The 115343-nt window shown below is 59.7% G+C and carries 82 protein-coding genes and 3 pseudogenes (1 of these 85 cut by a window edge); 47 read left to right on the top strand and 38 right to left on the bottom strand.

The genetic code is table 11. The annotated features are described in order from the left end of the window. Positions 1–449: 449 nt before the first annotated feature. Complete coding sequence (locus J3P75_RS16150) at positions 450–764, bottom strand: hypothetical protein (protein WP_434707409.1); 315 nt, start codon at positions 762–764, stop codon at positions 450–452. Between the two features lie 148 nt (positions 765–912). Between J3P75_RS16150 and J3P75_RS16145 the strand changes: the two genes are divergently transcribed. From J3P75_RS16145 to J3P75_RS16135, 3 genes are read left to right on the top strand one after another with little or no spacing between them, the layout of a single operon-like run. After that, positions 913–1635, top strand: a complete 723-nt coding sequence (locus J3P75_RS16145) for a secretin and TonB N-terminal domain-containing protein (protein WP_434707408.1) — start codon at positions 913–915, stop codon at positions 1633–1635. Then, positions 1632–2183, top strand: a complete 552-nt coding sequence (locus J3P75_RS16140) for an RNA polymerase sigma factor (protein ID WP_090282961.1) — start codon at positions 1632–1634, stop codon at positions 2181–2183. Before J3P75_RS16145 ends, J3P75_RS16140 begins: the two co-directional genes overlap by 4 nt. A gap of 31 nt (positions 2184–2214) precedes the next feature. Further along, positions 2215–3153, top strand: a complete 939-nt coding sequence (locus tag J3P75_RS16135) for a FecR family protein (RefSeq protein WP_434707407.1) — start codon at positions 2215–2217, stop codon at positions 3151–3153. A 535-nt stretch (positions 3154–3688) separates the two neighbouring features. Here J3P75_RS16135 and J3P75_RS16130 read toward each other — a convergent pair. Further along, a complete protein-coding gene (locus J3P75_RS16130; RefSeq protein WP_434707406.1) occupies positions 3689–4297 on the bottom strand; it encodes a prepilin-type N-terminal cleavage/methylation domain-containing protein in 609 nt (202 codons plus the stop codon). Then, positions 4294–4746 carry a type II secretion system minor pseudopilin GspH gene (gene gspH, locus J3P75_RS16125; protein WP_336354618.1) on the bottom strand — a complete coding sequence of 151 codons (453 nt, stop codon included), beginning with the start codon at positions 4744–4746 and terminating at the stop codon, positions 4294–4296. The genes J3P75_RS16130 and gspH overlap by 4 nt, the downstream gene beginning before the upstream one ends. A 133-nt stretch (positions 4747–4879) precedes the next feature. Between gspH and J3P75_RS16120 the strand changes: the two genes are divergently transcribed. From J3P75_RS16120 to J3P75_RS16105, 4 genes are all read left to right on the top strand, one after another. After that, positions 4880–5311 (top strand): type II secretion system protein N, encoded by a 432-nt coding sequence (locus J3P75_RS16120; protein WP_434707405.1) that lies wholly within the window; start codon positions 4880–4882, stop codon positions 5309–5311. Positions 5312–6052: 741 nt separating this feature from the next. Next, positions 6053–7768 (top strand): AAA family ATPase, encoded by a 1716-nt coding sequence (locus tag J3P75_RS16115; protein WP_434707404.1) that lies wholly within the window; start codon positions 6053–6055, stop codon positions 7766–7768. Continuing rightward, on the top strand, positions 7765–8604 hold the full coding sequence (locus J3P75_RS16110; protein ID WP_434707403.1) for a hypothetical protein: 840 nt from the start codon (positions 7765–7767) through the stop codon (positions 8602–8604). The genes J3P75_RS16115 and J3P75_RS16110 overlap by 4 nt, the downstream gene beginning before the upstream one ends. 618 nt (positions 8605–9222) lie before the next feature. Beyond that, on the top strand, positions 9223–9582 hold the full coding sequence (locus J3P75_RS16105; RefSeq protein ID WP_434707402.1) for a DUF6124 family protein: 360 nt from the start codon (positions 9223–9225) through the stop codon (positions 9580–9582). A gap of 148 nt (positions 9583–9730) precedes the next feature. Here the strand turns inward: J3P75_RS16105 and J3P75_RS16100 are convergent. The 4 genes from J3P75_RS16100 to J3P75_RS16085 form a co-directional block, all read right to left on the bottom strand. Then, a protein-coding gene (locus J3P75_RS16100; protein ID WP_434707401.1) for an IS3 family transposase occupies positions 9731–10878 on the bottom strand; the annotation gives its coding sequence in 2 pieces (ribosomal slippage) (positions 9731–10623 and positions 10623–10878; 1149 coding nt in all). Between the two features lie 135 nt (positions 10879–11013). Continuing rightward, positions 11014–11403, bottom strand: a complete 390-nt coding sequence (locus tag J3P75_RS16095; RefSeq protein ID WP_434707400.1) for a hypothetical protein — start codon at positions 11401–11403, stop codon at positions 11014–11016. After that, entirely contained in the window at positions 11400–12005 is a 606-nt protein-coding gene (locus J3P75_RS16090; RefSeq protein WP_434707399.1) for a hypothetical protein, read from the bottom strand. The genes J3P75_RS16095 and J3P75_RS16090 overlap by 4 nt, the downstream gene beginning before the upstream one ends. Positions 12006–12008: 3 nt before the next feature. Then, on the bottom strand, positions 12009–12506 hold the full coding sequence (locus J3P75_RS16085; protein ID WP_434707398.1) for a PAAR domain-containing protein: 498 nt from the start codon (positions 12504–12506) through the stop codon (positions 12009–12011). A gap of 451 nt (positions 12507–12957) precedes the next feature. Here J3P75_RS16085 and J3P75_RS16080 point away from each other — a divergent pair. The 5 genes and pseudogenes from J3P75_RS16080 to J3P75_RS16060 all read left to right on the top strand — a co-directional run bounded on the left by J3P75_RS16080 (position 12958) and on the right by J3P75_RS16060 (position 16911). Then, positions 12958–14105 (top strand): annotated as a pseudogene (locus tag J3P75_RS16080) (hypothetical protein). Then, positions 14102–14488: a hypothetical protein gene (locus J3P75_RS16075; RefSeq protein WP_434707397.1), complete on the top strand. Its 387-nt coding sequence runs from the start codon at positions 14102–14104 to the stop codon at positions 14486–14488. Before J3P75_RS16080 ends, J3P75_RS16075 begins: the two are co-directional and overlap by 4 nt. 96 nt (positions 14489–14584) lie before the next feature. Continuing rightward, positions 14585–14971, top strand: a complete 387-nt coding sequence (locus tag J3P75_RS16070; protein ID WP_434707396.1) for a hypothetical protein — start codon at positions 14585–14587, stop codon at positions 14969–14971. Between the two features lie 362 nt (positions 14972–15333). Further along, a pseudogene (locus J3P75_RS16065) lies at positions 15334–15693 on the top strand (DUF6124 family protein). A 429-nt stretch (positions 15694–16122) separates the two neighbouring features. Then, positions 16123–16911, top strand: coding sequence for an SDR family NAD(P)-dependent oxidoreductase (locus J3P75_RS16060; protein ID WP_434707395.1), 789 nt, complete (start codon positions 16123–16125; stop codon positions 16909–16911). Between the two features lie 22 nt (positions 16912–16933). On the opposite strand, the gene J3P75_RS16055 is transcribed toward J3P75_RS16060, so the two are convergent. Then, the gene (locus tag J3P75_RS16055) at positions 16934–17476 is read right to left on the bottom strand and encodes an AAA family ATPase (RefSeq protein WP_434707394.1); all 543 of its coding nucleotides are present in this window, start codon (positions 17474–17476) and stop codon (positions 16934–16936) included. Between the two features lie 1334 nt (positions 17477–18810). Here J3P75_RS16055 and J3P75_RS16050 point away from each other — a divergent pair. From J3P75_RS16050 to J3P75_RS16040, 3 genes are all read left to right on the top strand, one after another. Continuing rightward, a complete protein-coding gene (locus J3P75_RS16050) occupies positions 18811–19326 on the top strand; it encodes a sigma-70 family RNA polymerase sigma factor (protein WP_332767240.1) in 516 nt (171 codons plus the stop codon). Next, positions 19313–20293: a FecR domain-containing protein gene (locus J3P75_RS16045; RefSeq protein ID WP_434707393.1), complete on the top strand. Its 981-nt coding sequence runs from the start codon at positions 19313–19315 to the stop codon at positions 20291–20293. The genes J3P75_RS16050 and J3P75_RS16045 overlap by 14 nt, the downstream gene beginning before the upstream one ends. 118 nt (positions 20294–20411) lie before the next feature. After that, positions 20412–22802, top strand: a complete 2391-nt coding sequence (locus tag J3P75_RS16040) for a TonB-dependent siderophore receptor (protein WP_434707392.1) — start codon at positions 20412–20414, stop codon at positions 22800–22802. 97 nt (positions 22803–22899) lie between these two features. Here the strand turns inward: J3P75_RS16040 and J3P75_RS16035 are convergent, their stop codons facing one another. The 4 genes from J3P75_RS16035 to J3P75_RS16020 form a co-directional block, all read right to left on the bottom strand. Beyond that, a complete protein-coding gene (locus J3P75_RS16035; protein ID WP_434707391.1) occupies positions 22900–23712 on the bottom strand; it encodes a DUF1206 domain-containing protein in 813 nt (270 codons plus the stop codon). 371 nt (positions 23713–24083) lie between these two features. Continuing rightward, on the bottom strand, positions 24084–24953 hold the full coding sequence (locus J3P75_RS16030; protein ID WP_434707390.1) for an isocitrate lyase/PEP mutase family protein: 870 nt from the start codon (positions 24951–24953) through the stop codon (positions 24084–24086). 117 nt (positions 24954–25070) lie between these two features. After that, entirely contained in the window at positions 25071–26378 is a 1308-nt protein-coding gene (dctA, locus tag J3P75_RS16025; protein ID WP_434707389.1) for a C4-dicarboxylate transporter DctA, read from the bottom strand. A gap of 103 nt (positions 26379–26481) precedes the next feature. Then, positions 26482–27651 (bottom strand): mandelate racemase/muconate lactonizing enzyme family protein, encoded by a 1170-nt coding sequence (locus J3P75_RS16020; RefSeq protein WP_093102107.1) that lies wholly within the window; start codon positions 27649–27651, stop codon positions 26482–26484. A gap of 99 nt (positions 27652–27750) precedes the next feature. On the opposite strand from J3P75_RS16020, the gene J3P75_RS16015 reads away from it, so the two are divergent. Further along, a complete protein-coding gene (locus J3P75_RS16015) occupies positions 27751–28626 on the top strand; it encodes a LysR family transcriptional regulator (RefSeq protein ID WP_434707388.1) in 876 nt (291 codons plus the stop codon). 55 nt (positions 28627–28681) lie between these two features. On the opposite strand, the gene J3P75_RS16010 is transcribed toward J3P75_RS16015, so the two are convergent. Beyond that, entirely contained in the window at positions 28682–29743 is a 1062-nt protein-coding gene (locus tag J3P75_RS16010) for an SDR family oxidoreductase (protein WP_434707387.1), read from the bottom strand. Positions 29744–29844: 101 nt separating this feature from the next. Between J3P75_RS16010 and J3P75_RS16005 the strand changes: the two genes are divergently transcribed. Continuing rightward, positions 29845–30489 carry a thymidylate kinase gene (locus tag J3P75_RS16005; RefSeq protein ID WP_434707386.1) on the top strand — a complete coding sequence of 215 codons (645 nt, stop codon included), beginning with the start codon at positions 29845–29847 and terminating at the stop codon, positions 30487–30489. Positions 30490–30542: 53 nt separating this feature from the next. On the opposite strand, the gene J3P75_RS16000 is transcribed toward J3P75_RS16005, so the two are convergent. The 6 genes from J3P75_RS16000 to gspI all read right to left on the bottom strand — a co-directional run bounded on the left by J3P75_RS16000 (position 30543) and on the right by gspI (position 39435). Next, a complete protein-coding gene (locus J3P75_RS16000; protein ID WP_434707385.1) occupies positions 30543–30836 on the bottom strand; it encodes a hypothetical protein in 294 nt (97 codons plus the stop codon). A 203-nt stretch (positions 30837–31039) separates the two neighbouring features. Further along, positions 31040–32461, bottom strand: coding sequence for a DUF6161 domain-containing protein (locus J3P75_RS15995; protein WP_434707384.1), 1422 nt, complete (start codon positions 32459–32461; stop codon positions 31040–31042). A gap of 496 nt (positions 32462–32957) precedes the next feature. Then, positions 32958–36647, bottom strand: coding sequence for a DNA-binding protein (locus tag J3P75_RS15990; protein ID WP_434707383.1), 3690 nt, complete (start codon positions 36645–36647; stop codon positions 32958–32960). Positions 36648–37133: 486 nt separating this feature from the next. Next, positions 37134–37703 carry a LemA family protein gene (locus tag J3P75_RS15985; RefSeq protein ID WP_434707382.1) on the bottom strand — a complete coding sequence of 190 codons (570 nt, stop codon included), beginning with the start codon at positions 37701–37703 and terminating at the stop codon, positions 37134–37136. Positions 37704–37706: 3 nt separating this feature from the next. Further along, a complete protein-coding gene (locus J3P75_RS15980) occupies positions 37707–38834 on the bottom strand; it encodes a hypothetical protein (protein WP_434707381.1) in 1128 nt (375 codons plus the stop codon). A gap of 214 nt (positions 38835–39048) precedes the next feature. Continuing rightward, positions 39049–39435, bottom strand: coding sequence for a type II secretion system minor pseudopilin GspI (gene gspI / locus J3P75_RS15975; protein WP_434707380.1), 387 nt, complete (start codon positions 39433–39435; stop codon positions 39049–39051). A 147-nt stretch (positions 39436–39582) separates the two neighbouring features. Here gspI and gspG point away from each other — a divergent pair, with 147 nt between their 5' ends. From gspG to J3P75_RS15880, 19 genes are all read left to right on the top strand, one after another. Next, positions 39583–40041, top strand: coding sequence for a type II secretion system major pseudopilin GspG (gene gspG / locus J3P75_RS15970; RefSeq protein WP_090282977.1), 459 nt, complete (start codon positions 39583–39585; stop codon positions 40039–40041). Positions 40042–40049: 8 nt separating this feature from the next. After that, positions 40050–41009 carry a type II secretion system minor pseudopilin GspK gene (gspK, locus tag J3P75_RS15965; protein ID WP_434707379.1) on the top strand — a complete coding sequence of 320 codons (960 nt, stop codon included), beginning with the start codon at positions 40050–40052 and terminating at the stop codon, positions 41007–41009. After that, the gene (gene gspL, locus J3P75_RS15960; RefSeq protein WP_434707378.1) at positions 41006–42184 is read left to right on the top strand and encodes a type II secretion system protein GspL; all 1179 of its coding nucleotides are present in this window, start codon (positions 41006–41008) and stop codon (positions 42182–42184) included. Before gspK ends, gspL begins: the two co-directional genes overlap by 4 nt. Beyond that, on the top strand, positions 42177–42719 hold the full coding sequence (gene gspM / locus J3P75_RS15955) for a type II secretion system protein GspM (protein ID WP_434707377.1): 543 nt from the start codon (positions 42177–42179) through the stop codon (positions 42717–42719). The genes gspL and gspM overlap by 8 nt, the downstream gene beginning before the upstream one ends. Then, entirely contained in the window at positions 42716–45085 is a 2370-nt protein-coding gene (gspD, locus tag J3P75_RS15950) for a type II secretion system secretin GspD (RefSeq protein WP_434707376.1), read from the top strand. Before gspM ends, gspD begins: the two co-directional genes overlap by 4 nt. A gap of 154 nt (positions 45086–45239) precedes the next feature. Then, positions 45240–46646 carry a type II secretion system ATPase GspE gene (gene gspE, locus J3P75_RS15945; RefSeq protein WP_434707375.1) on the top strand — a complete coding sequence of 469 codons (1407 nt, stop codon included), beginning with the start codon at positions 45240–45242 and terminating at the stop codon, positions 46644–46646. Beyond that, on the top strand, positions 46646–47857 hold the full coding sequence (gene gspF, locus J3P75_RS15940) for a type II secretion system inner membrane protein GspF (protein ID WP_206416442.1): 1212 nt from the start codon (positions 46646–46648) through the stop codon (positions 47855–47857). Before gspE ends, gspF begins: the two co-directional genes overlap by 1 nt. Before the next feature lie 473 nt (positions 47858–48330). Next, complete coding sequence (locus J3P75_RS15935; RefSeq protein ID WP_434589348.1) at positions 48331–49440, top strand: substrate-binding domain-containing protein; 1110 nt, start codon at positions 48331–48333, stop codon at positions 49438–49440. Between the two features lie 94 nt (positions 49441–49534). After that, positions 49535–50644 (top strand): substrate-binding domain-containing protein, encoded by a 1110-nt coding sequence (locus J3P75_RS15930; RefSeq protein ID WP_434707374.1) that lies wholly within the window; start codon positions 49535–49537, stop codon positions 50642–50644. 214 nt (positions 50645–50858) lie between these two features. After that, the gene (locus J3P75_RS15925) at positions 50859–63353 is read left to right on the top strand and encodes a filamentous haemagglutinin family protein (protein WP_434707373.1); all 12495 of its coding nucleotides are present in this window, start codon (positions 50859–50861) and stop codon (positions 63351–63353) included. 655 nt (positions 63354–64008) lie between these two features. Further along, a complete protein-coding gene (locus J3P75_RS15920; RefSeq protein ID WP_434707372.1) occupies positions 64009–64896 on the top strand; it encodes a Dyp-type peroxidase in 888 nt (295 codons plus the stop codon). A 219-nt stretch (positions 64897–65115) separates the two neighbouring features. Further along, complete coding sequence (locus J3P75_RS15915) at positions 65116–65868, top strand: GntR family transcriptional regulator (protein WP_434707371.1); 753 nt, start codon at positions 65116–65118, stop codon at positions 65866–65868. Then, complete coding sequence (locus J3P75_RS15910) at positions 65865–67595, top strand: fumarate reductase/succinate dehydrogenase flavoprotein subunit (protein ID WP_434707370.1); 1731 nt, start codon at positions 65865–65867, stop codon at positions 67593–67595. The genes J3P75_RS15915 and J3P75_RS15910 overlap by 4 nt, the downstream gene beginning before the upstream one ends. Before the next feature lie 28 nt (positions 67596–67623). Further along, positions 67624–67869, top strand: coding sequence for a 4Fe-4S dicluster domain-containing protein (locus J3P75_RS15905; protein WP_003225615.1), 246 nt, complete (start codon positions 67624–67626; stop codon positions 67867–67869). A gap of 230 nt (positions 67870–68099) precedes the next feature. Continuing rightward, complete coding sequence (locus J3P75_RS15900; protein WP_434707369.1) at positions 68100–69503, top strand: ABC transporter substrate-binding protein; 1404 nt, start codon at positions 68100–68102, stop codon at positions 69501–69503. A gap of 134 nt (positions 69504–69637) precedes the next feature. Further along, a complete protein-coding gene (locus J3P75_RS15895; protein WP_434589333.1) occupies positions 69638–70420 on the top strand; it encodes an ABC transporter permease in 783 nt (260 codons plus the stop codon). Beyond that, entirely contained in the window at positions 70420–71268 is an 849-nt protein-coding gene (locus J3P75_RS15890) for an ABC transporter ATP-binding protein (protein WP_434707368.1), read from the top strand. The genes J3P75_RS15895 and J3P75_RS15890 overlap by 1 nt, the downstream gene beginning before the upstream one ends. Further along, positions 71265–72227, top strand: a complete 963-nt coding sequence (locus tag J3P75_RS15885; protein WP_434707367.1) for a HEAT repeat domain-containing protein — start codon at positions 71265–71267, stop codon at positions 72225–72227. Before J3P75_RS15890 ends, J3P75_RS15885 begins: the two co-directional genes overlap by 4 nt. Beyond that, positions 72224–72520 carry a DUF971 domain-containing protein gene (locus J3P75_RS15880; RefSeq protein WP_434707366.1) on the top strand — a complete coding sequence of 99 codons (297 nt, stop codon included), beginning with the start codon at positions 72224–72226 and terminating at the stop codon, positions 72518–72520. Before J3P75_RS15885 ends, J3P75_RS15880 begins: the two co-directional genes overlap by 4 nt. 711 nt (positions 72521–73231) lie before the next feature. Here the strand turns inward: J3P75_RS15880 and J3P75_RS15875 are convergent. The 11 genes and pseudogenes from J3P75_RS15875 to J3P75_RS15825 all read right to left on the bottom strand — a co-directional run bounded on the left by J3P75_RS15875 (position 73232) and on the right by J3P75_RS15825 (position 85783). Next, the gene (locus tag J3P75_RS15875; protein WP_434707365.1) at positions 73232–75736 is read right to left on the bottom strand and encodes a fused MFS/spermidine synthase; all 2505 of its coding nucleotides are present in this window, start codon (positions 75734–75736) and stop codon (positions 73232–73234) included. A gap of 188 nt (positions 75737–75924) precedes the next feature. Next, positions 75925–77499, bottom strand: a complete 1575-nt coding sequence (locus J3P75_RS15870) for an arylsulfatase (RefSeq protein WP_332763268.1) — start codon at positions 77497–77499, stop codon at positions 75925–75927. 73 nt (positions 77500–77572) lie between these two features. After that, a complete protein-coding gene (locus J3P75_RS15865) occupies positions 77573–78595 on the bottom strand; it encodes an HAD family hydrolase (protein WP_434707364.1) in 1023 nt (340 codons plus the stop codon). After that, positions 78592–80007, bottom strand: coding sequence for a hypothetical protein (locus J3P75_RS15860; RefSeq protein WP_434707363.1), 1416 nt, complete (start codon positions 80005–80007; stop codon positions 78592–78594). Before J3P75_RS15860 ends, J3P75_RS15865 begins: the two co-directional genes overlap by 4 nt. Next, on the bottom strand, positions 80004–81584 hold the full coding sequence (locus tag J3P75_RS15855; protein ID WP_434707362.1) for a VWA domain-containing protein: 1581 nt from the start codon (positions 81582–81584) through the stop codon (positions 80004–80006). Before J3P75_RS15855 ends, J3P75_RS15860 begins: the two co-directional genes overlap by 4 nt. Before the next feature lies 1 nt (position 81585). Further along, on the bottom strand, positions 81586–82578 hold the full coding sequence (locus J3P75_RS15850) for a vWA domain-containing protein (protein ID WP_434707361.1): 993 nt from the start codon (positions 82576–82578) through the stop codon (positions 81586–81588). After that, complete coding sequence (locus tag J3P75_RS15845) at positions 82565–83164, bottom strand: DUF4381 domain-containing protein (RefSeq protein WP_434707360.1); 600 nt, start codon at positions 83162–83164, stop codon at positions 82565–82567. Before J3P75_RS15845 ends, J3P75_RS15850 begins: the two co-directional genes overlap by 14 nt. Then, positions 83161–84096 (bottom strand): DUF58 domain-containing protein, encoded by a 936-nt coding sequence (locus J3P75_RS15840; protein WP_434707359.1) that lies wholly within the window; start codon positions 84094–84096, stop codon positions 83161–83163. The genes J3P75_RS15845 and J3P75_RS15840 overlap by 4 nt, the downstream gene beginning before the upstream one ends. Further along, on the bottom strand, positions 84093–85073 hold the full coding sequence (locus J3P75_RS15835; RefSeq protein ID WP_434707358.1) for an AAA family ATPase: 981 nt from the start codon (positions 85071–85073) through the stop codon (positions 84093–84095). The genes J3P75_RS15840 and J3P75_RS15835 overlap by 4 nt, the downstream gene beginning before the upstream one ends. 24 nt (positions 85074–85097) lie before the next feature. Then, positions 85098–85206, bottom strand: a pseudogene (locus J3P75_RS15830) (SphA family protein); the annotation flags it as partial. 145 nt (positions 85207–85351) lie between these two features. Continuing rightward, complete coding sequence (locus tag J3P75_RS15825; protein WP_434707357.1) at positions 85352–85783, bottom strand: YciI family protein; 432 nt, start codon at positions 85781–85783, stop codon at positions 85352–85354. Positions 85784–86106: 323 nt separating this feature from the next. Between J3P75_RS15825 and tpx the strand changes: the two genes are divergently transcribed. From tpx to J3P75_RS15790, 7 genes are all read left to right on the top strand, one after another. Next, positions 86107–86607: a thiol peroxidase gene (gene tpx, locus J3P75_RS15820; RefSeq protein WP_434707356.1), complete on the top strand. Its 501-nt coding sequence runs from the start codon at positions 86107–86109 to the stop codon at positions 86605–86607. 174 nt (positions 86608–86781) lie between these two features. Continuing rightward, positions 86782–88089: an MdtA/MuxA family multidrug efflux RND transporter periplasmic adaptor subunit gene (locus J3P75_RS15815; RefSeq protein WP_434707355.1), complete on the top strand. Its 1308-nt coding sequence runs from the start codon at positions 86782–86784 to the stop codon at positions 88087–88089. Continuing rightward, positions 88086–91187, top strand: a complete 3102-nt coding sequence (locus J3P75_RS15810; RefSeq protein ID WP_434707354.1) for an MdtB/MuxB family multidrug efflux RND transporter permease subunit — start codon at positions 88086–88088, stop codon at positions 91185–91187. The genes J3P75_RS15815 and J3P75_RS15810 overlap by 4 nt, the downstream gene beginning before the upstream one ends. 136 nt (positions 91188–91323) lie before the next feature. Continuing rightward, a complete protein-coding gene (locus J3P75_RS15805) occupies positions 91324–94431 on the top strand; it encodes an efflux RND transporter permease subunit (RefSeq protein ID WP_434707353.1) in 3108 nt (1035 codons plus the stop codon). Continuing rightward, on the top strand, positions 94428–95897 hold the full coding sequence (locus J3P75_RS15800) for an efflux transporter outer membrane subunit (RefSeq protein ID WP_336355690.1): 1470 nt from the start codon (positions 94428–94430) through the stop codon (positions 95895–95897). The genes J3P75_RS15805 and J3P75_RS15800 overlap by 4 nt, the downstream gene beginning before the upstream one ends. A 278-nt stretch (positions 95898–96175) precedes the next feature. Then, complete coding sequence (locus tag J3P75_RS15795) at positions 96176–98257, top strand: putative bifunctional diguanylate cyclase/phosphodiesterase (protein WP_434707352.1); 2082 nt, start codon at positions 96176–96178, stop codon at positions 98255–98257. 169 nt (positions 98258–98426) lie between these two features. Beyond that, positions 98427–99173, top strand: coding sequence for an SDR family oxidoreductase (locus J3P75_RS15790; protein ID WP_203418240.1), 747 nt, complete (start codon positions 98427–98429; stop codon positions 99171–99173). Positions 99174–99296: 123 nt separating this feature from the next. Here J3P75_RS15790 and mapR read toward each other — a convergent pair whose 3' ends face one another. The 3 genes from mapR to J3P75_RS15775 form a co-directional block, all read right to left on the bottom strand. Next, the gene (gene mapR, locus J3P75_RS15785; protein ID WP_434589291.1) at positions 99297–100706 is read right to left on the bottom strand and encodes a GntR family transcriptional regulator MpaR; all 1410 of its coding nucleotides are present in this window, start codon (positions 100704–100706) and stop codon (positions 99297–99299) included. Between the two features lie 367 nt (positions 100707–101073). Further along, positions 101074–102516 carry a cytochrome c oxidase accessory protein CcoG gene (ccoG, locus tag J3P75_RS15780; protein WP_434707351.1) on the bottom strand — a complete coding sequence of 481 codons (1443 nt, stop codon included), beginning with the start codon at positions 102514–102516 and terminating at the stop codon, positions 101074–101076. A 195-nt stretch (positions 102517–102711) separates the two neighbouring features. Next, positions 102712–102960 (bottom strand): DUF3203 family protein, encoded by a 249-nt coding sequence (locus tag J3P75_RS15775; RefSeq protein ID WP_434707350.1) that lies wholly within the window; start codon positions 102958–102960, stop codon positions 102712–102714. 124 nt (positions 102961–103084) lie between these two features. Here J3P75_RS15775 and J3P75_RS15770 point away from each other — a divergent pair, with 124 nt between their 5' ends. Further along, on the top strand, positions 103085–103597 hold the full coding sequence (locus J3P75_RS15770) for an MgtC/SapB family protein (RefSeq protein ID WP_434707349.1): 513 nt from the start codon (positions 103085–103087) through the stop codon (positions 103595–103597). Positions 103598–103746: 149 nt separating this feature from the next. On the opposite strand, the gene J3P75_RS15765 is transcribed toward J3P75_RS15770, so the two are convergent. Beyond that, positions 103747–103905, bottom strand: coding sequence for a hypothetical protein (locus J3P75_RS15765; RefSeq protein WP_434707348.1), 159 nt, complete (start codon positions 103903–103905; stop codon positions 103747–103749). Between the two features lie 217 nt (positions 103906–104122). Between J3P75_RS15765 and J3P75_RS15760 the strand changes: the two genes are divergently transcribed. The 3 genes from J3P75_RS15760 to glgB all read left to right on the top strand — a co-directional run bounded on the left by J3P75_RS15760 (position 104123) and on the right by glgB (position 111848). Further along, positions 104123–106117, top strand: a complete 1995-nt coding sequence (locus J3P75_RS15760; protein ID WP_434707347.1) for an alpha-1,4-glucan--maltose-1-phosphate maltosyltransferase — start codon at positions 104123–104125, stop codon at positions 106115–106117. A 155-nt stretch (positions 106118–106272) separates the two neighbouring features. After that, on the top strand, positions 106273–109614 hold the full coding sequence (gene treS / locus J3P75_RS15755) for a maltose alpha-D-glucosyltransferase (protein ID WP_434707346.1): 3342 nt from the start codon (positions 106273–106275) through the stop codon (positions 109612–109614). Positions 109615–109616: 2 nt separating this feature from the next. Continuing rightward, positions 109617–111848, top strand: coding sequence for a 1,4-alpha-glucan branching protein GlgB (glgB, locus tag J3P75_RS15750; RefSeq protein ID WP_434707345.1), 2232 nt, complete (start codon positions 109617–109619; stop codon positions 111846–111848). A gap of 119 nt (positions 111849–111967) precedes the next feature. On the opposite strand, the gene J3P75_RS15745 is transcribed toward glgB, so the two are convergent. The 4 genes from J3P75_RS15745 to J3P75_RS15730 form a co-directional block, all read right to left on the bottom strand. Beyond that, positions 111968–113038, bottom strand: coding sequence for an autotransporter outer membrane beta-barrel domain-containing protein (locus tag J3P75_RS15745; RefSeq protein WP_434707344.1), 1071 nt, complete (start codon positions 113036–113038; stop codon positions 111968–111970). Between the two features lie 387 nt (positions 113039–113425). After that, positions 113426–114208: an endonuclease/exonuclease/phosphatase family protein gene (locus tag J3P75_RS15740; protein WP_090283735.1), complete on the bottom strand. Its 783-nt coding sequence runs from the start codon at positions 114206–114208 to the stop codon at positions 113426–113428. Positions 114209–114398: 190 nt separating this feature from the next. Beyond that, positions 114399–115157: a PIG-L deacetylase family protein gene (locus J3P75_RS15735; RefSeq protein ID WP_434707343.1), complete on the bottom strand. Its 759-nt coding sequence runs from the start codon at positions 115155–115157 to the stop codon at positions 114399–114401. Positions 115158–115308: 151 nt separating this feature from the next. After that, positions 115309–115343 carry the end of a glycosyltransferase gene (locus tag J3P75_RS15730; protein ID WP_434707342.1) on the bottom strand. Its footprint extends 652 nt past the window's final position, so 35 of the gene's 687 nt are visible here — the last part of the coding sequence; its start codon lies off the right edge, out of view — the gene reads right to left on this strand; its stop codon occupies positions 115309–115311.

The raw sequence follows: 115343 nt of genomic DNA, 5'->3' as shown, positions 1-115343 counted from the left end.
GCCCACGCAGAGCGTGGGAACGCTCCGGGAGGCACGGCTTTGGTCACGATCATTCCCACGCTCCCGCGTGGGAATGCCGCAACGGACGCTCTGCGTTCGGCTCTGGGGGGGGACGCGGAGCGTCCCGGGCTGCATTCCCACGCAGAGCGTGGGAACGATCAGTTGGGGCGGGTGGGTTTATTTATGATCGTTCCCACGCTCCCGCGTGGGAATGCCTCAACGGACGCTCTGCGTTCGGCTTTGGAGGGGACGCGGAGCGTCCCGGGCTGCATGCCCACGCAGAGCGTGGGAACGATCCGGGAGGCACGGCTTCGGTCATGATCGTTCCCACGCTCCCGCGTGGGAATGCCGCAACGGACGCTCCGCGTTCGGCTTTGGAGGGGACGCGGAGCGTCCCGGGCTGCATGCCCACGCAGAGCGTGGGAACGATCAGTGGGGCGAGGGTGGGTTTACTGCGGTGGGCGTTGCGGTTTTACCGAGGTGCCGAAGGTGTTGCCCATTCGCGTGCTGGTCGCGGCCGGTGTCGCCAGGCCGACCTGATTCGGCGGTCGCTTGCTAACCGGCACATTCAGCGCTTCAAGGTTCTTCTGCGCCGCCGCTGCGCCGTCGGGGTTGTTGCCCATTTGCTGGCTCAGGCAATCGTAATTCGGGGCTTTGTAGCGGCCGACCGTCACCTCCACGCAACCCAGCGGTTCCTCTGCATAAGCGCTCGACACGGCGGTCAGCAACAGCCCGCCGAGGATGATTCGCCACGATGTTTTCATGCTCGCCTCCTGGCCGGCCGATGCGGCCGCGCGATGCCTCGAGTCTAGTGCAAGCCTTGCGTAAATCCCGTGATGGTTTTTTTGCACCGGCCGTCACACCAGATTCATAAACAGCCCTCAGGATGACATTTTCAAGGATTCGTCAGCCGTGCAGCGAGGCACTTCCCGAGGCGGTTTTCAGCGTTCAACGATTCTTGTGCGCCGGATCTGTCTGGGGTGGTTGCTTGGCTGCGCGGCGAGCCCGGTCGGCGCGCAACCGCCGCCCGCGGACATGCGCATGACCCTGCACATTCCAGCACAGGATCTTGCGCATGCTCTGGACCAGTACAGCCACGCCACCGGCGTCGCGGTGCTGGTCGACAGTCAGTTGAGTCGCGGTCGTCGCTCGTTGGCGGTGGACGGTGAATACACCGCCGCCGATGCCTTGCGTCGGCTGCTCGGCGGCAGTGGCTTGATGGCGCGGTATGCCCGCGCCGACGCGTTCACCCTGCAAGTGGCGCAGGTCGAAGACGTGCCGGCGCCGCCGCCAAAGCAGTCGGCGGAAAGCATCGCCGTCAGCCGCAGTTACGCCACAGCGGTGCAGGCCGCGGTCGAACGCAATCTGTGTCGCTCGCCGCTGACCCGGCCGGGCAGTTACCGCGCGCTGTTGCAGGTCTGGGTCGGGCGCGACGGCGTGGTGCAACACAACCGGTTGGTCACTTCGACCGGTGATGTACGGCGCGACAACGCGCTGGTTGAAAGCTTTCGTCAATTCAGGATCGACCGGCCGACGCCCAGTGCCTTGCGTCAGCCGGTCACGTTGCTGTTGTTACCGGAGTCGTCAGGGAAACGCATGGAATGCACCACATGGGAAGGAGTTTCCGGGGGATGAAAGACACCGGACAAGGGTCGCTGGCGCAACTGTTTCTGACGTCCTACGAGGACTTTCGCGGACGTCTGCGCCGCCGTCTCGGCTCGGAGGACCTGGCCAACGACGTGCTGCACGAAACCTGGCTGCGCGTCGACCGCATGGAGACGCCGCCGAACGTCCTGCGGCCCAATGCCTACCTCTATCGCATGGCCCTGAACATCGCCGCCGACCGCCGTCAGGCCGACGCGCGCCTTCTCACCGGCGAGGAAGTCGAAGAGCTGCTGCAGATCGGCGACGAATCGCTCGATCCGTCGCGGGTGGTCGGCGGGCAAAAGGAAATCCAGTCACTGCTCAGCGCCCTGTATGAACTGCCCGCGCGGCGTCGGCGAATCTTCATCGCCGCACGCCTGGAAGAGGCGCCGCACCTGGAAATCTCCCAGCGGTTTGGCATTTCCACGCGCATGGTCGAGAAGGAAATCAAAGCCGCATTGGGCTATTGCGCGGCGAAACTGGAAAGAAAAGTGTTTCAGCGGTTCGGTCGCGGGGCCGGAAAACCGTCTTCTGAATAGAGCCCGATCAATTGGTTGAGAATCTGCGCGTTTGAACATCTTTCGACTGACCCCTGCCGAACCCTCGGTGGCCGACAACCTGCACAGCGAAGCCCACGACTGGCTGATCCTGCTGACCTCTGGCCGCGCCACCGTCGCCGACGCCCGCGCCCTGCGCGAATGGTGCGCGCAGAGCGCCGCACATGCGCAGGCGTTCGAGCAGGCCAAAGTGTTGTGGCACAACCTGCAGCCCGCCGCGCAAGGCGTGCAGGCGCCGCGCGGGTTCGGTCGACGCGCCTTCCTCGGCGGCGCCATCGCCGCGTCAGCCGCTTTCCTGCTGGTGCGCGGCACCATCCCCGGCGGCTTCGAAGGGCTCGGCGCCGACTACATCACCGAAGTCGGCCAGCAACGCCGCGTCGAACCGGCGCAAGGCGTGAGCCTGGAACTCAACACCCAGACCCGCATCAACCAGCGCACTGTCGATAATGGCGTGCAGGGTTTCGAACTGGTCAGCGGCGAAGTCGAAGTACAAACCGCACGTTTGCCGCTGGCGATGCAGGCCGGAGGCGGGTGGTTACGAGCCAGTCAGGCCCGCTTCAACCTGCGCAACACCGACCAGCAAGTCTGCGTGACCTGCCTCGACGGAACGGTCGAAGTCGACGTAGACGGCCGCAGCCTGCGCCTCGAACCCGGCCAGCAAGTGACCTACGACGCCCGCCAGGTCGGCAGCGTCCAAACCGTCGACACCGCCGCCGTGATGAACTGGCGCCAACAAGTCCTGGTCTTCAACGGCGCCACCCTCAGCCAAATGATCGACGAAATCAACCGCTACCGCCCCGGCATGCTCCTGCTGCTCAACCGCGACCTCGGCCAACGCCGCGTCCAGGCCCGCTTCAACCTCAACCAACTCGCCGGCGTCGCCCTGTTGATCCGCGACGCCTACGGCATCAAATGCACCGAACTCCCAGGCGGCGTAGTCGTCCTCAGCTAAACCAATCCCTGTGGGAGCTGGCTCGCCAGCGATAGCGCCCTCAAACCCAACCAATCCCAAACTGCCTCACCCCAATCCAATTGTAGTAGTGAGCCTGCTCGCGATAGCTACCGACCAGCCAACCCATCTCCCACTGCCCAACCCCAATCCAATTGTAGGAGTGAGCCCGCTCGCGATAGCTATCCACCAACCAACCCATCTCCCACTGCCCAACCCCAATCCCTGTGGAAGCTGGCCAGCCAGCGATAACGCCCCCACAGCCAACCAATCCCAAACTGCCCCAACCCAATCCAATTGTAGGAGTGAGCCTGCTCGCGATAGCTACCGACCAGCCAACCCATCTCCCACTGCCCAACCCCAATCCCTGTGGGAGCTGGCTTGCCAGCGATAGCGCCCGCACATCCAACCAATCCCAAACTGACTCACCCCAATCCAATTGTAGGAGTGAGCCTGCTCGCGATAGCGCCATACCATCCAACCTCTCCATCAACTGACCCACCGCAATCGCGAGCAGGCTCACTCCTACACAAAAGCATCACTGCAACGGCCCAATCACCTGCCGATAAACCTCCACCCCCTGCGGCGTCCCCCGACTCAACCGAATCTCCAACCCCAGCGGATCCTCCCGCCGATTCCCACTCAACTGCCGCCAGCCCTTGTCCACCTCCCAAACCCGCACCTGCAAATCCCGCACATCCGCCAACACCGCCACGCCAGCCCCAGGCGCCGGCAGCGGATACCGACTGCGCGCCTCAGCCACCGCCCGATACAACGTGTCGCCCTTCAACCACCAGCGCACCCGCTGCATCGCCCCCGGCTGATCCGCCGCCGTGCGAATCACATCCAACCGAAACCCCTTGCTGTCACTGCTACGCACGGTAATCGCGGGCGGCGCAGTCGGCGGCTCATCATCCACGCCAACCTTGCGCGGCTCAGTCAACTCAACCCCCGCGCGCATATCCACATCACGCTGCAACTGATTCAACACCCGCAACAACCCGTCGCTCTGCTCACTGCTGGCCTGCAAATGCCGATCCGCCCGCGTCACACTGTCCAGCCCACGCCAGGCAATCAGACTGACCACCGCCATCAACAAAATCGCGACCATCACCTCGATCAGCGTAAACCCCTGTTGAGCCTTCATTGCAGACTGATCCGGCCCGAGCCATCACGCAGCACACTCAACCGATTCAAACCATCGGACAGCGTCACCTGCAACGGCGGATTGATCCACTCAGCATTCAGCACAACCCGCTGCTTCGGCTCCACACGCACCTCGACCTTCGGACTCTGCCACGCACGCGGGCGCAACTGCGCGTCATCCTTGAAATGCTCAAAGCCCCGACCACTGTCGCTACGCCGACTGAACCGAAATCCCTTGGCATCACTCACCCAGACAATCGGCCGCCCATCCGCACGCGCCTCCGCCTGCGCCACCTGCAGCAACTGCGCCACCCGCTCGGCATCCTTGCGCAGCAACTGCACAGGATCAGGCTTGATACTCAAACTGATCGCCGCACTGGCGATGCCGATGATCACCAGCACCACCATCAACTCGATCAGCGTAAAACCCCGTTGCTTGCCCGCGTCCATCGATCGCACGCTCCTTCGCGTCCCGCCATGTCCAGAACAGCCAAGATGCACCGCCAACATGTAAGGCGTGTGAAATAAAACGGAGAGAATTGCCGAGTAGGCTGGCAACAGGGACAAAAAGGAGATTCACCCCATGAGACTCACCACACGCTTTTCCCCACCGCAAATGGTCCAGGCCCTTGCGCTGCTCGCCGCACTGGTCGGCGTCGCGACATGGTCGTCGCTGCTGCTGACCAGCGCCGAATCGCACACACCGGCAGCGGCGCCGCAGTTGTTGGCGGCAAGGAGTGATAGCCCGGCATTGCAGTGGTTCTCCAACCAGACCGCGCCGGTGGATATCAAGGTGAGCGGCGTGATGGCGGGGAGTCGCGGGGCGGTGGCGATATTGAGTTTGAATGATGGACCGCCGAGGAGCTTTTTGGCGGGGGAGAGGGTTGGGGTTGGGGTGAGGTTGGTGGCGGTTGAGGGGGATGGGGTTGTGGTGGAGCAAGGGGGGGAGAGGGTGCGGTTGGGGGTGGAGAGGTTGGGGGAGGGGGTGGTTTTGCCTAGGTTGGTGAGGCCGTGATTTTTTGAATTTAAGCTGTTTTTTACAGATTGGATGGAGGGCAATTGAGGCGCATTTCAACGAAATGATCCGGAAAAGACGAGAGTTGCCGAGATGACTACTTGTCAAAAACCGCTTGGCCGTTAACGTCTGCTTTCGGCCATAAGCGGACGCTCTTAGCAGGTCAGCTTTCAGCCTGTAGCTGCTGTTGACTCCGATCGATATCGTCCGCAGATTGGAATTGACGACTTGAATGATAGAGAACATTAATTTCATCGAAATCAGCGGCATAGATATAGGAAAATTTAACCCAAACTGCCGAAAAAACGCTTGGCAAGTTGCCTTTGATCAAAGAACCTCGCTGATAAAATGGACGAATAGCTGGGTCTCAGCTGGCATGAGTGAACGAGTGGCCAAGTACAGTGAAAGGGATCGCGAATCTACGTTCCACGCCCGCACCATGCACATCAGACCACCGCGTTTGATCCAGCTCTGCTCATCCTACCTCCCGGTACTAGTACCATAACGCTTCATGCTTGGCGGCTTGGTCGTGCTTCCTAGCGGCTGTTAGCAGGTATCTGAAAATATCTTAAAAAGAGAGCGACAGACTATCTCGATGGGATGTCATTCTGCTAGCCTCTCAGAAAAAGGGGCGACATAAAGCACCAGTTCGCAAGCTGTTGTTTTCCCGCCATCCTTAAATACAAGCGGCTGCTTGCTGAAAGCAGTGAAGCTATAAACATTTTTTCAAGGATTAAAGGGATGTGGGAAGTTAGATTTCACCAAGATGGACCTGGCCTCAACGCCCCAAAAAAAGTTGCGATATACCCAACAGGATCGGGCTGGAATGATTTCGGCCACACATTGAGTGTAAATGTTAGGATCCTAATTAAAGGAGTTCATACAGACTATCCGGCTAGATTATTACCATTCGTTGAGGATTCCGCACAATCCTCAGTAACCGAATGGATAAAGTACCTTCAGGCTGCAAACGCAGATCAAACTAAATGGAAAGAAAGCAATAAGATTTTTCCTGACTACATAGTGGTCCTATCAACGCAAAAAAGTTATAATGATCTCGCCTCAAAAATGCCGCGTGCGGATTTTGAAAGCCTTCTTGTCGCCATTCATGAAATCAATGCTTTAGCTCATGCAGGTAAAATAACTAGTAGCACGTACGAAAAAGTCATTGAGACACAACAGTTTTCTGTTGCCGTGCTTCGATATTTAGGGCCTTACAAAGCTTTTCGTTTTGGTTTCAAATTAGCATTTCGTAGACAGCCACAGGAAGAAGCTAAAGTTCCGTTTAGCTTCTCAACGAAGCTACAAGGCTTTCAAAACGAGCATGTGATAAATTATCCATATCATGAGATAAAGTTCATTCCAGATAGAGTGCATTGCCTAATTGGGGTGAACGGAGTCGGAAAGACAAGATATCTAAATAATCTTGTGCTAGCTATTATGGCGAAACTAAACTCATCCATACCTGGCGAACTGACTTCAGAGCTATACGACTCTAACAAAAAGGCTATGAACCCGCAAGATTTTGGAGTCGTTGAATCTGACTGGATGAAGCTTCCAATATTTAGCAGGGTCATTACTTACTCTTCTGATCCTGGGAATATTTTACCTCGCAACACTAACCTTGAAGGACCTCTCGATTACCAGTATTTTGACATCGCGCTGGATAGCTCAGAATCGCTTCCAAGATTACTTGTTGATATCATACGAGACAACACGGATTTAATTGCTGATGAAAGTCGATTTTCATTACTAAAAAAAATACTACAAAAAGTAGTACCTTCTGCTAATTTGCTCGTGCCTATTCTTCGAGAAGCTGTTAGTTCGTCATATATTATTGACGACAATGGGAACAAATGGTTGGGGGTGAATTCGATTCGGGGAGGAGAAATGAGAGTCTTGGAAATACTGAGCCAAATTGACTTTTCACGAGACCTCGCATTTCAAGTGGATCAAAATCTGGCTACTCCCCTGAGTAGTGGGCAGAAAATGTACTTCCGCTTCGCCACTCATTTTTTGACAGCTGCCAGTCAGGGAACAATTGTCTTAATTGACGAGCCAGAAACACATCTACACCCAAATCTTGTCACCGAATTCATGAATTTGCTTTACATGGTGCTTGAAGCAACCTCATCTGTGGCACTGATTGCAACTCACTCTGCCTATGTCGTCCGTGAAGTTCCATCCCACTGCGCGCATGTGATAAAAACAGACGGATCAAAAAATGTAAGCGTCGAAGGTGTGTATATGAATACTCTTGGCGCCAGTGTGACCGCGTTATCGAACTCTGTTTTTGGAGATAGTCTTGTTACATCTTTTCACGCCAAGATAGCCTCTGAAATTGCAGCGTCAAATCTTAGCCTTAATGAAATTGTAGATAAATACAGCAGCTATTTAAGCATGGATATGCTTGTAAAAATTCGAGAGCTAATGAAGCAACAAGGAGAGTCGGATTGAGATCTCTCTCCTATAGACGTATTTTTGATAGATCCATTCTGGCGAGCATGGTTTCCCATTATAGAAGCTTAGCCTCTATCAGTGCACAAATAAAAACAGCCTACCGAGAGTACGTGCTAAAAAAGGGTTCGCCTTCTATTGTCCCAATTAAGATTGACGCAGTGCAGCGAGCAGATTTCGAAAATGCGTACTCCAACAAACCAATTGGAGCGGGTTTGAGTTGGATTTCGGAGTTGTATCTCAATGGGCTTAATAGCTGCCCATTCTGTGGAGGTGATGGCGCACGTACCATTGAACATTACTTGCCACAAACTTCCTATCCTGAGTTCTCCGTTTATAGTCTGAATCTATTACCCTCCTGCGGCAGTTGCAATAGCAAGCGAAACTCTTTAAATGCTCATGGAGCTGCAACAAGCCCGCTTCATCCCTACTTTGACAAACATATATTGAACAAATTGAATGTTTACACCATCGTAAGTCTTGACTGCGGCATAATTGGTTTTATTTTGTCATATGACCGCTCACCTTTTACTGAGGATGAGCAGTTGCGGATCGATCATCATATGGAAATATCCTTAGATGAGATATCCTACTTCAACAGGACTTTAGACTCGCTAGAGACACTAAGAATTTCGTCCGAAAAATACAGTTCACCTATGAAATTTCGGGCCGAAGTAATTGAAGACCAAATTTACATTAGCGAAAGAAAAAAAGACTACAACTCTTGGCATCACGCACTTTGCAAAGGCCTTGCGAAGCTTTCGGATGACGAGTTACAAATTATTTTTGGAGGTTCTTTTGGGACGAGAGCGAGTTTTCCGTCTCTTGGGTTCTAGATAAGTCTAACTTCATAGATGAGCGTATTTGTTGAAATCTTTCAGCTGACACGTAATTAGGTGGATGAGGATTTCGTCAGATTTACAAGGTTGTCGATGCTCTACGTTTTGACTGGCGATAATCCAAATGGCACTGAGCTGCTTGACCTTGATGAATGACTGCCCTTGGCCGAAAGCGGCCATTGCTATCCCGTTAAAAAGCAGCTCAACAAACGTGATGAGGGGCGGATCTATCTGACGCGACATGGCGACGAGGCTTCAATAAACACCAACGTTTAAAAGACATCTCCAAACACTCTCCCAGGCTACACCTCCTTGCGCCTTTGCCTACAGCTACGCCAGAATCCGCCGGCTTGTGGGCTTTTTACCTGGTCTATATCGTCTACGTGTCGCTGGTAACCCAGCGACCGGGTTTAGCGACCCGACCAGGTATAAGTTCAACGACGCTCCAGTTGTCGCAGACATTTGCGATGACGATATGGCGGCTGTGCGTGGGAGACCTTCGGGTCTGCCGGGTCTTATACCTCTCGGTTCGCTAACCCGCGTACAGCTGCCACCCTAATCTGTTTAGCGACAGGTTTTGGTGGTTCCACCAGGTATAAAAATAGAGATTCACTCATGATCAAACCAACCCCCAACCCACCCGAATCCAATCCCACATCCCCCTACGAATCCACTAACTCCAAAAAACTCCACGAAGCCGCCGACCGTGCGCTCGACCATTACCTCTGTCAGCCCGGTTCCACGCCGCCGCCACGTAAACACCGTGGGATGTACGCGGTAACTGCGGACAACAAAAACGAAGAACTGCTGATCGATGCCAGTGAAACGCTCGCTTCGGCCCAGACCCTTGCGCAGAACGTTGCCAGTCTGTTGCCGGCGTCGCAGCGGCGGGCGCTGTTGGGGATTTCGCAGTTGATCATGCTCGGGGAACTGGCGGTGAATCGGGCTTTGGATAATTTGCAGTTGCCGGAGTGATGCGGGGTAGGGCGGGCAGCGGTGGCACATGGGCTGTCTCTGTTGCCTGATCGGTCGCTATCGCCAGCAGGCTGGCTCCCACAGGGTTTTGTGTTGGTCTGATCTGGTCAAACGATACTGGACACGGTTATAGGGTTTAGATCATTTGTCACGCTGCCAAGGCTTCCGCGGCTACCGGAGTTCGATATCCGTTGTAGCTGTGTAGCCTGATCCGATTGTAATAATGGGTCAGATAGCGCAAAACATCTGCACTGGCCTCGTCTTCGTTTTGGTAACCAGCTTTAGGTATCCATTCAGATTTCAAGCTGCCAAAGAAACGCTCCATCGGGGCGTTATCCCAGCAGTTTCCTCGTCGACTCATGCTTTGCTTGATGCGCATGTCTGCCAGCGCTTCACGAAACATTTTACTGCTGTAATGACAGCCCTGATCCGAATGAAACATCAGGTTTTCAGGGCGTCCTCGCGACTCGAAAGCCATCTTTAACGCTCGACAAGTCAGAGCCGAATCTGGGCTTCTGGAGATCGCCCAGCCGACGATACGTCGGGCATGCAGATCAAGTACCGCAGCCAGATAAACCCAATAAGTACCGGCCCAAATGTAAGTCACGTCGCCACACCACACTTGATTGGGGGCCTCAACTTTGAATTTGCGCTCCAAATGGTTGGGAGCGTATTGCGCTTCCGCACCGCTGGTTTTGTAACGATGCCTACGCCGTTGCTGGCTCTTCAACCCGAGTTCACGCATCAGGCTGCGAGCCATGTAACGACCCACCGACTCCTTTTCATTGCACAACGCTTTTGACAGGCTCCGTGCGCCCATTGAACCGCGACTTTGCTCATGTAATTCGGCAGCCTTGATCTTTAGGCGATCGCGCTCGACATCCACTTTTGACCGCTGTTTCAGACGCTCGTAATAGCTGCTGCGGTTGATTCCAAAAACCCCACACAACTCGGATCTTGAATATTGCTCGCTTAACTCCTCGATCAGCCTTACCGATCGAGGGAATCCGACATCAAGAGAGCTGTAGCCTTTTTTAAGATTTCCTTCTCGCGCTCAATCCGTCGGATCGTTGCTTCCAGTTCCTGGATGCGTTGTTGGTCGACGGTCATGGCCTTGGACTTCTCAGGCGTCTTACCGCCACGCTCCGCGCGCAATTGCTCAACCCAGCGGCGCAGAGCTGTAGGCCCTACGCCCATTGCTTCGCAGGCTTCACTCACCGAGTAGTCTTTATCCAAAACCAGGCAAGCCGCATCCCGTTTGAAATCTGTCGAAAAATATCGTCTGGTCAAAATCACACCTCGTCGTTGGGCGTAGATTACCGCCCTTTAGGGGTGTCCAGAATCATTAAGCCAGATCAGTCGCGGATATTGTGTTCGGGGCTGGGACCTATGGGAGTGGGGCGGTTACTTTTCTGCGTCGAATTCGCTGGGTTATTGAGGCGTTTCAGGGCATTCGCCGGTCCAGCGCGTCACGGTCATGTCATTGAACTGCTCGCCAATGGTATCGACGCGCAGGCACGTGCCTTTCTTTGAGTAGTACAAGATGCAACGTGAGCTATCGAACGAGCAGGTATCCAGTTCGTAGAATTTGCGTTTAGCCAGTTCCTTTTCCACGCCACTGTATTCGTAGCCATCGGTGGTATGCATCCGCGTCGGCTTCCAGCCTTGTTTGACTAGCTTGGACTTGGCTGCCGCCAAACGCTCACCGACGACAATGCCGGCGGGGCCGTGCTGGTTCATTGTGGCCTGTGAGCCATCGGCAAACGCGGCGCTGATACCCATGGAACAAAGTGCGACAAGTACCAGGGTCGAAACCTTCATTTCACAGTTCCTCCAGCTGATTTGTAGTTCGACAAGAACGTTGGATAGTCATCATACGGTTGCGGGGGATAGTGATTTTTTTTGCCTGGCCCCTCGGGGAGTGCCGCCCACCGTGTTGCGGCTTTCGGCATCGCGGCCGGAATGTCACCTGCCTTGATCTTGTCTATTACACCAAGTGTACGCAGCATGTCGACCGCGATAAGGTCTTGCGTATGCGGCGAGAAATCCGTGAGTCCCATCTTTCCGCCATACTCGCGCCAAGTGGCAATGGTGATTTGGTACAGGCCAGATGCCGTAGTGGATCCGCCGAACCCGGCGCCTGGATGGGTGGACTCGTCAGTGAACGTCCATTTTCCAGTTTGAAAACCCTTTGCCCAGCCATATCCATATTTCGCGTGGTAGTCACCACCTTCTGCTTTGGCAATGGCCGCCAGAAAGGCCTTCACATTCGTATCCTTCAGGTACTCTTCGTTTTCCGCCCGTCTTATCTGCTTTTTAGCGTCCAACGCCACAGTTTTTGGCGAGGTGTCTTTGACCGCCGTCACCTCTCTGGTGGCGACGGGAGACATTTTCCTGCCACTTTTACTTACCACTTCAGCCATGCCTTAATCCTCAAGAAACAGCTTGATAGTTTCAGGCAAGTGGGAACTCACTACGTGTGTGTAGCCCATCGGATCACTCACGCCATGTTCCATGGTGCCGTCAGCGCGTTGAATGGCGTATTCGAAATTGGCTAGCGGTTTGCCTGACTCCTGGTCAACCAATCTGAACTTGTCACTGAAATGCACTGGCATCGGCAGCAGACCACTGAAGGGCGCTGATACGACTGTGTCGCCAATAATGACCGTTCCGGATCCACCGATAATTACGTTGCCATGACCCCCGGTACTGTCGAGAGTCGCGGCATTCAGCCCATTGATGAAAACCGTACCGCTGACGGCGCCGGTGATTGGGCTACCGCAGGCGGATTTGTCGGTCATTCGAGCAGCAGCGAGACCATCGAAGTTCACATTGGGCGAGCCACTGACAATTGGGTTCGTGCCATGCCCCGGAAGCGGGCAACTGGTTGGGTCTGTCACGCGCGCAGCAGGTTTTCCACTCATGAAATGTTCCTTTTCAAAGTTTCAGTTTTCCGTGACTTGAATGGAGTCGATACAGCGGCGAGGGGGATCGGCCGCCAGTGTGTACGGATTCTTAAATGTGTGGCAGCAGGCACGTCCACGGAGGGGGCGCATCGAGTTTTACCGTCCATGTAAATGTGCTGCGCGCAGCATGCCCGAGGCGGGCTTTTCGCTCAATATTTTCTTACAAATTATCTGTTGACTGTTGGCGTGATCACCTCAGGACAACTAAGGCAGTACCATCGCCGATGGCCATTAGCTGCCATACAACCAACTTCCATCACCAGCTATCCTGCGCACCCGGCACATGACAGGAATCAGTCGTTCGGGTACGGCAATTTAGGCTTTGTCCTACAGCCAGCACGTTGGTGTTTCGATAGCCTCAGTCTGTCGAAGCTCAAGTAGGGATTACCGAGATGAACAAGGATGAGTCATGAGTGAATATGGAAATGTGCCAAGGCCTGCACTACCTAACCCACCACGAAAAAAGATTTACCGTGGCGTAGAACCGGTCGATCTGCACGCCAAGTACTGGGCGGAATATCCGGAGGCGCCAGCGGAAAAACCGGCGGCTGCAAAGGCGCCAGCGGAGCCAGGGTTTTATATCGTTCAACAAGTCATGCCGCGCTCTGCGTTAGAGTTGGCATTGTTCGATAAGCCGGATAGTGCAGCGCTTGAGAAGTTTGCGCGCCTCAATCCTCACGTCTCCGGTTATGCCAAACCCGGTCAACTCATCGTGTTGAGTGATCCGAATAATCCTCAGTGCACGCGTGAAGAAGCCTTGCTCATGGACGCGGCTCAAAAGTCGATGCGGCACTCAAGCCCATGACCGACGAAGAAGCCAGTTTCATGGTTCGCCATCGCAGCGAGATAGAATCCATGCTTTCGCAAGGATCAACATCAATAGGCGTTGGCGAGTCGATCTTCGCCAAGAGCCTGGATGACGTGAAAACCTCTTTGAAGGAAATCGAGACTCTGCACCAGCAAAGCTTTCAGCGTGACGGTCACTTGCGGAGCTCAGAATTTTTTGATGAGCGTGCACGTTTGTTTGCGAAGCTCGATAGACAGCTCAACGGGTTAACCAAAAAAGGCATCGGCTTCCCTGATCATCCAAGCCTGAAGTCAGCACTGGGTATCTCGAGCAAAAGCTTGGTGCACCACTGGAGCCTGGCTGGTGCTCCAGGGCAGATTCCCGGTTATGCCACTCACGCGGAGGGTGTCGCCAGAGCTGCGAAGGTTGTGAAGCATGGCGGCTGGGTGGGTACAGCAGTTGGGGGCGGTGCGTCTTATCTGAAGGTTCAGGAAGTTTGCGCGGCGGGGAATAAAGATGCCTGCGAAAAGATTAAATATACCGAGGGTGGTAACTTCGTCGGAGGAGTGGCTGGTGGTGCTGCTGCCGGTGCGTTCTTGAGCGGTTCCACAGCAGGAATCATCTGCGTTGGATTGGGCGTACCTACCGGCGGAATGGCAACGTTAGCGTGTGGCGTCATCGTTGTAGCAGCAGGTTCATACGCTGGCGGCGCTCTTGGAGGCGCTACAAGTGAATGGGCCGGTGAAAAGATTTATGAGGCAATTAAATGAGTCTGAACCTCGTTGATAAGGTACTCCTGTCCATCGCCGTCCTTGACATAGCGGGGCTCATTCTTTGGATAGGCGTCTGTTTGCACCTGGCCTATTCGAAGATGGATTTAATGTTGGATCACCTGAAAAATTGCTCAGCCATCATGACGCGCGCGCCGCTTCGGCATGGGGGGCCTTGGGGTAAGCTTCTGCTTGTGGGCGGTATCTCGGGAATTGTGACGTTCCCCAAGTTCTATTTGAAAAGAGGCGAGCTGAACTCCGAGGATTTGGCGCGTTTCCCAGCCTCCCTTAGACGTAAGCTGGCAGTGCTGCAATGGAGCGTGATTTGTCTGTTACTGGTCATGATCAGCTTCGGTATAGCTGTTAAATCAGGTTTCGTTTAGCGCATGGTGTATGTGCGTTTCCCATCCATACCAAATGAAGCTTCGATAATGGAGCTCTGGCGAACGGGTATGCGACACGATTAACGAGGATATCGGATGAATTCCGCTGAATTGGTAATCGGAGGGTTGTGCGGCGTCGTGATTATTTTGATGATCATTTGGATCTGGACTGCCCTCTACATTGCACGCCTCAAGATGGATCTGATTCTTGAACACCTCAAAGACAGCTCTGCCGGCACGAGGTTGGCTGCGCTGAAGCACGGAGGCGCTTGGGGCAGATTACTTTTGGTTGGAGGCGCCTCTGGTCTCGTTACGTTTGCAAATTTCTACATCAGACGCGGCACGCTCAGCACCGATGATGTAAAAAACTTTCCTTCCTCGCTCAAGCAGACACTTGTCTTGATGCAATGGAGCGCAGTAGGGCTGCTCTTTTTGATGGCTGTGCTGGTGGCTTTGGGTAAGTCGGGGATACTCAAAGCTTAATCCCGATAAACACCAACGTTTAAAAAGACATCTCCAAACACTCTCCCAGGCTACACCTCCTTGCGCCTTTGCCTACAGCTACGCCAGAATCCGCCGGCTTGTGCGCTTTGGGGGCGGGTTCTATTGTGGTCCGGTCGCTGACGAATCAGCGATCGGGTTTCGCAGCCCGGTTAATCAAGGCGCTCAGCGCTCCAGATCGTTACCATCAAAAATTTGGTAACGGTGCTTTATGGCGGCTGTGCGCGGGATACCTTCGGGTATGCCGGGTTCCTTGATTCCCGGTCTGCGAACCTGCGTACAGCTGCCACCTCCATTCGTTTCGCAGCGAAATGTGGCGGCTCCAATAATCAGGGAGCTTCACCATGATCAAACCCACACCCAACCCACCCGAATCCAACCCCACATCCCCCTACGAATCCACCAACTCCAAAAAACTCCACGAAGCCGCCGACCGTGCGCTCGACCATTACCTCTGTCAGCCCGGTTCCACGCCGCCGCCGCGTAAACACCGTGGGATGTACGCGGTAACTGCGGACAACAAAAACGAAGAACTGCTGATCGATGCCAGTGAAACGCTCGCTTCAGCCCAGACCCTCGCGTAGAACGTTGCCAGTCTGTTGCCGGCGTCGCAGCGGCGGGCGTTGTTAGGGATTTCGCAGTTGATCATGCTCGGGGAGCTGGCGGTGAATCGGGCTTTGGATAATTTGCAGTTGCCGGAGTGATGCGGAGCAGGGCGGGCAGCGGTGGCACCTGCGCTGTCTCCGTTGCCTGATAGGCCGCTATCGCCAGCAGGCTGGCTCCCACAGGGTTTTGTGTTGGTCGCGGATATTGTGTTCGGGGCTGGGACCTGTGGGAGTGGGACGGTTACTTTTCTGCGTCGAATTTACTGGGTTATTGAGGCGCTTCAGGCATTCGCGGGTCCAGCGCGTCACGGTCATGTCGTTGAATTGCTCGCCAATGGTATCGACGCCTAGGCACATGCCTTTCTTTGAGCTAATGCAGTAACCCGCGTGTCCATAAGCGATTAACCTTGAGCGGCGACGGACCGACGATCATTCGACAAACTCGAAAAGTCATCTCTAATCCAAGCGTCCTATCGAGGCGCTACAAACACTGCAACATCCAGCCATTCACCCCATTGCGAGGTCATCATGAACATTGATTTCACCGGACGTAAGGTTTTGGTTTCGGGCTCCACCAGCGGCATCGGTTTTGCGACGGCCAAGGGTTTTTTGCAAGCGGGTGCGCAGGTGGTGATCAACGGTCGCAGCCAGGAAAGCGTCGACAGCGCTTTGCAACGGCTGGGCGCGCTGGCCGGCAAGGCCATTGGTTTTGCCGGTGATCTGGGCAGCGAGGCTGGCGTGGACAAACTGGTCGCGGAGCACAGCGCTTTCGACGTCGTCATCAACAATCTGGGTGTGTTCAATCCGCAGGATTTCTTCGAGATACCGGACAGCGAGTGGCAACGCTTTTTCGACGTCAACGTCATGTCCGGCGTGCGCCTGTCACGCGCCTATGCGCAGGGCATGGTGGAGCGCAAGTGGGGGCGGATCGTGTTTATTTCGTCGGAGTCGGCGGTGAATATTCCGGCTGACATGATCCATTACGGCTTCAGCAAAACCGCGCAACTCGCCGTGTCGCGCGGCCTCGCCAAGCGTCTGGCGGGTACCGGGGTGACCGTCAATGCCGTGCTGCCCGGGCCGACCCTGTCCGAAGGCGTGGCGCAAATGCTCAGCTCCACCGTCGAAAGCAGCGGCGAGAGCCTGGAGAAGGTCGCCGCCGATTTCGTCAACGCCCACCGCAGCTCCTCGATCATCCAGCGTGCCGCCAGCGTTGAGGAGGTCGCGAACATGATCATCTACGTCAGCTCCGAACAGGCGTCCGCCACCACGGGCGCAGCCCTGCGCGTCGACGGCGGGGTGATCGACAGCATCGTCTGAGATTTATTCTGCTGACGGCGCGTCAATCGGCACGACGAGCGCCGTCAGCACCCGGGGATGTGCTCGCTAGAAAAATAGCGATATCCCGATTAGATCGTAGACACACCACGCGGCAAGTTGATGGCGCTGTCGCCGCAAGTTGCTGCATCTTTTCTCGTGCGCTTTTTCTCGTCTGCCACATGAATCTGAAAAACTCCGGCAGGTTCGCCAGCAGCTCCGGACAGTTCTCCGGCAAGTCGGGTCGAGACTGACCGCGTTGGAGCAGCGTTCTGCGCAGTACACGCAAGAATCGAAGCGTCGCCGAACGATCAATCCATATCAAAAGATCTGCGCGGGCTATCCGATTGTCCCAAGTGGCTGAATGGCCACCTTCGAATATCCAGCAACCTCGGGCCTCTACATCGAGACAAAGCCGCGTTTTTTCGTCCCGGCTGCGTTCGATCCACCCGGGCTGCCAGTGGATAGTGTCGATATGAATGACCGGCAAGCCCGTGCGCTGACCCAGTTCACGCGCCAATGTGCTTTTGCCTGATCCAGGTTGGCCAACAATCATCACCCGTCGCATCGAAGCTCCTTCTCGTCATGCAAGCTGAATTTTGGGGGGTGGCGATTTTACGTAAATGCCTATCTTGGTCAACAACAGGAGTCAGCACGACAAGCAGCTTTCGCATGGTTATTAAAGGTTGAGGCGTACCGAACGTGCGTTTTTGTTCGAAAACCATCAGGGTAAAACGCTTGGTCAACTGGCGGTTAATCGGGCGTTGGCTAATTTGCAGGTGCCGGAGTGATGTGAGTGCCGGGGTATCCGAGGCCCTCACCCCAGCACTCTCCCGGAGGGAGAGGGGGCCGACCGAGGTGTCTTTCGTTATACATCGACCTGCAAGACCTTAGCGATTACAGCTTTGGTGAGCTTCAGCGAGTCTGGATTCAGCGGGACACGTTCAGGTCGGCGCAACTCTCGAATATCCCCGGATCAGTTCCCTTTCCCGCAAATGAGGGGGCCGAACGAGGTGTCTTTCGTGGTGCATCGACCTGCAAGACCTTAGCGATTACGACTTTAGTGAGCTTCAGCGAGTCTGGATTCAGCGGGACACGTTCAGGTCGGCGCAACTCTCGAATACCCCGGATCAGTTCCCTTTCCCGCAAAAGAGGGGGCCGACCGAGGTCTTTCGTGGTGCATCGACCTGCAAGACCTTAGCGATTACGGCTTTGGTGAGCTTCAGCGAGTCTGGATTCAGCGGGACACGTTCAGGTCGGCGCAACTCTCGAATATACCCGGATCAGTTCCCTTTCCCGCAAAAGTGGGGGCCGATCGAGGTGTCTTTCGTTATACATCGACCTGCAAGACCTTAGCGATTACGGCTTTGGTGAGCTTCAGCGAGTCTGGATTCAGTGAGACACGTTCAGGTTGGCGCAACTCTCGAATACCCCCGGATCAGTTCCCTTTCCCGCAAAAGTGGGGGCCGATCGAGGTGTCTTTCGTTATACATCGACCTGCAAGACCTTAGCGATTACGGCTTTGGTGAGCTTCAGCGAGTCTGGATTCAGTGAGACACGTTCAGGTTGGCGCAACTCTCGAATACCCCCGGATCAGTTCCCTTTCCCGCAAAAGTGGGGGCCGAACGAGGTGTCTTTCGTGGTGCATCGACCTGCAAGACCTCAGCGATTACGGCTTTAGTGAGCTTCAGCGAGTCTGGATTCAGTGAGACACGTTCAGGTCGGCGCAACTCTCGAATACCCCCGGATCAGTTCCCTCTCCTGGGGGAGAGGGCTAGGGTGAGGGGGGCCGTCCGTCCGCGTTCGGCCCAAAGTGAACACTAAGCACCGGGTATTTGCCTAAGGCCCCATCCCGTGAGTAGAATGCGATTCATTATCAATCATGTATTCGCCGGGATTCCGATGCGCAGCGACGAAACACTAGGCACTGCTGATCTAGGGCTGCTCTATCGCACCCACCATTCGTGGTTACAGGGCTGGCTGATCCGGCGCACTGGATGTCGCGATAACGCTGCCGATCTGGCGCAGGACACGTTCGTCCGTCTGCTCAAATCCCGTCAGTCCAGCCCCTTGCGCGAACCGCGCGCCTATCTGAGCAGTATCGCCCGTGGGCTGATGATTGATCAGTATCGTCGTCGCGAACTCGAGCGTGCCTACCTCGAAAGCGTGATGTTGCTGCCGCCACACGAGGTGCCCTCGGAAGAGAGCCGGCTGGTGATTCTGGATGCGCTCGAGCGCATAGACCGCATGCTCGGTACGCTTAAACCACGGGTTCGTCAGGCGTTTCTGTTTGCCCGACTCGACGGTCTGACTTGCGCGCAAATAGCCGAAAAGCTCGGTGTCTCCCGCGCGACGGTGGAGCGCGACCTGGCCACGGCCCTGCAACACTGCTATCGCTTGCGTTATGTCGAGGCGTGAGCCGCGGGCGCTCGATCCGGCCATTGTCGAGCAGGCGATCCAATGGCTGGTGCGCGTTCGCTTCAATCAAGCCGATGAACAGACACAGCGCAGTTTTGAGCACTGGCTGCAGCAGCGCCCGGAGCATGGGTTGGCGTGGCAGCGTGTGGAAACCCTTGGCGATGACTTCGAAGGCGTGCCATCTCAACTCGCCCGACAAACCCTTGATGGCACCCGCCAGGGAATGCGCCGGCGCGAAAGCCTGAAGCTCCTGGGCGTGTTGGCGACTGTTGGCACGGCAGCCTGGCTCGGCCGGGACTATACGCCGGTACCCGCCATGCTTGCGCAGCAACGCAGCAGCACCGGCGAGCGACGCCGCTTCCAGCTCGATGATGGCAGCCTTGTCCAGCTCAACAGCGATAGCGCCGTCGACAGTGAGTTCGACGCCCAGCGACGCCTGATCATTCTGCGACGCGGTGAAATCATCGTGAATGTCGGCGCGGACCCACACTCGCATCAGGTGCGGCCGTTCTGGGTGCAATCACGCGACGGCCTCATGCAGGCCCACAGTTCGCGCTTTCTGGTGCGCGAGCGTGACGATGGCACGCTGGTCGCGGCTCAGGAAGGATCGGTCACGCTGTTCCCCGGCGCCCGTCAAACGCCTGCAAGCCGCAACGTGCAGGCAGGCGATCAGTTGCTGTTCACATCCAGTGGCGTGCGAACGTTAAGCGACACGGGCCTCGATCCCTGGAGCTGGGGGGACGGGGTGATCAGTGCGCGCAACATGCGCCTCGGTGATTTCATCGCGGAGTTGTCGCGTTATCGCCCCGGGGTGTTGCGCTGCGCCGACGAGGTCGCGGACCGTCGTGTGTCCGGCACCTTCCAGCTCGCCGACAACGATCAGGTCCTGGCGTTGATCGCGCAATCACTGCATTTACACGTCGATTATCGAACCCGGTATTGGGTGACCGTGACCGCTGCCAGCTGAATTCAGCAGAATTTGGTACTGCGTGAAAAATAATGAGGTGGTTTCTCATTCTCGTTCGACCTCTTTGGAAGGCCGGAATACAGGCCAGTCTGTCGATGTCCCTTCTTGGAGCGAGAAAATGAGTTCGTCCCCGGTTTCACAGCGCCATCCATTGAATCGCGCCTTGCACGCTGCGATTTTGGGTTTGATCGTCAGCAGCTACGCATTGCCGTCGCTGGCGCAAACGTCGAGCGCTGACCCGAGCAATCAAGTCAAACCGTGGAACATCGCTGCGGGGCCACTGGCGCCGGCGCTTGACCGTTTCGCGCGCGAGGCGGGCGTCAGTCTTTCATTCGACGCGTCGAGTGTCGCGAACCGCACCACGGCTGGCGTGAATGGCACGCTCGATACATCGGCAGCGCTGTCATCGTTGCTGCAAGGCAGCGAATTGCAAATTGAACAGCAGGGCCCGAATGCCTACCTGCTGGTGCCTCAGGCAAAGCCGGCCGGCCCGCTGGAGCTCGACGCAACGGACGTCGAGGACTACCGCCTTGCGCCCCTCATCATCAATGCCAAGGTCAGGGTCAGCGCCGACGACGATACCAACTCGGTGGTCGCCAAGGAACTCTGGGTGGGCGGCAAAGTGGCGACCAGTATCCTGAATACACCGGCCTCGGTGTCGGTGGTGACCAACAAGGAAATGCAGCAACGCAGCGTCAGCACCACGGAAGAGGCGCTGCAATACACGCCGGGCGTGGTCAGTGACTTCTACGGCACGGATGACCGCAACGATTACTTTCAGATCCGCGGCTTCCAGGCCACCACCTACCGTGACGGCTTGACCCTGAGTTCGATGCGCGGTGTGCGCGAAGACCCATTCGCCTATGAGCGCATCGAGATTCTGCGTGGCGCCAACTCCACGCTGTTTGGCCCTGCGGATCCCGGCGGTTCGGTGAACTTCGTGACCAAACAGCCACGCTTCGAGAAGTTTGGTCAGGGCTATGTGACCTACGGCTCGTTCGACCATGTCGAGACCGGCATCGATGTGGGGGATGCGCTGAACGACGAGAAAACCCTGGCTGGGCGCTTCACTGCCAAAGGCCAGAACAGCGACCGTGAGTACGATCACTCACAGGACGACAACCAGTTGTTTATGGGTGGCCTGACCTGGGCTCCGTCGGATTACACGTCGGCGACGGTGATTCTGGATTACCTGAAAACCGAAAGTTCGCCCAACAGCGGCGGCTATCCGCTGGATAAAGAATACGACCGCGATAAGTTTTACGGTGAGCCGAGCTACAACTTTCACGATGTCGAGCGCACCAGCCTGAGCGGTAACGTCACCCATGACTTCGACAACGGCTTCGTACTGCGCAGCAATCTGCGTTACAGCAAGTTGACCGATGATTTTGGCTACGTTTACTTAAGCGACAGCGCCGCACGTGTCGGTACGACCGTCGACCGCTATCTGTTTGGCACAGACACCGAGGCCGACCAGTTCAACGGCAATCTGATGCTGCAATACGATGCTCGCTTCGAGAACATCGACAGCAGCAGTCTGGTGGGTGTGGAGTATCTGGATTCGACTACCAAGGAAAGCTCGGTCTACGCCCTGACGGCTCCGATTGATATTGCCAATCCGGTGTTTACCGGTGTTTCACGCTCAATCGCGCCGTATGCCGTGAACAAGCGAGACGCGACCACCAAGGCGGTGTTCCTCCAGCAGAACCTGTCGTTCTACGAGCGTTTCATCGTCACCGGGGGTGTGCGCAACGATTCGATGGACCTGACCAGCAAAGGCTTGCAATCGAATGAAAAAGACACTTTCTCCGAAACCTCTTACCGCGGTGCGTTGACTTACATCGTCAACGACGAAGTGTCCGCTTATGTGAGCATGGTCGAATCCGTCTCGCCGCCGCAAGTTGGCGTCACACCGCAGACGGGCCGGCAGTACGAAGTGGGCGTGAAATATGCGCCGATGGGGATGGACGCACTGTTTTCCGCCGCCGTTTATGACCTGACCCAGGAAAACGTCACTATCGCCGTGGTGCTGCCGAGCGGCATCATCGAGCAACAAACGGTGGGTGAGTCGCGGGCCCGTGGTCTCGACCTGGAGGCCAAGGCGCAGGTGACGCAGAACCTCAGCCTGATCGGTGGTTATTCCTATATGGAGTCCGAGGTACTGCGCGGTTCGTTGTACGACGGCAGCTCCCTGAAGGGCAACGAGTTCGCCACGGCACCCAAGCACTCCGCTTCGCTCTGGAGTTATTACGACCTGCCCGGCACGGATGTAAGCGTTGGTTTGGGTGCGCGCTACGTCGGCGCTTATTACTTCGATGCAGCCAACTCCGGCAAAAGCGATGGCACCACGCTGTTCGATGCCGCCTTCAACTACAAGATCGCCAAGGGTACCGATCTTGCGGTGAACGTCAGCAACTTGCTGGATGAGCAGCACGTGGTCGGTTCCGGCACCGCGAACTTCTACAACCCGGGTCGCGAGATTACCGCCAAAGTGAGTTACAACTGGTAAGCGGGCGTTTGAGCCTTCTGCTTTGCCAGGACGCGGTGCCCGCTTTATCGCGGGTACCGCCAACCTGGTTACCAATCGGCAAGCGGTGAACGTAGCTTTACGATCTCGCTACCCCAGGCACATCCATATTGATCTGTCGCCAGAAGGCTTCAGAAAAACTGTAAACCGAGAAAGCCATCAGCCCCAACGCCATCACGATCAAAATCAACCAACCCGCTGGAAGATTTTGCAGCGCATCCAAAGCCTCTTTCATACCCGGTGGATCCATCGCTTGATAAGTGGAACCGCTGACAGCCAGCAGCACCGCAATCTCGATAAAAACCACTCCCCGGGCGATCAGGCCGAATCTGGAGACGGGGCGGACATACCGCATGACATCCTCGTAAGCCTCAAAGTATTTTTCGAACGTCGCCTTCCAGCCCTTGATGATGTGAGCAATCCCGACCCCCAGTGGAACGAGTGCAATCAGGTACACCAAAAGATTCGAGTGATCCCAGGACAACAAATGAGCCAGCCAGTCTTTGGTCTGCCCACCGGAATCGCCCGAGCTTTTGATGCCGCTGATGAGCAAACCCAACGCGAAGATCGCTAAAGCGCCATTGACCATACCGCCCGCCAACAGACCTGCGCGAATGATCAGGCCTTTGAGGTCCTTGCCATGATGATCGACATCACGCGTCGCTTGCAGGACGCGCCAAGCCGCAAAGGCGAGCAAGCCTGCTACCACAAGCCCAACCAGGAAATAGCCGAACGGCTGGCTGAGCAGTGCTTCCAGGCTTTTGTGACTGTCCTTGGGTTTTGTCGAATCCTGTGCTGCCAGCAGGGCGAAGATACCGATGATCAAATACAGCACGCCACGAGCGGCGTAACCGCCCCGAGCGAGTATTACCAGGCTATGTTGCGCGGACATTCGATGTATTCCAGAGAAGGTATACAAGAGCAGACCCCTCGTGCTGGCCGGGGTTCTACTTGGTGTTTATCAAACTGATTGGCGTTGGTGCGAGTGGCGTGCAAGCCCTCACCCCAGCCCTCTCACGGAGGGAGAGGGAGCCGACCGAGGTGTCTTTAGGGGAACATCGACCTGCAAGACCATAGTGATTATGGGTTTTGTGAGCTCAGCGACTCTGGGTTCAATGAACCACGTTCAGGTCGGCGCAACCCTCTAATCCTCTCCAATCGGTTCCCTCTCCTGGGGGAGAGGGCTAGGGTGAGGGGCTGTCCATCTGCGGCAACAATGTCTTCAGCCTCGCCCCATGACGCTTCAGTTCACCGGCTTCAAACTCACGAATCACGACCCGACCTCAAATAGGTTTCCGCCCACTCACGGTAATTGTCCGAAAGTGTGTATCTGGCAAGCAGCTCAGAAAGCGAAAGCTCGCGTCCGTCCGCGCCGCTTTGTTCACGCAACGCCGCGTACGTCGCTTCGATGGCGGCCAGATACGGCGCATGCCCATTGACCACAATCCGCACATTGGCAGCACTCAGTTTCTCCACATCGCTCAGCGCCGGATTTGCATAGTTGATCAACATGAGCGGCACACTCAGATGTGTAGTGAGTGCTTCCAGATGTTCGAAGTTTTTGACCCCGACGAGACAAATCGCGTCGGCCCCAGCCTTTTCATACGCCGTGGTGCGTGCAATGGAATCTTCCAGCATGGTCACGGCCACATTGCTTCGCGCGATGATGCTGAGGGCATCATCTGATCGGGCAAACCGCGCGGCGTAAATCTTGCTCGCGGCTTCTTCGCGCTCGATAAGCACAGGCGATTGCTCCTCGTACCTGGCCGGCAGGTGGGTGTCTTCCAGCGTCAGGGCAGCGACGCCGGCTTTCTGCAACTCGGTCACGGTGCGCATGACATTCAGCGCGTTCCCAAATCCATGGTCAGCATCCGCGATGATCGGGATCTGGCTGGCCCGGCCGACTCTGGAAACCTGCTCGACATACTCATCCAGCGTGAGCAGTGCAATGTCCGGTGCCCCGAGTACCTGAAGCGAGGCAACCGAACCTCCTTGAATGGCAACCTCAAAGCCAAGGTCGCCAGCCATAAGAACCGAGATAGGGTCAAACACTGATGCAGCAAACTTGCAGACGTTTCCTTGGAGTAAATCACCAAACGCCTTGCGCAGTTCATGATGTGATCGCTCAATCATTGTCGGCTCCATCAAATTCCCACCAGTAATATGCAGGTCTCATTCGAGTTGAACGAGACCTGGAAGGCGCTACCGGTCATAACCGTTGAAGGCGAGATGACCGGATCCCTTTGCAGATTATTTCTGCGCCAGCAACGCCTTCCTGGTCGCTTTCTCGTGTTTCATGGCGGCGATTTCACGCTCGCACGCCTCGACATCAAACGAGTTGTCCCACTTGGCAATAGCGATGGTGCCGATGCCGTTGCCAATCAGGTTGGTCACGGCCCGCGCTTCGTTGAGGAATCGATCAATGCCCAGCAGCAACACCAGCCCCACCAGAGGAATGGAGTGAATGGTGGTGAGCGTTGCGGCCAGCGTTACAAAGCCTGCGCCCGCCACCCCGGCCGAGCCCTTTGAGGTCAGCAGGAACACGCCCAGCAAGATCATTTGATCCATGAAGGTCAGTGGCGTATTGGTCGCCTGGGCAATGAAGATGGCGGCCATGGTCAGATAGATGCAGGTGCCGTCTGCGTTGAAGGTGTAGCCCGTCGGCAGCACCATGCCGACTACGGATTTTTTGCAGCCGAGCTTTTCCAGTTTCACCATCATGCGTGGCAACACCGCTTCGGTTGAGCAGGTGCCAAGCGTGATGAGGATTTCATCCTTGAAGTAGCGCAGAAACTGCATCAGCGGCATGCCCGACCATCGGGCCACCGTACCCAGTACCACGACGATGAAAATCAAGGTGGTGATGTAGAGGGCGACCAACAACTGCCCGAGCGATAGCAGCGTGCCAATTCCGTATTTGCCAATCGTGAACGCCATGCCGGCACCGGCACCCAATGGGGCCAGACGCATGACCATCGCCACGATCCTGAACAGACCCTGCAGAAACAGATCGATGGTATTGATCAATGGCTTGCTGGTCTCGCCCATTTGAACCAGCGCCACACCCATCAATACCGAAAGCAGAATGACCTGCAGCATGACGCCATTGGAGAACGCGCCGAGAAAGGTGTGAGGGATGATGTTGAGAAAGAACTCAACGGTGCCGCCTTGCTCAGTGGCGGCCTGGCTGTACTTGCTGATCGCATTTGCATCGAGCGCGCTGACGTTGATGTTCATGCCGACGCCAGGCTTGACGATGTTGACCACGATCAGGCCGACGACGAGGGCGATGGTTGAAAGAATCTCGAAGTAGATCAGCGCTTTCACACCAATCCGCCCGACCTCTTTGATACTGCCCATCTTCGCGATACCGACCACGACCGTACCGAAAATGATGGGTGCCAAGAGCATCTTGATCAGCTTGATGAAGCCATCGGCAAAGGGTTGGAGCTTGGCGCCGATATCGGGTACGAAGTAACCGATCGCGGCACCAATCACGATGCCGATCAGCACCTGCACATACAGCTGGCTGTACCAGCGGGACTTGGACATTTCCACGGAAGCACCTCATTTTATTGTTGTGATGGGCATGTGGTTTGGCGCCTGCGAAAGACGCCGGAGTCTGCGGCTCCTTTTAAAAGAAACCGCAGATCGATCTGGATTAGCCTTCACCTAGTTCGCGCATGACGGCGTACAAGGCAGACTTGGCTTCGAAGCCGACACCTGGAATATCCGGCAGGCCGACATAACCGTTTTCCACCTTGATGCCGTCGGCGAAGCCGCCGAAAGGCTGGAACACGTCGGGGTACGATTCGTTGCCGCCCAGGTGCAGGCCGGCGGCGATGTTCAGCGACATCTGGTGGCCACCGTGCGGAACTACGCGGCGCGACGACCAGCCCATTTCGTCCATCACTTTCAGGGTGCGCATGTACTCCACGAGCCCGTAGGACAGCGCGCAGTCGAACTGAAGGAAGTCGCGATCCGGGCGCATGCCGCCGTGACGCAGCAAGTTGCGAGCGTCCTGGTGGGAAAACAGGTTTTCCCCGGTCGCCATGGGCAGTTCATAGTGATTGGCAAGCTCGGCCTGCAGTGCGTAGTCGAGCGGGTCGCCGATCTCCTCGTACCAGAACAGGTTGTATTTCTTGATGGCTTCGGCGTAAGCAATACCGGTCTGCAGATCGAAACGACCGTTGGCATCGACTGCCAGTCGACGACCGTCGCCAACCACTTCGAGTACCGCTTCGATGCGACGGATATCTTCGTCCAGTGGCACCGCACCGATCTTCATTTTGACAACGTCGTAGCCGCGATCCAGGTAGCTCTGCATTTCTGCTTTGAGTTTGCTCTGGTCTTTGCCTGGGTAGTAGTAACCGCCTGCTGCATAGACCCAGACCTTGTCATCGGCCACGCCGTTGCGGTAACGATCGGCCAGCAGACGATAGAGCGGTTTGCCTTCGATCTTGGCGACGGCATCCCATACCGCCATGTCGATGGTGCCCACCGCCACCGAGCGCTCGCCGTGACCGCCAGGCTTTTCGTTGGTCATCAGGGCTTTCCAGATGGCAAACGGATCGAGGTTATTGTTCTCATGGTCGACGAGTGTGTCGGGATCCGCTTCGGTGATGCGCGCCAGGAAGCGATCACGCATCAGAGCGCCTTGACCATAACGACCGTTGGAGTTGAAACCGTAGCCGATGACCGGTTTTCCATCGCGAATCACATCCGTGATAACCGCGACGACCGAGCAGGTCATTTTCGAGAAATCGATGTACGCGTTGGCAATCGGGGAGGCAATGGAAACGGTTTTTTCACGGATGTCGACGATACGCATGACGGGTTCCTCTTGTTGTTTGTGGCCCCACGTTATGCTTTGCGATGACACCCGCCCAATGCTATTAATGCCGCGCCCTATGCACAGGAGGCATTGCCCTTGGAACTCGTTTGGCTAGAGGATTTTTCAGCGCTTGCGGAATACGGCAGCTTTGTTCGTGCCGCTGAAGCGCGCCACGTGACGCAGCCTGCTTTTAGCCGCAGAGTCCGTTCGCTGGAGAATTGGATGGGCGTCGAACTTTTCGTGCGCACCCCGCAGGGCGCGACCTTGACCGAGGCCGGAAGACAGATTTTGCCTAGCGCCCAAGAGGCGGCCAGGCGTTTGTACCGGATGCGCTCCGAGGCGCAGGAAGTGGCCGGGATGGCCGCAAAAACACTGCAATTTGCAGCCACTCATTCTCTGTCATTCACCTTCTTCCCGCGATGGTTGAGAAGCGCCGAAAACGGCGCACCGATCGAGGCGGTACGTCTGCATTCAGACAGCATGGCGGTGTGCGAGCAGATGCTGATCCAGGGCCAGGTTCAATTTCTCCTGTGTCATCGCCACCCCGATGTACCGCCGTTGCTAGCCCCTGATCAGTTCATTGGAAAGAAGATCGGCGAGGATGTGCTGGTACCACTGGCGAGTCCTTCTGCCCATTTCGGTACTTCTCCTGAAACACTGCCTTATCTGGCCTACACCCACGAATCGGGCCTCGGCCGAATCGTTGCTCATCGACTCCATGGCAAAGAAGATTATCTTCACCTCAAGCCTCTTTTCAGCAGCCATCTGGCTGCGGTTCTGATGTCGATGGCGTTGGAGAGCAAGGGGGTCGCCTGGTTACCCAAGAGTCTGACCGAACAGGAAATGATTGACGGACGTCTGGTCCGGGCGCTGGACGAAAGCTGGGATATCCCTCTGGAAATTCACCTCACGCGTCCGACGGCACCCATCAGCCCGTCAGCAGAGGAATTCTGGGCTCGCGTGGGCGGTTAGCGGGATGGCGCCTGAAGTCAGGCGCCGCACCGTTTCATATCCGCTGTGGAACGACCTAAGGTATCAAGCGCATCTCGCGCAGTTTGTCGAACACATCGAAAAATGCCTGATCGCTCGCCTGGTAGGCCGTGAACCCCATTGCACGACTTTTCGACATGTCCGTGACCACTTCGATGGGGCGACCAAGGTCTGCATCGGTATGCCATGGCGATATCAGGCGACCAATGTCAGATTCCTTCAAACCGTGTTCGGCAACTATTTGCGTCCACACGGTTTGGTCGTTGGCCATCTGCTTCTCAAGCGGTGAGAGGGACGCGGGATAGTCGGCGGCAGGCACCTCGAAGTATTCGGCAATCCGCCCCCACATCCATTTCCAGCGAAACACATCGCCATTGGTGACATTGAATGCCTGGTTGGCCGCCGCCGGCGTGGTGGCCGCCCATAGTTGCTGTTTCGCCAACTGCCGCGCGTCCGTCATGTCGGTGAGGCTGTCCCATTGCACCCGTGATCCGGGAAACACAAAAGGGCGATTAGTGTGTTTGCAAATCGAGGCATAGACGGCGAGGGTGGTTGCCATGTTCATCGCGTTGCCAACGGCTACCCCGGTGACGGTATGTGGGCGGTGAACGCTCCAGGTAAAACCGTCCTGTTCGGCGGCGGCGAAGAGTTCGTCTTCCTGGGCGTAATAGAAATTCTCGACATCCAGACGACCCTGCTCTTCGCGAAACGGTGTTTGCGGCAGGCTGCCTTTTCCATACGCTTCGAACGGGCCGAGGTAGTGTTTCAGGCCGGTCACCAGCGCTACGTGCTCAACGCTCTTGGCTGGGCGAACGGCGCTGAGGACGTTGCGTACCATGGCGGCATTGACGCGAATGTTCTCGGCTTCCGTGGCTTGCCGTGACCATGTGGTGATGAACACATGGGTGGGTTTCAACCCCGCAAGTGCACGTTCCAGCGAAGCCGGATCCTGGAGGTCAGCCGCGACCGGGATCACGCCTTGCGCTTGCGAGGGGTGCCGCGACAGCGCGGCGACCTGCCACTGGTTGTCGATGAGTAACTGCGTGATGGCGCTGCCGACGATGCCGCTGGCGCCCACGACCAAAGCTGTCTGAGTCATAGGTTTCTCCTGTATTCAGGTTTGGGAGTTCGCCTGAACGGCAGAGGTTCAACCTGAAAATCCGTTAGAGTGTTCACTACTCCCCGTTGAAGCCCGTGAAAATGAATCGTCCGCTGTTCGTCGCGCTGGATGGCCCCAAAGGCGTCGGCAAAACCTCGCTGTTGGAAGCCATCACCGAAGCCCTGAGGGCCGACAACCAGAAAGTCATCCGGCTTTGCGAGAAGAAAAGCGACCCGTTCCGGGGCGAGACAATGCAATTGGTAAACCGACTCGCCCGCCAGCCTGACCGGGCTCTGGAACTGCAAGTTTGCCAGCGTCTGGCTGATAGCCGCCGCTGGATTTCCCGGCACGTGCTGACCCGACAACCCACCGACAGCATTATCCTGATCGATCGCTGGTACCCGTCCGAGGCCGCATTTCGCCGGACAGTCCCGTTCGCAGAAATCCTGCAGTTGAACCTTGATCGTGACGTCCAGGTGCCAGACCTGCATGTCGGCGTGGTCACAGCGGCAGAGATTTCCTGGGCGAGGGCGGCTGCACGACGGCGCGGCTTGAGCAGTACTGTGCTTCGTGGTCTGGAGGAGCATGTCGCTTGTACTCAGGCGTTTGAGCAAGCGGTTGCTGAACAGGGTTGGTTTTTATGCCGGAACGAGGGAACGATCGAGGAGGCGACGAGGCGGGTGGTTGGGGAGATTAATCGGGTGATGAGCGGTCTCCCTGTTCTCAGTTTCAGTCCGCTCGGCTGAGCGGGGCGGACGTGTAGGTCGCTTTCAGCTCGCAATAGCCTCCAGAACCGTAGTTACACCAGTTTTTCAATAGAAAACGAGGTGGCTTGAATCGTGATATCTCCAAAATCACCTTCAAGCAATAAACCATTATCAACGACGTTTATCCCTTCAAGTTCTCCGAGCTCGCTGCAGCTTTGAACGTAAAGAGCGCCAAGTTTGATAGCTAGCTCCGTGCCGTCCGCGTTCCATGCCATCAGTTTGTTTTTGGTCCCGTCATCCAGTCTCACAACCATCTCGAAAAAGCGATGAGCTTGGTCGACTGTGATCGATAAGACAGTGCTTTCTTCAAGTGCCCGAATATCCATTATGAAGCTTCATTCGATTAAATCCGCATCCTACTACAGGCCGGTTTCAGCGAATGCATGCGTCGCAAGGGAATGTCTGCTTCTGGCCGAAAGCCGCCGTTCGTTTGCGGCAGCTATCGGCCAATAGCGGTCGTTCTGGAATGGGTCGAAAGCAGTCATCCGTTGTCAGCTGTCGAACCGAGATTCGCCTGCGTCATCAAGACCTAACTTGGTTTTTTCTCAGCAATAGTTTTGAAAATTAACTCTAAAGGGCTCGAAAATGGAATTTCTTCTATAGACCCGGATTTCGTAGACCTAAACAAGCTTTCCAATACCAACTTTCGATCATCCTCAGACTTTAATTTACCTTCATTCAGCAACGCCAAATATGTCTTTGTAAAAGTAATCCTTTCTTCAGCCTCCAGCGCCAGGTAAGAGTGGGTATTAAACTGGCGAAGAGTAATTTTTATAAGAATCCCTAACAACGTTATCAAGAGTGCGGCTCCAGCTATATCCGCCACTGCAATGGTAAGCTCAGAGCGAACAGGGCCTGATAAGGCGATTTTCGACAATGAGGAAACGGGGTCCGTTGAGGACTCCGTAGTAATAGGCGCGAGCTTGGTTGTAATGAGTTCAACATCAGTTGGTGGCGTTGAGGATGATGCTTCTAATTGCACTGAAGGTGGACTTACAGGGATTGCCTGTTCCATGCGCATCTGGTGGACTAGACTAGAAAGCCCCACAGCACCACCAGTCCCGAAGTAACCTAGCACTGAACTAAACATTACAGCCATGCTTAGCAAGATAGCAAAAAACCAAACAACCTTAAATATCGAATGATTACGCCTACGTACACTCCAGTACTGAACAGAAGCATCTAAGTCTACTTGGTCATGATAAGCCGCTTTCGCAGATGCCAAAGTATGCATCGCTTCGCTAACGGCTGCTCGTGAAGAGTCACGAACCTTTAGCATGTAAGCACCATATCTCCTGCGGCGCCGCAAGTAAGCAGCAGTCAGCGAATTGGCAAGTTCGTCCATTTCGGATTTTGCCGATGATGTTAAGTCAATTATGTCTGTAACATATTCATTGACCGCATCGGTCGCTAACTCTGCATGGGAGATAAAACGATCTAATGTTTCCTTCATCACGGATGAACGAGCTTCAGAGCCTATGGAAGAAAAACCTTGAAGAGAAATAGCAATTTGTATTGCAATCGACTTTTCGAACGAGAGCCGATCACTCTGTATCAGACTGCTTATTTGTCCATCACGATGAACAGCACTTCTTGTATGCCTATTCAAATACACAAGAGCCAGAGCAGCAGTTATCTCATCATACTCCTCCTTAGCCCTTCTGATAAGGAAACCTTCGTCACTATCGTAGAGAATGAATGGCATTTTTTCATTCTCCAATCTAAACTCTGGCAATACTTTCTTACTAGTGTACTGCTTAATCTCCTGAATTGGCCTCGAGAAGTAAGTTTCAAATATTGCCTGACCTGCATCTTTGTACGCATCGGGTAATTTAGTCAACCATTCCCAATGCGCAATCTCCGGCTCCAAGAATGACCGCATTTTTTCATAGCTTTCGAATTTTACTTTTTCGCCGTTCAGACGAAGAATCACTTCAGGTGTTTCTGGCATGGAGTCTTCCTTGGAAAGCGGAAACTTGATGAATCATCAACGTTACTAATCATAAATCACCTAAAGCCCGCGGCACAGTGGAGCTTTGGATAATATTACTTGATATTAAAGAGCCGGCGCGAGCTTTAACATCAACCTGAGCTAGGCAAAATCCACCCCGCTCCATGGACACATTGAAGACAGCTTTTGGCGCTCATCATCTTTTGATGAAAGGACGATTAAGGCTGACAGATGCCACACCATTGACTGCTTTTGACCCTAACGACCGCTATCGGCCATTAGTGGACATTGGCCGTTCATCCGTGCCGCCTGAAGTAGATGAGATATAAGTGGTCGAATGAACTCAGTCCACCATAGACCTAAAAAGTCTGCGAAAACTCATGAGTGAATATGGCAAGTTAAATGTTCATATTGGATTATGGAGGCTTCCGATGGATCGAGTGGCGAAGAGCAGAAATCGACAAAAAGCCACCCTTACGCGGTGGCATAGTAAATTTCACTTACGCTTCCTATTTACTTCTATCATCCCCTTATTTATGTCGTAACTGCTTACAGTATTCTCCTGCTTAAGACGTTCCAATAGCTCACGATCAGCATCAGTATCTGGGATCCGCAATCTACTCCTGCCCACCTCAGTGAGCTTAGGGTATTCATCATCAAGTGTTTGCAGAATCGTAAACAACTGGTCACGACTTATCACCGCTAGGTGCGGCTTAAGTAATAGCAAGATCTGCGGTGTTGAAACATTTTCTTGCGCCATCCTCTGTACAATATCGGGCGTAAGGTTTCGTCCGCATCGGCTAGCGTATCGTGCGAGTTCAGTTAGTCCTACATGGTCCGCCACCGCAACATAATTTGCGGCCTGCTCAACAATAACTTCCTTTATTGCGGGAGCAACCTCATCGCTTTTCAGAAGTTCTGCCAGATCCGATCCCACTAATGCAGGGGTCATGTAGCTTGAGAACTCCCGCGACTCTAGGATAAACCCTTTTCGCGTCGCCCAATCGGTGTTTGCAAGGTGCTCATAGGATGTTGTGTCATCCGCAATGATGTTGTACTTGAGCAACTGTGCGAAGAGGCGACCAGCTTCCGCCGCGATTTCGCTAACCTCAAGATAGCAGCGCAGGCTCATGCTCGCGACCAGCTTTGTACGGAGTTCAACGGATGGTAGATTATCCGATGCCGCCAGAATTGCTGTTGCCAACGCCATCTTCAAGTCCTCGTCAGCGGTATCGGTGTCGGTGATATCGGCAGCAGCCGTCAGGTTTTTTGCCAAATACTCATCGACCGCTCCAAGAGCCACGACATAGCGGCTAACGTTGCTGAAGGTTGCTGGGAAACGTTTATGTTCGGCCAGAGCTGGCCATGCGCCCTCAGAAACATCCGCGATATCTGGAACCACACAATCTGCGGCAGCACGCTCAATCACGTCACCAATTCGATCTGATTCTCGCATAAGTACATCTTCTAACACTGCGAGGAAGTGTTCGTTCGCATCTATAGTCGCGGAGGAACCATCGATAGCATCCAAGTACTTGCTCAAATGCCTGAGTACATAATCGTACACTGTCTCACTACGATCTCTGATGACGTCAAGTGCTACAGTTGTAGTATTTTCGATGGCGATCGCGAGGTTCAAACACGTGATCTCATACAAATTGCGTGACACAAACGACTTACGATTATGGCAACCCAACAGTTCCAGGTGAGGCACTATAATACTCGCATTCTCGAAGAGAACGCTGATGCGTTCAGCCTGGGCAGGGATGGTCGCTTCGGACGTCAGAACCTCGAACTCAGCATAGTGCGCCGACAAGTACGACGACACTGTTGAATCTATCCGCTGCCGTAAAGACGTCAGGTGTGCTAGCGCTACGTTCAAAAGCACTAGCCTTGAAGAGTCGTCCAGATCCACCTGATTTACGAGATACATGAGCACTTGTGTGGATGCGGCTGTGAACCTTTCGATGAGGCGTACGCACTCTTTCCCTGCGGTAAGGTAAGCCTGCAGAAAACTAGCCTGACGATCTCCAAGACTAACTAGCGAGCGGATCATGATGTCGGCATGGTCTATATGTCTACCCAGAAGATGGTCTAGGATATTGATGTTGTAAAGCGCAGGCTCTTTCAGCGCGCCCTTACCTCGCTCGCGGACTATAGCGTCCACGTCCTCCGGGCTTAGTTCGAAGTGTTGATCCGTCAGATCTCGCTCAACGTGATGGATAATGAAATTCGTGGCAGCGGGTCCGATGCGATCCCCATGGAAAGTTGACGTGTAGAGCGTGAAGTTGCGGTTGATATAGCCTGCACGAACGACTTGATACGCCAATCCTGGTGTTAGAATGGACTTTGCGATCGCATCGAAGGACTGGTTATTATCTTTGTACTCGACGAAAAATTTCGGTTGTTGGACAAGATCACCGAGATCAGCGCTACCCAAAAATTTAATTTCCTGCATCTTCTCATCGATCTGCTCACTGTACGCTTTGAGATCCGTTTCGTTCCAGCTCTCGGCGTCTAGAGGGTCACTAAGCGCAGCCGCAAGACTATCGCGAGTGAATGACAATTTGTTATTGAAGTAGCTGTCGTAATATATAAGTGCCGAGTTTTTTTCCGGAGAAACGAAGGTTGCCCAGAACTCCGCTTCCATGAGCTCTTTTGGAGACTTCGCGACTCCCTCAAGCAAATACACAGGACTATGTATTCGGAAATCAACAGCCTCAATTGTCCGCTGCACGTGCGCAAGCAGGCGCTCGCCCAGCTGAGCACTGCGAGTGGCAGCCCCGTTGATCCGTGAAATCTGCTGGCGAAGCGCGCGAATCTCGCCTTCGATTCTCCTGATGTTTTCAGTCACCAGTTCGCGACTAAGCTTGTAGAGTATGTCCAGCTTGCTATGGCCGAGCCGGATAGTTTCGAAATCCGTTAGATGCGTACTTTTATAGAGCATCATCGCAAAAAGGTCAGTCTCGCTCAGGTTTAGATGCTTGCCGTCGCCGGAAAAGATTCGATCGCGGAATACGATGAATTCGTTACGGACGTTCTTGAGCAGCCGCATATCCGGTACGAACTGCGTCGCTAAGTCGAGTAACTCTAGAGCTACCCGGTGCTCAACTTGACTAAGTAGCTGTAGTGCTAAGTTGCGCGCGCTGCGGTGCGTTATAAAGGGAACCACCGGGATGACTAGATCGAAAAATTTCGTGCGGTTGGCGCGTATAGCCTCGACGTGTGCAGAGTCGTCCGTCACGATCAACTCTGTACCAAAACAGCGACCTTCTGTCTCTAGACCGATACGATCAAAGATGCTGTCCTTGATCGCATAGATGAATCGGATCGGCTTCTTTATCTGGGGAGAGGCGTTGAGCAAAGTACTCAGCGCCCGAAGCGTCTCAAAGATATGAGCGTCGTTGAAACGGTCAATGTCTTCGAAGAGAACAACATCACGATTCGAGACCTCAAAGAAGTAGACAATCTCGTCGAGATACTGGTCAAAGTACGAAACTGAGCTTTCGTTGAGCGTGACTGTTGCAGCCCCTGCGGATAGCTGCTTGATATGCAATTTTCCATACAATATCCAGCTCACCATCAGGATAATCAGTGTCGCAGCGCTCCAAATGGCAGCGTGAGTCCAAACGCCAATAACCACGTGTGGCGTGAGCACAGCATCAATTTTTACGGTCCATCCAGTCAGCAGGAAAACTACAGCAACGACAAACCCCAGCAACACCGATGTTCCAATAGCCCGCCACCATCGGAAACGCTCAATACGCCGAAACCGTGAGCCAGGGGTTTTGCTCGGATATTCTCGATAGAGCAGTTGCTTGACAATCTCTTGCTGAATGCGATTGGTTGGAGTTGTGGCTTGGATAGGCACAGAGTTATCAAGCTGAGTAGCTTCGATGGGGGCAAGCGTCGAGAGAGATAGCTCTACGATACGATTATTCTGCCGCCGAGCGACTTCCCGCATGATACTGCTCTTACCGACACCGTAGTTGCCGGACAACGCAATGTTGCGAACCTGATCGTTAGCAAGAGCAGTTTCGATTGCGGCGACGTAACCGCCATGCTCCTCTGCTAGGTACTCAGGGGTAAGCGGAACCAGCCCCCACGTTTCCTTGGCAATTACCTGTTCAGAACGGAAGATGTTCCGAACACGATCACGGATGCCGCGCAAAAAATGACAGACCACACGTCCTCCTGACGAAAGTTCTAAATTAAAGCATTACCACATATTTCCAAAAAACCGAACAACTCTATTGTCTCTGAAACACACATCACTGATGTTCATCCTATTTTCAGACGGAGTATCTCGTTCCGATAGTTCCGAAGTACTGACCCCATTGAATGCTTACAGAGAAGAGACCTCAACTTGAATGCCGAAAATTGACCTTGTAGTCCTCCGCTGGCTGTAGTGGTCGCTTGCCAACGTCCGCTTCTGGCCGAAAGCAGCCGCTCGTAACGGCCGCCTATAGGTGATAAACAGCTCTCGGTGGCGAGCGTCTATATCTGCACAGAATCAAGTGGCGATTTCAGTGAAGCTTCACCAGACAAAACCTGCTCGAATCCAGCCCCACGTTCCTCTACGAATCGACCAATTCCAAAAAACACCACGAAGCCGCCCACTGCAGGCTCGATATCGCCAGCAGGCTAGCTCCCAAAGGTTCGGTGTCGCGACTTAGATATTCGGGGTGTACGAGAAGCCTTGCGAAGCTTCGGTATCGGAAAACGGTGTTACGCGCGTTTTCTTGTTGAACAGGCCATTGACGACCGAGCCCGGGAACATTTCGATGGAGTTGTTGAACAGTTCGACGTTGCGGTTGTAAATGGTGATGGCGGCGCCGACGTTTTCTTGTTGCTCGGCAATTTCACGCATCATGTTATTCGCGGCTTCGGATGCTTTCAGGTCAGGGTAGGCCTCGAAAGCGATGCGCAAGCCACCCATCAGTTCCCGCGAGGCGGTTTCAACGGTCGCGAGGGCATTGCCGTTCGCGCCAGCAGGAAGGGCGTTTATCGCGCTGCGCAGGCCGGTGATTTTTTCCAGAAGGCTGGCCTCATAGACCATAAAGTCTGCCAGCACCGTTTGCAGTTGATCGAGCACCTTGGTCTTCTGGCGCTCGTAAACAAGGACGTCTGACCAGGCACGTTGAACGCGGTTGTGCCCCCCGATAATACCGTTGTAGATGCTCAGGCCCACGCCGATTATGACGATAGCGATTACAGCGGGGAGGATGAGTGCAATGTCCATGGCTTACTTCTCTTGGCGGTTTGTATGGGGAAGGGCGCTGAAGTTGTCATCGTGCAGTTCACTGAGTTCATGACTCCATTGGAGCACTGACATCAGGCGCGGCAGTTCGATGCCCGCAGAAATCTCTGCGTGAAAATAGTTGGGTGAAGACAGCGAATGCTGAGCACCGTACGCGAACAGGTCGTTGTTCTCAAAGCTGAGGCACAGCTGTCCGCTGTCAGAGAACTCCAGGTTCGGGCGTTCGAGGATGTCGAACAGCTTCAGCAAGTGGAGCACCGTCGAGGGCTTGATGAATTTCGCACAGAGCATCTCGCTGCGACCGCTCAAATGGAACGCTTTATTGAAATCCGGGGAAGCCGTGTCCATGGGGTGCGAATAGTCGTTCTGTGTCTGGTAATCAGATCTGACCGATATCCCGGTGACCCATGGAAAGTCGATGACCAGGCTGTACCGGTCGTAGTGGTCGTGCACCACTCGAGTCTCTGTTTTGGTATTGCCCTTTTCGTCGGTAACCGTTGTCTCTACCTCTCGTCGATTGACATAGTGCAGTTGGCGGTACGTGTAAGAAAGATTGCGCAACGTGCCGTTAAATACACCCTGTATCGACTTCAGCAGCGCCCGACTGTGGTCGCCCCGGCGGTAATCACCAAATTCCGTGTCCAGCTTCTTGAGGGTCGTAGCCGAGTCCTCTTTCAGGAAAGCCAGTCCGTTGTGGAAGTAGGATGACAGTCGAGCAATTCTTTTACTGAGCGCAGGCAACCGATCGGATTTGGATTTCATCCATGCCAGACTCCAAACGACCAATACGATGCCAAGCAAACCAGTGCCTGTGCCGAACGAGTCGGGATCAATTTCCAGCCGGTAGAAGAACAGTGCGACGCTATAGACGTGTCCAATCCAGTAAAGGCCCACAGCACTCGCAATCAATAACAGGCCAGTCCCGAAAAACCGCCATGCGAGTGTGCGATCGTATTCGAGCGGGCCTTTGTGTGAGGCGAACCCATGGATTACGTCCAACAAGTCAGTGTTGGACTCGGCTCTTTCAATACTGGCCTCGCTCACGGCCAGCAACTTATCCAACCTCGCATTGTGCGATGTTTTAGGCCTGTAGACATCGATCAAAGAAGGCAAGATAAAAGGCTCATAAAGGCATAAGGATAAGGCGCACAAGCAACGGCACGGATTGAGAATCGGGCTCTATTCATGATCTGCCAGAAACGGTGAAAGGAGTGGACGATATCATTCTGATGCGTTGAACGCCTCGGAGAGTTGGCGTTGAATCGATCGCCAGGCCGCCGCAACCCTCGAATACCCCCGAATCAGTCCCCTCTCCTGGGGGAGAGGGCTAGGGTGAGGGGCTGTCCGTTCGCGACGCTAAAGTCTCCAGCCTGGCCAACGGCGGCGCATCCTGACTGCGGTCAAACACCTGAATCCCCACCTTGAGCAACCGCCCATTCTGCGCCGCCCCAATCACCTGCTCGCAGCGCAACAACAACCGCCCCTGATCACACTCAACCGCTTTCATCCCCGTCGGCAACCGCCCCTCCAACCGCAACTCCGCCATCCGGCTCTGCGCCGCCACCAGCGCAATCGACCGATCCCGCAGCAGCCCGTTGCTCTGCGTCATCAACCCCGCCACGCGCACGGCCGCGGACATCGCCACGGCAATAATCGCCAGCGCCACCAGCACTTCAATCAGGGTGAATCCGGCTTCTCGGGAGCGCGCAGGCATAAAAGGCCCAAAAGCAAAAAACAGCCCTCGACGCTAACCCGCGTGCTTGACGGCTTGACGACGAAAACTCCCGAGGATTTTCAACATCCCTGACATATCTTCTTGCAACACTGCGCGTCGAATCGAACCAAGCCAGGGACTGTCGAGATGGATATCGCACCTTTCACTTCGCGCAAACAACCGCTGCGTACGCCGCGTGGTCAGCAGGGTTTTACCCTGATCGAGATCATGGTGGTGGTGGTCATTCTGGGGATTCTCGCGGCAATGGTGGTGCCCAAGGTGCTTGACCGGCCGGATCAGGCGCGGGCGACGGCGGCGAAGCAGGACATTGGCGGTTTGATGCAGGCGTTGAAGTTGTATCGCCTCGACCACGGCACGTACCCGAGCATGAATCAGGGGCTGAAAGTCTTGGTCGAGCGGCCGGCGGATGCGAAGAACAGCAACTGGCGCTCGTACCTGGAGCGCTTGCCGAACGATCCGTGGGGCCGGCCTTATCAATACCTCAACCCCGGTGCCAATGGCGAGATCGACATCTTTTCCCTCGGTGCCGACGGTCAGCCGGACGGCGACGGCGTGAATGCCGATATCGGTTCCTGGCAGTTGTAAGGCCGGCCATGAATCGCCGTTCGCCCAAGGGGGCGAAGCAGGGAGGCATGGCGATCATCAGCGCATTGTTGATTGCCGCCGTGGTGGCGGTGATCGCGGCGGGGATGTTGACGCGCCAGAGCGTGTCGACCCGTGCGCTGGAAGCCGATCAGCAGCGCATTCAGGGGCGCTGGCTGGCGCAGGGCGGGCTGGAGATCAGTCGTCAGTTGCTTTGGGATGCACGCCAGCGTGACCCGTTGACCCGGCTCGATCAGCCGTGGGCGCAACGCTTGAATGCGCAGGGTTTTGAGGGGCGGCTGGAGGATGAGCAGGGCAAGTTCAACCTGCGCAACCTGGTGGCCAACGAACGCGTGGATGATGAGCAGGTGCAAGCGTTCGAGCGCTTGTGCGGCTTGCTCGGTGTGAATGCCGGGTTGAGCCAGCGGATCATTCAGCGGGTGATCGGCTCTTACCCGCGAGTGCTCAATCCGCAGATCGCCGAAACTACGAAAAACACCTTCGACAGCGGTCGCTTGACCTCGCCCAATGCTTCACGCAAACCACAAAACCCTACACTGCCGATGCTGCGCAGCCTTGAGGATTTGCGCAGCGTCGACGGCGTGAATGACGCGGTGATCGACAAACTCGCGGCGTACCTGACGGTGATTCCGGCGACGACCTGGCTCAACGGCAACACCGCCACCGCGCCGGTGTTGGCGGCGTATGTGCCGGGATTGTCGCTGGAGCGCGCGCAGGCGCTGATCAATGAGCGCGATGCCGGGCGCTGGTTCATCAACCGGGGCGATTTCGTCAACCGCTTGCGCATGCCGGAACTGGAGCTGACCACTGTGCGGGTCGGCATCACCAGCGACTGGTTTGGCCTGCGCGGCGAAGCACGGCGCGATCAGCGGCGCGTCAGTCTCGAGGCGTTGCTGCATCGCAGTCAGGACCGCTTGCCACAAGTGATCTGGTCGCGGGTGGGCGCATGAGTCAGCTCAGAGTGGCGCTGCCGCCATTGGCGGATCTTGATCTGGACAGCGAATTGCACGCTGCCTGGCTGGACCGTGCCGGTCAGGTCAGCCGCGAACAATCCATGAGTTTGAGGCAGTTGAGCCAAGTGCCGAAACTGCCGCCGCTGCTGGGTTTTCTGCACCCGGCGGACAGCCTGTTGGCGAGTATCGATCTGCCGCCGCTGCCGGCCAATAAAACCGCAGCGGCGGTGCAGTGCGCGGCGCAGGCCTTGGTGCTCGGCGACCTCAGCGAGATGCACGTTGCCCACGGCCCGCGCGACGAGGCCGGGCGGGTGCAGATCGCCTGGGCACCGCGTCAGCCGTTGCAGCAACTGGCGCAGTTGATGAAACACACGGGCCTGAATTTGCGAGGGCTTTACTCTGCGGCCTACAGCTTGCCGGTGTTGCCGGGCACTGTCGCCTGCGTGCAGGACGGGCATCTGCTGCTGCGCGACAGCGTGCAAGCAGCGCGGGTGCAGCCATTGTTCGGCGAGGACGTCGACACCGCGATGTGGGAGCCGGGCACCACCCTGCACTGGATTGGCGATCAGGCGCCGGCGTCTGCCGAGGTGCCGATGGCCGATGCCCAGCGCTGGACCGGGCCGTTGCCGGGTTGGGGCTTGCACGGCGCGGTACAGTCGCAAACCCCCGAGCATCGCGGCTGGGGCCGGGCGATCGGCTTATCGGCGCTGGCTGTCGCGGTGTGGGTTGTTGGCCTGAATCTGTACGCCGCGCGCGAAGCCAGCCAAGGCCAGCAGCTCAAGGCGCAAATGAGCCAGCGGGTCAAACAGGCCTTCCCGCAGTTGCCGGTGATTCTCAACCCGCTGCAACAGGCGCGGCAGCAATTGGCCGAGCGGCAAAAGGGCGCGACAGATGATCCGGCGCAAACCTTCAATCGCCTGGTGTTGCAGGCCGGCAGCGGCATGCCGTCCATGGCCGGCACGGTCGAGCGCCTGACTTTTGCCGACGACACCTTGCAACTGGCGTTGCTCAGCGAGGCCCGACGTAGCGCGAATAATCAGGATTGGCAAAGCACGTTGGCACAGGCCGGCATCAGCGTCACCGCCGACGACGAGGGCTGGGTTTTGCGCCCGTCCAGCGAAGCCAGTGCAAGCGACAGCGACGACAGCAGCGGAGCAGAAGCAGATGAGTAAGCTCGCGCCTTACCGGGCGAAGTGGCAGCGCTTCACCGCTCAGTTGCAAGCGCGCTGGCAGCCGTTGGCGCCGCGCGAGAAACGTATGGTCGGCGGCATGGCCGTGGCGCTGATTGGCCTTTTACTGTGGGTTGCGCTGATCCAGCCGCCATTGAAAAAAATCAGCTATTGGCAAACCGAAACGCCGAAGCTGCGTGCGCAGACCGAAGCGCTCGAGGTGCTGCTGCGCGACGTCAGCGTGCGCCCGGACGGGCAAAGCGTGGCCCAGGCGCTGGAGCAAACCCTGCAGGCCAGCAACCTGGCCGGGCACTATCAACTGCAACCCGACGCGGCCGGCGCCTGGCAACTGAGCTTCGATGGCGCGCCAGCGGACGCCGTAATCGACTGGCTGCTGAGCACTCCGTCGCAACTTTCTCTGCAAGTGGTCGAGGCGCGTTTGCAACGCGCAGACAACCCCTCGACCGAAGTCACTGCCGGCACGTTGTCAGGCACCGTTCGCATGGATCAGGCGCTGGGCGCTAAGGAAGCTTCATGAAGGGGTCAGGATCCAAACCGGCACAACTGGCATTGCCGTTGTTGCTGATGGCGTTGAGTGCGTGCAGCACCACCGGAACGCCGCAAAATCAGCCGCCGTTGCTGGTCGACAGTGAATTGGGCCGACCGCTGGCGAGTACCCAGCGCAGCGGCGACGCGGTGCTCGATCGCGAACGCGCGCAGGCGCAGGCGCGACCGGCGCCCAAACAGTTGCACAACATCAGCAAAAGCGCGCGGGCCGGGGCCACGTCTACGGGCAGCAGCTTGCCGAGCAATCCGTTGGGTGATCAACCGGTGACATTGAATTTTGTCGACGCCGATATACAAGCGGTGGTGCGCGCGCTGTCGCGTTCGACCGGCCAGCAGTTTCTCGTCGATCCGCGGGTCAAGGGCACGCTGACCCTGGTTTCGGAAGGGCAGGTGCCGGCGCGGCAGGCTTACGACATGTTGCTGGCGGCATTGCGCATGCAGGGTTTCAGCGTGGTCGATGTCGGCGGCGTCGCCCAAGTGGTGCCGGAAGCCGATGCGAAACTGCTCGGCGGGCCGATCTACAGCGCCGACAAACCGGCCGGCAACGGCATGCTCACCCGCACCTTTCGCCTGCAATACGAGAACGCGGTGAACCTGATTCCGGTGCTGCGGCCGATCGTCTCGCCGAATAACCCGATCAACGCTTATCCGGGCAACAACACCATCGTCATTACCGATTACGCCGAGAACCTCACGCGCGTTGCGCAGTTGATCGCCAGCATCGATTCGCCAAGCGCGATCGACACCGACGTGGTGCAGATCCAGAACGGCATTGCTGCCGACATCGCGCCGATGGTCGCCGATCTGCTCGACGCACCGGGCAACGATCCGACGCAAAAAATCGCCGTGATCGGTGATCCGCGCTCCAACAGCATCATCATCCGCGCCGGCAGCCCCGAGCGCACCGAGCTGGCGCGCAACCTGATCTACAAACTCGACAACGCGCAGAGCAGTCCGAGCAATCTGCATGTGGTGTACCTGCGCAACGCGCAAGCGGCGAAACTGGCGCAGGCGCTGCGGGGGCTGCTCACCGGCGAGAGCGACAGTGGTACCAGCGACGCTGCGCGCTCGGTGCTCAGCAGCATGGGCAGCAGCACCGGTGGCAACGCCGGGCAGGGCGCCCAGAACGGTGCGTCAACCAACGGCAACACAGCGACGACCACCAACAGCGGCAGCAGCGGCGGCAGCTACGCCCAGGGCAGCGGCGCCAGCAGCAGTAGCGGCGGGGCGCAAAGCAGCGAGCAGAACGTCGCGTTCACCGCCGGCGGCGTGACCATTCAGGCCGACGCCACCACCAACACCTTGCTCATTTCCGCGCCGGAGCCGCTGTACCGCAACCTGCGCGAGGTCATCGATTTGCTCGACCAGCGCCGTGCGCAAGTGGTGATCGAAAGTCTGATCGTCGAAGTCGGCGAGGACGATGCCAGCGAATTCGGCGTGCAATGGCAGACTGGCGATCTGGGCGGCAAAGGCGTGATCGGCGGCGCCAATCTGGGCGGTTCGGGAATCAACCTCAGCGGCAAGACGAGCCTTGATGTGTTGCCGCAGGGGCTGAACCTTGGCTACGTCAACGGCACCGTCGACATCCCCGGCATCGGCAAGATTCTCGACCTGAAAGTGCTGGCCCGCGCGTTGAAGAGCAAGGGCGGCACCAACGTGCTGTCGACGCCGAACCTGCTGACCCTGGACAACGAAGCGGCGAGCATTTTCGTCGGCCAGACCATCCCGTTTGTCAGCGGCAGTTACGTCACCGGTGGCGGTGGCACCAGCAACAACCCGTTCCAGACCGTGACCCGCGAAGAGGTCGGCCTCAAGCTCAATGTGCGCCCGCAGATTTCCGAGGGCGGCACGGTCAAGCTCGATATTTATCAGGAAGTCAGCAGCATTGACGAACGCGCGTCCGCCAGCGTGAATGCCGCCGGCATCGTCACCAACAAACGCGCGATCGACACCAGTATTCTGCTCGATGACGGGCAGATCATGGTCCTCGGCGGCCTGCTGCAGGACGGCTACAGCCAGAGCAACGACGCGGTGCCGTGGCTGTCGACGATTCCCGGGATCGGCGCGCTGTTTCGCAACGAGCGCCGGGCGATCACCAAGACCAACCTGATGGTGTTCCTGCGCCCGTACATCATTCGTGACAGCGAAGCGGGGCGCAGCATTACGCTGAACCGCTACGACTTCATGCGCCGCGCGCAGAGCGGTCTGCAACCGGAGCGCAGCTGGGCGATGCCGGACATGCAGGCGCCGCAGTTGCCCTCGGCAGCGCAAGGCGTGCCGGCGGTGGTGCCGACTTCCGGCCCGCGCGCGACGATCAAGGCAGTGCCCATCCGATGAACGCCATGTCCCGTCGTGATCTTGATCGTTCCCATGCTCTGCGTGGGAATGCCTCTTGCGACGCTCTGCGTCGGCTTTGGGACGCGGAGCGTCCCTTGCTGCATTCCTTTGCTGCGCGTGGGAACGATCAAGTGCCTACGGGCAGGTGTGTGTCTTGAGTCGCTTGCCCTACGCCTGGGCCAAGGCGCAGCGGATTCTGCTGCGCGATGACGTGCTGACCGTGTGCCCGTCGACGCCGGGCTGGTCGATCAGCGAAGCGCGGCGCCAGTTTGGCGTGGCGCGGCTGGAGCGGGTGCGCGATGACGAACTCGACGGCTTGCTTGCCGCCGCGTATTCCGACACCGGCAGCGCTGCCGCCGTGGTGGGTGCTGCGGAAAACGAAGTCGACCTCGACCGTTTGATGCAGGACATGCCGGAAATCACCGACCTGCTCGACACTCAGGACGGCGCGCCGGTGATTCGCATGATCAACGCCTTGCTGACTCAGGCGGCGCGCGACGAGGCCAGCGACATTCATATCGAGCCATTCGAAACCCATTCGGTGGCGCGCTACCGCGTCGACGGCACCCTGCGCGATGTGGTCTCGCCGCGCAAAGCGCTGCACGGCGCGCTGGTGTCGCGGATCAAGATCATGGCCCAGCTCGACATCGCCGAAAAACGCCTGCCGCAGGACGGTCGGATTGCTTTGCGCGTGGCCGGGCGGCCGATCGATATTCGCGTGTCGACGGTGCCGACCGGTCATGGCGAACGGGTGGTGATGCGCCTGCTCGACAAACAGGCCGGGCGCCTGCAACTGGAAACCCTCGGCATGGACGCGCAGGTGCTGGCCAAGCTCGATCAGCTGATCCGCCAGCCCCACGGCATCGTGCTGGTCACCGGGCCGACCGGCAGTGGCAAAACCACCAGCCTCTACGCAGCGCTGGCGCGACTGGACGCCAGCACCAGCAACATTCTGACCGTTGAAGATCCGGTCGAATATGACCTGCCGGGGATCAGCCAGATTCAGGTCAACGCCAAGATCGACATGACTTTCGCCCTGGCGCTGCGGGCGATTCTGCGCCAGGACCCGGACATCATCATGATCGGCGAGATCCGCGATCTGGAAACCGCACAAATCGCCGTGCAGGCCTCGCTGACCGGTCACCTGGTGCTGGCGACGCTGCACACCAACGACGCGGTGTCGGCGGTCAACCGCTTGATCGACATGGGCGTCGAGCCGTTTCTGCTGGCCTCGTCGATGCTTGGCGTGCTCGCGCAGCGACTGGTGCGACGCCTGTGCAACCAGTGCAAACAGGAAGACCCGGCCGCGCCCGGCACCTGGCGCCCGGTCGGCTGCGCCGCGTGCAACCAGACCGGTTACAGCGGCCGCACCGGCATTCATGAATTGTTCTGTATCGACGACGACATCCGCACACTGATTCACCAAGGGGCAGGGGAGCAGGCCTTGCGCGCCTCGGCCGCCAAAGCCGGGATGTTCAGTTTGCGCGAGGACGGTGAGCGCTGGATCCGCAGCGGCGCCACCGCGCCGGAAGAAATCCTGCGTGTAACCCGGGACGCCTGATGAATCGCTATCGTTTTGAGGCCGCCGATGCCAGCGGCAAGATCGAGTCCGGGCATCTGGAGGCGGACAGTCAGGGCGCGGCGTTCAGCGCCTTGCGCGGGCGTGGTTTGACCGCGCTGTCGGTGCACAAGGAGAGCAACGTTGCCCAGCACGGCGGCGGCGGATTGTTCAGTGCCAGGCTGTCGGACAACGATCTGGCCTGGGCCACGCGGCAACTGGCGAGCCTGCTGGGCGCGAGTCTGCCGCTGGAAGCGGCGCTGAGTGCCACGGTCGAGCAGGCGGAGAAAAAGCACATCGCCCACACCCTCAGCGCCGTGCGCGCCGATGTGCGCAGCGGCATGCGCCTGGCGGAATCGCTGGCGGCGCGACCGCGGGATTTTCCCGAGATCTATCGGGCGCTGATCGCCGCAGGGGAGGAGTCCGGGGATCTGGCGCAGGTCATGGAACGCCTCGCGGATTACATCGAGGAGCGCAACAACCTGCGCGGCAAGATTCTCACCGCGTTCATCTACCCGGGCGTGGTCGGTCTGGTGTCGATCGGCATTGTGATTTTCCTGCTCAGTTATGTGGTGCCGCAGGTGGTCAGTGCGTTTTCCCAGGCACGCCAGGATCTGCCGGGGCTGACTCTGGCGATGCTCACCGCGAGTGATTTCATTCGTGCGTGGGGCTGGTTGTGTGCGGCGCTCATCGCCGGGGCGTTCTGGTGCTGGCGCTTGTATTTGCGCAACCCGGCGGCGCGGTTGCGCTGGCATCATCGGGTGCTGAAGTTGCCACTGTTCGGACGGTTTATCCTGGGCCTGAACACTGCGCGCTTCGCTTCGACACTGGCGATTCTCGGCGGCGCCGGGGTGCCGTTGTTGCGCGCACTGGAGGCGGCGCGCCAGACGTTGTCCAACGAGCGCTTGAGCCTGAGCGTCAGCGAGGCGACCGCGAAAGTCCGCGAGGGGGCGAATCTGGCGGCGGCATTACGCGTCGAGAATGTGTTCCCGCCGGTGCTGATCCACCTGATCGCCAGCGGCGAAAAAACCGGTTCGTTGCCGCCCATGCTCGAGCGCGCAGCGCAGACCTTGTCGCGCGACATCGAGCGCCGGGCAATGGGCATGACCGCGCTGCTGGAGCCGCTGATGATTGTGGTGATGGGTGGGGTGGTGCTGGTGATTGTGATGGCGGTGTTGTTGCCGATCATTGAGATCAACCAATTGGTCCAGTAGCGTTGTGTCTGGTGTTTTGTGGGTGTCTCGGCCGGCCTCATCGCGAGCAGGCTCACTCCTACAATTTGGAATGCGTCCCCTGTAGGAGTGAGCCTGCTCGCGATGACGTCGGCTCAGGCAAAAAATCAGCAAAACTTTTTACACCAGGTCTGAGCATCACCCGACCCTCAAAAGAACCATCCTCGGGTTCTCCTTTCTGTCATCTGCAACCACCCGCCAACGGCTCCAGCCCGATTGCGCCAAACCCGTGATCCAGATACTCCGCCAAACCCTGCAAACACCCGAGAAAACCGCTCTGAAAACAGCATTCAGCTCCCGAGGTTTTTTCCTTTATCTGTCACCGGAAACTGCGAATTTCTCAGTGCGACTTAACCCCGGCCAGCCAGCGAGGGCCCGGTGAGTCCTCAATAAAAGCGTCATGCAAGTCATCCGAAAAACCTGTGTTCACAACCTAGTTGAAAAGGAGATTCTTCATGTTCAAGCGCACTCTGATCGCCGCATCCCTGACCGTCGCCGCTCTGGCTTCCGCACAAGCCATGGCCGTTACCGGTGGTGGTGCTACTCTGCCTGCCGCTCTGTACAAAGGTTCTGCCGACAGCATCCTGCCGGCCAACTTCAGCTACGCGGCTGTGGGTAGCGGCGCCGGCAAAACGGCTTTCCTGACCAACGTCGCCACTGGCTTTGGCGCCACCGGCACCGTGCACTTCGCCGGCAGCGACTCGGTGCTCAGCGCTTCGGAAATCAGCACCTACAACAGCGCTTTCGGTGCTTCATACGGTCCGCTGATCCAACTGCCTTCGGTTGCCACTTCGGTTGCCATCCCTTACAAAAAATCCGGCCAGACCGCTCTGAACCTGACCAGCGCTCAACTGTGCGACGCCTTCTCGGGCACCGTGACGACCTGGGGCGGCCTGCTGGGCACTGCTGACACCACGCCGATCCGCATCGTTTATCGCAACACTTCCAGCGGTACCTCGGAAATTCTCACCCGTCACCTGAATGCTGTCTGCCCAACCAAATTCACCACCAACTCGACGTTCGTCAAGGCACGTCCAGCCGGTTCCACCTTGCCTTCGAACTGGGTCGGTGTCGCTGGCACGGCTGACGTTGCGCCTACCGTTGCAGCCGTTGATGGTTCGCTCGGTTACGTCGGTCCGGATGGCATTGACGCCACCAGCAACGCCCTGGTTTCACGCATCAACAACGTACAGCCAACGTCGGCCAACGTTGCCCTGGCACTGGCTTCGGTAACTCCACCAGCGACCGCTGCTCTGGCTGCTGATCCGATTCGCTGGTCGCCAGTGGTGGCTAACCCGGCCATCGGTTACAAACTGGCTGCCTACACCAACCTCATCGTCGGTCAGTGCTACAAGGATGCAGCTGTGGCCAACGACGTGAAGGCTTTCCTGACCACTCACTACAACACCACCACCAACGACCTGGCCATCAAGAACCACGGTTTCGTAACCGTTCCATCGGCCTGGAAAACCAAGGTGTATGAGACGTTCGTTTCCAACGCTACCGGTTACAACCTGAACATCAACAACACCAGCGTCTGCAACACCATCGGTCGTCCTCAGTAAGGCGCTCGATTCACTCTGCAACACGAATGGCAGCCCTCGGGGCTGCCATTTTTTTTGGCTCCCGTTCGCGGGGCATTCGATAAGGAGATTGAACATGTACAAACACATTGCAAAGGTTGCGTTGCTGTCGGCGGCGTTGATGTCGGGCCACGCGTTGGCGGTGACCGGTGGCGGGGCGACGTTGCCTGCGGCGCTTTACAAGGGCTCGGCCAACAGCATTTTGCCGGTCAGTTTCAGCTACGCCGGTGTTGGCAGCGGGGCAGGTAAAGCGGCGTTTTTAAGCAACAATGCTGCGCCGTTCGGCACTACAGGCACTGTGCATTTCACTGGCAGCGATTCGATCCTGACGCCAAGCGAAATCAGCCAATACAACAGCGCTTTTTACGCCAGTTATGGTCCGCTGATCCAGCTGCCATCCGTTGGCACTGCAATCGCCGTGTCTTATAAGAAAAGCGGTATCAGTAATCTCAACCTGACGAGCAGCCAGTTGTGCTGGGCGCTGTCGGGTGAGGCCCCAACGTGGGGCCATCTCATGGGCACTGCCGACACCACACCGATTCGCGTGGTCTACCGGAACAACGCCAGCGGCACTTCGGAAATCCTCACTCGCCACCTCAATTCCGTTTGCCCGACAAAGTTCTCGACCAGTTCGTTGTTCACGACGGCGCGCCAGCCGTCAGGTTTGACACTGCCGAGCAACTGGGTCGGTGTGTCGAGCGACAGAGATGTCTTGCCTGCGATCAATCAGGTCGACGGCTCGATCGGTTACTCCGGCCCTGACGGTGTACTGGTGAGCGATAACACTGTCGTTGCGCGTCTTAATGGTGTGTTGCCAACCCTGGTCAACGTCGCGCTCGGACTGTCGTCCGTTGCGCCACCGGCGTCAGCGTCTCAGGCAGCCAATCCCGCCAATTGGTCGCCCGTGGTGGCGAACCCTTTCAACGGCTACAAAATGGTCGCCTACAGCAACTTGATCATCGGGCAGTGCTACAGGGATGCCAACGTGGCCAACGAGATTCGCGCCTTCCTGACCACCCACTACAGCAATCCTGGCAACAATGCCGCAGTGGTGGCGCACAAATTACTGGTGATGCCACTGAGCTGGAAAAACGCCGTTACCGCCAACTTCATCACCAACACCACTGGCTACAACCTCGACATCAACAACCCTTCCGTGTGCAACGGGATTGGCCGTCCCCTTTGAGAAAGCGGCGTGCCTATCAATGGCAGCCCCTGGGCTGCCATTTTTTGCCTGCAGAACAACCACAGACACCGCGGATACACCGCAAACATGAAGTTTGTGTGACATCCGTTCGGTCGCGGCTGCCGCCAACTGCCTATGACGTAACAACAGGTTTTTGCACGCCTGCGGCCTGTGTGGCAACCAAAGTGTGGCAACCCAAAAGGATCTCGTAGTGATGCTCGCTCGCCCATCCCGTCGTACCAACGTCCAGTCGTTCAAACGTGAAGCCGCGGAGCCGGCGCTGTGGTTGCTCAAACCACTGGCCCAAGCGGTGGCGTTGTGTCTGGTGGCGGGTAATGCGCAGGCGGCACCGGCGTTCAGTTCGAACTGGTTCGCCGCCAAGGGGGCCGCGCAGCAAGGTGCCGCCGCGCGGCCGAGCAGCGGCGGCTTGCCGGGCATGACGCCGCCCCTGGCACAGCAGCAAAAAGCCAACCAGCAATTGCAGCGCTCGATCCAGACCCTGAACAACACGGTCGCCGCGATTGCCGCGCAGCAGGCGGCTCAGGCGGCAGGTCGTGCTGCTGCGCTGGGCTCGGTGCAGTTTGTCCCGGACGGTTTGGGCGAGGGCGCACTGAAGGTCGATAACAGCCTCACCCAAGGTTGGCAGAATGCCAAGGGCCCGCAGCAAACCCAGGCCGACGGCAAGACCACGGTGAAGATCGAACAGACCGCCGACAAAGCCATTCTCAATTGGGAAACCTTCAACGTCGGGCGCAACACCACGGTTGAATTTGACCAGCAAGCGAATTGGGCGGTGCTCAACCGGGTCAATGATCCGAATGCCCGGGCGAGCCAGATCCAGGGGCAGATCAAGGGCGACGGCACGGTAATGCTGATCAACCGCAACGGCATCGTTTTCAGCGGCAGCAGTCAGGTCAATGTGCGCAACCTCGTGGCAGCGGCGGCCAGCATCACCGATACCCAGTTCCGCGAGCGTGGTCTGTACTTTGACAGCAGCGCCACGCAGCCGACCTTTACCGATGCCGCTGGTAAGGTCCTGGTGGAACGCGGTGCGAGCATTGCCACGCACCCACCTGCGACGTCTACTGATGGCGGTGGTTATGCCTTGCTGCTCGGCAGCGAAGTGCAGAACGACGGCAGCATCAGCACCGCCAAGGGCCAGACCGTACTCGGCGCCGGTGACCGCTTCTATATCCGCAAGGGCGCGGGCACCGAGGGCAATGCGCTGTCGACCACGTTCGGCAACGAAGTCACCCCGGGCTTCAAGGCCGGCGATATCAGCGGCAAGGTCAGCAACAACGGCTTGATCCAGGCCGCCACTGGCGACATCACTCTGGCCGGCCATGAAGTGCTGCAGAACGGCGTATTGCTCGCCAGCACCTCAGTGGCTGCTCGCGGCACCGTTCATCTGTCCAGCCCCGCCAGCGACAGTGCTGGCAGCGTCACGCTGGCGCAAGGCAGTGTCACGGCGATCATGCTCGACAGCAGCGACCTGAGCGCACTCGACAGTCAGCATCAGGCGGCCCTCAGCGCGGTCACTGCGAACAACCGGATTCGGGGCGATCAGTCGCGTATCGAGATTCAGAGCGGTGGCAGCGTCGAGTTCCAGAACGGCTCGATCACCCTCGCTACCGGCGGGCAAGTGGCAGTGACGGCGCAGCGCCGCAGCCTGGTGCGCGACGGGGCGATGATCGACGTGTCGGGCGCACTCGGCGTCAAAGTGGCGATGGAAAACAACAACATCAAGATCAATGTGCAAGGCAACGAGCAGCGCGATGCCTCGGTCAACCGCGAGAAGGGCGCGCTCAACAGCAATGACATCTGGATCGATGTACGCGAACTGGTCTACGTGCCGGCGGGCACCAACGGCTATGCCACGGATCGCTGGTACACCGCCGGCGGCTTGCTTGAAGTCGGCGGTTATCTCGGCACCCGGACGCACAGCGTCGGCGAATGGATGGCGCAGGGTGGGACGGTGAGTTTTGCCGGCAACGATGTGGTCACCGAGAAGGGCTCGTTGATCAATCTGTCCGGCGGCACCCTGGATGTGCAAAGCGGCGAGATTCGCCAGAGCTGGCTGCGCGGTGCGGACGGCAAGTTGTATGAAGTGTCCCGTGCGCCGGGCGATCTGCTTTACACCGGGTTGTACAACGGTTTCGAGGACAGCAGTGAACGCTGGGGTCAGACCCGCTATTTTTACAACCCGCTGATTGCCCCGCGCTCGCGTATCGAGTCGGGTTACACCGTGGGGCGTGACGCCGGGCAACTGGTGATCGCCACGGCCAACGCCATGCTTGACGGGCAGATGCTCGGCGAGGTGTATCAGGGCGAGCGGCAAAATCAGGCGCCCCAACCGGTGCTCGACGGGTATGAGCAGAGCCAGACCGCACTGGCACGCCGCGCGCAATTGATCATCGGCAGTTATGACCCGGCGTATGTCGCGGCGGCGGGCGGCGTGTTGTATACGCTCAATCCGTTGTTGGATCAGGTGCAGATCGGTGGCGACAGGCCGCTGGCCGGTAATGACCTGGACCTCGCCAGTGCGGTGTCAGAGACGCGCCAGGGCAAGCTGTTTCTCGATAACGAGCAGCTCAACGGTTTCCGTCTCGGTGCGCTCAAGGTGGCGGCCCGGGATCAAGTCGTCGTCGACGGCGCGATCACCGTCGATACCGCTGGCGACATCACGCTGTATGCGCCGGATGTGCAGATCGGCGCAGACCTGACCGCGCGTAGCGGCAGCCTGCGTCTGGGCAACGTGCTCAATCAGTTCAACGGTACCCAGAGCAGCGACACCCGGCTCACGGCGAAAACCGGCAAACCGACGCAAGTGTCTGTGGCCGAAGACGTTCACCTCGATACCCGCGGCGTCTGGAGCAATCTGCGTACCCGGCCGGACGATGGCGCGAGCCTGGCCTCGCTCAACGGTGGGCGGGTGTCGATCCGCAGCAGCGGCGATATCAATATCGGTGCCGGCAGCGTGCTCGATGTGTCGTCCGGTGGCGCGATCCTCGCCAACGGCAAGACCCGCGGGGGCAAGGGCGGTGATTTGACGCTGGAATCCAGCGCGATATCTACGCCCGGCCAATCGCACCTGCGCCTCGATGGCCAGTTGCGTGGCTACGGTGTAACGGGTGGCGGCACCTTGACCGTGCAGGCCAACAAGATCCTGATCGGCCAGAGCGACAAACCGTTGGCCGACAACACCCTGCAACTGTCTACCGATCTGTTCAACAAAGGTTTCTCCGCTTACAACCTGATTGGCTTGAGCGGTCTGGACGTGGTTGAAGGCAGTGTCGTTGACGTCAGTCTGCCGCTGTACCGTTTTAGCGATGCCGCGCCGAATCAGCTCAGCGGCGCCGATCCACAAGCGGCGCTGGAGTTGTGGACGCCGGCGCTGTTCCAGCAGAACCCGACTGAGGGCGTGCTGACGCAACGCGCCGGTGCCAGCCTGACGCTGCAAGGCGGGGCCAGCCTGCTCAGCCTGATCGATGCGGCCAACAGCAGCCTGACCCTCGGCCGTGGCTCGCGCATCAGCGTCGACCCGGGGCAAAGCATCACATTGCGCGGCGCCGGGCAGATCACCGTGGACGGTGAACTCAATGCCTGGGGCGGTACCATCGATATCCGTCAGCAACAGTTCGGCTCGATCAAACCGGCCACCTCCGATCAACTCGCGGAGCCGAACGCGCATGACCGTTCGATCTGGATCGGTGAACACGCGCGGCTGGATGTGGCAGGGCGCGTGAATACCGCAGTGGACGCTTTGGGTCGCACCTATGGGCAGGTCGGCAAGGCGGGCAGCATCATCCTCGGTGGCGAGATCGACGCGAAACTCGCCACGGCCACTGCCGCCGATGCTTACGTGGTGGTGCGCCAGGGCGCACAACTCGACGCTTCGGGTGCCGAGGCGCTGCTGGACATCGCCGGGCAGGGACCGACGCGCGTAGCCACTGATGGCGGACGCATCGCGATCGGCTCTTACAACGGCCTGTTCATCGACGGTGATCTGCGCGCGCTGGCCGGCGGTGTCGGGGCAGCCGGTGGTCGTCTGGAAGTGGCGCTGGAGACGCCGTTGTACGTCGATTCGGCGGACAACAGTGTGCGCACGCCACGCGAGTTGATCATCGACCAGACGTCGACCGGGCCGACGCTTGCCGCCGACCTGCGCCCGGGCGAGGCTGACGACGGTTTGCGCTACGGTCAGGCTCGTGTGCATGCCGACAGCCTGATGGCGGGCGGCTTCGACACCCTGAGCCTGTTGAGCAACGGACTGTTGTCGTTCGACGGTGACGTCAACCTGCACATGCAGCAAAGCCTCAGCCTGTACGCCGGGGCGTTGACCCTGGCCGAGTCAGCCAAAGACACGGCACGGGTCGATCTGAGCGCGCCGTATCTGCGCCTGTCCGGCGTCGGCAGCTATTACAGCGTGGTCGGCAGCGTGCGCCCGCGCCTGACGAACAGCCCGACCGCCAGGCTGGCGGACGCCCGCTTCACGGCGTCGGCCAACCTGATCGATCTGGGCAATGGTCTGTCGTTCGGGGCACAGGGTTCGATCCTGCAACTGAAGGCAGCGGCCGCCGAATACAGTCGCCGTGGTTTTGCCCAGGTGAGTCTCGACAGCAGCGGTGATCTGCGCTTTCTGGCACCCACCGATGGCGCAGAGAAAAGCCGTTTGTGGACCCCAGGTGACTTGAACCTGCGGGCGGCACAGATTTATCCCGCCAGTGATGTTCAGGCAGAAGTGCGTGTCGGTTATCAGGGCGCGGAGTCGGCGGCCGAACATACCCTGCGCATCAGCGGCCACGGAGCGGCGCCGGCTGCTGCGCCGTTTTCGGCGTTCGGCAAGCTGACCTTCTCGGCGGCGTCTATCGAGCAGGGCGGTGTGTTGCGTGCACCGCTGGGCAAGATTGTCCTTGGCGACGACTTGTTGACCACCACCCGTGAGGTTCGTTTGTTGCCGGACAGCGTGACGTCGGTCAGCGGTGCCGGGCTGGTCATGCCCTACGGCGGCACCACTGATGGCATCGATTACCGCTACGGCGGCAGATCGGTGGTGTTGGACGGCGTCACCGGGGAAGCGACCGGTGTGTCGATGAGCACCCGGTTCATCGATGTGCAGAGCGGCGCAATCATCGATCTGTCGGGGGGTGGCGACCTGCGCGGTGCCGGTTTCATTTCCGGGCGCGGCGGTTCCACAGATGCCCGTTTCAATCCGCTGGTGCGCAACGCTACCGACGGCACGTTCAGCTTGCCGGGGTTGGCGAGCAACCCTGTTTACGCAATCGTTCCGGGCAACCAGAGCACTTACGCACCGGTGTTGACCGAGGCCGGCGCAGTCGATCCGCGTATCGGTCAGCAGGTCACTATTGGCGCTGGAGTGCCGGGTCTGGCGGCCGGTACATACACGTTGTTGCCGTCGACGTTTGCTTTGCTGCCCGGGGCGTTCCGGGTCGAAGTCAACGGTCAGGCAACGCCGGGTGCAAGCCATGGTGCGTTGCCGATGCGTAATGGTTCGTGGACTGGCAGCGGACAAATGTCGATTGCCAACACCCCCCTGCGCGACAGCCTCGCCCAACAGGTCATCCTGACGTCGGCGGATGTGTTGCGCCGTTACTCGCAGTACAACGAAACCAGTCTCGGCCAATTCATTCAGAGCGATGCCGTGCGCCGCGGAGTCCCCCGGGCGCTGGCCCCGCAGGACGGCAAGACGCTGGACCTGCGCCTGATTGACGGTGGCGAGCAGAACATCGCATTGCAGTTCAACGGACAGGCGCGGTTCGGCGCCGCCGCGGGTGGTCTGGCCGGCACGGCGGTGGTGCGCAGTGGCAACGCCCGCAGCAGCTTCGAAATCCTCGGCAGCGGGCAGGCGCCCACCGAGGGCTTCAACGGTATCTCGCTATACGCCGAAACGTTGAATAACCTCAACGCCGGACGTTTGACCCTCGGCGCGATGCCGACCGTCAGTTACAGCACGGCGGGCAACATCATCGGATTCATCGGGGACACCTCCAGCATCGTCCTGCGTGACGGGGCGTTGCTGGCGGCACCGGAAGTGTTGCTGCGCACCAACTCGATCAGTGGCGGCATCACCGTCGAAGCGGGCGCCGGGATCAACGCCCTGGGGCGTGGCAACGCCGCTTATGACTCGACGGCCGGGTACATTTACCAGCCGGGCGCGGCCAGTGTGGTGGTGGTCTCGAACGGCTGGACCGATGTGCTGGCGCCGGAGGCGGGCGGTGGTTTCACCGGTGCCGGCAGCATTCGGATCGGCACCTGCACCACGACGGTGTGTGCCAGCCCGGCGCTGCTGTATTCAAACGGCAGTATCACCGCCGCGACGGATAACCAGTTCGAGCTGGGTGAAGCCGTGCGTTTTGGCACGCGTCATCTGGCGCTGGCGGTGGGCGCGCTCAACGCTGGCAGTGCCCAGGCGCTGGCGGCTGCGGGCGACCGCGTACCGGCCGGTCTGACCTTGAACCAGAATGTTCTGGATCGTTTGCTGCGCGGTGATACCCGGTTCGGCGCGCCGGCTCTGGAGACACTGAGCCTGACCACGCGCGACGCCTTCAATCTCTACGGCAGCGTGACCCTCGACACCTTCGATGCACAGACAGGCCAGAGCAAGCTGCAAAACCTCGTGCTCGCCACCCCGGCGATTTATGGTGCAGGCGGTGCCGAGGATATCGCGACGATCCGCACCGCCAACCTGATCTGGAACGGTGCCACTCAGGACCCCGGTAGTGTGATCAGCGGCGGCGCCGGTACCGGCAGCGGTACCCTGGATATTCAGGCACAACGCATCGAGTTGGGTTACGGCCCTATGCCACAACCCAATGGCCTGGATCAGAACAATCGTCTGGCGCTGGGGTTTGCCAACGTTAACCTGAGCGCCAGCGAACGCATCACCGCCAATCACAAAGGCAGCCTGGCGGTGTATCAGCAGCAGGGCGCTTACGACCCGCTCAAGGGTTACGCCTACACGGGCGGCAACCTCACGCTGCGCACACCATTGCTGACCGGTGAGGCGGCGTCGGTCAATCTGCTCAAGGCCGGCAATCGCTTGACGCTCGGCGGTGCGGCTGCTTCGGGTGTGGCCGATGCCCTCGGCGCAGAGCTCCATCTGCAAGCCCACGATATCGTGCTCGACAGCCGCATTGCGCTGGCCAGCGGCAAACTCACGGCCAAAGCCGAACACGACTTGACGCTGGCCGACGGTGCGCAACTGGACATGTCCGGGCGCACGTTGCCGTTCAACGACGTCAGCAAATACAGCTGGGGCGGCGACGTATCCTTGTTGAGCAACAACGGCAATATCCGCCAGCTTGCCGGGTCGCGCATCGACTTGTCGGCAAAAAACAACCAGGCCGGCAACCTCAGCGCCGTGGCATTGGCCACCGATGCCGGCATTGTCGATCTGCAGGGCGAAATCATCGGCGCCAGCAGCGGCTACTACGACGCCGGTGGTACGCGGGTACCGTACAACGCCGCTGGCGTGGATATTCGCGCGCAGCAGTTGGGCGGTGACGCGAGCGTGCAGTTCGCGGCACTCAACCAGCGCCTGAACGCCGGGCAGGTGTTCGGCAGTCGCAGCTTGCAACTCAAGCAAGGCGATTTGCTGATTGGCGACGGGCTCAAGGCAGGCGAGGTCAATGTCTCGGTGGACAATGGCAGCCTGACGGTCAACGGTTTGATCGATGCCAGCGGCGAGCGGGTCGGCAGCATTCGACTGTCGGCGCAAAACGGCCTGACGCTGGCCGGCGACAGCGTGCTTGATGCCCATGGTCGGGTGTTGCGCGTCGACAGTTACGGCAAGATCATCGACGCGCCGAACCGTGCCATCGTCGAGTTGAATTCAGGCTCCGGGTTGTTGACCCTGGCGTCGGGTACGCGCATCGACTTGCGTCATGGTACCGATGCGGTGTCGGGTTTGCTCGCCGGTCAGCACGATCAGATGCTGCGCGGTACCCTGGAACTCAACGCACCGCGTCTGGGCGCCGGTGACATCGCCATCGACGCGACTGGCACCGTGAATATTCAAGGCGCGCGTTCCATCGGCCTCAATGGCATGCGGCGCTATACCGATGCGCGCGATGGTGTCGATCCAGCGGCCAGTGGCCGGCCGTATCAGGTGATCGATCAGGCGCTCTTTACCCGCATCGACGGCGACAACACGACTTTCATCGAGGCCGCGCTGAGTAACGCCGATCTGTTGCAACGCAAACTGGCCGGTCTGAACAACGAGGCTTACGCCGATGCCTTCCACCTGCGTCCCGGCGTCGAGATCGCCAGCAAGACAGCGGCCGGCGACCTTGTGGTGGAAGGTGACATCGATCTGTCGCGCTACCGCTATGACAGCCTCAATCCGCACACGAGCAAGGTCGCCGGTGTTTATGGCTCTGGTGAGTCCGCCAGCCTGGTGATCCGCGCCGGCGGCAACCTGGATATCTACGGCAGCATCAACGACGGTTTCGCGCCGCCACCCGAAACCGTCGACGACGCTGGCTGGAAGCTGGTGCCGGGCGTGCAGCCGTTCGGCGGCGATCTGATTGTGCCGGGAGCCGGGGTGACGCTGGCCCCGGGTACGCAGTTTCCGGCGGGCGTGACCCTCAACTACGATTTGCCGATTCAGGCGACGACGCTGGTCAGCGGCACGCTGCTGCCGGTGCAGGTGGAACTGGCCGCACCTTATACCTTCAGCGCCGGCACGGTGCTGGCGGGGGCGGTGCATGACGCTTCGGGCAATCTGTTGTATGCCGCCGGGACGCTGCTCGGCGACGATGTCACGGTACCGGCCAATAGCCGTTTGGGTGCCGGTATTCGTTTGAATCGCAACACGGCATTGAATGCCATGAACTGGCCCAAAGGCGTGCCGTTGCCAGGCGCTTTCGATGCCGACACGGGCAGTAGCAAGAATTTGATGTTGAGCGGTTCACTGGCGCTGTTGCGCGGCTCGCTGATTCCGTCGATGACCAATGTGGTACTCGCTGACGGTGTCGCGTTCATCGAGTTGCGCGCTTTGAATGGCGCCAGCCAGGGCGCCAACTGGGCACTCGCGCCGATGTTGCCGTCCGGCAGTGCGTCGTGGTCGATCCGCGCGGTGGCGGGGGCTGATCTTTCCGCAGCCGACAGTCGTGCGGTGCAACCGCTCACCGCCGAGGGCAATCTGCGCCTGGCGGACACCCATTACGGGGCGAAGATCACCGAAGGCAATCCACGCGCGGTGTGGTCGGAAACCAACCAGTATGGTTTCCCTGCCTTCGAACCGGTGCCCGAGGAATACCTGATTCTCTGCGACACCGATCCCGGTGCCTGTGCACCCATGGCGCGCTGGACCTGGGCGCCTGGCAACCAGTTCGGTTTCCAGGATTACGCGCCGATTCCCGAGGAATATCTGACGCTGTGCGACAGTTATCCCGAGGTGTGCGTGGAAAGCAATCCGGCGAAGAGCGCTGCCATCCACAGTCAGATGTTTAGCGTCTTGCGCACTGGCACCGGCGATCTGGATCTGATCGCCGCCGGTAATCTGAGCATGGCCTCACCATTTGGCGTGTACACCGCGGGCACCCAGTCGGCCGATGTCGATCCGCGCTTCAACCAGATGCGTGGGCGCTTGTCGGACAAGGACTCGGTATTGGGCAGCGCCGGCAGCGATGTCGAAAAATGGGTTAACGGCGGCGCCGACAGTCTTTATCAGGCCTGGTATCCACAGTTGGGGGGCAACCTGACGATCAGCGCCGGCGGTTCGGTTTCTGGCGATACCCTTGGACGCAAGGCCGCCAATAGCGGCGGCTACCGTGAGCAGGTGCCGAGTGTGGCGGTGGGCAACTGGTTATGGCGTCAGGGCACCGGCAACACTGACGTGCCGACCGCCTGGTGGATCAACTTCGGCAGTTATGTGACCCAGCCATTACCGGATGCCGACATGGACGCTGCGCCGTATCTGGTGGGCTTCACCGGTTTCGGTACGCTGGGCGGCGGCAATATCCGCCTGCGCGCCGGCGAAGACGCCGGCATGCTCAGACCGCTGGGGGATTCGCGGACCCATCCGCGCAGTCAGGGGCTGATCGTGGCGGTGGGCAGCACCGGTCGCGTCGGCAGCGACGGCAGCCTGCAACTGACCGGTGGCGGTGACATGGATATCCGCATCGGTGGCACGCTCAACCCGTCCCTTCAAGCGCGGGCCGGCAATGATGGGGTCACGCCGCCCAAACATGATCTGCAAGGCGCACTGATCAACCTGCGCGGCGCGGCCCAGATGAGCGGCAGCGCGGTCGGCGGCATCAATCTGCAATATGGCGCCGACAGCGTGCTGCATGACGCCCGTGAAACCCGTGCGCTTGACCCGTTCACCGCGACCACCAGCAACGCATCCGGCGGGCTGGTGCTGATTCCCGGCGACTCGGGCATGCGCATCAACACCCGTGGCGATCTGGTGCTCGGCGGTGCGGCAGACCCGGGCCGCGTGCGTCTGCAGAACGCCACGCCATTGTTTGACGAGGCGGGGGACATCACTCAGGGCGGGATTTTGAGCGGCTTCTCGCTGTGGACCGAGCACACGGCGATCGACCTGTTCTCTGCCGGCGGCAATCTCACCCCGAGTACCCAATTGGCCGAGACCGATACCAACGGGCCACTCAAAGGGCAGAACACTTCGCCCACCGACAGCCGTTTCGTCTATCCATCGATTCTGCGCGCAGTGGCGGGGCAGGGTTCGATTTACGCCGGTTCGTCGGCGGCTTACAGCGTCGGCAACACCGCGCCCGCGACCGCTTGGTCGCTGTTGTTGGCGCCGTCGGCCTCAGGTCAACTGGAGCTGTTGGCCGGTGATTCGATTTATGCCGGCGGTTATGCGATCAACCAGTCCGGGGCCAGTCCATTGGCAATTGCCACGCCGTTTGCCCCGGCGTTCAACGGCTATGCCAGCAACTCGGCGCAAACCCCGTTCATCTCTAACAGCGGCAGCGATGGGGTCGCCGCGGAACCGAATCTGCGTTATCCCTTGTTCGCTTTCGGCAGCAACTCGTACGCCAGCCTCAGCGATGTAATGGGCCCGGCGCGAATCTACGCGTTGACCGGCGATCTGGTTGGCATCCGCAGCGGCGAATCGTTGCGGGCGAGCGATTCGCTGCGCACCTGGTACGAAGCCGCCGGGCCGGTGTGGATGATGGCCGGTCGCGACATCGTCGCCTCTGGCACCTATCTGGGCCAGCCGACGATTTCGCCGAAGGATGGCGTCGGCACCACCAAGGACACGATCTACTCCACCGGCAACCTGTTCGTGCATAACGATCCAAGGGACGTGTCGAAAGTATCGGCCGGTCGCGACATCCTCTACAGCAGCTTCGACATCGCCGGCCCTGGCACCCTGGAGGTGAATGCCGGGCGTAACATTCTCATGGAAGACCGGGCCAGCATCACCAGCCTTGGTTCGTTGCTGGCAGGTGATCAGCGGCCGGGCGCCAGCGTGGTCTTGCAGGCCGGCACCGGCGCGCAAGGGCCGGATTATTCACGGTTCATCGCGCATTACCTGAATCCGCAAAATCTGGCCAATCCTGATTCCTCGTTGAGCGCGCAACCGGGCAAGGTGATCAAGACGTACCTCGACGAGCTGCAGAGCTGGCTGACCCTCGGTTACGGCTTCAGCGGCAACGCGGAACAGGCACAAGCCTTTTTCGCCGCGCTGCCAAGCGTCGAGCAGTCAATCTTCGCCCGGCAGGTGTACTTCGCCGAACTGCGCGCCGGCGGCCTGGAGTACAACAACGCCGACGGCCCGCGCCAAGGCAGTTATCTGCGCGGACGCAACGCGATTGCGGCGCTGTTCCCGACCACCGATGTCGCCGGCAACCCGATCCGCTACGACGGCGATATCACGCTGTACGGCGGAGCAGGGGTCAAGACCCTGTTTGGCGGCGACATTCAGATGCTCACCCCGGGCGGCGGTCAGGTGTTCGGCATCGAAGGCGCAGCACCACCCTCGACGGCGGGGATCATCACCCAGGGCTCGGGCAACATTCAGCTCTATTCCCAAGGCAGCATTCTGCTGGGCCAGAGCCGGATCATGACCACCTTCGGCGGCTCGATTCTCGGCTGGTCGGCCGAGGGCGACATCAACGCTGGTCGCGGTTCGAAAACCACCGTGGTCTACACCCCGCCAAAGCGTGTCTACGACACGTGGGGCAACGTCACGCTGTCGCCGTCGGTGCCGAGTACCGGCGCCGGTATTGCCACGCTCAACCCGATTGCCGAAGTCGCGCCGGGCGATATCGACCTGATCGCACCGCTGGGCACCATCGATGCGGGCGAGGCGGGGATTCGCGTGTCGGGCAACGTCAACATCGCCGCGCTGACAGTGGTCAACGCCGCGAACATTTCGGTGCAGGGCAAGACGACCGGTGTGCCGGTGGTGTCCGCGGTCAATACCGGCGCGATCACCTCGGCCAGCTCGGCGGCTTCCTCGGCCACGCAAGCCGCCGAAGACGTGGCGCGGCAGCAACAAGCGGCGGCGCGGCAGAATCAGGCCTCGGTGTTCACCGTGCAGGTGCTGAGCTTCGGCAACGAACAACTCACACCGTCGCGCGATGGCGCCAGCCGCGCACCGGCTGCGGGTTACAACCCGGACAGCCCGGTGCAGGTGCTGGGCGCCGGGGATCTGGATGAACAGGCCAGGCAGCAGTTGACCGAGGAGGAGCGTGGGCAACTGACGCTGTAAAAGGACTCTCGTGTAGTACGTTTGGGCGACCGGTGGGTCGCCCTTTTTTTGGCTGATTGCGGGCATATCCATTCCTGCGGCAATGGCCACTTATGGTTTCGCCTGACGGCGACTCACTTTTTTTACAAACGCCTAAAAAAAGTAAGCAAAAAAACGCTTGCTCCTACGTACGGCCCCTCGCAAGCTCGGGGTTCCTTCGCTGCGGGATCGATCCGGGCGCAGCGGCTACGGTTTGCTTCGCTGCACCTCCTTCCGCTGTGTCTGGCTGCGCCAGACGGTCGCTGCGCTCCCACGCCCGGATCAATCCCTCCACTCAGCCTCCCGACGTCGCCGGTGAGTCAAAAGCAAGATCAAAAGCGACTCGAGCTAACGCTCATTGTTGAGTGGTTGGAAGCAGATGGTTGACTTTGGGTTTGTGGTGGAACTGGCCCCTCACCCCAGCCCTCTCCCCCTGGAGAGGGAGCCGATTTGTGGGGGTTCAAAACTTAAGTACGACTCGGTAATTCACGTCGGCGTACCTTTCCTATTCACCTCGGTCAGCTCCCTCTCCCTCTGGGAGAGGGCTGGGGTGAGGGTTTGGGGCTCATGCACTCACCAAACCCCCACAAATCCACCGCCCGCAGGTAAACTCCGCGCACTTTTTCAAGGAGTTCACATGAGTTACTACCAGCCGGGCATTCTCGCCACCCCAGTTCCTGCGCAAGCGCGTCACCTGTTCTTCGCCCTCGAGTCGGTGGAAGCGCTGCCGCAGGCGCTCGACAACCTGCTCAATCAGGTGGATGGCGCGTCGGCGGTGGTCGGTTTCGGTGAACCGCTGGTCAAGGTGCTCAACGTGCAGATCGACGGTCTGCGCAGCTTCCCGGCGCTGGCCGGTGTCGGTGTTGAAAACCCTGCCACCCAGCACGCGCTGTGGGTCTGGTTGCACGGTGTCGACCGTGGCGAATTGCTCAATCGCTCCAACGCCCTTGAAGCCGCACTCGCACCGGCCTTGCGCCTGGTCGACCGTCAGGAAGCCTTCCGCCACAAGGACGGCCACGACCTCACCGGTTATGAGGACGGCACGGAAAACCCCCACGATGACGCCGCCATTGCCGCCGCGCTGCTGAGCCAGGGCGCTGATGGCCACGTCGGCGCCAGTTTCGCCGCGATCCAGCAATGGCAGCACGACCTCAAGGGCTTTCACCAACTGTCCGGCGAGGACAAAGACAACATCATGGGCCGGCGCCTGAGCGACAACGAAGAAATCGACGATGCGCCGGTCTCGGCCCACGTCAAACGCACCGCGCAGGAAAGCTTCGCCCCGGAAGCCTTCGTCGTGCGCCGCTCGATGCCGTGGATCGAAGGCGATCGCGCCGGTTTGATGTTCCTCGCATTTGGTTTCTCGCTGGACGCCTTCGAAGCGCAACTGCGGCGCATGAGCGGCCTGGAAGACGGCATCACCGACGGCTTGTATCGAATCAGCCGGCCGATCACCGGCGGCTACTACTGGTGCCCGCCACTCAAGGACGGCCACCTCGACCTGCGCGCCTTGCGCATCGGCTGATCCCTTGCTGCAACGCGATTCCCTGTAGGAGTGAGCCTGCTCGCGATAGCGGTGTGTCAGACAACACATCAATGACTGACACACCGCTATCGCGAGCAGGCTCACTCCTACAAGAGCGACCGTGTGAAGCGTCTAAGGTTATGCCCAAACAATATTTCCCTGACTTGTCATAACAACCCTAAGATCACGCCATAACTCGTTATGACAAGTGATCTGAAGATGACCGATAACGTTCTCTCCCTTGGCAGCGTCCCGCTGCACACCCAGTTGCGCGATGTGCTGCGCGCACGGATTCTCGACGGCGAATACCCGCAAGACAGCCAGATGCCTTCCGAAAGCGAACTCGGTGCGCTGTTCAAAGTCAGCCGCATCACCGTGCGCCAGGCGCTCGGCGATCTGCAGAAGGAAGGGCTGATCTTCAAGATCCATGGCAAAGGCACCTTTGTCGCCAAGCCGAAAACCTTTCAGAACGTCAGCAGCCTGCAAGGCCTCGCCGAGTCGATGACCGGCCGCGGTTACGAGGTGATCAACCGCCTGCGCAGTTTCAGGTTCATTGCCGCGGACAAGCGTGTCGCCGAGCGTTTGCAGGTGGCGGAGGGCGAGACCGTGGCGCAGATCAAACGAGTGCGCTTGATCAACCGTGAACCGATCTCGCTGGAGATCACCTACCTGCCCAAAGCGCTGGGCGAGCGTCTGGAGAAGGCTGATCTGGTCACCCGCGACATTTTCCTGATCCTCGAAAACGACTGCGGCATCGCCCTCGGCCACGCCGATCTGGCCATCGATGCGGTGCTGGCCGACAGCGACCTGACCCAGGCGCTCAACGTCGAGGCCGGTTCGCCGATCATGCGCATCGAGCGTCTGACCCATGATGCCCAGGGCCAGCCGCTGGACTTCGAACACCTCTACTACCGTGGCGATGCCTTCCAGTACCGCCTGCGCATCGATCGGCAAAAAGGGGAGCAGGCATGACCCGCAACGTGCTCGAACAGGAATACGACATCGTCGTGATTGGCGGCGGCACCGCCGGGCCGATGGCAGCGATCAAGGCCAAGGAGCAGAACCGCGATTTGCGCGTTCTGCTGGTCGACAAGGCCAATGTCAAACGCAGTGGCGCGATCAGCATGGGCATGGACGGCCTGAACAACGCGATCATTCCCGGCCATTCGACGCCGGAGCAGTACACCAAGGAAATCACTATCGCCAACGACGGCATCGTCAATCAGGCAGCGGTGTATGCGTATGCAACGCACAGTTTCGAAACGATCGAACAGCTCGACCGCTGGGGCGTGAAGTTCGAGAAGGACGAAACCGGCGATTACGCGGTGAAAAAGGTCCATCACATGGGCGCCTACGTGCTGCCGATGCCGGAAGGGCACGACATCAAGAAAGTCCTGTATCGGCAGTTGAAGCGCGCGCGGGTGAGCATCACCAATCGCCTGGTCTGCACGCGTTTGCTGACCGACGAGGAGGGCGCCGTCAACGGTGTGATGGGCTTCGATTGCCGCACCGCCGATTTTCATGTGATCAAGGCCAAAGCGGTGATCCTCGCGTGCGGTGCGGCGGGGCGCCTCGGTCTGCCGTCGTCGGGCTACCTGATGGGCACCTATGAGAACCCGACCAATGCCGGCGACGGCTACGCGATGGCCTATCACGCCGGCGCCGAACTGGCCAACCTCGAGTGCTTCCAGATCAACCCGTTGATCAAGGATTACAACGGCCCGGCCTGCGCCTACGTCACCGGTCCCCTGGGCGGCTACACCGCCAACAACAAGGGCGAGCGCTTCATCGAGTGCGACTACTGGAGCGGGCAGATGATGTGGGAGTTTCACCAGGAACTGGAAAGTGGCAATGGCCCGGTGTTCCTCAAACTCGATCACCTGGCCGAGGAAACCATCCAGAACATCGAGGAGATCCTGCACAGCAACGAACGGCCGAGTCGCGGCCAGTTTCACGCCAACCGCGGCACTGACTACCGCACGCAAATGGTCGAGATGCACATTTCCGAAATCGGCTTTTGCAGCGGCCACTCGGCGTCTGGCGTGTGGGTCAACGAACGCGCGGAAACCTCGGTGAAAGGCCTGTATTCGGCGGGTGACATGGCCGCCGTGCCGCACAACTACATGCTCGGTGCCTTCACTTACGGCTGGTTCGCCGGGCACAACGCCGCGGAGTTTGTCGCCGGGCGCGACTTCACGGCGCTGGATGCCGAGCAGATCGCCAAGGAAAAAGCCCGGGTCTACGCACCACTGGATCGCGAACACGGGCTGCCGCCAGCGCAGGTCGAGTACAAGCTGCGGCGCTTCGTCAACGATTACCTGCAACCGCCGAAAGTGACGAAGAAAATGCAGATCGGCCTGCAACGCTTCAGCGACATCGAGCGCGATCTCGAGCAGATGAAAGCCAACAACGCGCACGAACTGATGCGCGCGATGGAAACCAGCGTGATTCGCGACTGCGCCGAAATGGCCGCGCGCGCCTCTCTGTTCCGCGCCGAGAGCCGCTGGGGCTTGTATCACTACCGCGTCGATCACCCGCAACGCAACGACAGCGAGTGGTTCTGCCATTGCCACCTGAAGAAGGGCGAAGACGGCCAGATGACCAGTTTCAAGAAAGCCGTCGAGCCTTACATCATCCCGCTCGACGCCGAAGAAATGCAGGCTTACGACCGCTTGCGCGTAGGCGCCTTCGCCGCTTGATGCACGACTAAACAAGAGAATCCGAACCATGGCCTATCAAGCTCAGGAAATCTTCTTCCGCTCCAACGCCCCCGTCACCGTCGACGAGGACAAATGCATCGCCGAAAAAGGCTGCACCGTGTGTGTCGATGTCTGCCCGATGGACTTGCTGGCGATCAACCCGGCGACGCAAAAAGCCTACATGGCGTTCGATGAATGCTGGTACTGCATGCCGTGCGAGAAGGATTGCCCGACCGGGGCCGTCAAGGTCGACATCCCCTACCTCCTGCGCTGAACACCGATTCCTGTAGGAGTGAGCCTGCTCGCGATAGCGGTGGCTCAGGTGTCGATGTGTTGCCTGACACACCGCTATCGCGAGCAGGCTCACTCCTACAAGGGATTTGTGGCAACCCCCAGCCATCCGGCGAACACCGGACGCTGAATCCAACAACACCCCTCGTTTCCCACCGCGCCCTGATCGCGGCGGAGACGAACATCCAATAAACGATTCGAGGGGAAACACCCATGTTGCGTGCAGCAATTGCCGGTCTGCTACTGGCTTCGTTCACCGTGTCGGCTTCGGCCGAAACCATCCGTATCGCCATCGGCACCCAGGACACCACCATCAATTGCGCCGCGGGCGGCTTGTTGATTCGTGAGCTGGGTCTGCTCGACAAATACCTGCCCCACGACGGCGCTTACAAAGACGCCAGATATGAAGTGCAGTGGAAGAACTTCACCAGCGGCGCACCGCTGACCAACGAGATGGTCGCCGGCAAACTCGACTTCGGCGCCATGGCCGATTTCCCCGGTGCGTTCAACGGCGTGGCGTTTGAAACCGCGGGCAAGCACAGCCTGTTCATCAGCGTGCTGTCGGGAAGCATCAAGGGCAGCGGCAACGGCATCGTCGTGCCGAGCGCGTCCACGGTGCAGTCATTGGCCGAGCTCAAGGGCAAGACCATTTCCGTTCCCTTCGCCTCGACGGCCCACGGCATGTTGTTGCGCGCGGTGGCGGCGCAGGGCTGGGATCCGCTCAAGGACGTCAACATCATCGCCCAGCCACCGGAAGTCGCTGGCTCGGCGTTGCAGGCTGGCAAGATCGACGCCCACGCCGATTTCGTGCCGTTCGCCGAACTGTTCCCCAGCCGCGGTTTCGCTCGCAAGATTTATGACGGTTCTCAAGCCAACGCGCCGACATTCCACGGTGCGCTGGTCGATCAGGCCTATGCGAAGAAATATCCCGAAATCGTTATCGCGTATCTGCAGGCGAGTATCGAAGCCAATCGACTGCTCGCTGCAGAGCCTGAGAAATACAGCGAACTGATCGCCAAGGTCACCGGCGTCGATGCCGAGGTCGCCTACCTGTTCCACGGCCCGCTTGGCGTGCAAACCCGCGACCTGAGCTGGAAACCTGAATATCGCCAAGCGGTAGGTACCGCCATCGACACGTTGAAGCTACTGAAGAAGGCCGATCGTGGGCTCGATCTCAACAGCTTCATCGACGATCAATACATCCGCGCGGCGTTCAAGGCGTCGAATCTGGATTACACCGCGCAACTGGCCGATTACGCGCAAACGCCATTGACGGGGGTGGATGCGGCAACGGGCAAAGCGATCACCGACGTCAGCCATGTCGCGGAAATCTGGGTGCGAGGTGAAGCCAAGGTGCGCCGTTATGGCTCGGCTGAGTCGGCGTTCAGCGCGTTGGCCGCGTTGAAGCAGGAGGGCAAAAACATTCGTGCGGTGTATGCGCAGGCGAGCGACAGCGGGATCAAGTTGTTGGCCGAGCAGGCGTGGTTTGCCAGTGATGCCAAGGGGCGTTTGAGTGCGTTTCTGCTCAAGGGGCAGGCGCAGGAGTTTGCTTCGGTGCAGGGGGGCAAGGTGTTCGATTTCGGCGATGCCACGGCGCAAGTCGTTGTTGCCCGCTAACTTCGGAACACCGTTTCCTCTGTAGGAGTGAGCCTGCTCGCGATAGCGGTGGCTCAGGTGTTGATGTGTTGCCTGACACACCGCTATCGCGAGCAGGCTCACTCCTACAGGGATTTGTGTTGAGAGGAATTATTTTGTACCGATCCTGTTTACGCTGGGTTCCAAGAGCCGCCTCACTGCTGCTCTGCCTGCTGTTCTGGCAACTCGCCGCCAGCCACCACTGGAACCTCGGCCTGGTCACGTTCGCCAACGTGCCCACGCCCTTGGCCGTGATCGAAGCTGCTTTGGGCCTCGGTGACTCCGGAAAACTCTGGCAGCACCTGACCGCCAGCCTCGGCCGCGTGTTTGCCGGTTACCTCGCCGCGCTGGTCATCGGCATCGCCCTGGGCCTGGCCATCGGCCGCTCGAAATGGGCCGAGGACGTGCTGCTGCCGCCCCTGGAAGTCCTGCGCCCGATTCCCGCCGTGGCGTGGATTCCGCTGGCGATTCTGATGTTTCCGTCCTCGGAACTGTCGATGGTCTTCATCACTTTCACCGGCGCACTGTTTCCGATCCTGCTCAACACCGTGCACGGCGTCGAAGGTGTCGACCCGCGGCTGATCGCTTCGGCGAAAAGCCTCGGGGCAGGGCGTCGGGCGATTCTGCTCGAAGTGATTCTGCCCGGCGCCGCGCCGAGCATCATCACTGGCCTGGCCATCGGCATGGGCACGTCGTGGTTCTGTCTGGTGACGGCGGAAATGATCTCCGGCCAGTTCGGCATCGGTTACTACACGTGGGAGTCCTACACCATTCAAAACTACGCCGACATTGTCGTCGGCATGTTGCTGATCGGTGTGCTGGGCATGGGCAGCAGTTGGCTGATCAAACGTCTGGGCAGCTTGTTCACGCCCTGGCATCGACCACGAGGAAAAGCCTGATGAGCGTGATGCAAAACCCCGAAGGGCGGATCGACATTCGCCAATTGTCGATCGTGCTCGGCGAAGGCCGCGACGCCTTCGAAGCGGTGCAGAGTCTCGATTGCCAGATCGACCCCGGCCAGTTCGTGTGCATTCTTGGTCCGTCCGGTTGCGGCAAATCGACGTTGCTCGGGGCCTTGGCCGGGCACTTGAGCGCCAGCACCGGCAGCCTGCAAGTCGACGGCGCGGCGGTGTCCGGGCCGTCGTCGCAGCGCGGCATGGTGTTCCAGCATCACACGCTGTTTCCGTGGCGCACGGTGCGCGACAACGTTGCCTTCGGCTTGAAGATGCGCGGTATCGGCAAGGCCGAGCGGCATCGCGCGGCCGATGACATTCTCAAACTGGTGGGGCTCGACGGATTTGCCGAGCGCTGGCCCGATCAGCTGTCTGGCGGCATGCAGCAACGGGTGGAAATCGCTCGGGTGCTGGTCAACCGCCCACGGCTGTTGCTGATGGACGAGCCGTTCGGTGCGCTGGATGCACTGACCCGCCTGAACATGCAGGAGCTGCTGCTGGATATCTGGACGCGCATCCGGACCACCGTCGTGTTCGTCACCCACGACATCGACGAAGCCCTGTTTCTCGCCGACCGCTTGCTGGTGATGAGCGCACGTCCGGGGCGGATCATCGAAGATCTGCGTCTGGATTTTTCTCGACCGCGCACCAGCGAACTGGTGACCAGCACCGAGTTCGCCCGCCTCAAACGTCATTGCCTCGACCTGCTGCGCCACGACACCGACCGACCGCTGCCGCGCCTCAACCCGCTCGGTTTGCCTCCCGAAAACCCTTTGCCGCGATTTGCCCTATGACCTCTATTTTCGCTGTGACCGATATCGATGAAATCCTTGCCCTGCAACCGCGCCTGACTGCTGATGACCCTGCTGTGCGGCGCATCGCCCTGATCGAGCTGGCGGATCTTGAAGAACCGGATGGCTTGCTCTGGCTGGTCGATCGTCTTGGCCGTGATCCTGCCGAAGAAGTCCGCGCCGAAGCTGCGCGATTGCTTGAGGCCTGGGAGGATGAGCCGGTCGTGCAGGCGCTGTGCGAGGCGCTGACCGATCCATCGTCTGCCGTGCAAGCGGCTGCCGCGCAAAGCCTGAGTCTGCTCAAGTCGGAAGCGGCGGGGCGGGTGATTCTGCCGTGGACGGCTCATGCCGATGTCAACGTGCGCATCGCCGCGTTTCGCGCCCTGCGTGAGTTGCGTTTTGCCGACGCGGCGCCCGCTGCCGTCGCTGCGCTGAACGATGCCGACGCCAATGTGCGCCGCGAAGCGGTCGGCGTGCTGGGCTGGCTCAAGCAACTCGACGCACTGCCGGCGCTGGCGCGTTTGGCCAGCGACGATCCGGACACCGAAGTGCGCCGTGCGGCTACCGGAGCGCTGGGTTTGGCCTCCTGTGCCGAGGTGTTGCCAGCTCTGCGTCAGGCCTTGCGCGACATTGCGTGGCAGGTGCGCGAAGAAGCGGCGACGACGTTGGGCAAGGTCGGCCATGGCGACGCCGGCCCGGCGTTGGTCGAGGCGTTGAGCGATGACTATTGGCAAGTGCGTCTGCGCGCCACTCGCAGCCTGGGTCGTTTGCGTTTTGTCCCGGCGCTGGAGGCGTTGATCGATACGCTCGGTCATCGCATCAGTAATTTGCGTAAGGAGGCGGCGCTGGCCTTGGGTGAGTTGAATGATCGTGGCGCGGTGGCGGCTTTGCAGGCGGCGCAGGATGACGGTGATCCGGAAGTGCGCAAGGCGGTGCGGATTGCCTTGAGTCAGTTGCAATGAGTCCTTTGGCGGTGGTCAATTCGCAGTCTGAGCGGACCTTGCGTCTGAGTTGGCCGGATGGGCGTGAGTCGGTGTTGGGGCATGCTCAGCTGCGGCGGCAGTGTCCGTGTTCGCAATGTCGTGCGTTTCGGCTGCGGGGGGTTACGCCGTTGGTCGATGATCGGGTGCGTGTGGTTGAGGTGAATGGTCAGGGGTATGGGGTGCAGTTGGTGTTCAGTGATGGGCATCAGCGGGGGATTTATCCCTGGGATTATCTGCTGGGTGCTGATTTTTGTGCTGATGTACTCGGTTGAAACTGTGGGAGCTTGCCTGCAAGCGATGGCTTTCTTTCAGGCGCTGAGTTTTGGGTACATATCCGTTGCTTCGGTCACGGCTACTTAGGGTTCCGCCCTTACGGCGGGTCACCTTTATCAAACGCCAAAAAGGTAACCGAAAAGGCTTGCTCCTACGTTCGGCCCTCGCAAGCTCGGGTCCCTTCGCTCCGGGATCGATCCGGGCGCAGCGGCTACGGTTTGCTTCGCTGCACCTCCTTCCGCTGTGTCTGGCTACGCCAGACGGTCGCTGCGCTCCCACGCCCGGATCAATCCCTCCACTCAGCCTTCCGACGTCGCTGGTGACGCAAGATCAAGGGCACGCGAGCTAACGCTCATTGTTGAGTGGTGAGAAGCGGCGCATGGCTTGGGATTTGTGGTGGATTCGCCCCTCACCCCAGCCCTCTCCCCCTGGAGAGGGAGCCGATTTGTGGGCTGTTTGGAAACTGCGTACGACCCGGTATTTCAGGTCAGCGTAGCTTTCGCATCCCCCACGGTCAGTTCCCTCTCCCTCTGGGAGAGGGCTAGGGTGAGGGGCTTTGGATTTTCGACTATTTCAAGCTTTAGCCGGAACCACCGCGACCGCCAGCAGGCTGGCTCCCAAAGTGAATTTTGTGTAGCCCCAAGCCTTCCCTCCACCGCGAAACCTGTAGGAGCCAGCCTGCTGGCGATAGCGCTCCAACAGGCGCCACATCACTGCCCGACAAACCAGCGAAAATACGGGTTCCCGCCATCTCCCTGCATGACTTCGCGAATATCCCGCGCCCAGGCGTCGCGATCACCGTCATAGGCATGCAGGCTCGCCTGATAAAATTGCATCAGACGCTGGCGGTGCGCTTGCATGCGTTCGGTGAATGCGCCATCGACATTCACCAGTGGCGGCGGCTGGTACAGGTCGAGCAAGGCCGGCAGCACGCGGGTGATTTCCTGGCTGCGCACCCACGGTGCGTATTCGATGCGGGGTTGATCGTCGGTCACGGCGGGGGCGTCGGCGGCGAAGCGTTCGAGGCCGGCGCGGTCGGTGACCCAGGTGGCGAGCAGGGCGGCGGCGGAGCCGATGCCGACATCCTGCAAGGTGCTGCGCACGCTGTCCTGCTGGAAACGTGCGCTGATTTTTGCCGCGTCGAGGGTCATGGGTTGCTGCGACCCGACCAGCAGCATTTCGTGGAATTCGCTGGTCCACAATGAGGCGTAGGGGAACACATCGAGAAAGCTGCGCACCAGCGAGCGCGAGTCGTCGATGTTCTGCGTCGGCAGCGGCAGCCATTGCGCGACGATGCCTTGGTGTTGCAGGCGGCTGGCGGCCAGTTGGTAGAAGTCGCGCGAGTACAGGTTGACCACGCCGGCGGCTGACGGCGGTGGCGGTTCGAGGGTGATCAGGTCGTAGGTCTGCGCGCTGCGCAGCAGTTCCTGGCGGCCGTCGCGCAGGCGCACGTCCACGCCGGGGTCGCTGGCGGCGTTGAAGTTGCCTTTGAACAGTGGCGCGGCTTCGACCACGGCAGGTAACAGCTCGGCAACCACCCGGTGTTGCAGGTCCGGATAGCGCAGCAGGGCGCCGGCGGTAATGCCGGTGCCGAAACCGATTACCAGGGTGGAGCGCGGTTCGCCGTTGTGGATCAGCAGCGGCAGCAGTGCCTGAATGCGCATGTAGCGCAGCGATGGCATGGCGTCGCCGGTGTTGGATACGCCCTGAATGTACAAACGGTGGAAGGTGTTCGCGCCGCGACCCTGAGCAACGACCGCGACGGTGCCGCCACGGCCTTCTTCGTAGAACGCCAGGGTGCCATTGCGTGCACCGGGCAGCAGACTGGCAAGTTTGTCGACCGGGGTCAGCAGCGCCACAACCACCGTCACCAGTCCTAACGCCACCACTGCCTGCCGCCGACCTTTCTTGACGTGATGCCCTTTGCGCACGGCGATGTAACCGATGCCTGCGGCGATCATCGCCAGCAGACCCAAGGTGCGTACCAGACCCAGCCAGGGGATCAGCAGAAAACCGCAGAGCATCACGCCGACAATCCCGCCCAGCGTATTGAACGCCACCACCGCGCCGACGTCCCGGCCGACACGTTGCTGGCCGACGCTCAAACGCAACGCCAACGGAAACGCCGCGCCGAGCAACAGGGTCGGCACAAACACGATACTCAGCGCCGCCACGGCAAAGCGCGCACTCATTCCGGCCAGCTCGCTGGCTCCCATGCTCAACAACCAGGTTTCTGCCTGACTCTGCGCGAGCACCAGCCAGCGCCCGAGCAGGGCGATTTCCAGCAGCGCGACCAGCCCGGCGCCGGCAATCAGCAGGCCGAACACGCCCCACGGATCGCGGATGCGCTCGACGCGGCGGGCGAGCAGGGCGCTGCCGATGAACAAACCGGCCAGATAGGTCGCCAGCACCACGGCGAAGGCATAGGTGCGTGTACTCATGAACTGCACGATCGATTGTGACCAAACCACCTCATAACCAAGCGCCACGCCACCGGCGATGGAATACAGCCATAGCGCGGTGCGATCCGGGGCTTTTTCAGCATGATGTTTGATGGGGGCTGTCACAGCGGCTGGATGCTGGCGGGCGAACCACAATGCGCCGGCCGCCGCGAGCAGGTTGAGCATGGCCGCGAACAAGGCACTGCCGCGCACGCCGAGACTGGCGATCAGCACAAACGCGGCGAGCAAGGTACCGACAATCGCACCCAGCGTGTTCGCCGCATACAACTGCCCGCCAGCCTTGCCCGGATCGTTGGCCAACGCGCGCACCAGCACCGGCAAGGTGCCGCCCATCAACACGGCGGGAATGCCGACCAGGGTGAACGGCAACAGCCACGCGAGCACGCCGACATGGCTTTGCAGCCAGGCAAACGCGCTGGCCGCAAGGCTCATGCCCACCGTGGCGCCGACGGCGAGGAGCGCCACCAGCACCTCCAGCCCGGCATACAGCAACAACGGTTGCGCCACGCGGTCGGCCCAGCGCCCGAACAGCCAGCCGCCGATGGCCAGTCCGGCGAAAAAGGCGCTGATGCCCGTGGTGATCGCATACACCTCGACCCCGACCACCAGCGACAACTGCTTGATCCACAGCACCTGATAAACCAGCGCGGCAGCACCGGAAATGCACAGCAGGATGGCGGGGATGAGCAGGGTCTCAGCGGCGCTGGGCGAGGCGGGTATGGCCGACGGCTTGCTGGCGATACGTGTGGACATTTGCGTGTGCCTTATTTCAGAAATCAGCGACTGCACGGACGTCATCGCTAGCAGGCTAGCTCCCACAAGGGGCTTACCTGGGTTGTGAGTCTCTTGTGGGAGCTAGCCTGCTAGCGATTGGGCCGACATGGTCTCAAGTCAATAAACAGGGCCGCCCGCCGATGGAGGCGGGCGGCGGTGCAGCAGGTTTACTGCGCTTTCTTCATTTTCTCCTCGATACGCCGGTCTACGTCCGCACGTATCTGATCGATGCTGAAACTTGCCGGGCGCTGGCTCGGTGGATAGTCGACGAAGGTCTGGAGGAACTTCGCCGAGCGCCGGGTACCATCAAAGATCAGATAATCGTTTTTCGTGAGGAAGTCGTAATACTGATCCGAAACGACGTCGGCGCGTTCATACGGGTCCATGCGCAGGTTGAACATTTTCGGCACGCGCAGGCACACGAACGGTTCACTCCACACCTGCAAACCACCGGGAGCACGTTGCTCGCAGAACACTATCTTCCAGTCGTTGTAGCGCATGCCGACCAGCTCGCCATCATCGTTGAAGTAGTAGAACTCGCTGCGTGCGCTCTTGTCGGTTTTGCCGGTCAGGTAATCCAGCTGGTTGAAACCGTCCAGATGCACCTTGTAGTTTTTCCCGCCCAGATCCGTGCCCTTGAGCAAACGGTCCTTGATGTCGGTATCGCCTACCGCCGCGAGCAAGGTCGGGAACCAGTCGAGGCCGGAGACCATCTGCGTCGACACCTCACCTGGTTTGACTTTGCCCGGCCAGCGAATCATCGCCGGAACCCGGTAGGCGCCTTCCCAGTTGGAGTTCTTCTCGTTGCGGAACGGCGTGGTTGCCGCGTCCGGCCACGACCATTGGTTAGGGCCGTTGTCGGTGGTGTAGACCACGATGGTGTTGTCGGTGAGCTTCAGATCATCGAGGGTCTTGAGCAGCTTGCCGACGTCTCCGTCATGCTCGAGCATGCCGTCAGCGTAATCGTTGCCGATCATTCCGCTCTGGCCACGCATTGACTCGCGTACGTGGGTGAATGCGTGCATGCGTGTGGTGTTCATCCAGACAAAGAACGGCTTGTCCGCCTTCGCCTGTTTTTCGATGAAGGCCTGCGCGGCCGCGGTGGTTTCGTCGTCGATGGTCTCCATGCGTTTTTTGTTCAGTGCGCCGGTGTCTTCGATCTTGCCATCGGCAAAGCTGTGGATCACACCGCGTGGCGAGGCGGCCTTGACGAACTCGGCGTCATCCTTGGGCCAGTACGGACGCTCTGGTTCCTCTTCGGCGTTGAGGTGATAGAGATTGCCGAAGAACTCGTCGAAACCGTGATTGGTCGGCAGGTATTCGTCTTTATCGCCCAAATGGTTCTTGCCGAACTGGCCGGTGGCATAGCCTTGGGCTTTGAGCGCCTGGGCAATGGTCACATCGCGGGCCTGCAAGCCGACCGGCACGCCGGGCATGCCGACTTTCGACAGGCCGGTGCGCAGCGGCGTCTGCCCGGTGATGAACGACGATCGCCCGGCCGTGCAGCTGTTTTCTGCATAGTAGTCGGTGAAGATCATGCCTTCTTTGGCGATACGGTCGATGTTGGGCGTTTTGTAGCCGACCACGCCCATGGAATAGGCGCTGATATTGGTCTGGCCGATGTCATCGCCGAAGATCACCAGAATGTTGGGTTTTTCAGCCGCTGTGGCGGTTGCCGACAACGCCATCACCGAAGCCGCCATCAGGGCGAGCTTCGGTAGCCACTTGCGTATGCGAGTCATATGACTTGCTCCTTTCGCGGGGGTGGTTGTTTTTTCGACAAACGTTTGTTGCAGTCCTGCAGCACGCTTTCTTTTATTGCACCTGCTCGGTGGCCAGCGGTTCGAACGGGTAGATACGCCGCCATTCGGCAGCCATGTCGACCACGGTCCAGCCGCGGGATTTCGCTTCGTCGAGAGCCAGGTCGAGCCGGCCAATGCTGGATTGGCGGTCATAGGCCCATTCGCGTTTGGCGTCGGTGTGATGCACCAGCCCCATGAATCGTTTGCCCGGCCCGGCGGCCGTCCACTGCAGCATCTGCAGGTCACCATCGGAATTGCCGAAGGCGAGGATCGGGCGTTTGCCGATGACCGCGTCGATGCTTTCCGGTTTGCCGGGGCCGTCGTCGTTGTGCGCCAGTTTCGGCGTACGCAGGATCGAGGCCTTGCCATCCTTGTACTGGAACGAGGTGATGAACGTGGTGCCGATCACTTGCTCGGGCGGGATGCCGTAGACCTTCTCGGCGAAGGCGCGCATGAAACCGGTGTCACCGCCGGAAACGATGTAGGTCTTGAAGTCCTGGCTGCGCAGGTAGTCGAGCATTTCCAGCATCGGCTGGAAGATCATTTCGGTGTACGGCTTGCCGGTTTTCGGATGGCGCGCCTGGCTCAGCCAGGTTTTCGCGTAATCATCAAAGGCTTCGGTGGTCATGCCGGTGTGCGTCGCGCCGACGATCTTCAGCACGCCCTCCATGCCGGTCGCGGCCAAGGCTTTGTGATCGCTCTCAAGAACCGCTTTGAAGGGTTGCGTGGTTTTCCATTCCGGATGCTGCGCCGCGTTGCGCTTGATCTCATCGAAGGCAAACAGCAGCTCGAAATAGGCGGGCTGTTCACTCCACAGCGTACCGTCGTTGTCGAACACGGCGATCCGGTCGGCGGGTTTGACGAAGTCCTTGCTGCTCTGGTCGGTCACGGCCTGGACAAATTCGATAATGCTTTTTTTCGCCGGGCCTTCCTGCCACGACGGTAGCGGCTCGCTGGCCTGGGCAAGCAATGGCAGGGCCAAAGTAAACAGCAAGGCGAGTCCGAAACGTTGGCGGTACAGCATCGGGTTCGTCATGGGAAATCCTTCTCGTGAACGGGGTTGAGCGGACGCAGCGCCGAAGCCTTTTTTAACCTCTGCTGTTCGGCCTGACTTTGTAGCGTAGTCAAGGATTGGCGCAGTTGAACAAGTGTTTGCTCAGTGGTCGGTTGACGTCCGTAAAGCCCGCGTAACAGTCCCTGCAAACGCGGCCCGGCCTCGACCAGTTTCAGCCCCAGGCGACTGCGTCGCAGCCACAGATACAGGGCGCTCAATTGCGCCGGGCGGGCTTGCAACTGGCCATTGATTTGTTGCCATGCGAATGCAGGCGATTGCAGCCACGCTAGCTGCCTGGCGTGTCGGCGCGCCTGCCAGCGCTGCCTGGCGCGAGTGAACGCAGGGCGCAGCCGATAAACGGCGCTGATCAGTGCGACCAATACGCTCAGCCAGAGCAACCAGCGGGTGGAGAAACGCAGTGGATCGCGATCCAGTTGCTGGAGGTCTTCAGTGATTGAAAACACCGGTTGATAAGCGTTGTTCGCCACGGCCTCGAAGGTGACCGCCGGGACTTGTGCGCGGCGCAGTTGTTGCGCCGTAACGTCCCACCATTTCATCTCGATTGCCGGCAGCGTGTACGCACCGGCCTGATCGACGCGGTAGCTGACGCTGTCGATGCGCTGCCCTCCGAGGACATTGCCGCGACCGTCGTCCATGGCGCTGACTTGCGGGTTTTGCACATAGCGACTCAGGCCACCGACATTGCCAAATTGAGGAATCGGCAGGGCCATCGCCAACGCGCCGTCCGCTTGCAGGGTCAACTGCCGGCGGATGCTGTCGCCGACTTTCAGCGGCGTGGCCGAATGGACGATTTCCTGGGTAAAGCGCAGCGCCGTTGCTACCAGCGGCGTTTCGCCCTCGGCAAAACCCGGCGGCCGCGTAGCGCTGAACTGCAACGGTTGGCTCTGCGCGCTGAGTTCAGCGCTGGCCTGGCCGGGTGTGGCGCGCACGGTCAGGGCCGGAATAGCGAAGGTTTGCGCGACGTTCGGCGTGATCAGGTAGCGGTAGCGCAGGCCGCTGAAAGCCACGCCGTCGAAGGTCTGATTGAGGTGCTGCGCCTGACCGTCCGGCGGCGTGACCAAGGCACCGTCGAGATTGAGATCGGGCAGGGTGGCGGCGCTGGTGAACCAGGTGTCGGTGAGAACATCGAGTTGCAGCTCGACCAGACCGCCAACCATCGCCCCTTCGGCGGGTTGCAGATGGGCCTGGACCTTGAGTTGGGGTTCGGCGGCCAATGCTTGAAATGTGAACAGGCTGCTGATGATCAAGATCGGTAAAGTCATCGCGATCAGGCGGTCGCTATCGCCAGCAGGCTGGCTGCCACAGGGAGATTGCGGTGAATGGAGATCCAGTGTGGGAGCCAGCCTGCTGGCGATGGCCGCGACTCGGTTCATGGCCTGGCTTCCTGCTGATCCTGCAACCTGAACTTCTGCCGCAAAAACTTCGCCGGCGAGGTGGTCAGGTTCTGCAACCACAACGCATCGGACACCGCCTGCTCGGTCTTGATCGCTTTGCTCTGGCCCTTGCCCGGTGCCTTGTCGAATTTCACCTCGTCGGGTTTGGTTTCAGGGGCGTTCCGCTCGGCGCTTTCGGTGTCTTTCAGCAGCGCCTGCGCGAGGGCCAGATTGGCCATGGCTTCTGGGAACTGTGGTCGCAGTTTCAAGGCCTGGGTATACGCAGCGATGGCCTGATCGAACTTGAAACGGCGCACGTAAATGTTGCCCAGATAGAAATACGCCTGCGGCGTGTCCAGCCGCGCAAACGTCGCCAGTGCGAGGTCGTAATCGGCTGCGTGATACGCCGCAACGCCTTTCCAGTATGGGTCGATAAACAGCGCCGCCGCCTGCGGCAAATGATCGTGTTCGAAGGCCCAGCGGCCCTGCTGATCGCGGGTGAAAAAAGCATCGGTCAGCGCGTTGGCCTGCGCCGGCGCGGCGGGCCAGCCCAGCCCCGCAGCGAGCAACAGCGCCGGCAGCCAATTGACGCTCCAGCCCTTGCGCACGTTGAACAGCGCCAGCAGCAAGAGTGGCCAGCACAGCCAGTAGCCGGCGTCTTTCCAGTGGAGTTCGCGCTGTTCGGCGCTGCTGGTCTGAAAGTGCCGTTGCGCGTGCAGTTCGATCCAGTCCAGATCGTCGTTGTTGAGGGTCAGGCTGCCCAGCGGCGCATCAACCGCAGATGCCAGTTGCTTGAGCGCGGCCTGATCGAAGCTGCCCAGCACCGGGCGCCCGTTGCCATCGCTGCGCGGTTGGCCGTTGGCGCCCTGAATGACGCCGCCGTCAACACTGCCGACCGCGAGTACCAGTACCTGCAAGGCGCTTCCGCGCAAACGCTGATCAAGGTCGCCGAGCTGCGCGATGTCGGCGCCGTCGGTGAGCAGCAGCAGGGTGCCGGGCGTTTTTTCCGCATCGAGCAAGCGTTTCGCCTGATCGATCACGGCACCAACGTTCTTGCCCGGTTTATCGATCAGCCCCGTGTTCAACGCTTGGATAAAGGTATCGAGCAGCGCCGGATCATCGGTCGTCGGCAACACCAGATGGGCACTGCCGGCGTAGGCAATCAGTGCGGTGCGCGCGCCGGCACGACGCTGGATCAGATCGTGCAGCTTGTGTTTCACCGCTTCCAGTCGGGTTGGCTGCACATCGCTGGCATCCATTGACGGCGACAGATCCACCGCGAAGATCAGCGCTGCGCGGTTTTCCAGAAAATCGGGCCGGTCCTGTTCCCAGGTCGGGCCGGCAGCGGCGAGCGCGCCGAGCATCAACAACGCGCAGAGCCCATGCACCGGGCGCAGGCGCTGATGATCCTCAGGCGTGACCAACAAATGCGCCAGCAGGTGTTCGGCGATCTGCCCGCGCAGCTGTCGTTGCAAGTCGCGGCCGCGGCGCCAGAGCAGCGGTAAAAACGCCGCGAACAGCCCGAGCAGCAGCCATGCCGGGCGCAGGAAATGCAGATCGCTGAGGTTGATCTCCATCTCAAGCCTCCTCGCGCTGGCGTGCGAAGGCCAGCCGAACCCGCAGCAGGGCGCCAAGGTGATACAGCGCCAGGATCAGCAGCGCGGCAGCCAACGGCCAATAAAACAGTTCACGCTGCGGCTGATGGCTGAGGGTTTTCACCTGATGCGGCGTGAGGCGATCGAGGGTGTCGTAGACCTGATTCAGCGCGTTGCGGTCTTCGGCGCGGAAGAACTGACCGCCCGTGCTGCGGGCGATCTGTTCCAGTGCCGGCAGGTTGACCTTGGCCTCGCCGGACGCGGTCGGGTCGCCGATGCCGATGGTGTGAATGATCACGCCTTTGCTCGCTGCCATTTGTGCCGCGTGGTCCGGGGTAATCGCGCTGCTGGTGTCATTGCCGTCGGTGAGCAGGATCAACACTTTTTCCTGCTCGTGTGCCTGATCCAGCAACTTGAGACTCAAACCGATGGCATCGCCAATCGCCGTGTTGGGGCCTGCCATGCCGATGCCAGTGTCGGCGAGCAGAAGCGACAGGCTGGCGTGATCGAGGGTCAGCGGCGCCTGCGGATAGGCGCCGCTGCCGAACACGATCAGGCCGAGGCGATCATCCTTGCGCCTGTCGATGAAGCCTTGCACGACGTCCTTCACCGCCGCGAGGCGATTGATTTTCTCGCCGTTGGCATTGGTGAAATCTTCGGTTTCCATCGATTGCGACAGGTCGATTGCGAGCATCAAGTCGCGCACCGGTTGCTGCCGTTCCAGAGGCTTTTCGACCAATACCGGGCGCGCGGCAGCGAGCAGGATCAGCGCCCAGACCAGCAGGTTGAGCAGCAGTTGCCAGCGATTGCGGCGGCTGCCGACGACGCCCGGTGCTTCGCTGATCGCGCGGCTCATCGCGGCAAAGAACGGCACGCGCACGGCGCTGCGCGCCTCGTTGTAGGCGGGCAGATAGCGGTAAGCCAGCCAGGGCAGCGGCATCAGCAGCAACAGCCATGGGTAATCAAGCTGCCACATGGTGATGCTCCACCCAGTATTGGCAGGTGTCGAACAGCGCCTGACGTTGCGGCGCGGGCAGGGCGCGCAGAGTGTCGTCAGGGGCGTAGGCGAGTTGCGCGAGTTGAGTGCTGAAGTCGGCGGGGAGTGGTTTTTTGCTGTGGCGTTGCAGGAAGGCTTGCCAGTCGTCCCTCCCAAGCGCCGAAACCTCATGTAGGCCTTCGCCTGCTCGCGATGGCGTCCGATCAGTCGACATAGATGTTGAACGTGAAGACGCTATCGCGAGCAGGCTCACTCCTACATTGATCGGATTCCAGCGCAGCGATTGTGTGGGCATCGACAGCGCCACGCGCTTGAGCAGTTCCGGCAGTTCGCGCAAGGCATTCAAGTCATCACTGCGCTCGCGCAACTGCGCCAGTCGCGCCAGGCCTTCGCGTCGATAAGCATCTCTGCGCCATTGCCCATAACGTCGCAAACCGACCAGCAACGCGGCGAGCAACAACATCCCGAGCAGTACCCACCAACCCCACGTCTGCGGCGCGTAGCTGACCGGTGCCGGCAGGCTCAACTCCTTGAGCTGGTCGATACTGGGAATATCCGGATTCACCGCCGTGCTCCGGCGTTTTTACCCAGTTCCGCGCGCAATTGTTCGTGGGCGGTTTCAGCACTGCTGAACATCATCAGCGGCACCTGACTGCGGCGCAGCAGGCTGGCAACGTCTTGCAGACGACCGCTGAGAAAATCCGCCAACGGCTTACGTACATTGCGCTTGTCGACTGCCAGTTCGACCTGCAACTCGCCCTGAGTGACCAACAGTCGGCCATCGTTCGGCAACTTCAGCGCCAGCGGATCGTAGACCTGCAAGGCGATCACATCGTTATGCGCCGCCAATTGCCTCAGCAACTGCAAGGTGCGCGGGCCGGCTCCGGCAAAGTCGCTGACAATGCAGACCAGGTGATCATGCCCGGCCAGTGCGAGGCAGCGTTGCAGGGCGGTGTCCAGCTGTGCTTCGTCTTCAGCGTCAGGGTTGCTCGCGTGCAGCGCCTGATTATGTTCGGCGACGCGACTGAGCAACGCCTCCACGCGTTTGCGGCTGCGCAACGGCGCGACGGCGTCGATGCGCTGGTCGTTGAATACCAGCCCGCCAACGCGATCCCCGGCGTTGAACACCATCCATGCCGCCAACGCTGCAAGCTCGGCGGCAAGGGCAGATTTGAAGCTGCGCTGCGAGCCGAAGAACATCGACATGCGCTGGTCGACCACGATCAGCGCCGGGCGGTCGCGTTCCTCGGTGAAGGTACGCACTACCGGTTTGCCGGTGCGCAAGGACGCACGCCAGTCGAGGTGGCGCAAGTCATCGCCGGGCTGATAGCGGCGCAGCTCATCGAAGTTCAAACCGCGCCCGCGCAGCCGCGAGGCATGGTTGCCGGCAAGAATGCTGCCGCGTGGCTGGCGGGCGAGAAAACTCAGGTCACGGGCCTTGAACTCCAGCGCCATCAATTGCGCAAGAGACACGTAGACCAGTCCGTCGGTGTTCATGCCGGAATCGCGACTTTATCGAGAATGCGGTCCAGCACCTGATCGGCACTGACGCCGTCGGCGACCGCGTCGTAACTCAGTTGCAGACGATGGCGCAGCACCGGATGCACCACCGCGCGGACGTTGTCCGGGGAAACGAAATCCTGCCCCTGCAGCCACGCATCGGCGCGCGCACAACGGTCCAGACCGATACCACCGCGCGGGCTGGCGCCGATGGCGATCCAGCGTGCCAGATCTTCGTCGTAATCGGCGGGGTAGCGGGTGGCGTTGATCAGGTCGATCAGGTAGCTGTCGATGGCCGGCGAGACGTGCACCGCGCTGACTTCCTTGCGCGCCGCGAAAATCACTTCCTGGGCGAGGTTGAACCCCTTGGCCGGCGCGGTACTTGCGCCTTGGGCAAACTCTTCGTTACGCAACAGGCGCAGCACCTGACTTTCGTTTTCGGCGCTCGGATAATCGAGCAGCACCTTCATTAGAAAACGGTCCATCTGCGCTTCCGGCAGCGGGTAGGTGCCTTCCTGCTCGATCGGGTTTTGCGTCGCCACGACGATGAACAACTCCGGCAGCGCATGGCTGTTGCCGGCCACGGTGATCTGGCGTTCCTCCATGGCTTCGAGCAGGGCCGCCTGGACCTTGGCCGGGGCGCGGTTGATCTCGTCGGCGAGAATCAGGTTGCCGAACAGCGGGCCGGGCTGAAAACGAATTTCGTTTTTGCCCTCGACCTGATGCAGCACCTCGGCACCGGTGATGTCCGAGGGCAGCAGGTCCGGGGTGAACTGGATGCGGCTCATTTTCGCGTCGAGGTGTTTGGCCAGGGCTTTGACCGTACGGGTCTTGGCCAGCCCCGGCAGGCTTTCCAGCAGCAAATGGCCGTTGGCCAAGAGGCTGAGCAGGATCTGCCGGATGACTTGATCCTGACCGAGCACCGCTTCGGCGATGCTGGCTTGCAGGGCGTTGAGGTCGCTGAGCGCGGTCATGGGGACAGTCCTTTGTGGCCGGGTCTAGAAAAATGCCAGGGTCAGGTTGACGCTGAAGCCATTGCCTTCGGGGCGGTTTTTGGGGGGCGAGCTTTAGATTCCAGCTTGAGCTGATGCTGGCCTGGAGATTGGCGGCCGGACACACCCCGATTTTCCCTACGGCTTACGGATAACTCGGCACTTGTTGGCCGTTACGGCGTAATCCCTTGTTTAATCAAGCCTGTAGGACACGTCTGTCTGACGCTAGCAGCTAATCGGGGGTTAGCCAGTCGAACGGATTAATTCTTTGGTTTCATCATTTGTTCACGGATCCTTTCTTCCTGCGCTCGCGCCTCGGGAATGAACTCGGCGCCGAAGTCTTCCGCGGTAAATATCTGGCGGATCTCGATTTCGGCCTCGGTCCCAGGCATCGGATTGGGGCAGCGCTTGACCCACTCGATGGCTTCTTCCTTCGATTTGACTTCCCAGACCCAGTAGCCGGCGATCAGCTCCTTGGTCTCGATGAACGGGCCGTCGATCACGCTGCGCTTGTCCCCGGAAAATCTGACCCGTGCGCCCTTGCTGCTCGGATGCAGCCCATCGGCGCTGACCAGAACGCCGGCCTGGGCCAGTTCTTCGTTGAAATTGCCCATGGCGGTCAGCAGTTCTTCGCTGGGCATGACACCGGCTTCCGAATCGGCGCTGGCTTTGACAAGAATCATGAAACGCATGGCGGATGCTCCTGAAAAAAGGGGAGGTTTCACTCACTGGTCGAATGGGGCAGCGCTGAATCGACACCATTTCACGCAACACCGCAAAAAACTGTAGGAGTGAGCCTGCTCGCGATAGCGGTGTGTCAGCCAATGTATGAATCTCTGACACACCGCTATCGCGAGCAGGCTCACTCCTACAGGGGGATGGGCGCTGGGTTGTATACAATTTTCCGCGACGCACCCCAACAATTCATCGAAGGGTTTAGCTCGCTGGGCCATTTCATGGTTAACTTCCGCCTCTTGCATGCTTTCCAATCAAAAACATCAGAAGGACTCAAGTCATGGCTCAAGTCACCCTTAAAGGCAATCCGGTTCAAGTCAACGGCCAGTTGCCACAAGCCGGTTCCAAGGCGCCAGCCTTTTCTCTGGTTGCCGGCGATCTGTCTGACGTTACCCTGAAAGACTTTGCCGGCAAGCGCAAAATCCTCAACATCTTCCCAAGCGTCGACACCCCGACCTGCGCCACCTCCGTGCGCAAGTTCAACGCCCAGGGCAACGACATCGCAAACACCGTGGTGCTGTGCATTTCCGCGGACCTGCCGTTCGCCCAGGCGCGTTTCTGCGGTGCCGAAGGTCTGGAAAACGTCAAGAACCTGTCGACCCTACGCGGTGCCGAGTTCATCGAAAACTACGGCGTGGCCATCGCTGACGGCCCGCTGAAAGGCCTGACCGCCCGTGCCGTGGTCGTGCTGGACGAGAACGACACCGTTCTGCACAGCGAACTGGTCAAGGAAATCGCTGAAGAGCCAAACTACGAAGCGGCACTGTCCGTTCTCAAGTAAGGCTTTTACAATTGTTAACGGCCTGGCCCTGTCCAGGCCGTTTTCATTTGTGTATCAGGGTTTTGCCTCACACCTTGAAACGTAAGTGCAAGGTAAATTGCCGGTAAAGCTGCTTTGCTTAAATCCAGTCAGTGCTTATCGTTCAGCCTCCCGTAATAGAAGCTCACGCGCCCAATGGTTAATCACTCCATGCAATCGTCCTCCCGCAAATCCCGTCGCTGGCTGATCAGCCTGCTTGTCCTGTTGGTGATCGCCGTCCTGTGCTGGAAATTCTGGCCCGCCGGTTCCGCCCACAAGGAGGGCGCGGACAAGACTGCGGCTGGGCACGCCGGGCGTTCGGGAATGATGCGGCCAGGATTCGGCGGCGGCACCGGGCCGATTCCGGTGCGCGTGGCGCCGGCAGTCACCGGGGACTTCCCGCTGTATTACAAGGCGCTGGGCACCGTGACCGCGCTCAATACCATCAACGTGCGCAGCCGGGTCGGCGGCGAGCTGATGAAGATCAATTTCGAAGAAGGGCAAATGGTCAAGGCTGGCGATGTCCTGGCCGAGATCGATCCGCGTCCGTACCAGAACGCCTTGCTCCAGGCCGAGGGCACCTTGCTGCAGAACCAGGCGCAGTTGAAAAACGCTCAGGTCGACGTCGAGCGTTATCGCGGCCTGTATAAAGAAGACAGCATTGCCAAACAGACACTCGATACCGCCGAAGCGTTGGTCGGTCAGTATCTGGGCACGGTCAAGACCAATCAGGCCGCGGTCAACGATGCCAAGCTCAACCTCGAATTCACCAAAATCCGCGCACCGATTGCCGGGCGCGTCGGCTTGCGTCAGGTGGACGTCGGTAACCTCGTCACCGCCAACGACACCACGGCGCTGGCAGTCATTACCCAGACGCAGCCAATCAGCGTGGCTTTCACCTTGCCGGAAAACAGCCTCGACACCGTGCTCGCGCGCTATCGCAGCGGTGCCAGACTGTCGGCCGAGGCGTGGGATCGCGGCGACAGCAAACTGCAGGCCACCGGTGTACTGCAAAGCCTCGACAACCAGATCGACGTCGCCACCGGCACCCTGAAATTCAAGGCTCGTTACGATAACCGCGATCAGGCGCTGTTCCCCAATCAGTTCGTCAATATCCATTTGCTCGCGGACACGCTGAAGGGCGTGGTGCTGGCACCGTCGGCTGCGATTCAGTTCGGCACCAATGGCACCTTCGTTTATGCGCTGGACGGCGACAAGAAAGTCACCATCCGCCAGTTGAAGATCGGTGCCAGTGATGGCGAGAACACCGTTGTCACCGAAGGCCTGGCCGCCGGCGACCGCGTGGTGCTGGAAGGCACCGACCGCCTCAAGGAAGGCAGTGAAGTGGAAGTGGTCAACGACAGCAATGAGGTGCCGACCACGCCGACCGAACACCTGCAAGGCAAATCCGCTGCCAACGCGCCGGACGCCGCCGTGACTGACAAGGCCAAGAAGGGCGCATGAACATTTCGCGGCTGTTCATCCTCCGACCGGTAGCCACCACCCTGAGCATGCTGGCCATTGTCCTGGCCGGTCTCATCGCTTATCGCCTGTTGCCGGTGTCGGCGCTGCCTCAGGTTGATTACCCGACCATCCGCGTCATGACTCTGTATCCCGGCGCCAGCCCGGATGTAATGACCAGCGCAGTGACGGCGCCGCTCGAGCGCCAGTTCGGGCAGATGCCCGGTCTGACGCAGATGGCCTCGACCAGTTCCGGCGGCGCTTCGGTGCTGACCCTGCGTTTCAGCCTCGACATCAATATGGATGTCGCCGAACAGCAGGTGCAGGCGGCGATCAACGCGGCGACCAATCTGCTGCCGACCGACTTGCCGGCACCGCCGGTGTACAACAAGGTCAACCCCGCTGATACGCCGGTGCTGACACTGGCGATCACCTCGAAAACCATGCTGCTGCCCAAACTCAACGATCTGGTCGATACGCGTATGGCGCAGAAGATCGCCCAGATCAGCGGGGTCGGCATGGTCAGCATTGCCGGCGGCCAGCGTCAGGCGGTGCGGATCAAGGTCAACCCGGAGGCTTTGGCGGCGAACAGCCTGAACCTGTCGGACGTGCGCACCTTGATCAGCGCCTCTAACGTCAACCAGCCGAAAGGCAACTTCGACGGCCCGACGCGCGTCTCGATGCTCGATGCCAACGACCAGCTGACCTCGCCCGAGGACTACGCCAACCTGATTCTTGCCTACAAGAACGGCGCGCCGCTGCGGCTCAAGGACGTCGCCGAGATCGTCGATGGCGCCGAGAACGAACGTCTGGCGGCGTGGGCCAACCAGAATCAGGCGGTATTGCTGAACATTCAGCGCCAGCCCGGTGCCAACGTGATCGAGGTGGTCGACCGCATCAAGGCATTGCTGCCAAGCATCACCGACAATCTGCCGGCCGGCCTCGACGTGACGGTACTCACTGATCGTACCCAGACCATCCGCGCTTCGGTTACCGACGTGCAGCATGAACTGCTCATCGCCATTGCTCTGGTGGTGATGGTGACGTTCCTGTTCCTGCGTCGTTTCAGCGCGACGATCATCCCGTCGGTGGCCGTGCCACTGTCGCTGATCGGCACGTTCGGCGTGATGTACCTGGCCGGGTTCTCGGTCAACAACCTGACCCTGATGGCGCTGACCATTGCCACCGGTTTCGTGGTCGACGACGCGATCGTCATGCTGGAAAACATTTCGCGCTTCATCGAGGAAGGCGACAGTCCGATGCAGGCCGCGCTCAAGGGCGCCAGACAGATCGGCTTTACCCTGATTTCCCTGACCCTGTCGCTGATCGCCGTATTGATCCCGCTGTTATTCATGGCCGACGTAGTCGGACGGCTGTTCCGCGAATTCGCGATTACCCTCGCGGTGGCGATCCTGATTTCGCTGGTGGTGTCGCTGACCCTGACGCCAATGATGTGCGCACGCCTGCTCAAACGTGAACCGCAGGAGCACGAGCAGGGCCGTTTCTATCGGGCCAGTGGTGCCTTCATTGACTGGATGATCGCCGGCTACGGGCGCATGTTGCAGTGGGTCCTCAAACATCAGCCGCTGACCTTGCTGGTGGCTATCGGCACACTGGCGCTGACGGTGTTCCTCTACATGGTCGTACCCAAGGGCTTCTTCCCGGTTCAGGACACCGGCGTGATCCAGGGGATTTCCGAGGCGCCGCAGTCGATCTCCTTTGCCGCCATGGGCGAGCGCCAGCAGGAACTGGCCCGGGTCATCCTCGAAGATCCGGCGGTGCAAAGCCTGTCGTCGTATATCGGTGTCGATGGCGATAACGCCACCCTCAACAGTGGCCGCTTGCTGATCAATCTCAAGCCCCACAGCGAGCGTGATCTGAGCGCCAGTGAAGTGATCGCGCGTCTGCAACCCAAGCTCGACAAACTGGTGGGTATCCGCCTGTTCATGCAGCCGGTGCAGGACCTGACCATCGAAGACCGCGTCAGCCGCACCCAATACCAGTTCAGCATGTCCTCGCCGGACGCCGAGTTACTGAGTCAATGGAGCGGGCGGCTGGTCGAGGCACTGGCCCAACGCCCGGAACTGACTGACGTCGCCAGTGATTTGCAGGACAAGGGCTTGCAGGTCTATCTGGTGATCGACCGCGACGCCGCTTCACGCCTTGGCGTTTCGGTGTCGAACATCACCGATGCGCTGTACGACGCTTTTGGTCAGCGGCAGATCTCGACCATTTACACCCAGGCCAGCCAGTACCGTGTGGTGCTGCAGGCCCAGGCCGGTGAGCGCATCGGCCCGCAGGCGCTGGACCAGATCTACGTCAAGACCACCGATGACGCGCAGGTGCGGCTGTCGAGTCTGGCCCATGTCGAAGAGCGCCAGGCGCAGTTGGCAATTACCCATATCGGCCAGTTCCCGGCGGTGATGATGTCCTTCAACCTCGCTCCCGGCGTGGCGCTGGGGCATGCGGTCGACGTGATCGAACAGGTGCAGCAGGAGATTGGCATGCCGGTCGGCGTGCAGACTCAGTTCCAGGGCGCGGCCGAAGCCTTCCAGGCGTCGCTGTCGAGCACCTTGCTGCTGATTCTGGCGGCGGTGGTGACCATGTACATCGTGCTCGGCGTGCTGTACGAAAGCTATATCCACCCGATCACGATCCTTTCGACGCTGCCTTCGGCGGCGGTCGGTGCGTTGCTCGCGCTGCTGCTCAGCGGCAACGATCTGGGGATGATCGCGATCATCGGCATCATTCTGCTGATCGGTATCGTGAAAAAGAACGCGATCATGATGATCGACTTCGCCCTCGATGCCGAACGCACCCAGGGCATGGCCCCGGAACAGGCGATCTACCAGGCAGCGCTGCTGCGCTTCCGGCCGATCCTGATGACCACGCTGGCGGCATTGTTTGGCGCGGTGCCGTTGATGCTCGCGACCGGTTCCGGCGCTGAACTGCGTCAACCGCTGGGTCTGGTGATGGTCGGCGGGTTGCTGGTGAGCCAGGTGCTGACGCTGTTCACCACACCGGTGATCTACCTGTACTTCGACCGACTCGGCCGGCGCTTTGGCAAGCGCAAGGCAGAAGGCGAAGAGGTCTCCGCATGATCGCACGCAACCTCTGTAGGAGTGAGCCTGCTCGCGATGGCGTCGGCACACTCATTATCAATCTGCACAGACACACCGCTATCGCGAGCAGGCTCACTCCTGCAAGGGGTCGGCGTGAAATTGGGAATAGCGCTCGATGAATCTCTCCGGTCCGTTCATCAAGCGCCCCGTGGCAACCATGCTGCTTTCGTTGGCCATCATGCTGCTCGGTGGCGTCAGTTTCGGTCTGCTGCCGGTATCGCCGCTGCCGCAGATGGATTTCCCGGTGATTGTCGTGCAGGCGAGCCTGCCCGGTGCCAGCCCGGAAGTGATGGCGTCGACGGTGGCGACGCCGCTGGAGCGTTCGTTCGGTGCGATTGCTGGCGTCAATACCATGAGCAGTCGCTCCAGTCAGGGCTCGACCCGGGTCATTCTGCAGTTTGACCTCGACCGCGACATCAATGGCGCTGCGCGGGAAGTGCAGGCGGCGATCAACGCGTCGCGCAATCTGCTGCCAAGCGGGATGCGCAGCATGCCGACCTATAAAAAGGTCAACCCGTCGCAGGCACCGATCATGGTGCTTTCGCTGACCTCGGACGTGCTGGAAAAAGGCCAGCTCTACGACCTCGCCTCGACCATCCTTTCGCAGAGCCTGTCCCAGGTGCAGGGCGTTGGCGAAGTGCAGATCGGCGGCAGTTCGCTGCCGGCAGTGCGCATCGAACTTGAGCCGCAGGCGCTGAACCAGTACGGCGTGGCGCTCGACGATGTGCGCAAGACCATCGCCGAAGCCAACGTGCGCCGGCCCAAAGGTTCGGTCGAGGACGGTCAGCGCCTGTGGCAGATCCAGGCCAATGACCAGTTGGAGAAGGCCAAGGACTACGAGTCGCTGATCATCCACTACGCCGACGGCGCGGCGCTGCGCCTCAAGGACGTGGCCAAGGTCAGTGATGGCGTCGAAGACCGTTACAACAGCGGTTTCTTCAACGATGACGCGGCGGTGCTGTTGGTGATCAACCGCCAGGCCGGTGCGAACATCATCGAGACCGTCAACGAGATCAAGGCGCAGCTGCCGGCCTTGCAAGCGGTATTGCCGGCCAGCGTCAAGCTGAACCTGGCGATGGACCGCTCGCCGGTGATCAAGGCGACTCTGCACGAAGCGGAAATGACCCTGTTGATCGCCGTGGCCCTGGTGATTGTGGTGGTGTTCCTGTTTCTCGGGAATTTCCGCGCGTCGCTGATTCCGTCCCTGGCCGTACCGGTGTCGCTGGTCGGCACTTTTGCGGTGATGTACCTGTATGGTTTCTCGCTGAACAACCTGTCGCTGATGGCGCTGATTCTCGCCACCGGTCTGGTGGTGGACGACGCCATCGTGGTGCTGGAGAACATTTCCCGGCACATCGACGAAGGCGTCAAACCGATGCAGGCCGCTTACCTCGGGGCCAAGGAAGTCGGTTTCACCTTGCTGTCGATGAACGTCTCGCTGGTGGCCGTGTTCCTGTCGATTCTGTTCATGGGCGGGATTGTCGAAAGCCTGTTCCGCGAGTTTTCCATCACCCTCGCGGCGGCAATCATCGTCTCGCTGGTGGTCTCCCTGACGTTGACGCCGATGCTCTGCGCGCGCTGGCTCAAGCCGCACACGCCGGGGCAGGAAAATCGCCTGCAACGCTGGAGCCAGCGGACCAACGACTGGATGGTCGACAAGTACGCCAGCAGTCTCGACTGGGTGCTGCGTCACCGCCGTTTGACCCTGTTCAGCCTGTTGATCACCGTCGCGGTCAACGTCGCCCTGTACGTGGTGGTGCCGAAAACCTTCATGCCCCAGCAGGACACCGGCCAGTTAATCGGTTTCGTGCGCGGCGACGACGGGCTGTCGTTCAGCGTGATGCAGCCGAAAATGGAAATCTTCCGCCGCGCTGTGCTCAAGGACGCTGCGGTAGAGAGTGTCGCCGGCTTCATCGGTGGCAGCAACGGCACCAACAACGCCTTCATGCTGGTGCGCCTGAAGCCGATCAAGGACCGCCAGCTCAACGCACAGAAGGTCATCGAACGCCTGCGCAAGGAAATGCCCAAGGTCCCCGGCGCACAACTGATGCTAATGGCCGACCAGGACCTGCAATTCGGCGGCGGCCGCGAGCAGACCACTTCGCAGTACAGCTACATCCTGCAAAGCGGTGATCTGGGCGAGCTGCGCAAGTGGTACCCGAAAGTGGTCACCGCGTTGCGCGCCTTGCCTGAACTGACTGCAATCGATGCCCGTGAAGGGGCGGGGGCGCAGCAAGTCACGCTGATCGTGGATCGCGATCAGGCCAAACGCCTCGGCGTCGACATGGACATGGTCACCGCCGTGCTCAACAACGCCTACAGCCAGCGGCAGATTTCAACCATCTACGACAGCCTCAACCAATATCAGGTGGTGATGGAGGTCAATCCGAAATACGCCCAGGACCCGGTGACGCTGAAGCAGGTGCAGGTGATTACCGCCGATGGCGCGCGCGTGCCGCTATCGACCTTCGCCCATTACGAAAACAGCCTCGAAGACGACCGCGTCAGCCACGAAGGCCAGTTCGCCTCCGAGAGCATCGCGTTCGACATGGCCGAAGGCGTGACGGTGGAGCAGGGCAGTGCCGCGATTGAGCGGGCGATCGCCAAGGTTGGACTGCCGGAAGACGTTATCGCGAAAATGGCCGGTACCGCCGATGCCTTTGCCGCGACGCAAAAAAGCCAGCCGTTCATGATTCTCGGCGCACTGCTGGCGGTGTATCTGGTGCTCGGCGTGTTGTATGAAAGCTATATTCATCCGCTGACCATCCTTTCCACGCTGCCATCGGCGGGTGTTGGCGCGTTGCTGTCGATCTATGTGTTGGGTAGCGAGTTCAGCCTGATCTCCTTGCTGGGCCTGTTCCTGCTGATCGGCGTGGTGAAGAAAAACGCCATTCTGATGATCGACCTCGCTTTGCAACTGGAACGCCATCAGGGCCTGTCGCCGCTGGAATCGATCCGCAGCGCCTGTCTGCAACGGCTGCGACCGATTCTGATGACCACGCTGGCGGCGATTCTCGGCGCCTTGCCGCTGCTGCTCGGCCGTGCCGAAGGTGCGGAAATGCGCCAGCCGCTGGGCCTGACCATCATTGGCGGGCTGGTCTTCAGCCAAGTCCTCACGCTTTACACCACTCCGGTGGTTTACCTCTATCTCGACAAGCTGCGCCATCGTTTCAACAAATGGCGTGGCGTGCGCACTGACGCCGCTCTGGAAACTCCGCTATGACTGACCGTTCGCTTTTCAATTTCGCCACCGCACGGGGCTCGCGCTTGCTGAGCCTGTCGCTGTGCGTGGCGCTGCTCAGTGCCTGCGCTGTCGGCCCGGATTATCAGCGCCCGCAGACAGCGGAAATCGCTCAGTACAAGGAAGCCGAAGGCTGGACCCAGGCCAACCCGAGCGATGCGCTGGCCCGCGGCGCGTGGTGGGAGTTGTATGGCGACCAGCAGCTCAACGGGCTGATCGAAAAACTCAACAGCTCCAACCAGACCGTGGCCCAGTCGGAAGCCCAGTATCGCCAGGCCCAGGCCTTGGTGCGCAGCGCGCGCGGGGCGTTTTACCCGAGTGTCGATCTGAGCCTGGGCAAGACTCGCTCCAGCCAGGGCACCGGCAGCAGCAGTTCGAGCCTGAGCAGTTCTTCCAGTGGGATTCGTGATACTTACAACGCTGAGCTGGGTGTCAGTTGGGAAGCCGACGTCTGGGGTAAATTGCGTCGCGGACTCGAAGCCGACGAGGCCAGCGCCCAGGCCAGTTTTGCCGATCTGGCGGCGATGCGTCTGAGCCAACAATCGGAACTGGTGCAGAATTACCTGCAATTGCGGGTCATCGATCAGCAGAAACGTTTGCTCGAAGCGACGGTGGCGGCTTATCAGCGTTCGTTGCAGATGACCCAGAACCAGTACCGCGCCGGGGTATCCGGGCGTGACGCGGTGGCGCAGGCGCAGACCCAACTGAAAAGCACCCAGGCCGATCTGGTCGACCTGATCTGGCAGCGTGCGCAATTCGAGAACGCCATTGCCGTGCTCACCGGGCAAGCGCCGGCCGACTTCAGCATTGCCGAAGTACAGACCATCCCGAAACTGCCGCAGGTGCCGGTGAGTCTGCCGTCGCAATTGCTGGAACGGCGTCCGGACATTGCTTCGGCGGAGCGTTCGGTGATTGCCGCCAACGCCAATATCGGCGTGGCGAAAGCCGCGTACTACCCGGACCTGACCCTGAGTTTGAGTGGCGGCTATAGCAGCAGTACTTCGCAGAACCTGATCAGCCTGCCGAACCGTTTCTGGTCGGTGGGACCGAAACTGGCGTTGCCGTTGTTCGACGGCGGCCAGCGCTCGGCGGAAGTCGACCGCACCGAAGCGGTGTACGACCAGACCGTGGCCCAGTACCGGCAGACCGTGCTCGACGGTTTTCGCGAAGTGGAAAACTATCTGGTGCAGCTCAAGGTGTATGAAGAAGAAGCCGCAGTACGCCAGGAAGCGCTCGACGCAGCGCGCGATTCCTTGCGTCTGACCGAAAACCAGTACAAGGCCGGGCTGATTGCCTATATCGACGTGGTCGTGGTGCAGGCCACGGCGCTGAGCAACGAGCGCAGTGTGCTGAATATTCTGCAGAGCCGTTTGATCGCCAGTGTGCAATTGATTGCCGCGCTGGGCGGTGGCTGGGATGGTCAGCTGGAAGTCAGCGACACGCAATAACCTGGCCGAGCGATCGTTCCCACGCTCTGCGTGGGAATGCATCCCGGAACGCTCTGCGTCCCATCCAGAGCCGAACGCGGAGCGTCCGTTGAGGCATTCCCACGCGGAGCGTGGGAACGATCAATCAGCCGGTTGTAGGACGATCCGACACCGCTTCATCGGCTTGATGGCCATTTGATAACTTTGTCAGTGCGTTCTTCTACGCAATCAGTACAATCGCCGCATTTGCCCGACCGAGAATGGACGCGATTGTGCGTTGGGTGGCCACGAGAATCCCCATGCTCATCGGTAGTTACTCTTCCACTCTGGTTTTCATTTCGTTGTGCGTGGCGATTCTCGCTTCCTACACCGCACTCGACCTCACCGGCCGCATCGCCACTGCCAAGGGCCGCGCCGTGCATTTCTGGACGGCCGGCGGCGCGTTCGCCATGGGCGTCGGCGTATGGTCGATGCACTTCATCGGCATGCTCGCCTTCAAACTGCCGATCGATCTGGGCTACGACATCGTCCTCACTGCGCTGTCGCTGCTGATTGCCGTACTGTCCTGCGGCTTTGCGCTGTGGCTGGTCAGCCAGCCGAAGCTGCCGATCCTGCAACTGGGCTTCGGCGCGCTGATCATGGGCGCCGGCATCAGTGCCATGCATTACACCGGCATGGCGGCGATGCGCATGACGCCGGGCATCGATTACGATCCGGCACTGTTCGGCGCTTCGTTGCTGATCGCCGTCGGCGCTTCGGCCGCAGCGCTGTGGATCGCCTTCCATCTGCGCCAGCATTCACCTTATGTACGGCTGATTCGCGCCGGCGCGGCGGTGATCATGGGGGTCGCCATCGTCGGCATGCACTACACCGGCATGGCTGCTGCGCAATTCCCGGCTGGCAGCTTCTGTGGCGCGACGCTTAACGGGTTGAAAGGCAACGGCCTCGACGGTCTGGTCCTGATCACCACGCTGGCGGTGCTTTCGATTGCCTTGCTCACCTCGATCCTCGATGCGCGCCTCGAAGCACGTACTGCCGACCTCGCACACTCGCTGACCGTGGCCAACCGGGAACTCACGCAATTGGCGCTGCACGACACCCTGACCGGTCTGCCGAATCGCATGCTGCTCGACGACCGCATCAATCAGGCGATGAAAAAAGTCCATGAACACGGCGGCTGTTTCGCGCTGATGTTCATCGATCTGGACGGTTTCAAGCCGGTCAACGATGCGTTCGGCCACCACATGGGTGACGAGTTGCTGCGCGAAGTCGGTGTGCGTCTGCGCGAAGACTTGCGCGGCCAGGACACGCTGGCGCGGATCGGCGGCGACGAGTTCGTCCTGTTGGTGCGTTTGAGCGAACCCAATGATGCGCTGGGCCTGGCTGCGCGCCAGGTGGGTTTGGTCGCCCAGGCGTTCCGCGTCGCGGGCCATGATCTGCAGATTTCCGCCAGCGTCGGCATCGCCCTGTATCCGGGCAACGGTCAGAACGCCCAGGAACTGCTGATGAACGCCGACGCGGCGATGTACCACGCCAAGGGCGGCGGGAAAAACGGCTACAGCTTTTTCGACGCCTCGATGAACAACAATGCGCGCAAGCAGTTGCAGTTGCTGCAAGACCTGCGCGCGGCGCTGGAGCACAGCCAGTTCAGCCTGCATTACCAGCCCAAGTTCGACGCCGGCAATGGTCGTGCGGTCGGGGCCGAGGCATTGCTGCGCTGGCAGCACCCGGTGCACGGCCTGTTGATGCCGGACAAGTTCATCGAACTGGCGGAGAAAAGCGGCCTGATCATTCCGATCGGCGAGTGGGTGCTCAACGAGGCTTGCCGACAGATGCGCGAGTGGTTCGTGCTTGGTTACACCGACTGGCGGATTGCCGTGAACCTCTCGGCCTTGCAGTTCTGCCACACCGGGCTGGTGCGCAGCGTCGCCAAAGCGTTGGCCACGCATCACTTGCCCGCGAACAGCCTGACCCTGGAAATCACCGAAACCACGGCAATGAGCGATGCCGATGCGAGCATGACGGTGTTGCAGGAGTTGTCGGACATGGGCGTCGACCTGTCGATCGATGACTTCGGCACCGGATATTCCAGCCTGATGTACCTCAAGCGCCTGCCGGCTAACGAGCTGAAGATCGACCGCGGTTTTGTCCGCGATCTGGAACACGACAGCGACGACGCGGCGATTGTCTCGGCGATCGTCGCGCTGGGGCAGGCGTTGGGTCTGCGGATTGTTGCTGAAGGGGTTGAAACCGGGGTGCAGCAGAAGTTTCTGACCCAGTTGGGCTGTGATTCTCTGCAGGGCTATCTGCTCGGGCATCCGATGCCGGCCGAGCGTTTCATGCAGGACATTGTGCGCGGTGAGGCGCTGGCGCTGGCCTGATTGACCGCGTCGCCTGCAATCGCCAGCAGGCTGGCTCCCACAGGGTTTTGTGTAGTGAACAGGTCCACTGTGGCCAGCCGACCGGGCGCCACAGACCTTATGCAAAACCCGGCAATGACGGTTATTCTTGGCCCCGACTGTCACGTGTGCATTTGGGGGAAAGGCCAGCATGGATAAAGTCATCGTGATCACCGGCGGCGGGCGCGGCATCGGCGCCGCTACGGCGCTGTTGGCTGCCGCGCAGGGCTATCGGATCTGCATCAACTATCAGTCGGATGAACAGGCCGCGCAAAGCGTGCTGGAGCAAGTCCGTGCCTTGGGCGCCCAAGCCATTGCGGTACGCGCCGACGTCAGTATTGAAGATGAAGTGATCGCGCTGTTCCATCGCGTCGACAGCGAGTTGGGCCGGGTCACCGCTCTGGTGAACAACGCCGGCACCGTCGGGCAAAAGTCGCGGGTCGACGAAATGTCCGAATTCCGTATTCTGAAAATCATGAAAACCAACGTGCTGGCGCCGATCCTCTGCGCCAAGCACGCGATCCTGCGCATGTCGCCCAAGCACGGCGGGCAGGGTGGCAGCATCGTCAACGTCTCGTCCGTCGCCGCACGGCTCGGTTCGCCCAACGAATACGTCGATTACGCCGCCTCTAAGGGTGCGCTCGATACCTTCACCATTGGCCTGTCCAAGGAAGTCGCGGGCGAGGGCATTCGCGTCAATGCGGTGCGCCCGGGTTACATCTATACCGATTTCCACGCGTTGAGTGGCGACCCGGAGCGGGTCAGCAAACTGGAATCGGCAATCCCCATGGCCCGTGGCGGGCGGCCGGACGAAGTGGCGGAGGCGATTGTCTGGTTGTTGTCGGACAAGGCGTCGTATGCGACGGGGACGTTTGTGGATCTGGGGGGCGGGCGCTAGTTCTGCGTCTTCTGGTCTGGCCCTATCGCGAGCAGGCTGGCTCCCACATTGGTTCTGTATTCACAAATCTACTGTGGGAGCCAGCCTGCTGGCGATGGCGATCGATCAGGCAATATCTGTCTGTCAGAACGACCGCACAATCCGCCCCAACGTCTCCATGGCCTTTTCCGAATCCTCGGTCCACGGGCTGCCATAGTTCAGGCGAATGCAATTTCGAAAGCGCTGGGTCGGTGAGAAAATCGGCCCCGGCGCGATGCTGATGCCCTGTGCCAGCGCCATTTGAAACAATTTCAGCGAATCCATCTGCGGCGGCAATTCCAGCCACAAGAAGTACCCGCCTGCCGGCTGGCTGACCCGCGTCTGCGCCGGGAAATAGCGGGCAATGGCGGCGAGCATGGCGCTTTGCTGTTCCTCCAGCGCGTAGCGCAATTTGCGCAGGTGACGGTCGTAGCCGCCGTGTTGCAGGTAATCGGCAATCGCTGCTTGCGCCGGCATCGACGCGCACAGCGAAGTCATCAGTTTCAATCGTTCGATTTTCTGCGCGTAGCGCCCGGCGGCGACCCAGCCGATGCGGTAGCCGGGGGCCAGGCTTTTGGCGAACGAGCCGCAATGCATCACCAGCCCTTCGGTGTCGAACGCCTTGGCCGGCTTCGGCGCGTGCTGGCCGTAATAGAGTTCGGCGTAGACATCGTCTTCGATCAGCGGCACCTGGTGCTCGCGCAGCAATGCGACCAGTTCCTGTTTCTTCGCCTCGGGCATGGTCGCGCCCATCGGGTTCTGAAAACTGGTCATGCACCAGCAGGCCTTGATCGGATGGCGTTCGAGCGTCTGCGCGAGCACGCCGAGGTCGATGCCGTCGCGCGGATGCACGGGAATTTCCACGGCCTTGAGCTTGAGCCGCTCGAGCACTTGCAGGCTGGCATAGAACGCCGGGGCTTCGATGGCCACCAGATCGCCGGGTTCGGTCACGGCTTGCAGGCACAGGTTCAATGCTTCGAGGGCGCCGTTGGTGATCAGCAGTTCTTCCATTGGCAGCATCAGCCCGCCGACCATGTAGCGCAGGGCGATCTGCCGACGCAATTGCGGGTTGCCCGGCGACATGTCGGTGACCACCATGCGCGGGTCCATCTCGCGCGCGGCGCTGGCCAACGAGCGCGACAGCCGTTGCAGCGGGAACAGGGTCGGGCTGGGGAAGGCCGAGCCGAAGGGTACGGTGTTCGGGTCCTTGATCGAATCGAGTACCGAGAACACCAGTTCGCTGACGTCGACTTCGGTGGACTCATTGACCTGATGGCTGATCACTGGCTCGGAAAACGGGCTTGGCGCATGAGTGTTGACGAAATAGCCGGAACGCGGCCGCGCGCGGATCAGGCCGCGACGCTCGAGCAGGTAGTAGGCCTGAAACACCGTCGAAGGGCTGACGCCGTAGGTCTGGCTGGCGTAACGCACCGACGGCACGCGCTGGCCGGGGCCGAGGACGCCGGACCGGATCAGTTCAGCGATGTCGTCGGCGAATTTTTCGTAGCGTTTCATTGGGGGCCTTGGTGCTCTTGATTTTTGTGGTGTGTCAGGGAAAGGCCCCTCACCCTAGCCCTCTCCCAGAGGGAGAGGGGACTGATTGGGGGATGCTCAAGAAACATGCCGACCTGAGCTGGCTGTGTTGAATCCATAATCGACTCGGTTTTGCAGGTTGATGCAGGAAGTCATACACCTCGGTCGGCTCCCTCTCCCTCGGGAGAGGGGACTGATTGGGGGATGCATAAGATATATGCCGACCTGAGCTGGCTGTGTTGAATCCATAATCGACTCGGTTTTGCAGGTTGATGCAGAAAGTCATACACCTCGGTCGGCTCCCTCTCCCTCGGGAGAGGGCTGGGGTGAGGGGCGCGATTCTAACGGCTCAACGATTCATCGGCGCGACAAACCTGCTCTTGGCCACGCTGTACACCTGTGGCTCGTCGCTGTCGGCGATCTTGAAACCCAACGTTTGCGAGCTGCTGCTCGGCCGTTCGCTGGTCATCGCCACGGATACGGGCACATCGACAATCTCGCCGGGCGCCAGGCTCAGTTGAGTCTGGCCTTGTAACTGGAAGCCATCCGCGTCGACCAGGCTCAGGTTGTAGTTCTGCCGCTGTTGGGTCTTGTTGATGACTTTGAGGCTGTAGATGTTCTCGATCTGCCCCTGAGCATTTTCGCGAAACAGCCCACGGTCCTTGGTCACGTCCAGCGAGACCATCGGCCGCTCCACCAACGCCAGCGCCAGCGCGCCGATCATTACCAACAGCACCAGCGTGTAGCCGATCAAACGAGGACGCAACAGATGCGTCTTGCCGCCCTGCAGTTCGCGCTCGGAACTGTAGCGGATCAGCCCGCGCGGGTAGTTCATCTTGTCCATGATCGAATCGCAGGCATCGATGCACGCGGCGCAACCGATGCATTCCATTTGCAAGCCGTCGCGGATATCGATGCCGGTCGGGCAGACCTGCACGCACAACTGGCAATCGATGCAATCGCCAAGTCCGGCTTCGACGGGTTTGATCTCGCGTTTGCGCGGCCCACGGTTTTCGCCGCGGGCGGCGTCGTAGGCGATGGTCAGGGTGTCCTTATCGAACATCACGCTCTGGAACCGCGCATAAGGACACATGTGCATGCACACCGCCTCGCGCAGCCAACCGGCATTGATGTAAGTGGCGGCGGTGAAGAACAACACCCAGAACAAGCTGACACCGCCGATCTGCAACGTCAGCAGCTCCTCGGCAAGGGGCCGGATCGGCGTGAAGTAGCCGACGAAGGTCAGCCCGGTGAGCACGCTGATCGCCAGCCACAGGGTGTGCTTGGCCGCGCGCCGCGCCAGTTTGTTCAGGGTCCACGGCGCGGCTTGCAGTTTGATGCGCTGGTTGCGTTCGCCTTCGGTGATCTTCTCGCACCACATGAAAATCCACGTCCACGAACTTTGCGGGCAGGTATAGCCACACCAGACGCGGCCGGCGAACACGGTGATGGCGAACAGGCCGAACGCGGCGATGATCAGCAGCGCCGAGAGCAGAATGAAATCCTGTGGCCAGAAGGTTGCGCCAAAGATATGGAATTTACTTTCGGCCAGATCCCACAGCACCGCCTGGCGACCGCCCCAATTCAGCCATACCGTGCCGAAGAACAAGGCAAACAGAACCCCCGCGCCGCTGAGGCGCAACCTGCGAAACAGACCGGTGAAGCTGCGGGTGTGAATCTGGGTGTCGCTGGACTTGAATGTCGCCTTCAGCGGGCGTGCGGGCACCTTCTTTATATGAGGCGCTTGGGTGGGGGACGCTTCAACGGTTCGGACGGGGATTCGTTCGCTCATGGTCGTTCGCTCATCAGCCTCCATCAGGCCGGAGCACTATGAGCGGCGATCTGTTTGCAGAACAGACTCAGGTATTTGAATAAAAAGCGGATCAGATGAGCTTTGGCGCAGGGCCTGCGTCAACTTGAAGCAGCACGCCGATAAAGGCGCGAGCGCCTATCGCAGGCGCTTGCGCGCGGTGTTGATCACGGTCAGTCAAATCACTGAATCACCCGTGTCCGCTTTCACATGTTCGCGGCCGTCTTTGGCGCCGGCGACGGTCAGTGCATCGACTTCGGCCTCGGTCAGGTAGATGCGCTGACCTTCGATATCGACCGCCGACATGGCTCTGTCGGTGTCGGTGATCACAGTCAAGTCGCTGCACAGGCGTATTTCCTCGCCGTGTTCAACGGTAAAAAAACAGACCTTTTGCTCAGGGTTGGTTTCATCGATTCGAACAGGCATCGCGGCAGTCCTTGTTCCAGTGAGATCTGTACGTTAGGAAGCGCAGCGCGCCGATCGTTCTGCGCAACCGATTAATGGTCGCCGTTGTCCATCGTTTATCAAGCCAATAACAAGAGACTGCACGATGGAAGACTGGAGGGAAGAAGTGTGGCAAACCCTGCAAGCGGAATTTGCCGACGTCGCCGATGCATCGCAAATCACCCGCATCACCGTACGCCTGGTGATGGCAGCGGTGCTCGGCGGCATTCTTGGCTTTGAGCGCGAGCACAAGGGCAAGGCTGCCGGCGTGCGCACGCACATGCTGGTGGCGCTCGGCGCCGCATTGTTCGTGCTGGTGCCGCAAACGTCGGGCGCGGAATCCGATGCCATGAGCCGGGTCTTGCAAGGCGTGATTGCCGGGATCGGCTTTCTGGGGGCCGGGACCATTCTGAAGAATCAGCAGGGCGACGAGGCCCACGTCAAAGGCCTGACCACCGCGGCCGGCTTATGGATGACTGCGGCGATCGGCGTGGCGGTGGGGCTGGGCAAGGAGGCGACGGCGCTGCTGAGTACGATTCTGGCATTGGCGATCTTCAGCGTGATGCCTCATGTGGTGCGGGTGTTTGAAAAGGACGTCGACAAGAATGACCACCTCTGAAAACGCTGATGATCGCTGCCACGGTGATCGTTCCCACGCTCCGCGTGGGAATGCCTCAAGGGACGCTCCGCGTTCCAGCTTCAGAAGGGACGCAGAGCGTCCCGGGCTGCATTCCCACGCGGAGCATGGGAACGATCAGTGTGGGGAGGTTAGACGATAACCGGGGGCATCGTCGATGGCGGTTCTTCTTTCGAGGGTGGTGTGGTGCCCGGCGGTTCCTGCTCGGGCACCGCTGGCGGTTCGGTTTCCGGCAGGGTCGGTTTGTCGATGTTCGGGTCCGGCGTTTCCGCCGGGATCGGGATAGTCATTGAGAACCTCCGTGTGGCACATGGCGTGAGACGTGCTTAAGTGGGTTGACCACCTTGCGATCAATTCGATCCGCCGTCGCGGCGCAGTAATTTCATCTGAACTTTTATCCGCGCCGGTCGCTCGGAACCTAAGTGAGTTCAACACGGGGCGGCTGCCTTGTCGCGAACAGTGATCAGGCACAAGAGCGTCCTTGGGGCGTAGAAGGAGAGATGCTCAATGACTGCTGAACAACCTTCCGAACTCGGTTACAACCCGCACATGCCGCTGGCGCAGGCGTTGCTGCTGCCGCGTATCGTTATCGAAAACACCATGCCGACCCTCGACGGCGGCCAGTTCGCGGTCAAGTCGATCGCCGGGCGCGACATAGTTGTCACCAGCAAAGTCTTCGCCGATGGCCACGACAAACTCGCGGTGCGCATCCGCTGGCGCGAAGCAGGCGCCGAGGAATGGCAGACCGAGGTCATGTCCGATCAGGGCAATAATGGCTGGCAAGGCCAGTTCCGCCCGGAACAGCAGGGCCGCTACGTTTATTGCATCGAAGCGTGGATCGATCATTTCGCCAGTTTTCAATATGAACTGGAGAAAAAACACAGCGCCGCCGTGCCGGTCTCGCTGGAATTGCAGGAAGGCCGCAGCATGGTGCAGCAGGCCGCCGAACGCAGCGAAGGTCAGCTCAGCGAAGATCTTTCCGCGCTGCACCACCAATTGTCCGGCCTGCTCGAAACCGAGCAGGTCGCGTTATTTCTGCACTCGCGCAGTGCAGAGCTGATGGCCAAGGCCGATCACCGCGCCTACCTGAGCATTAGCCCCGAATTCCCCGTAGACGTTGAACGTGAACTGGCCGAGTTCGCCAGTTGGTACGAGCTGTTTCCGCGTTCGATCACCGACGATCCCAAGCGCCACGGCACGTTCAACGATGTGCATTCACGCTTGCCGATGATTCAGGACATGGGTTTCGACGTGCTGTACTTCACGCCGATCCATCCCATTGGTCGCGCGCATCGCAAGGGCCGCAACAATTCGCTGACCGCCGGCCCGGATGATCCCGGCAGCCCGTATGCGATTGGCAGCGAGGAGGGCGGCCACGAAGCGATTCACTCGCAACTCGGCACCCGCGAAGACTTCCGCCGATTGGTGGCCGCGGCCGCTGAACATGGGCTGGAGATCGCCCTCGATTTCGCCATCCAGTGCTCGCAGGATCATCCGTGGCTCAAGCAGCATCCGGGCTGGTTCAACTGGCGCCCGGACGGCACGATCAAATACGCCGAGAACCCGCCGAAGAAATATCAGGACATCGTCAACGTCGATTTCTACGCACCGGATGCGATTCCGAGCCTGTGGGTGGAGTTGCGCGACATCGTCGTCGGCTGGGTCGAAGAAGGCGTGAAGATCTTTCGCGTCGACAATCCGCACACCAAACCGCTGCCGTTCTGGCAATGGCTGATCGCCGACGTGCGCGCGCTGTACCCGGAAGTGATCTTCCTCGCTGAAGCCTTCACCACCCCGGCGATGATGGCGCGTCTGGGCAAGGTCGGCTACACGCAGAGTTACACCTACTTCACCTGGCGCAACACCAAAGCCGAGCTGGCCGAGTATTTCACCGAGCTGAATCAGTCGCCGTGGCGCGAATGCTACCGGCCGAATTTCTTCGTCAATACGCCGGACATCAACCCGGCGTTTCTGCACGAGTGCGGGCGTCCCGGGTTCCTCATTCGGGCAGCGCTGGCGACCATGGGCTCTGGTCTGTGGGGCATGTATTCAGGTTTTGAACTGTGCGAATCGGCGCCGGTGCCGGGCAAAGAGGAGTATCTGGATTCGGAGAAATACGAGATCCGCGTCCGCGACTTCACGGCGCCGGGCAACATCATTGCCGAGATCGCCCAGCTCAACCGCATCCGCCGGCAGAACCCGGCGCTGCACACGCATCTGGGCCTGAAGATCTACAACGCCTGGAACGACAACATTCTGTACTTCGGCAAGCGCAGCGCGGATGGCAGCAACTTCATTCTGGTGGCGGTCAGCCTTGATCCGCATAACGTCCAGGAAGCGAATTTTGAACTGCCGCTGTGGGAAATGGGTCTGCCAGACGATGCGACGACCCACGGCGAAGACTTGATGAACGGCCACCGCTGGGACTGGCATGGCAAATACCAGTTCATGCGCATTGATCCGGCGTACCAGCCGTTCGGGATCTGGCGGATTACTGCGTGACCCCCTAATTGATCGTTCCCGCGCTCTGCGTGGGAATGCATCCCGGGACGCTCTGCGTCCCAAAGCGGACGCGGAGCGTCCATGGCGGCATTCCCACGCAGAGCGTGGGAACGATCGTTGTGAGACGCCCATAAAGCATTGAACAGGAGTTTCACATGGCGAAGAAACCCAAGGCAGCCGCCTTCATCAAAGACCCGCTCTGGTACAAGGACGCGGTGATCTATCAGGTTCACGTCAAATCGTTTTTCGACTCCAACAATGACGGAATCGGCGACTTTCCCGGCTTGATCGCCAAACTCGATTACATTGCCGACCTCGGCGTCAACACCATCTGGCTTTTGCCGTTCTATCCTTCGCCACGTCGCGACGACGGCTACGACATCGCCGAATACCGCGGCGTGCACAGCGACTACGGGACTATGGCCGATGCGCGGCGCTTTATCGCCGAGGCGCACAAGCGTGGCTTGCGGGTGATCACCGAGCTGGTCATCAACCACACTTCGGACCAGCATCCGTGGTTTCAACGCGCACGTAAGGCCAAGCCCGGTTCGGCGGCGCGGGATTTCTACGTGTGGTCGGATGACGATCAGAAATACGATGGCACGCGGATCATCTTCCTCGACACCGAGAAATCCAACTGGACCTGGGACCCGGTCGCTGGCCAGTACTTCTGGCACCGCTTCTATTCGCACCAGCCGGACCTGAATTTTGACAATCCACAAGTCATGAAGGCCGTGTTGTCGGTGATGCGCTACTGGCTCGACATGGGCATCGATGGCCTGCGTCTCGATGCGATTCCGTACCTGATCGAGCGTGACGGCACCAACAACGAAAACCTGCCGGAAACCCACGACGTCCTCAAGCAGATCCGCGCCGAGATCGACGCCAATTACCCTGACCGCATGCTGCTCGCCGAGGCCAATCAATGGCCGGAAGACACGCAGCTGTACTTCGGCGACACCGATGCTGCCGGGATCAACGGCGACGAATGCCACATGGCTTTTCACTTCCCGCTGATGCCACGCATGTACATGGCGCTGGCACAGGAAGATCGCTTCCCGATCACCGATATTCTTCGCCAGACCCCAGAAATTCCTGCCAACTGCCAATGGGCGATCTTCCTGCGCAACCACGATGAGCTGACCCTGGAAATGGTCACCGACAAGGAACGCGATTACCTGTGGAACTACTACGCCGCGGATCGTCGTGCACGGATCAACCTTGGTATCCGCCGGCGTCTGGCGCCGTTGATGGAGCGTGACCGCCGACGCATCGAGTTGCTCAACAGTCTATTGCTGTCGATGCCCGGCACGCCGACTCTGTATTACGGCGATGAGATCGGCATGGGCGACAACATCTATCTGGGCGACCGCGATGGCGTGCGCACCCCGATGCAGTGGTCGATCGACCGCAACGGCGGCTTCTCCCGCGCCGACCCGGCGAGTCTGGTGCTGCCGCCGATCATGGACCCGCTCTATGGTTATCAGTCGGTCAACGTCGAAACCCAGTCCGGCGATCCGCATTCGCTGCTGAACTGGACGCGCCGCCTGCTGGCCGTGCGCAAGCAATCGAAGGCGTTCGGCCGTGGCTCGTTGAAAATGCTCTCGCCGAACAATCGTCGTGTGCTGGCGTATATCCGTGAATACACCGATGTCGACGGCAAGCACGAGATCATTCTCTGTGTGGCCAACGTGTCGCGCAGTGCGCAGGCGGTGGAGCTGGATCTCTCGGCCTACGCCGGCATGGTCCCGGTGGAAATGCTTGGTGGCAACGCGTTCCCACCGATTGGCCAGTTGAATTTCCTCCTGACCCTGGCGCCGTATGGCTTCTATTGGTTCGGTCTGGCCGCGGAAAACCAGATGCCGAGCTGGCACGTCGAGCCGGCGCAGAGCCTGCCGGACTTCACCACGCTGGTGCTGAAAAAACGCATGGAAGAACTGCTCGAAGCGCCGTCGCGTACGACGCTGGAGCAAAGCATCCTGCCGAGCTGGCTGCAGAACCGCCGCTGGTTCGCCGGCAAGGATGCGGCCATCGAGAAGGTCCATCTGGCTTACGGCGTGCGTTTCGGCGATGCCCAGCATCCGGTGCTGCTCAGTGAGATCGAAGTCACTGCGGGCGGCCAGACCCATCGCTATCAGCTGCCATTCGGCTTCATCGCAGAGGACCAGGTCGGCCCGGCATTGCCGCAGCAATTGGCGCTGTCGCGTGTAAGACGTGTGCGACAGGTCGGTCTGATCACCGATGCGTTCAGCCTCGAAGCCTTCGTTCGTGCGGTGCTGCAAGGCATGCAGAACGACACGGTGCTGGAGTCGGCCGAGGGTGAAATCCGCTTTGCCTCAACCGAGCATCTGGAAAAACTGGGGCTCAATGCCGAGTCGGAAGTGCGTTATCTGTCGGCCGAACAGTCGAACAGCTCGGTGGTGATCGGCAACAGCCTGGTGCTTAAGCTGATACGTAAAGTCGCTTCTGGCGTACACCCGGAACTGGAGATGAGCGCTTACCTGACCGAGGCCGGATTTGCCAATATCTCTCCGCTGCTGGGTTCGGTGATTCGCCGCGATGGCGCCGGCGAAGACAACCTGCTGATGATTGCCCAGGGCTATCTGAGCAACCAGGGCGATGCGTGGGAATGGACGCAGAACAACCTCGAACGAGCATTGCGCGACGAACTGGCCGATGCCGTCTCCGAACAGGAGCAACACTACAACGCCCTTGGCGAGTTGAAGGATTTTGCCGGCATGCTCGGCCAGCGTCTGGGCGAGATGCATCAGGTGCTCGCCGCGCCGACCGACAATGCCGATTTCGCACCGCAGGTGGCGTCGGCCAAGGACATGCAGGCGACCGGCAAGGACGTGGCTGCACAGGTCGAGCGTGCGCTGACCCTGCTCAAGCAGCATCAGGGCGAACTCAGCGCAGCCGACCAGAAATTGGTCAAGCGCCTGATCGACGACAAGAAGACCATCCTCGCCCATGTGCAGGATCTGGCGAAAAAAGCCACCGGCGGGCTGCGCATTCGCGTCCACGGCGATCTGCATCTTGGGCAAGTGTTGGTGATCAAGGGCGATGCCTACCTCATCGACTTCGAGGGTGAACCGGCGCGGCCATTGAGTGAGCGCCGTGGCAAACACAGTCCGTACAAGGACGTCAGCGGGGTGCTGCGCTCCTTCGATTACGCAGCGGCGATGACCATCAACGTGCACAACGTCGATAACAGCGCCGAAGCCGAAGCCGCGCGCAAACGCGTCGCCGAGCGCTATCTGCGTGAGGCCCGTGAGGCATTTGTTCAGGCATACCGCCAGGCGGCGGCTAATCTTGATCATGCCTGGCAGGATCCTGCAGGTGCCGACGCGGCGCTGGCGCTGTTCGGCCTGGAGAAGGCGGCCTATGAAGTGGCCTATGAAGCCTTGAATCGCCCCACGTGGTTGCCCGTGCCGTTGCACGGTTTGTATGGGTTATTGACGGGGCTTAAACCCTTTTCCGATCTTGGTGGAGAGTAGTCATGAGTTTCTCGAACAAGGAACAGGGTCAGGTCAAAGAGGCCTTGCTGCCCTCGGCAAAAGATATCGATGCCCTGGTGCGTGCTGAACATCACGATCCTTTTTCCATTCTCGGTCCGCACGGCGACGGCGCTGGCGGGCAATTCATTCGCGCTTATCTGCCCGGCGCGCTGAGCGTGGCGGTGCTGGACAAGGACAGCGGCGAAGAACTCGGTCCGCTGGAAATGACCGAGACGCCCGGGCTGTTTGTCGGCCACTTTGCTCAAGCGCGTTCGTACCTGCTGCGCACCCGTTGGGCAGGGGGCGAACAGGTCGCTGAAGATCCTTACAGCTTCGGCCAGTTGCTCGGCGAAATGGACTTGTACCTGTTCGCCGAAGGCAATCACCGTGACCTCAGTGCCTGCCTGGGCGCGCAGCTGAAAACCGTCGACGGCGTCGATGGCGTACGCTTCGCCGTGTGGGCGCCGAATGCCCGGCGGGTTTCGGTAGTCGGTGATTTCAACGTCTGGGACGGTCGTCGCCATCCGATGCGCTTGCGCCATCCGTCCGGGGTCTGGGAGCTGTTCATTCCGCGTATGCAAGCGGGTGAGTTGTACAAATACGAAATTCTTGGCGCGCACGGCATTCTGCCGCTCAAGGCCGATCCGATGGCGCTGGCCACCAGCCTGCCGCCGGACACCGCCTCGAAAGTCGCCTCGCCGTTGCAGATCGACTGGCAGGATCAGGACTGGATGAACGGCCGCCGCGAGCGCCAGCAACGCGCCAAGCCGCTGTCGATCTACGAATTGCACGCCGGCTCGTGGCAATGCGAGCTGGACGATCTCGGCGAAGTAGCGCGCCAGTACAGTTGGCCGGAGCTGGCCGACCGGCTGATCCCGTATGTGAAAGAACTCGGTTTCACCCACATCGAGCTGATGCCGATCATGGAGCACCCGTTCGGTGGCTCCTGGGGTTATCAGTTGCTTTCGCAGTTCGCGCCGAGCGCGCGTTATGGCACGCCGGATCAGTTCGCCGCGTTCGTCAACGCCTGCCATCAGGCCGATATCGGCGTGATCCTCGACTGGGTGCCAGCGCATTTCCCGACCGATACCCACGGGCTGGCGCAATTCGACGGCACCGCGCTGTATGAATATGCCAACCCGCTGGAAGGCTTCCATCAGGATTGGGACACGCTGATCTACAACCTTGGCCGCACTGAGGTGCACGGCTACATGCTGGCTTCGGCGTTGCACTGGCTCAAGCATTTCCATATCGACGGTTTGCGCGTCGACGCGGTGGCCTCGATGCTTTATCGCGACTATTCACGCAAGGCCGGTGAATGGGTGCCGAACCGCCATGGCGGACGCGAGAATCTCGAAGCAATCGACTTTCTGCGCCACTTGAACGACGTGGTTGAGCTGGAGGCACCTGGAGCACTGGTGATCGCCGAAGAGTCCACCGCATGGCCCGGCGTCAGTCAGAGCACCCAGCAGGGCGGCCTCGGCTTTTCCTACAAATGGAACATGGGCTGGATGCACGATTCGCTGCATTACATCCAGCAGGATCCGGTGTACCGCGCGCACCATCACAACGAATTGAGTTTCGGTCTGGTCTACGCCTGGTCCGAGCGTTTCATCCTGCCGATCTCCCACGACGAAGTGGTGCACGGCAAGCATTCGCTGATCGACAAGATGCCCGGCGACCGCTGGCAAAAATTTGCCAACCTGCGCGCCTATCTGAGCTTCATGTGGACCCACCCGGGCAAGAAGCTGCTGTTCATGGGCTGCGAGTTCGGCCAGTGGCGCGAGTGGAACCACGATCAGCAACTGGACTGGTACCTGCTGCAATATTCCGAGCACAAGGGCGTGCAGAAACTGGTCGGCGATCTCAATCGGTTGTATCGCGACGAACCGGCGCTGCACGATCAGGACGACGCACCGCAGGGCTTCCAGTGGTTGATCGGTGATGACGCGATCAACAGCGTTTACGCCTGGTTGCGCTGGAGCAAGGAGGGCGAACCGGTGCTGGTGGTGGCCAACTTCACGCCGGTACCGCGCCAGTCCTATCGTGTCGGCGTGCCGTTTGCCGGACGCTGGAAGGAATTGCTCAACAGCGACGCCGAGACCTATGCCGGCTCCAACTATGGCAACGGCGGTGGGGCGCAGACTGAAGAGGTGCCAAGCCATGGTCAGGCGCTGTCGCTGGAATTGAACCTGCCGCCGCTGGCGGTGTTGATTCTCAAGCCGGAGGGTTGATCCGACACCGCGTCGCTTGCAATCGCCAGCAGGCTGGCTCCCACAGGGTTGAGTGCCGTTCACATGATGGGCGGCCAACTCGATCCACTGTGGGAGCCAGCCTGCTGGCGATGGGTGCTTCACCAACGCATCCGCACTCCGAGGCTGCCAATCAACCCATTCAAATCATTGTCATCGACGTCGCTGCTGTAATCGGCACTCACATACAGGCTCACCGCCGGGGTCATTCGCGCCACCAGGCCCAGGCCCAACTCCACGGTCGATGACTTGCGGCTGCTGCTGATCTTGTCGACCTGATCAAGCGTTACTGTGCTGCCGGTGTAGACGGTGTGCCAAAGGTTGGTGCGCACGTAGGGTTCCACCGGCAGACCGTGCAAATCGTAACTGCCTTTCAAACGCGCACCGACGCGTCCGCTCCACGCCGTCAGGTCACTGGACGAGGTATTGCCGGAACCTGCATAAGGCGTGTCGAGGCTGATGCGTTGATTGATCAGTTGCGCCTGCGGCTCCACCACCCAGTTTTCGCTCAACCCGATGGGGAAACCGCCTTCGACCGAGAACGTCATCGCGCTGCCTTCGGTGGCCTGGCGTGTGCCCTGCGGGCTGCGGCTGAAACCGCTGACACGACCGGCGCTGGCGGACAGATCGACGTGCCAGCCTTGGGCGCCGGTCAGGCTGTAATAGGCGCCGAGGCTTTGGCCTTGCAGATTCAGTGTGTCAGTGCCGGGGTCGGCGAGGGCGCGGCTGGTCAGCGGGCCGTTGCGATTACCGCGAATCTGATTATCGCCACCGATGACACCGATGGTTTGCGTATAGCCGTTGTGGCTTTGCAGGGTCAGCAGCGCCGGCCCTTTGTTCTCGCCGCTGCCGGGCATTGCATAGCCGGACGACAACACATCGGTTTGCGCCTGCCGCGCACTGCGCCCGTACAACTCGTCCCAGGCTGACGGTGCGAGATCTTCACCGATCAGCCGTGAGCGGCGCGGATCAGACCGTGGGCCGAGTTGCTGCGGGTCAGGAGTAATCACAGTGGCGGGGAGGGTCATCACCGGCACATCCGCGCGATACCAGATGCGGGTGGCATCCACTGCTGGCTCGGCCTTGGCCTCCATGGACGAGCACAACAGGATCGAGCTCGACACGGTGCAGAAAGTGATTTTGATCTCTTGTGGGGTGAGTGAAGTTTTCATGGCGGTCTACCTTGCAGGCGCATGCGGCATCTCGATGTGGCGCCTCTCCTACCCCGAACGAGGGGCGACCGAATGGAGCGGGGCGAGCCATGACCGCTCGCTTTTGCGAGTGGCCGGAGGTTCGTCCCGGTTGGTTTTCCGGGGTAGTAAGGTAGAGATAAGAAGAGTGATGGCGCTGCGTCAAGAAATTGGACGATGGGCGGTAATGGCAAAACGGCTCCGCCAAATCTTTGTTTTTCTGCGTATTACTAAGTGGTTGTTTGCGCGAGGAATCACTTGTGCAACAGCAAGACAGAGCCATCCACTCGCCGACGGATGGTCGTCGGCCATGCGCCAAGAGCAATGCTGCCGACCTCGGCGCCAAGCAAAGCACTGTCAAAATTGCGTCTATAGATGCACTTCCACCGCCAGCGGCAAATGATCGGAAAGATGCGTCCACGGTTTGTTGCCGAGGATCTGCGGGTCGTGGCTGCTGGCATTGCGCAGGTAGATCCGGTCCAGGCGCAGCAATGGGAATCGTGCCGGATAGGTCTTGGCCGGGCGGCCATGATGACGCTCGAATGCCTCGTGCAGATAGTCGCGCCGGGCGAGGGCAACGTTGCCTTGCAACTGCCAGTCGTTGAAGTCGCCGGCGATGATCACCGGGGCATCGTCGGGCAGCGATTCCAATAGTTGGCAAAGCAGTTTCAACTGCAATTGCCGATGGCTTTCGAGCAGACTCAAATGCACGCAGATGGCGTGTACTTCGGCGTGCCCCGGCACATCGAGGATGCAGTGCAGCAAGCCACGCCGTTCCGGGCCTGTGATAGACACGTCGAGGTTGCGGTATTCGCGGATCGGGTATTTCGACAGCAGGGCATTGCCATGATGACCGTCGGGGTACACGGCGTTGCGCCCGTAGGCAAAATCGCTCCACATGCTGTCGGCGAGAAATTCGTATTGCGAGGTTTGCGGCCATTCGTTGTAACGGCTCGAATGCCGTTCATGTTCACCGACCACTTCCTGCAGGAACACCAGGTCGGCCGCCGTACTGCGCACCGCTTCGCGCAACTCGGGCAGGATGAAACGGCGATTCAGTGCGGTGAAGCCCTTGTGGGTATTGACCGTCAACACGCGCAGGCGATGAATGACGGGTGCGTCGACACGCTGACGCTCGGGTTCGCTGGACACGTTCACTCCTCGGATTTGCGCACGCTTGTTCATGCGACTGGTGGGGAGGGGCGGCAGTTCCGTCTGATCTCAACACCCAGTCCCCCTGTAGGAGTGAGCCTGCTCGCGATAGCGGTGGATCAGCCTACGAATGCGTCAACTGGTAAACCGCTATCGCGAGCAGGCTCACTCCTACAGGGGATTGGGGCGGTCAGACGAAGACGATTTCATACGGCAAGCGCATCCGCTCCAGGATCACCGGTGGCAACAGCGGCGCGATGCCAATGGCCGGTTCGCCGTTGAGCTGGCTGGCGTAGGCGTGGGTGGCGTGGCTTTTGCGCGCGACGGTCCAGGTGTCGAGGCGCACTTTGCGTGCGCGCTCCCAAGGGATCTGTTGCTGTTCGCGCTCCGGCCAGTGCCAAGCCCAGACCGGTACATCGTGGTAGCGGGCGCCGACCTGTTCTGCGGCTTTGGCGCTCGCACGGCCGACCGCTTCATGATCATCGTTGCCGTCGTTGCGCCAGGTACTGAACACCACATCGCCGGGGCGCAGGTAGCGGCTGATGAACTCGCAGACCTGCGCTTCCTGTACCCGCAGCGCATTGTCGGTGAAACCGCCGCGCACCCATTTCAGGCTGTGCATCGGCAGACCGAGGCGGCGCAGGGCTTCGACGCTTTCCTGCGGGCGGAACACGCTCAGGCGTTTTTCCGACCATTGCCGCGAGCCGGGGTGGCTGGCGCTGCCATCGGTGATCGAGAGCAATTGCAGCGGATGGCAGAGGTTGGCGAGCAGTTGCAGAAGGCCGCCGCAGGCCACCACTTCATCGCCCGGATGCGGGGCGATCAATACGGCGCGGGCGCCGGCGGGCACCAGACTGAGGGTATTGATGACGGGAATGCTGTCGAGCTGCGCGGCTGAATTCCAGATTTGCGCCGGCAGGTTGCTGTCATTGAGGATGAACGGTTTCATCAGGGCGACGTCCTTGTGTGGCATGCCCAGCGTCATCGGTCACAAACGCTGGCCGAGAACGCTGATGGCAAAATGGGTTGCAACTGTGCGGTGCTCCGACCCTTGGGTTACCGCGATGCAGAGTATTGCTCAAGACACGGCATTCGTCGCGTCACAGATCAATCTGATCCGTATTTTTTTCGCCTG

This window comes from Pseudomonas sp. R1-1, from assembly GCF_051132135.1.
GTDB lineage: Bacteria > Pseudomonadota > Gammaproteobacteria > Pseudomonadales > Pseudomonadaceae > Aquipseudomonas.
The sequence above is the reverse complement of the archived record's forward strand: the minus strand, read 5'-3'. Positions and strand labels throughout refer to the sequence as shown.

Coding starts and splice junctions, on each gene's coding strand:
- J3P75_RS16150 (WP_434707409.1), bottom strand. CDS start 764: ATGAAAACATCGTGGCGAATCATCCTCGGCGGGCTGTTGCTGACCGCC.
- J3P75_RS16140 (WP_090282961.1), top strand. CDS start 1,632: ATGAAAGACACCGGACAAGGGTCGCTGGCGCAACTGTTTCTGACGTCC.
- J3P75_RS16130 (WP_434707406.1), bottom strand. CDS start 4,297: ATGAAGGCTCAACAGGGGTTTACGCTGATCGAGGTGATGGTCGCGATT.
- gspH (WP_336354618.1), bottom strand. CDS start 4,746: ATGGACGCGGGCAAGCAACGGGGTTTTACGCTGATCGAGTTGATGGTG.
- J3P75_RS16120 (WP_434707405.1), top strand. CDS start 4,880: ATGAGACTCACCACACGCTTTTCCCCACCGCAAATGGTCCAGGCCCTT.
- J3P75_RS16115 (WP_434707404.1), top strand. CDS start 6,053: ATGTGGGAAGTTAGATTTCACCAAGATGGACCTGGCCTCAACGCCCCA.
- J3P75_RS16105 (WP_434707402.1), top strand. CDS start 9,223: ATGATCAAACCAACCCCCAACCCACCCGAATCCAATCCCACATCCCCC.
- J3P75_RS16095 (WP_434707400.1), bottom strand. CDS start 11,403: ATGAAGGTTTCGACCCTGGTACTTGTCGCACTTTGTTCCATGGGTATC.
- J3P75_RS16090 (WP_434707399.1), bottom strand. CDS start 12,005: ATGGCTGAAGTGGTAAGTAAAAGTGGCAGGAAAATGTCTCCCGTCGCC.
- J3P75_RS16085 (WP_434707398.1), bottom strand. CDS start 12,506: ATGAGTGGAAAACCTGCTGCGCGCGTGACAGACCCAACCAGTTGCCCG.
- J3P75_RS16075 (WP_434707397.1), top strand. CDS start 14,102: ATGAGTCTGAACCTCGTTGATAAGGTACTCCTGTCCATCGCCGTCCTT.
- J3P75_RS16070 (WP_434707396.1), top strand. CDS start 14,585: ATGAATTCCGCTGAATTGGTAATCGGAGGGTTGTGCGGCGTCGTGATT.
- J3P75_RS16060 (WP_434707395.1), top strand. CDS start 16,123: ATGAACATTGATTTCACCGGACGTAAGGTTTTGGTTTCGGGCTCCACC.
- J3P75_RS16055 (WP_434707394.1), bottom strand. CDS start 17,476: ATGCGACGGGTGATGATTGTTGGCCAACCTGGATCAGGCAAAAGCACA.
- J3P75_RS16050 (WP_332767240.1), top strand. CDS start 18,811: ATGCGCAGCGACGAAACACTAGGCACTGCTGATCTAGGGCTGCTCTAT.
- J3P75_RS16045 (WP_434707393.1), top strand. CDS start 19,313: ATGTCGAGGCGTGAGCCGCGGGCGCTCGATCCGGCCATTGTCGAGCAG.
- J3P75_RS16040 (WP_434707392.1), top strand. CDS start 20,412: ATGAGTTCGTCCCCGGTTTCACAGCGCCATCCATTGAATCGCGCCTTG.
- J3P75_RS16035 (WP_434707391.1), bottom strand. CDS start 23,712: ATGTCCGCGCAACATAGCCTGGTAATACTCGCTCGGGGCGGTTACGCC.
- J3P75_RS16030 (WP_434707390.1), bottom strand. CDS start 24,953: ATGATTGAGCGATCACATCATGAACTGCGCAAGGCGTTTGGTGATTTA.
- J3P75_RS16020 (WP_093102107.1), bottom strand. CDS start 27,651: ATGCGTATCGTCGACATCCGTGAAAAAACCGTTTCCATTGCCTCCCCG.
- J3P75_RS16010 (WP_434707387.1), bottom strand. CDS start 29,743: ATGACTCAGACAGCTTTGGTCGTGGGCGCCAGCGGCATCGTCGGCAGC.
- J3P75_RS16005 (WP_434707386.1), top strand. CDS start 29,845: ATGAATCGTCCGCTGTTCGTCGCGCTGGATGGCCCCAAAGGCGTCGGC.
- J3P75_RS16000 (WP_434707385.1), bottom strand. CDS start 30,836: ATGGATATTCGGGCACTTGAAGAAAGCACTGTCTTATCGATCACAGTC.
- J3P75_RS15995 (WP_434707384.1), bottom strand. CDS start 32,461: ATGCCAGAAACACCTGAAGTGATTCTTCGTCTGAACGGCGAAAAAGTA.
- J3P75_RS15985 (WP_434707382.1), bottom strand. CDS start 37,703: ATGGACATTGCACTCATCCTCCCCGCTGTAATCGCTATCGTCATAATC.
- gspI (WP_434707380.1), bottom strand. CDS start 39,435: ATGCCTGCGCGCTCCCGAGAAGCCGGATTCACCCTGATTGAAGTGCTG.
- gspG (WP_090282977.1), top strand. CDS start 39,583: ATGGATATCGCACCTTTCACTTCGCGCAAACAACCGCTGCGTACGCCG.
- gspK (WP_434707379.1), top strand. CDS start 40,050: ATGAATCGCCGTTCGCCCAAGGGGGCGAAGCAGGGAGGCATGGCGATC.
- gspL (WP_434707378.1), top strand. CDS start 41,006: ATGAGTCAGCTCAGAGTGGCGCTGCCGCCATTGGCGGATCTTGATCTG.
- gspM (WP_434707377.1), top strand. CDS start 42,177: ATGAGTAAGCTCGCGCCTTACCGGGCGAAGTGGCAGCGCTTCACCGCT.
- gspD (WP_434707376.1), top strand. CDS start 42,716: ATGAAGGGGTCAGGATCCAAACCGGCACAACTGGCATTGCCGTTGTTG.
- gspF (WP_206416442.1), top strand. CDS start 46,646: ATGAATCGCTATCGTTTTGAGGCCGCCGATGCCAGCGGCAAGATCGAG.
- J3P75_RS15935 (WP_434589348.1), top strand. CDS start 48,331: ATGTTCAAGCGCACTCTGATCGCCGCATCCCTGACCGTCGCCGCTCTG.
- J3P75_RS15930 (WP_434707374.1), top strand. CDS start 49,535: ATGTACAAACACATTGCAAAGGTTGCGTTGCTGTCGGCGGCGTTGATG.
- J3P75_RS15925 (WP_434707373.1), top strand. CDS start 50,859: ATGCTCGCTCGCCCATCCCGTCGTACCAACGTCCAGTCGTTCAAACGT.
- J3P75_RS15920 (WP_434707372.1), top strand. CDS start 64,009: ATGAGTTACTACCAGCCGGGCATTCTCGCCACCCCAGTTCCTGCGCAA.
- J3P75_RS15915 (WP_434707371.1), top strand. CDS start 65,116: ATGACCGATAACGTTCTCTCCCTTGGCAGCGTCCCGCTGCACACCCAG.
- J3P75_RS15910 (WP_434707370.1), top strand. CDS start 65,865: ATGACCCGCAACGTGCTCGAACAGGAATACGACATCGTCGTGATTGGC.
- J3P75_RS15905 (WP_003225615.1), top strand. CDS start 67,624: ATGGCCTATCAAGCTCAGGAAATCTTCTTCCGCTCCAACGCCCCCGTC.
- J3P75_RS15900 (WP_434707369.1), top strand. CDS start 68,100: ATGTTGCGTGCAGCAATTGCCGGTCTGCTACTGGCTTCGTTCACCGTG.
- J3P75_RS15890 (WP_434707368.1), top strand. CDS start 70,420: ATGAGCGTGATGCAAAACCCCGAAGGGCGGATCGACATTCGCCAATTG.
- J3P75_RS15885 (WP_434707367.1), top strand. CDS start 71,265: ATGACCTCTATTTTCGCTGTGACCGATATCGATGAAATCCTTGCCCTG.
- J3P75_RS15880 (WP_434707366.1), top strand. CDS start 72,224: ATGAGTCCTTTGGCGGTGGTCAATTCGCAGTCTGAGCGGACCTTGCGT.
- J3P75_RS15875 (WP_434707365.1), bottom strand. CDS start 75,736: ATGTCCACACGTATCGCCAGCAAGCCGTCGGCCATACCCGCCTCGCCC.
- J3P75_RS15870 (WP_332763268.1), bottom strand. CDS start 77,499: ATGACTCGCATACGCAAGTGGCTACCGAAGCTCGCCCTGATGGCGGCT.
- J3P75_RS15865 (WP_434707364.1), bottom strand. CDS start 78,595: ATGACGAACCCGATGCTGTACCGCCAACGTTTCGGACTCGCCTTGCTG.
- J3P75_RS15860 (WP_434707363.1), bottom strand. CDS start 80,007: ATGAACCGAGTCGCGGCCATCGCCAGCAGGCTGGCTCCCACACTGGAT.
- J3P75_RS15855 (WP_434707362.1), bottom strand. CDS start 81,584: ATGGAGATCAACCTCAGCGATCTGCATTTCCTGCGCCCGGCATGGCTG.
- J3P75_RS15850 (WP_434707361.1), bottom strand. CDS start 82,578: ATGTGGCAGCTTGATTACCCATGGCTGTTGCTGCTGATGCCGCTGCCC.
- J3P75_RS15840 (WP_434707359.1), bottom strand. CDS start 84,096: ATGAACACCGACGGACTGGTCTACGTGTCTCTTGCGCAATTGATGGCG.
- J3P75_RS15835 (WP_434707358.1), bottom strand. CDS start 85,073: ATGACCGCGCTCAGCGACCTCAACGCCCTGCAAGCCAGCATCGCCGAA.
- J3P75_RS15825 (WP_434707357.1), bottom strand. CDS start 85,783: ATGCGTTTCATGATTCTTGTCAAAGCCAGCGCCGATTCGGAAGCCGGT.
- tpx (WP_434707356.1), top strand. CDS start 86,107: ATGGCTCAAGTCACCCTTAAAGGCAATCCGGTTCAAGTCAACGGCCAG.
- J3P75_RS15815 (WP_434707355.1), top strand. CDS start 86,782: ATGGTTAATCACTCCATGCAATCGTCCTCCCGCAAATCCCGTCGCTGG.
- J3P75_RS15810 (WP_434707354.1), top strand. CDS start 88,086: ATGAACATTTCGCGGCTGTTCATCCTCCGACCGGTAGCCACCACCCTG.
- J3P75_RS15805 (WP_434707353.1), top strand. CDS start 91,324: ATGAATCTCTCCGGTCCGTTCATCAAGCGCCCCGTGGCAACCATGCTG.
- J3P75_RS15800 (WP_336355690.1), top strand. CDS start 94,428: ATGACTGACCGTTCGCTTTTCAATTTCGCCACCGCACGGGGCTCGCGC.
- J3P75_RS15795 (WP_434707352.1), top strand. CDS start 96,176: ATGCTCATCGGTAGTTACTCTTCCACTCTGGTTTTCATTTCGTTGTGC.
- J3P75_RS15790 (WP_203418240.1), top strand. CDS start 98,427: ATGGATAAAGTCATCGTGATCACCGGCGGCGGGCGCGGCATCGGCGCC.
- mapR (WP_434589291.1), bottom strand. CDS start 100,706: ATGAAACGCTACGAAAAATTCGCCGACGACATCGCTGAACTGATCCGG.
- ccoG (WP_434707351.1), bottom strand. CDS start 102,516: ATGAGCGAACGAATCCCCGTCCGAACCGTTGAAGCGTCCCCCACCCAA.
- J3P75_RS15775 (WP_434707350.1), bottom strand. CDS start 102,960: ATGCCTGTTCGAATCGATGAAACCAACCCTGAGCAAAAGGTCTGTTTT.
- J3P75_RS15770 (WP_434707349.1), top strand. CDS start 103,085: ATGGAAGACTGGAGGGAAGAAGTGTGGCAAACCCTGCAAGCGGAATTT.
- J3P75_RS15765 (WP_434707348.1), bottom strand. CDS start 103,905: ATGACTATCCCGATCCCGGCGGAAACGCCGGACCCGAACATCGACAAA.
- J3P75_RS15760 (WP_434707347.1), top strand. CDS start 104,123: ATGACTGCTGAACAACCTTCCGAACTCGGTTACAACCCGCACATGCCG.
- treS (WP_434707346.1), top strand. CDS start 106,273: ATGGCGAAGAAACCCAAGGCAGCCGCCTTCATCAAAGACCCGCTCTGG.
- glgB (WP_434707345.1), top strand. CDS start 109,617: ATGAGTTTCTCGAACAAGGAACAGGGTCAGGTCAAAGAGGCCTTGCTG.
- J3P75_RS15745 (WP_434707344.1), bottom strand. CDS start 113,038: ATGAAAACTTCACTCACCCCACAAGAGATCAAAATCACTTTCTGCACC.
- J3P75_RS15735 (WP_434707343.1), bottom strand. CDS start 115,157: ATGAAACCGTTCATCCTCAATGACAGCAACCTGCCGGCGCAAATCTGG.